Here is a 97,178-nt window from a genome sequence, read left to right as displayed (position 1 = left end):
CCAGGTCGCCAGGGGCGGCCGGCACGCCATGCCGGCGCAGATAGTCCGGTGTGCCGACGACGATGCGTTGCTGCGCACCGCCGATGGGCCGGCGACGACATCCTGGGCGAGCGACTGGCCGAGCCGGATGCCGGCATCGAAGCGCCCGCCACGAGGTCGGACAGGGTGTCGTCGGTGAACAGCTCGACCTGGATGTCGGGATAGCGGCCAGGAAGTCGGGCAACCGCGGCACCACCAGCAGGTCGGCGGCCAATCGCGAGAGATTGATTCGCAGCAGCCCGCTGGCTGGCCACTGCCGGCGCGTGCCTGCTGCATCGCGATGTCGATGCGGTCGAGCGGGGCGTCGATCTGTTCGAGAAACGCGCGCCCGGCCTCGGTCAGCGTGACCCGGCGCGGCTGCGGTGCAGGAGCCGCACACCGAGCCGGGCCTCGAGCGCGCGCACGCCCTGGGACACCGCCGACGGCTGACGCCCGCGGCATCGGCCGCGCGGGTGAAGCTGCCCAACCGCGCGACGCTGCGGAATGCGGTCAGGCCGGCGAGGGTTTCGTGCTTGGACATGAAGCAGAACTTACAGCCCGGTGAAGCCCGATCCGCTGTTTCCGGCGTGTCGCCGGCAGGACAGTGTGTGCCCCCGCCCCCGAGAGTCGCCATGACCGCCTTGTCCGCCTTGCTCGCGTTGTCCATCGCCACCGGCCCTGAACAGACCACGCCACCGGCGCCCGCGCTGGCAGCGCGGCTCGACGCCGTGCTCGATACCGCGGTGCAGGAGCAGCGGATCGTCGGTGCGGTGCTGCAGGTCGAGCGTGATGGACGCACGGTGTACCGGCGGGCGGTGGGCCAGATCGACCGCGAGGCTGGCCGCCCGATGCCCGACGACGCAGTGTTTCGCCTGGCCTCGGTCACCAAGCCGATCGTGACCTTGGCGGCGCTGCGCCTCGTCGATCAGGGCCGGTTGCGGCTGGACGACCCGGTCACGCGCTGGATTCCGGCGTTCCGCCCCGCGCTGGCGGACGCCGCGTGCCGACGATCACCGTGCATCACCTGCTCACGCACAGCGCAGGGCTCGGCAATCCGGCGCGCAGCCGCCGATGGGCCGTATCACCGGCTCGGCGTGTCGGATGGACTCGACCGCACAACGCTGACGCTGGCGCAAACGTGCAGCGGATCGCCGACGCGCCGCTCGCGTTCGCACCGGGCACCGGCTGCGGTACTCACTGGCGATCGACGTGCTCGGCGAGGTCGTCGCCCAGGCGCACGGCACCGATCTGCCGCGCGCGGTGGCCGACCTCGTCACCGGACCGCTCGGCATGACGGACACGGCGTTCTGGGTGCCGCCGTTGGATCGGGTCGCGGTGCCCTACGTCGATGGCGTTCCGGTGCCGCGCGGATGACCGGTGCGATGGACATGCCGCTGCCCCCGGGCTGGCGTGTCGCTGCGCTTCGATCCCGAGCGTGCGTTCGATGCGCAGGCCTTCGCATCGGCGGTGCGGGCATGCTCGGCACGGCCGACGATGTCGTGCGCGCGCTCGAGGTGTTCCATGGTCGCGGGCCGGCGTTCCTGCAGGCGGCCACCATCGCCCAGGCGAGGCGCGACCACGTAGGCACAGCTGCAGCCACGCAGGGGCCGGGCTGGGCTTCGGCTACGGGCGCGGTGCTCGTCGATCCAGTTGCCGCCGCCACCCGGCAGGCGCCCGGCACGCTGCAGTGGGGCGGGGTATACGGCCACACCTGGTTCGTCGATCCGGCCAACGGCCTGACCGTCGTGCTGCTGACCAACACCGCGTTCGAAGGCATGTCCGCGCACTGCCGCGCGAGGTCCGCGATGCGGTGTATGCGGCGAGTAGCGCCAGCAGGCGATGCCATCGCCCATGCCGTGCCCGTCGCTGATTGGGCACCGATGCGCCAACAGCGCGTTTCAGCGTGCTGGTGCGTGCGCTTAATCCCGCACCTGGCTGGGTGTGGTTTTGCCGGGTTTCGTGTCCGAGGTGCGAAGCGCGCGTCTATCACCGCATCGCGTGCGGTGAATAGCATGCTCAATCGCCGCAAGCGTTGGCACGTGCGCGGTCGTTAGCCGCGTCGCAGGTGGATCGCCCAATAGCCGAACCCGACACAAGCGCCGCCGAGGATGTTGCCCAGTGTCGCCCACAGCAGGTTGGCGCCGGCGCTGGCCCAGGACAGCTCGGCAGGCGGCACGATGCCGCTGGCGGACGCGCCAGCAGGCCGAGCGGCAGCAATGACATGTTGGCGATGGAATGCTCTAGCCGAGCGCGACGAACGCTGCGATCGGCGGCACGATCACCGCGACCTTGTCGACCGCGTCTTGGCGCCGACCGCCATCCACACGGCCAGGCAGACCAGGATGTTGGCGAGGACGCCGCTGGCAAGGATGGTGACCGGGGATTTCGCGGTCTTGGTCGCGGCGAGCTCGATTGCCGACGCCGCGACGGTGCCGTCGCCGCCGCAGGCAGGCCGGCGGCGATCGCCAGCAGCACCAGCGCGAGCGCGCCGACGAGGTTGGCCAGCCAGACCACGCTCCAGGCACGCAGCAGACGTCTCGGACTGAGGCGGCGCTGGGCGAGCGGCAAGGTCATCAGCGTATTGCCGGTGAACAGTTCGGCGCCGGCCAGCAGCACCAGGATCAGGCCGAGCGCGAAGCCGGTGCCGATCGCAAGTTGCGCGGGCCGTAGGGCAGGTCCTCGGTGCCGGCGCCAAGCAACGCGGCCATCAGGCTGCCGAAGCCGATGTAGGCGCCAGCCAGGATGCCCAGGCCGATTATCGCGCCGAGCGGCCGATGGGCCTTGTCGACGCAGGTCTCGGACATGGTCTTGGCGATGGCATCGGGCGGTGGCATCGCAGGGGAAGGCGTCGTCATCGGCGCGGTCCGTGCGGAGGGACAGGTGTAGCGGATGCGGGGTGAACGTGGCGGCCAGAGCGTTTTCGCGAACGGCTGCCCCATCCCAACCTTCCACCGTGAAGGGCGCAATGCCCCGTGCACGGGGAAGGAGACAAGCAGCCGCTCGCGTGGTGGCACCCCACCGCGCGGGGAAGGAAACAGGCGATGGAAGGAGAAAAAGAGGGGCCCGGGCGGTTACCTCCCCCGCGTGCGGGGAGGTCGGTGCCGTGGGCACCGGGTGGGGCGGGTTCGCAGGTACGAGGGCTCGAGCCATGACCGGTGCAGGAGATGCCGATGGGAGGATCAGCACGGTGCGTCTTCCGCAATGGCCTTCACGCGTGCCGTCCTAGCCTCGAGGCTCTACCCATCGGGACAACGCCATGACCACGCAAGCCGGCAAGACGCAGGGCGGCGGCGCGCCGCAGGACGACGACACCACGCGCACCCCACCGCGCGATCCGAAGACAGGCATCGACCGCGAGGTCGGCGATCTCGATGATCCGGATGCGCCGGATAACGACGATGCACTGCCGGGCGTGCAGGCGGGGACTGGCGGGCGGATGACGCCGAGCGCGTCTGCGACGCACCGCTTCGATCGCCGTTGGTGCGCGCAGCACACCTGCGAAAGCGACACGTTGCGACCCGCGACATTGCGTTCGCGACAACATCGCGTCGGACGCGACACTCGGGTTCTTGCGGTCGACGCGCACATTGGGGTCATCGTCCGCATTGAAGTCACCGAAACGCACGAGACGAGGTTGTCGCCTCGTGCGTTTCGATGCGAAGCGCCAGGCCTGCGATCGGACGATATCAGGCGACGTCCGGCAAACCGGGCAGCAGCTTGTCGAGCGTGATCGGGTAATCGCGCACGCGCACGCCGGTGGCGTTGTGGATGGCGTTGGCGATCGCGGCACTGACGCCGCACAGGCCCAGTTCGCCGACGCCCTTGGCCTTCATCGGGGAGCTGTCGGCGTCGGCTTCATCCAGGAACACGACCTCCTGCTCGGGCACGTCGGCATGCACGGGGACTTCGTAGCCGGCAAGGTCGTGATTGACGAAGAAGCCGAGGCGCTCGTCGACGGCCAGTTCTTCCGACAAAGCGGCGCCGATGCCCATCGTCATCGCGCCGATGACCTGGCTGCGTGCCTGCTTCGGGTTGAGGATGCGGCCGGCGGCGCACACGGCGAGCATGCGGCGCACGCGGGTTTCGCCAGTCAGCGCGTCAACACCGACTTCGCAGAAGTGCGCAGCGAACGTGGACAGCTGTTTGCGCTTGTCGAGGTCGCCAAACTCGATCGCATCTTCGACGACGATCTGGCCGTCGCCGGCCACCTCGGCAAGCTTCATTGCACGTCCGCCGCCGCGCACTTCGCCGTCGACGAACTCTGCGGTCGCCGGATCGAGGTCGAGCCGGGTCGCGATGACTTCGCGCAATTTCATGCAGGCGGCATAGACGCCGGCGGTCGCGCTGTTGGCGCCCCATTGGCCGCCGGAACCGGCGGAAGCGGGGAAGGCGGAATCGCCAAGCTTGACCTCGATCTGGTCGATCGGCAGCCCCATCGTTTCGGCAGCGGTCTGCGCAATGATCGTGTAGCTGCCGGTACCGATGTCGGTCATGTCGGTTTCGACCGTGACCCGGCCGTCGGGCTGCAGGCGCGCACGGGCGCCGGACTTGGTGACCGGCGCATTGCGGAAGCCGGCGGCCATGCCGAGGCCGACGAGCCAGCGGCCATCGCGGACGCTGCCATGCGCGGCACGGCGATGCCAGCCGAAGCGCTCGGCGCCCTGGCGCAGGCATTCGACGAGCTGGCGCTGCGAGAACGGCCGCTCGGGCTTCTCGGGATCGACCTGGGTGTCATTGCGAATGCGGAACTCTACCGGGTCCATGCCGAGCTTCTCGGCCATTTCGTCCATGGCGATTTCCAGCGCCATCAGCCCAGGCGTCTCGCCCGGCGCACGCATCGCGTTGCCCTCCGGCAGGTCGAGCGTGGCCAGCCGCATCCTGGTCATGCGGTGTTCGCCGGCGTAGAGCAGGCGGGTCTGCTGGATCGCGACCTCCGGGTCGCCGCCGGGCAGGTTGCCTGACCAGCTCTCGTGGCCGATCGCGGTGATGCGACCGTCGCGGCGCGCGCCAATGCGAATGCGTTGCTCGGTTGCCGGGCGGTGCGTGGTGTTGTTGGCGATCAGCGGGCGGTGCAGGGCGACCTTGACCGGGCGCTTGGCCGCGCGTGCACCGAGTGCGGCGAGGATGGCGTCGGCGCGCACGAACAGCTTGCCGCCGAAGCCGCCGCCGATGTACGGCGAGACCAGACGCACCTTCTCCGGCGCAAGCCCGAGCGTGCGGGCGACGTCGCCGCGGCTCCAGGCGATCATCTGGTTCGACGTCCAGATCGTCACGTGGTCGCCGTCCCAGGCCGCGAGCGAGGCCATCGGTTCCATCATCGCGTGCGACTGGTCGGGCGTGGTGTAGGTCGCGTCGAGCGTGACCTCGGCCGATGCAAATGCGCTGTCGAAGTCGCCGACCGCTGTGTCGGCCGGCGTGTCGCCCTCCGGCTTGATGGCGCGGTCCTTCTCGGCATGCAGCGAGAAGCGACCGGGCTCGCGCGCATAGGTCACGCGGACCAGTGCGGCTGCGGCGCGCGCCTGCTCGAAGGTCTCGGCGACGACCAGCGCGATGGCTTGGTGGTAGTGCTCGATCGCCGGGCCGCCGAGCAAGGTCGCGGTGTTCATCTTGCCCTTGCCGAGCTCGCCGGCGTTGCGCGCAGTGACGACTGCCAGCACGCCCGGCGCGCGTTCTGCGGCCGAGGTGTCGAGCGCGGCGATGCGGCCCTTGGCAATGCCCGCGCCGACGACGTGGCCATAAGCGGCGCGTTCGGTGACGTCGTGCCATTCGTAGGCATAGGGGGCGGTGCCGGTGACCTTGTGTGGGCCGTCGATGCGGTCGAGCGGCTGGCCGACCACACGCAGGCGGTCGATCGGGTTGGGGCCGGCAGGGGTGTCGAATTTCATGCGCGGGTCTCCTGTGCGTCGACGAGCACGGCCGCGATCGTGCGCTGGGCGAGCGTGAGCTTGAAACGGTTGTCGTCGGTGGGCGTGGCGCCCTCGAACAGGCGCGCAGCGACGGCGGTCGCGCCGTTGGACAGTTCGGCATCGGCGGCGTCGCTGCGCCAGGGCGTGTGCGCGACGCCGCCCACGGCGATGCGGCCGCGGCCATCGTCGTGCACGATCGCCGCGACCGACACCAGCGCGAAGGCGTACGAGGCGCGGTCTCGGACCTTGCGGTAGAGCTGGCGGCCGCCGACTGGCGGTGGCAGCACGACCGCGGTGATCAGTTCGCCGGGGCAAGCGCGGTCTCGCGCTGCGGTGTGTCGCCGGGTGCGAGATACAGATCGGCGAGCGCGATGCGACGTTCGCGTCCGTCGGGCTGGACGGTCTCCACCGCCGCATCGAGTGCGCGCATCGCGACCGCCATGTCGCTGGGATGGGTCGCGATGCAGGCGCGGCTGCCGCCGATGACCGCGAGCTGCCGGCTGTAGCCGTCGAGCGCGCCGCAGCCGCTGCCGGGCAGGCGCTTGTTGCACGGCTGCGCGGTGTCGTAGAAGTAGGGGCAGCGTGTGCGCTGCAGCAGGTTGCCGGCGGTGGTGGCGCGGTTGCGCAACTGGCCGGACGCGCCGGCGAGCAGGGCGCGCGACAGTACCGGATAGTCGCGGCGCACACGGGCATCGGCGGCAAGATCGGTGTTGCGCACCAGCGCGCCGATGCGCAGGCCGCCATCGGGTGTCGCGTCGATGGTGTCCAGTGCCAGGCCATTGACGTCGATCAGCTGCGCGGGGGTCTCGATCTCGAGCTTCATCAGGTCGAGCAGGTTGGTCCCGCCGGCGATGAACTTCGCGCCCGGCGCGCGGGCAGCGGCTGCCGCGGCCTCGGCCGGGAGGTGGCACGCGTGTAGTCAAAGGCCTTCATGCGCCAGCCTCCGTTGCGCGACGGCTGCCGGCCACATCCTCGATCGCGTCGAGGATGTTGGCGTAGGCACCGCAGCGGCAAAGGTTGCCGCTCATGCGCTCGCGGATCTCGTCGGGGTTGAGTGCGGGACGCGCGGTGAGGTCGCCGGTGACATGGCTCGGAATGCCGTCGCGCACTTCGTCGAGCACCGCCACCGCCGAGCAGATCTGCCCAGGCGTGCAATAGCCGCATTGGTAACCGTCGTGCTTGACGAAGGCGGCCTGCATCGGATGCAGCCGCTCGGGCGTGCCGAGGCCTTCGATCGTGGTGACCTTGGCGCCGGTGTTCATCACCGCCAGTGTCAGGCAGGTATTGATGCGGCGGCCATCGACGATCGCGGTACACGCGCCGCACTGGCCGTGGTCGCAGCCCTTCTTGGTGCCGGTGAGCTGCAGGTGCTCGCGCAGCAGGTCGAGCAGTGTGGTGCGGGTGTCGACCTCGCGCTCAATGCGTCGGCCGTTGACCTCGAGCGTGACGCGCTGCATGACGGGTGGGCGGGGCGGCGCGGCGGTCACGGAGGCGGTGGCGGCCTGGGCGATGCCGGGCGCGGCGACAGCGCCGGCCGAGGCCGCGCCTGCTTTGAGCAGCTCGCGGCGGGAGAGCGGGGACATGGCGGAATCCTTCTGGCTGGCGACCGGGGGCACGGGCTGGCGGGGATTGGTGTGGGGCGGAAGATGCGCGCGCGGCGTGCGCACGTGAACGAGATGCACAGCGAGCGTGCCGGTCGTGGCGTGTCGAGGGGATCAAGAATGCAGCGGGTTGTTGATCGGCGTGCGCGGCATGCCTATTCATTCGCCGCAAGCAGATGCGATCTGCGGACTTGCGGCGTGCTGGCGGTGGGGGGCCACCGGTCGCGACCGCCACCGATCTCAGCTGCACAGGGGCCTGCATGCTCGCGGGCGTTGATTCGGCGCGTGTAGACCGCGACCGTGACATGCAATTGTGGGCGCCTACGCGTGTGCGCCGCGCCAGAGCTGCAGTTGCGTGGCGATGCTCAACGCAATCGCCGCCGCGCCGCGGCCGCAGCCGGGAACACCGACCGGCGACTGCAGGCGCTCGGCGAGCGCGTCGCGATCTTGAGCGCGCAGCAACTTGAACAGGTCGCGACGCCGACGCTCGGGCCCGAGCAGGCCGATGAAGGGAATGTGTGAGGCCGCCAGTGCTTCGAGTGCATCGCGGTCGGCCTCGAAGCCGTGGTGCATGACCAGCGCGACGTCGGCATCGGCGTGGGCGGTGATCGCGGCGGTGGGGGGGACCTCGATCACGTCGATGTCCGGCGCGACGCGGGCGCGCCAGGCGGGGCGGGCCTCGGCGATGACCACACGCCAGCCCAGCGTGCGCAGCATGGGCACGAGTACCGGCGTTTCCGGCCCGGTGCCGAGTACGAGCGCGAACGGCATGCGTCGCACGCTGATTGGCCAGAGGTCCACTTCGGAGGGCGGCACCGGCCCGCTGGGCAGGCGCCAATGCCATCGGCGTGCGCCGATGCGCCAGTCGATGGCGCCTTCGCGATCGAGCGTGATCGTCAGGTCCTGGTGTTCGGCGAGCCAGGCCTGCACTGCGGTGTCGATGTCGTCTAGCGCAGCGAGCGGCAACAAGGCGATCAGCTGGCGGCCGCGACAGCCCACGGCCGAGCCCAGGAACAGCGCACCATCGTCGGTGGTGTCGATCTCCAGCCAGCCGATGCGTTTGCCGTCCGCGGCCTCCATCGCCAAGCGCGCGATCTCGGGTTCCAGACACCCGCCGCTGATCCAGCCGTGCTGCAGAGCCTCGCCGAACAGCGCGAGCGTGCCAGGCGCGGCATAGGTCGAGCCCTCGGTCTCGACAACGATCGCCAGCACCGGGCGCGTCCCTGCCGCCAGCGCATCGCGCGCTGCCCGCAGCACCGCGCCGGGGTCGCCGTCCGCAAAGCGGGAGGGCGGCGCCTGCGGACGTGGCGTCGATGCCGGTACGGTCGGCATCGGCGACGTGCGGAGCAGGGGAGCGACTGCGGCCATCGGGATCGGGAGCGCCGGCAGCGGAGCGTGATACCGGACAGAAGCGAAGGAGCAGCCAGCGTCTATCAGCGGGTGTGAAGGAGGGTTGTAGGTGGTGCGGGTGGCTGGTTGAGCGCTTCGGGCAAGGCGGCCCCCATCCCAACCTTCCCCCGCAAGCGGGGAAGGAGCAAAAACACCGCCGCGCGCAGATCACCTCCCCCGCCTGCGGGGAGGTCACCGCGCTTGCGGCGGGTGGGGGCAGGGCTCTGCGCGCGCGCTAGCCGCGGTGCGCGCGATCGGCGCCGACGGCGGCGGCGCCACGCAGCAGCATGCGGATCATCTTCGCGAGATCGTCGACCAGGGCGTCGTCGCGTTCGGGCGGAGAGTCGAGCGCGGTGCCGCCCAGCGCGAACACCAGGCGGGTGATCGCCCGGGCCACCAGCGCGGGTTCGTGGAAGGCCGCGCCTTGCGCGGCGGCGATGCGCACCAGATCGGCGCGCAGTTCGTCCTCGAAGAAATGCAATTGCCGATCCACCGCGCGCTTGAACGCGTCCGAGCCCACAGTGCCTTCGCGCAGCAACACATGCAGCAGTTTGTCGTCTGCGCGCAGGCGTTCCATGAACGCCTCCAGCGAACCGCGGACGATGCTGCGGCCCGAGACCGCGCGCTTGCGGGCGTCGCCGACGATGCGGCGCAGGGATTCGCCGGCCTGGTCGATCAGCGCGACGGCCAGTTCGTCCATGTCGTGGAACTGGCGATAGAAGCTATTCGGGGCGATGCCGGCTTCGCGCGCGACTTCGCGCAGGCTCAGCGTCGAAACGCTGCGGTGCGGACCGATCAGGCGCAGCGTTGCGGCGATCAGGTCATCGCGGACGATGGTCGGCTTGCGGCCGGGTTGACCGTCCTGAGCGGCGGGATCGCCGGCGGGCGCGGGAGCGGTGACGGTCAAAGGGGAAGCCAGGTGAAGCGGGCGACCAGCATAACAGTGCAGCCGGAACGTCCGCCTGACCGCGGGAGACGGCGCGCTGAACAATTAATGCACAACTGTATACACGCCTGTGCGGATGCCTGTACAGTCGCGCCATGTCCGCCGTCTCCCCGCTTGTCTCCCGCCCGCGCAGCCCGCTTCGTCGGCTTGCCGCGCCCTTCGTCGCACCCCCGGTGTTCGACTTTTGGGCCCGCCGGCTGCATCCCACGTGGACCTGGGAGCGGCCGCTTGCACGGGTCGTCGGCCGGGTGCCGGCCGCCGACGGAGCGGTCACGCTGACCTTGCAGCCCAATCGCCACTGGACGGGGGCGCAGCCGGGCCAGCACGTGAATCTCGGCGTCGAGATCGACGGCGTGCGCATCACGCGCAGCTACAGCCTCGATGCGCCGGTCGCGGCCGATGGCCGGCTGACGATCACGGTCAAGCAGGTCGAGGGCGGCCGCGTCAGCGGGCATCTGCTCGAGCGCGCACGGCGTGGCGACGTGTTCGATATTGGTCCGGGCTTCGGCGACCTGGTGCTGTCCGAGGTGCCGCAGGGCAGTTGGCTGCTGCTGGCGGCCGGCAGCGGGATCACGCCGATGATGGCGCTGATCCGGCAACTCGCCGCGCAGGACATGCCGGTGCCGGTCACGCTGTTGTACTGGGTGCGTCATCGCGCGCAGGCCTGTTTCGTCGCGGAACTCAGGACCTTGGCCGCACGCCATGCCGGATTCGACGTGCGCTTCCTCCTGACGGGCGAAGTGCCAGCGGCCGACGACGAAACGGCGGGCCGCATCGATGCTGCGTTGTTGGACACGCTGGTGCCCGATCTTGCGCAGCGCCAGGTCTATGCCTGCGGGCCCGGCGGCTTTGTCGCCACCGCGCAGACGCTGCTCGACGGGCGCGTGCCGCTGTTGCGTAGCGAAGCCTTTACACCGCCGCCAAGCCCGCCGGTCGACGATGCCGGCACGGTGTCGGTGCAGTTGGCGCGCAGCGGACGCGCGCTTGTACTGCCGCGCGGCACCAACCTGCTTGCCGCCCTCGAAGCCGAGGGGCTCAAGCCCCGGTCGGGCTGCCGCATGGGCATCTGCAACACCTGCGCCTGCGGTAAGGCCGCAGGCGCTGCGCGCGACCTGCGCACCGGTCACGTCCACGGCGAGCCCTCGGCTGCGCTGAAGCTGTGTGTCAGCAGCGCGGTCACCGATCTCGTTCTCGATCTGTAGAAATTTGCGGAGCTCCCTGATGTCCAAGACCACCGCCCGCCGATTGGGCGCGCAGGAACTCGAAGCCTTCGGCGCCGAACTCGATGCGCTGCACACGCGCACGATGGCGCAGGTGGGCAAGGTCGATGCCGACTACATCCGTCGGATCGTTGCTGCGGTGCGCTGGACGGGCCTGGCCGGTCGCGCGCTGTTGATGCTCGGTGCGGTCGCCGGCGCGTTCGTGCCGTGGGTGCTGTGGGCGGCGTGGCCGCTGGGCGTGCTGTTGCTGGCGCTGGCCAAGATCCTGGAGAACATGGAGGTCGGGCACAACGTGATGCACGGCCAGTACGACTTCATGGGCGATCCGCAGCTCGAGGGCCAGCGGTACGAGTGGGACATCGTCGCGACCGGCGACAACTGGCGGCATTCGCACAACTACCGCCATCACACGTACACCAATGTGCGCGGCATGGACGACGACATCGGTTACGGCCTGCTGCGGATCTTTCCCGAGCAGCGCTGGAAGCCGTTCTACCTGCTGCAGCCGCTGATCGCGCCGGTGTTCGCGCTGTACTTCCAGTGGGGTGTGGCGATCCAGGAACTGAAGGTCGGTCGCTGGTTCGCTGGCAAGATGCCCAAGGGCAAGCTCGCGCGCGATTTCGCGCCGGTTGGCCGCAAGATGGGCCGGCAGTTGCTCAAGGACTACGTGCTGTTCCCGGCGCTGGCCGGGCCGTTCTTCCTGCCGGTGCTGCTGGGCAACCTGGTCGCCAACGGCCTGCGCAACATCTGGACGTTCGTGGTGATCTTCTGCGGCCACTTCACCGCCGATGCCGAGGTGTTCCCGAAGGACTGCCTGCGCCAGGAGACCCGCGGCCACTGGTACCTGCGCCAGTTGCGCGGCTCGTCGAACATCGGCGGTGGCCGGCTGATGCACCTGCTGACCGGCAACCTGAGCCACCAGATCGAGCATCACTTTTATCCCGACGTGCCGGCGCACCGCTATGGCGCAATGGCGGTCGAGGTGCGCGAGATTTGTGCGCGCTACGGCCAGCCTTACAACACCGGATCGCTGCTGCGGCAGTTCGGCCAGGTGACCTGGCGGATCGTGCGGCATGCCTTCCCGAGCCGGCCGCGCCGCGCGCCGGCGCCGCGCGTCGGCGCCCCGCAGCAGGCCTGAGGGGCAAAGACGCGACCGCACGCGGCCGACACGGCGGCGGGCCGATAATGCCGGCCGCTTCCGCTTGTCAGGCCGCCCCATGCCCAAGTCGCCGTCGTCGATGCCGCCCGGTCCCGCGCACTGCGTGCGCGTGCGTGGCGCGCGCGAGCACAACCTCAAGGACATCGATGTCGACATCCCGCGCGATGCGCTGGTGGTGTTCACCGGTGTGTCGGGCTCGGGCAAGTCGTCGCTGGCCTTCGGCACGCTGTTTGCCGAGGCGCAGCGCCGTTATCTCGATTCGATTTCGCCCTATGCGCGCCGGTTGATCGACCAGGCGGGCGTGCCGCAGGTCGATGCGATCGAGGGCCTGCCGCCGGCGGTGGCGCTGCAACAGGCGCGCGGCACGCCGACCGCGCGCTCGTCGGTGGGCAGCCTGACGACGATCTCCAACTCGCTGCGCATGCTGTACTCGCGCGCCGGCGACTACCCACCGGGGCAATCGATCATCTACGCCGACGGGTTCTCGCCCAATACGCCGGCCGGCGCCTGCCCGACCTGTCACGGGCTGGGCCGGATCTACGACGCGACCGAGGCGTCGATGGTGCCCGATCGCAGCCTGACGATCCGCGAGCGTGCGGTCGCGGCGTGGCCGGGCGCCTGGCACGGTCAGAACCAGCGCGACATCCTGACCACACTCGGCATCGACGTCGACGTCCCGTGGTCGAAGCTGCCGAAGAAGACCCGCGACTGGATTCTGTTCACCGACGAGCAGCCGGTGGTGCCGGTGTATGCCGGCTTCGGCCTGGACGAGGTGCAGCGTGCGCTGAAGAAAAAGATGGAGCCCAGCTACATGGGCACCTTCACCAGTGCGCGGCGACACGTGCTGCACACCTTTGCCAACACCCAGAGCCCGCAACAGAAGAAGCGCGCGGCGCAGTACCTGATCGGCGCCGACTGCCCGGAGTGCGACGGCAAGCGACTGCGCCGCGAGGCGCTGTCGGTGACCTTCGCCGGGCTCGATATCGCCGCATTCTCGCAGCGCCCGCTCGACGAACTCGCCGGCCTGCTGGCCCCGGCCGCGGCCGGCGAGACCCATGCCCGCGCGCATCCGGAGCAGGCGCTGGCCGCGCAGCGCATCGCACAGGACCTGCTGGCCCGCATTGCGGTGCTGCAGGACCTGGGGCTGGGCTATCTGACGCTCGCGCGCAGCACACCGACGCTGTCGCCGGGTGAGTTGCAGCGCTTGCGCCTGGGCACGCAGATCCGCTCGCAGCTGTTCGGCGTGGTCTACGTGATGGATGAGCCCTCGGCCGGCCTGCATCCGGCCGATGCGCAGGCGCTGCTGCGCGCGCTCGACCAGCTCAAAAGCGCCGGCAATTCGCTGTTCGTGGTCGAGCACGAGATCGATGTGATCCGCCATGCCGACTGGATCGTCGACGTGGGGCCGGCCGCGGGCGAGCAGGGCGGCCGGGTGCTCTACAGCGGACCGCCGGCAGGCCTGGCGGACGTCGAGGCCTCGTCGACGCGGCGCTATCTGTTCGCCGGGCACGCCCCCGCGGCCAGCCGCCTGCGCGCGCCGGCCGGCTGGCTGCAACTGCGCGACATCGTGCGCAACAACGTGCGCGGACTCGATGTCGACCTGCCGCTGGGCGTGTTCACGACGGTGACCGGCGTCAGCGGCTCGGGCAAGTCGTCGCTGGTGAGCCAGGCGCTGGTCGAATTGCTCGGCGCGCACCTGGGCCAGGCCGCCGATGCCGACGAGGCGCCGCTCGATCCGCTCGAACGCGGCGTCGAGACGCCCGTCGAGGGCCGTATCGTCGGCGGACTCGACGCGGTGCGCCGGCTTGTGCGCGTGGACCAGAAGCCGATCGGGCGCACGCCGCGCTCGAACCTGGCGACCTACACCGGCCTGTTCGACCACGTGCGCAAGCGCTTCGCCGACACGCCGGCTGCACGCCGTCGCCGGTTCGATGCCGGGCATTTCTCCTTCAACGTCGCCAAGGGGCGCTGCGCGACCTGCGAGGGCGAGGGCTTCGTCAGCGTGGAGCTGCTGTTCATGCCCAGCGTCTACGCGCCATGCCCGACCTGCCACGGCAGCCGCTTCGATGCGAAGACGCTGACGATCACGCTGCGCGGCAAGACCATCGCCGACGTACTGGGCATGACTGTCGCCGAAGCCGCGGCGTTCTTCGAGGACGACGCCGCGATCGCGCGACCGCTGCAGGTGCTGCTCGAAGTTGGTCTGGGGTATCTGCGGCTGGGTCAGCCGGCGACCGAGCTGTCGGGCGGCGAGGCCCAGCGCATCAAGCTGGCCAGCGAGCTGCAACGCGCGCAGCGGCGCGGCACCGTCTATGTGCTCGACGAGCCGACGACCGGCCTGCACCCGAGCGATGTCGACACCTTGATGACGCAACTGCACGGGCTGGTCGACGCGGGCAACACGGTGATCGTCGTCGAGCACGACATGCGCGTGGCGGCTGCCAGCGACTGGGTCGTCGATATGGGGCCGGGTGCGGGCGCGGCGGGCGGCCATGTGGTCGTGGCCGGGACGCCGGCGGCCGTCGCCAAGCATCGCAACAGCCGGACCGCGCCGTTCCTGCGCGAGGGGATGGGTGAGGTCGTACGCCGTCAGTCTGACGTGCAGACGCCCGAGCCGCCGCGCAACTAAGGCGAGATCGAGAACGCCACGAACGCGCCGATCTCGCCGGCGTCGGACTGGATACGTTCCACACGCAAGGTGCGGTTGCCGACGGTCAGCGTATCGCCGGCGCGCAGTTCGAGGGCCTCGATCTGGTCGGCCGGCGTCCTCGCCAGCGGTTGCAGCTTGGGCCAGCGCCGGACATGGGCGATCTTCGCCTCCGGGGGAGCTACCAGTTCCAGGCGGGTCGATCCGATGTCCAGGCTGCCATGCAGCGGCAGGACCGCGTGCTCGGGTGGCACGGGTGCGATTGCACCTGTGTCGCTCGCCGGCGACAGGGCGATCCAGCCGCCGGGTTCGCCGTGACGGATCTCCGACACCCGCAGGAATCGGCCGCCGGCGGGCAGGATTGCATCTGGCTGCAGGCGGTGGTGCACCGACCAGGCCGGCTCGGCCTCGCTCCAGACATCAAGCAGGGCGCCGCCGCGTCCGTCGGCGCCGACGTAACCGAGCCGTTGGCCCTGCCACGTCGAGGCGGCACCCTGGCGGATCTGGAGGACATCGTCTTGCATGGGAGCCCCGGAAGAAGCAGAAGTGGACGCCGACGACGGCGTAGGAGCCGTGCACCCGGCCGCGATGCCAAGCGCCATCACACTGGCAAGCAGCGGCCCCGGGCGGACAGGCCGGACATGCGTGTGGTGGCGCGGGAACGATCGCATGGGCCGATGCTACCGCACCGGCCCGCGATCGCGGTTCCGGTATCTGCAGTCGCGACCGGAGACCAGTATCGACGTGCGCATCGCGCTGGCAAGGTCGCGGAGGCGGAGGATGTCGCCGTTACTCGGTCGCCGCGCTGCTGACCCAGCCGTAGACCTCCTGATAGCCCGAGTACGGCATGATTACGTCGGAACTGCCCCAGGGATTGTCGAGCACGACCACGTCCTCGCTGGCGACGACTGACTCACCGGTCGTGGGATCCACATAGGACGTGCCCGCGGGAATGACCTCGCTGACCGCGTAGGCGTGCCCGCCGGCAATGCCGTAGTGCTCGATCAACGCCTGTTGTTCTTCGGTGATCTCCGGCAGCCAGTTGCCGTCCCCGTCCTTGAAGCTCGGGGTCCAGGCGACGGTCGCCTCGCCATCGGCGAGGCGTCCGCGCATCTGCTCGGCCGAGACCTCGTCCGTGCCGGCGGTCTGCGCTTTCGCACCAAGAATGTGTTCCATCACGTCGGCTGGCATGACCCCGGTTTCGTAGGTGAGGTCGCCGTCCTTGTACTGCTGGGCGTAGGCGGCCTCGATGATGGCCGGCCAGACTTCCTCGCCGTTGGCGCCCACGTCCGCCGGATTCGCCGCGCCGCCGGTGAACGGACCGCTGACGGTCACCTCGACCGGCTTGAAGAAGGCGAAGCCGAGGATCTCGACCTTCTCCTGGAACGTCACTGTGTAAGTGCCATCGCCATTGTCCTGGATCATGTTCTGGATGACCGAGGGGTCGTGCTGGGCGATGGTGTGCAGCGTGGACAGCACCGCGCAGCTGCCGTAGCCGTCCTGCTGGATGTCGTTGGGATCGACGGTGTGCCGGTCGTCTTCGCCGCGGACGAACGGGGTCTGCTCGGGGTCTCGGCTTTGGGCGAAGACTTGGGGTCGAGCGTCGGCGGCAGAAAGGTGGCCCTGAGGGCGTCGGGGGCGGCAATGTGCATCGTGGACCTCGGCGATCGTCAGCAGGTGGAAGGCTAGCGCGCGCGGCCCGATCGGGGCATTGGGGTGGACCCTAGCCTGGCGGTTGCCCGATCCTGCCTGGCTGTGGCACAAGCATCGACCGGCCGATCGGGCCGCTGCAGCGACGGGGACGATGGCACGACCGGACAAGGGGAGCGCGGGGCGGCTGGCCGCGTGGGGTGTGGCGGCGCTGCTGGCGCTCCCGGCGATCGTGATGGCGGCCGGGCCGGATGCCGACGACTACGCGCGCGCGCTGGCACTGCGCGCGCAGTGGAGCGGCTTGACGCGCAATGTGACCTGGCCGGCGCGCTGGACCGACGACGGGCGCTTCCATTACCGCGCGACGGTCGAGGGCGGCTTCGCGTTCCTGCGCTACGACCTCGCCGGCGGCGGGGCGCGCCGCGCGTTCGACCACGACGCGATCGCGACCGCGTTGGGTCGCGCCGACGGCACGCGCCATGATCCACTGCACCTGCCATTCGACGCGTTCGACTACGAGGCAGGCGGTCGCGCGATCGCGTTCCAGGTCGGCGACGTGCGCTGGGGCTGCACGCTGCAGCCCGCGCACTGCGCGCCGAAGCCAGCGCGCCTGGGTCGTCCGCGCGCATTCGGCGTGGTGCGCGACCTCACAGTGGCCGCCGACACGACGCCGCGACCATCGCCCGACGGCCGTTACGAGGCCCAGGTCGAAGGCGACAACGTCGTCGTGCGCCGGGTCGCCGATGGCCAGGTGGTGCTGCGTGGCAGCGGCGGGAGTGCGGCGGCGTTCGACGATCCGCAGACGCTGGCTTGGTCGCCCGATTCGCGCTGGTTGGCGGTCTATCGCGTCGTGCCGGGCGATCGCCGCGAGGTCGTGCGGGTGGAGACCGCGCCGCGCGACCAGCGCCAGCCGCGGGTGCACACCCAGCTCTATCCCAAACCCGGCGACCGGGTCGATATCGAGCGGCCGGTGCTGTTCAATATCGCGCAAGGCCGGCAGTTGGAGATCGACGCCTCGGCGTTCGCCAACCCCTACCGGCTCTCGCCGATCCAGTGGCGTCGCGACAGCGGCAGCTTCGCGTTCGAGGTCGTGCATCGCGGTCACCAGCGCGTGGACGTGATCGCGGTCGACATGCCGCCCGGCGATGGCGCGGCGATTGCCCGGGTCGCGATCGCCGAGCCCGGCGCCACGTTCGTCGACACCTGGCGCGGGTTCCGCCACGAGGTCGACGGGCTGGGCGAGGAGATCGTCTGGGTATCGGAGCGCGACGGCTGGCGTCACCTGTACCTGTTCGACGGCCGCAGTGGTGCGATCCGCCAGCAACTCACCCGCGGCGACTGGGTCGTGCGCGACGTGCTGCGTGTCGACGAGGCCAAGCGCGAGGTCTGGTTCACCGCCAGCGGCATGGACGCCGGGCGCGATCCGTACTTCCGGCAACTGTTCCGCGTCGGCCTCGACGGTGGCGACCCGGTGCGCTTGACCGACGCGGACGCCGACCACGACATCGCACTGTCGCCCGATGGCGCGTACTACGTCGACGTGTACTCGCGGGTGGATCTGCCGCCGGTGATGGAACTGCGCCGCGCCGACGGCCACCTGGTCGCGGAGATCGCGCGCGGCGACATCACAGCGCTGCGCGCGGCCGGCTGGCGGCCGCCCGAGCCATTCGTCGCCAAGGGCCGCGACGGTGTCACCGACATCTGGGGGCTGGTCGTGCGCCCGCGCGACTACGATCCGGCGCGGCGCTACCCGGTGATCGAGAACATCTACGCCGGTCCGCACGATGCATTCGTGCCCAAGACGTTCTGGCCGTTCGGCTATCACTCGGGTGGCGACAAGCCGATCGGCATGCAGGCGCTGGCGGATCTGGGCTTCATCGTCGTGCAGATCGACGGCATGGGCACGGCGCATCGGGGCAAAGCTTTCCACGACGTGGCGTGGCGCAACCTGGGCGACTCGGGCTTCCCGGACCGCATCGCCTGGCACCGCGCGCTGGCCGCCGTCGATCCGGCCTACGACATTTCACGCGTGGGCATCTACGGCGCCTCGGCCGGCGGCCAGAGCACGCTCGGCGCGCTGCTGTTCCATCCCGAGTTCTACAAGGTCGGTGTGGCCTGGAACGGCTGCTACGACAACCGCATGGACAAGATCAGCTGGAACGAGCAGTGGATGGGCCTGCCCGAAGGCGAGGGCGATCACTACGCGCGCGCGTCCGGCGTCGACAATGCGCACCGCCTGCAGGGCGAGTTGCTGCTGATCCTCGGCGAGCAGGACGACAACGTCGACCCGGCCTCGACGATGCAGGTCGCCGACGCGCTGATCCGCGCCGGCAAGGATTTCGAACTGCTCGCGATTCCTGGCGGCGGCCATACCGTCGGCCGGTCCAGCGGGCCGATCGACTACGCGCACCGCCGCCAGGCCGAGTTCTTCGTCCGCCACCTGCTCGGCGCCGCACCGCCGCGCTGGAACCGCGTTGCGGCCGCCGCCCCATGAATCCGTTGTCCAGGAGTTGCCCCATGTCCATGCCGCCGCGCCGTCGCACGACGCTGTCCGTCCTCGCCCTGTCGCTCTCGCTTGCGGTCGGCGCCGCCGTGCCGGCATGGGCGCAGGACGCGCCCGCCGCTCCGCTGGCCGCGCCAGCCAATGCCGCAGAAACCGCCTTGCGCGCGCTCTACACGCAGGAGTGGGCGTGGCGACAGCAGGAGTTCGTGCGCGTGAAAGTCGACGGGCGCTGGCAATCCGGCGACCGGCTGCCGTCGGTGACCCCCGAGGCCTGGGCGCGCCGCGCCGACTACTGGACCCGGACGCTGGCCGGGCTCGATGCCATCGACGCCAAGGCGCTCGGCAGCGAGGAGCGCATCAATGCCGCGGTGTTCCGCGCCACCCTTCAAGCCAACGTCGCCAATGCGCAGTGGCGCACCTACGAGGCGCCGTTCAACAGCGACAGCTTCTTCTGGGGTGGCATCAATCCGCGCCAGCCGTTCCAGACCGAGGCCGACTGGCGCCGGTTCATCGGCCGGCTGGCGGACGTGCCGCGGTACTTCGACGAGCAGATCGCGAACATGGAGCGCGGCCTGGCGCGGGGCTGGAGCGTGCCGCGGGCGACGTTGGACGGCCGCGACAACACGCTCGATCCCTATGTGCAGACGGGTGAGGGCAATCCGCTGCTGGCGACCTTCGAGCGCATTCCCGCGAGCATCCCCGAGCCGGTGCGCACGCAACTGCGCGACGAGGGCAGGCGCGTGGTGCTGGAACGCGCGATCCCGGCGTACTCCAAGCTGCTGGGCTTCATCCGCGGCGAGTACCTGCCGCGCACGCGCACCACGCTCGCCGCCAGCAATCTCCCCGACGGCCGCGCGTTCTATCGCGCGCAGATCCGCGAGTACGTGACCCGCGACATGGACCCGCGGCAGATCCACGACCTGGGCCTGGCCGAGGTCGCGCGGATCACCACCGAGATGGAGCAGGTCAAGCAGCGCGCCGGCTTCACCGGCACCTTGGCGCAGTTCATCGAGTTCCTGCGCACCGATCCGCAGTTCTACGCGACCACGCCGCGCGGGCTGCTGGCCGAGGCGTCACTGATCGCCAAGAAGATCGACGGCCAACTGCAGTACGTCGTCGGCACGCTGCCGCGCTACCGCTTCACCATCCTGCCGGTGGCCGACGACATCGCGCCGATCTACACCTCCGGTCGTGGCGGGCTGGAGGCCTGCTTCTTCAACACCTACGACCTGCCGTCGCGGCCGCTGTACAACCTGCCGGCGCTGGTGCTGCATGAGTGCGCGCCGGGCCACAGCTTCCAGGCCGCGCTCGCGCTCGAGGCGCCGGCACGTCCGGATTTCCGTCAGCAGACCTACTTCTCCGGCTACGGCGAGGGCTGGGGGCTGTACACCGAGTGGCTGGGCACGCGCATGGGCCTGTACGAGACGCCGTACGAAGAGTTCGGGCGGCTCACGTTCGAGATGTGGCGCGCGGCGCGGCTGGTGATCGACACCGGCCTGCACGAATACGGTTGGACGCGCGAGCAGGCGATCGATTACCTCGCCAGCCACACCGCGCTCGCCAAGCACGATGTCGTGACCGAGGTCGACCGCTACATCTCCTGGCCGGGCCAGGCGCTGTCGTACTACATCGGCTACAAGACCCTGCTCGACCTGCGCGCCGAGGCCGAGCGCGAACTCGGGCCCGCGTTCGACCAGCGCCCATTCCACGACACGATCCTGAATCTGGGCTCGGTGCCGCTGCCGGTGCTCGAGACGGAGGTGCGCCGCTTCATCGCGGAAGAGAAGGCGAAGCCGGCCGCGCAAGGCTGACCGACGGCGCAGGCGCGCGGTCTCACGGTTTGAGACATCGCCGCGGCAGGCTGTGCGCATGTCGCGACGCACCGGCAGCGCCGATCTTCCCCTGCATGGCGGGCGCGTGCCCGCGTGGCTGGGTCAGCGCATGACCCGGCTGGGGGCGGTGCTGTGCGAGGCCATCGTGCTCGAGTACGGGCGTGCCGAGCTGCTGCGCCGGCTGGCGCATCCGTTCTGGTTCCAGGCCTTCGGCGCGGTGATGGGCATGGACTGGCACTCGTCGGGCATCACCACCAGCGTGGTCGGCGCGCTCAAGCGCGGGCTGGCGCCGTTGTCGGGCGAACTCGGCCTGCATGTCTGCGGCGGGCGTGGGCGGCATTCCCGGGCCACCCCCGATGAACTGCTGGCGGTCGGCGCACGCAACGGACTCGATGGCGCGGCGCTGGCGCGCACCAGTCGGCTGGTCGCCAAGGTCGACAGCGCGGCGGTGCAGGACGGCTTCGATCTCTATCTGCACGGCTTCATCGTCGCCGACGATGGCCAGTGGGTCGTGATCCAGCAGGGCATGCACGGCGGGCGTGGACAGGCGCGTCGCTACCACTGGCTGTCCGAGGGCCTGGAGAGCTTCGTCGATGCGCCGCATGCGGCGATCGACGGGCCGGGGCAGGGGCGGATCGTCAATCTCGCCGATCGGCGCGCCGCCGCCTCGCGCGCATCGCAGGTCGCACTGCTGCAGGAGATGGCGCCGGCGCGACTGGTGCAGGAATTCGGGCAGCTGGAACGGGCGGCGGGTGCGGCGCCGGCACGTGTTCGGCCTGCGACATCGACGCAGCCGACGCCGGGCACGACCGGCGATCTGTTCGCGCCCATCGGTGGTGACGCGGCCCCGCTGCAGCCGCACCTGAGTCTGCCCGATCATCACGACGTACGCAGTGGCGATGTCGTGCTGCGGCGGCTGCATGGCGCGCTGGCCGCGGCCGCCGAGTGTGGGCCGCGCGATTTCACCGAGCTGCTGCAGGTGCCTGGGGTGGGCGCGCGGACAGTGCGTGCGCTCGCGCTGGTGGCCGAGGTCGTGCACGGCACGCCGTGCCGGTTCAGCGATCCGGCGCGGTTCTCGCTGGCACACGGGGGCAAGGACCGACACCCGTATCCGGTGCCCACGCAGGTGCTGGACCGCACGATCGAGGTGATGCGCACCGCGGTGACGCGCGCCAAGCTCGGCAACGACGACCGGTTGGCGGCGATCCGTCGGCTCGATGCGCAGTCGCGCGCGCTGGAAGCGACCGCGGGCGGTCCGTCATTGGCGGCCTTCCTGGCCCAGGAGCGCGCCGCCTCGCACACTTATGGCGGACGCAGCGTGTTCGGCTGGGAGCCGCCGGCCGATGACGCAGGCGCGTCACGCGCGGGTTGAGGTATTCGCGAGGCGTCTGCCCCCGCCTCAGCCTGCACCCGTAAAGGGCGCAATGCCCCGCACGCGGGCAGGGTGAGGCATCGGCGTGGGCGTTCGCCCCACCCCAACCCTCCCCCGCGTGCGGGGGAGGGAGATTTCCATCCACGTTCGAGGCGGGCGAATCCTCAACCCTCCCCGCGCGCGGGGAAGGGAGGTTCCGCAGAAAGAATCCCAAAGAGTCGAAGCCCCTTCGCGCGCGCGGGAGGGAGGCAGGAATGCGCCCCCAAGTCGCTCCAGAGACCTCGCTCGCTCGCGCGCGCGGGAGGAAGCAGCGAGATTTCGCCGGGGCGCGGCTCGTTGCCCTCGCTCGCTCGCGGGAGGGAGGGAGGATCGACCGTTCGATGGGGGAAGGGTCCAAGGTCCGCGCGCGCGAGCGGGAGGGAGTGTTGCTGGCGATTGGGGAGGGCGCTGCCTCGCGGGGAGCGTTGCCTCGTAGGGCGAGCGGCGCTTTGCGGTAGGGTCACCTCCTCCGCGTTGCGGGGGAGGTCGGCGCGCATTGCGCGCCGGGTGGGGGCACGGCTCCGCGCAGGATCCTCAAGGCACCGCGTAGCCCGCCTCGCGCAGCAGGCGGGCGGTCTCGATCAGCGGCAGGCCGACCAGTGCGGTCGGGTCGTCGCTGGTGATCGCCTCGAACAGGGCGATGCCCAGACCTTCGCATTTGAAGCTGCCGGCGCAGTCGAAGGGCTGTTCGGCGTCGACGTAGCGCTCGATCGTCGCCCGGTCGAGGGTGCGGAAGCGCACCTGCGTGCGATCGAGGGCCTGGCGTGCCGGCTCGCCATTGCGGACCAGGGCGACCGCGGTATGGAACACCACGGTGCGGCCGGCCATCGCCGACAACTGGACGATGGCGCCGTTGCGGTCGCCGGGCTTGCCCAGCGGCGCGCCATCGAGCGCGGCGACCTGGTCGGAGCCGATGACCCAGGCGTCCGGTGCATGGGTCGCCACGTCGACCGCCTTGGCCAGCGCCAGGCGTGTCGCCAGCGCCTGCGCGTCCTCGCCCGGGGCTGGCGTCTCGGACACCTCGGGGCGCCGGCATTCGAAGGGCAGGCGCAGGCGGGCGAGCAGGTCGCGGCGGTAGGGGGAGGTGGAACCGAGGATCAGGGGCGCGGGCATCGTGGGTCCTGTGCAGCAGGGGGCAGGGCGGGTGGAGCGGAGAGGCGCGGCGTGCGCCGTCATCATCGCCTGAATGGGTGGGCGATCGCGGAGTGGCCGCCCGCGCCGCTACAATACCGACCCATCGGCCGGCGCCCGCAGTGCGATCGGCCCGTGTCGAACGATAACGGCAGCATCGCCGGGCGGTCGAAGACGATTCCGGGGCGATGGCGTATTTGACAGGCTCTCGGCACGTCTTTAACATTCAGCGGCTTATGTCCGCGCAAATGCCCGAGTTGGTCGATGCTTGGCGTCTGGTCGCGGCCGGAAGCCGTCTGGAAGCCAAGGTTCCGTTGTCGTCGATGTCGCGTCTGCGCGACGTCCTGGCCGATACCGAGGCCGACGATGTCGTCTGCTCGATCGAGTTCGGTCGCGACGCGCTGCAGATCCCGTATGCGGAACTGCGGATCGACGCGATGCTGCCGCTGATGTGTCAGCGCAGCCTGCAGCGGTTCGTGTTGCCGGTCGGGACGGTGCAGCGGTTGGGTCTGATCCGCGACGAGGCGGACGAGGCCGGGCTGCTGCCGGACTACGAAGCGCTGCTGGTCCCCGAGGACGGCATGTTGTCGCCGGCCACGCTGGTCGAGGACGAGCTGATTCTCGCGGTGCCGCTGATTCCGGCGGCCCCGGGGTCGGAAACGGTCGAGCGCGATTGGCCGGTGTCGACCGAAGAAGAAACACGCGTCAATCCGTTCGCGGCATTGGCGGATCTCAAGAAAGAACGAAACAACTGAACCTGTTGCTGGAGCAATTCCCATGGCTGTGCAGAAATCCCGAGTGACCCCGTCCCGCCGTGGCCAGCGCCGCGCGCACGACAAGCTGAGCGCCAAGCTGCTGTCGACCGACCCGACGACCGGCGAGACCCATATCCGCCACCACGTCACGGCCGATGGCTACTACCGCGGCAAGCAGGTGATCCAGCCCAAGACGCGGATCGTCGAGGAAGACTGAAGTCTCCCCGGGTCCGTCGCGTCGCGGCGGACCCTTCGGCGTGTATCAAGCGTTTTGAGTATCACGCTTTCCAGGCGACGCGCCGCGTTGCGGCATAGCGCCGGTCGCTTTCGCGAATTCGCGGACGCTCCGGTCGCCGCCGTCCTTTCCAAGACGTTCATGAGGCGAGGGCAGTCCGCACGATGAGCAGCGAACGCATCTATTCCCGCATCGCAGGCACCGGCAGTTATCTGCCCGAGAAGGTGCTGACCAACGACGACCTGTCGAAGATTGTCGACACCAGCGATGAGTGGATCGCATCCCGCACCGGCATTCGCGAGCGTCACATCGCGGCCGAAGGCGAGACCACCAGCGATCTGGCCTTTCACGCCGCCACCCGCGCGATGGAGGCGGCCGGTGTCTCGGCCAGCGAGCTCGACCTGATCATCGTCGGCACCACCACGCCCGACATCATCTTCCCGTCCACCGCGTGCCTCCTGCAGGCGCGGCTGGGCGCGGGCGGCTGCGGCGCGTTCGACGTCAACGCGGCCTGTTCTGGCTTCCTGTTCGCGATGTCGGTCGCCGATAAGTTCATCAAGTCCGGCGATGCGAAGACCGTGCTCGTGGTCGGCGCCGAGACGCTCACCCGCATGGTCGACTGGACCGAGCGCACCACCTGCGTGCTGTTCGGCGACGGTGCCGGTGCGGTGGTGCTCAAGGCCGATCGCGAGACCGGCATCCTCAGCACCCATCTGCATGCCGATGGCGCGAAGAAGGAACTGCTGTGGAATCCGGTCGGCGTGTCGGCCGGCTTCAAGCCCGACGAGCCCAATGCCGGTGTGCGCATCCGCATGGCCGGCAGCGAGGTGTTCAAGTACGCGGTCAAGGCGCTCGACTCGGTGGTCGACGAGACGCTGCACGCCAATGGCCTGGATCGTCACGACATCGACTGGCTGATCCCGCATCAGGCCAACCTGCGCATCATCGAAGCCACCGCCAAGCGGCTGGATATGCCGATGGATCGGGTGGTCGTGACGGTGGACCGGCACGGCAACACCTCGTCGGGATCGGTGCCGCTGGCGCTGGACGAGGCGGTGCGGTCGGGCCGCGTCGAGCGCGGCCAGTTGCTGCTGCTGGAAGCCTTCGGCGGCGGATTCACTTGGGGTTCGGCGCTGCTGCGCTACTGAGTGCCGATCGTGGCGCGCGCGTGACCGGTCCGGCCCCGCGCGGACCGGCTGCGATCGCACGGAGGACGCCGCCATGGGCGTGCAATCGATCGTCATCGCCGGGCGCGAGGCCTGGCTCAAGGCCTATGAGGCTGGAGACAGCCGCAAGCTGACCCTTGGTCTGCTCGACGCCGTCGTCCGCAAGCTGGAGATCGATGCGCTGCGCCCGCCGCCGCATCCCGGCGGCGAGGAAGCCAAGGCCATCGAGGCGCGCCGTCTGGCCGAGCTCGAGGCCCTGGGCATCCGTGTGCCGCGGGTGCTCGGGGAAGGCGAGTCGACCCTGCTGCTCAGCGACATCGGCACCACGCTGTCCGCACGCCTGCGTGCCGCCGATGGCGACGCGGCCACGATCGATGCGCTGACCCGGCAGGTGATCGCCGCGATCTCCGATGCGCATGCACGCGGCGCCTATTTCGGGCAGATGGTCCCGCGCAACATCACCATCGACGACGCTGGCCGCGTGGGCTTCATCGACTTCGAGGAAGATCCGCTCGAGGTGATGTCGCTGCCGCAGGCGCAGGCGCGCGACTGGCTGCTGTTTGCCTTCGGCATCGCCAAGTACTACGACGGACGCACCGACGCGCTGGCCGATCTGCTTGCCCCGGCGCTGCGCGATGGGCCCGGTGAGGTCGCGTGGCATGCGGGCCAGGTCGGGCGCCTGCAGGGGCTGGCGCGGCGCATGCAGTGGCTGGGGCGCTCGGCGCGGCATATCGCCCATTCGATCCTGGTGGTGCATGCCGCGACGCTGCTGCCGCTGTTGGTGCTGGCATTCGTGCTGTGGGACTGGATCGACGACGGCGAGATCGATCTGCTGCAGATGCTGTTCTGAAGACGAGCGACCGAGTGCTGCGTTGCCCTGCTCGGGGCGTGATCGCGCGCACGCCACGCCGGCCTGCATACGCCTGAGTACAGACAATGTCGTACCCGGGCCCTTATCATCGCCCCGGTTTTTTCCGTTGGAAGATCGTGTGACCGCATCGCAACTCGCATTCGTGTTTCCCGGGCAGGGCTCGCAGTCTCTGGGCATGCTCGGTGAACTGGCCGCGCAGCACCCGATCGTGGGCGAGACGTTCGCGGAAGCCTCCGCCGGTGCCGGCGTGGACCTGTGGGCGCTCGCCCAGCAGGGGCCCGAGGCCGAGTTGGGGCGCACCGAGTTCACCCAGCCGGCGCTGCTGGCTGCTGGGATCGCGGTGTGGCGCGCGTGGCAGCAGCGCGGCGGTGCCCGTCCTGCGGTGCTCGCCGGCCACAGCCTGGGTGAGTACACCGCGCTGGTCGCGGCCGGTGCGCTATCGCTGGCCGACGGCGCGCGCCTGGTGCGTCTGCGCGGGCAGCTGATGCAGGACGCTGCGCCCGCCGGGACCGGTGCGATGGCCGCGGTCATCGGCGCCGAGGATGCGATGGTCGAGGCCTTGTGCCGCGAGGTGTCGGTCGACACCTCCGTGGTGGTACCGGCCAACTTCAATTCTCCCGGCCAAGTGGTGATCGGCGGGCACGCCGAGGCCGTCGACCGGGCGATCGCGCTGCTGGGCGAGCGGGGCGTGCGCAAGGTAGTGAAGCTCGCGGTCAGCGTGCCCTCGCATACCCCGCTGATGCGCGAGGCCGCCGACCGGCTGGCCGACGCGATGGGCACGATCGCCTGGCAAGCGCCTGCGCTGCCGGTGGTGCAGAACGTCGATGCGGCCGTGCACGACGAGGTCGGGGCGATCCGTGATGCGCTGGTACGCCAGCTCTACCTGCCGGTGCAGTGGACGCGTTGCGTCGAGGCCCTGGCCGCGCGCGGCGCCACCCGCGTCGCCGAGTGCGGGCCGGGCAAGGTGCTGGCGGGCCTGGTCAAGCGCATCGACAAGTCGATCGAGGCGCGGGCGCTGGGCCTGCCGGCCGATTTCGACGCCGCCCTGGCCGATTGGGCCGCCTGATCCCCGGGCGGCGGATCGGCCGGCTGGCGCGGATCGCGAGCAGGGCGGACGGGGATCGCACCGTCCGCCACTGGCCTGATCGATCCTTGGACCCCGCTGTAGATTCGTCGCACCCGACGTCTTTTTTCCGGAGCATTCCATGAGCACACCGCTTTCGGGCGAGATCGCCCTCGTCACCGGCGCCAGCCGCGGCATCGGCGCGGCCATTGCCGACACCCTGGCCGCGCAGGGCGCGACTGTGATCGGCACCGCGACCAGCGAGGCCGGCGCTGCGAAGATCGGTGAGCGCCTGGCCGCACATGGCGGCCACGGCCGCGTGCTGGACGTGGCGCAGGCCGGCGCGATCGAGGCGCTGGTCGAGTCGATCGCCGCCGAGTTCGGTGCGATCTCGATCCTCGTCAACAACGCCGGTATCACCCGCGACAATCTGCTGATGCGCATGAAGGACGAGGATTGGCAGGCCATCCTCGACACCAATCTGACCAGCGTCTACCGCAGCTCCAAGGCCGTGATGCGCGGCATGATGAAGGCGCGCCGCGGCCGCATCGTCAACATCGCCTCGGTGATCGGCGTGACCGGTAACGCCGGCCAGGCCAACTACGCCGCGGCCAAGGCCGGGATCATCGCCTTCAGCAAGTCGCTGGCCAAGGAGATCGGCTCGCGTGGGGTCACGGTCAACGTGGTTGCCCCCGGCTTCATCGCCACCGACATGACCCGCGATCTGCCCGAGGCCTCCAAGGCCGCGCTGACCGAGCAGATCGCGCTCGGCCGCCTGGGCGAGCCGAACGACATCGCGCAGGCGGTGGCGTTCCTGGCCAGCCCGGCCGCCGCCTACATCACCGGTGAAACCCTGCACGTCAACGGCGGCATGTACATGCCCTGAGACGGCCGTCACCGTCCTCTCGATTTCGAGGGCAAGTCGTTGAATGGCAAGGGCTTCGATGGTGGTACGCCCGCTGCCCGGCTTTCCCTTACACTATCCACCGCAAATCGCCTCCCCGGAGCAGAAGACCTATGAGCAACATCGAAGAGCGCGTCAAGAAAATCGTGATCGAGCAGCTGGGCGTCAAGGAAGACGAGGTCAGCAACAACGCCTCGTTCGTCGACGACCTGGGCGCTGACTCGCTGGATACCGTCGAGCTGGTGATGGCGCTGGAAGAAGAGTTCGAGTGCGAGATCCCGGACGAAGAAGCCGAGAAGATCACCTCGGTGCAGCAGGCGATCGACTACATCAAGGCACACGCCAAGGGCTGATGCCCGCGTCCTGCGTCGCGCCGCCCCGCGGTGCGCGCAGGTGCCGACCGGTCCGCCGGTCGGCTGCCCGATCCGAATCTGTCACGAGGCCGCACTGCGGCCTCGTGCGTATCGGCGGCCGCGATCTGCGCCGCATCCACGTCAGGAGTTCACCATGGCCAAGCGCCGCGTCGTCATCACGGGCATCGGCATTCTCTCGCCGCTGGGCAACGACCTGGCTTCGAGTTGGGACGGTATCGTCAACGGACGCTCGGGCATCGGCCCGATCACGCATTTCGACGCCTCCAACTTCGCCACGCGCATCGCCGGTGAGGTCAAGGGCTTCGATGCCGGACAGTGGATCGGGCCCAAAGACATCAAGAAGATGGACCCCTTCGTGCACTACGGCGTGGCCGGCGGCCTGATGGCGATCGCCGATGCCGGGCTTGAGATCCGCGAGGCGGACGCCGAGCGCATCGGTGTGGCGATCGGCGCGGGCATCGGTGGCCTGAAGGGCATCGAAGAGACCGCGATCAAGTACCACGAGGGCGGCCCGCGCAAGATCTCGCCGTTCTACGTGCCCAGCACGATCATCAACATGATTTCCGGCCAGGTCTCGATCATGACCGGCGCCAAGGGGCCGAACATCGCCGCGGTCACCGCGTGCACGACGGCCACCCATAACATCGGCCTGGCGATGCGCATGATCCAGTACGGCGATGCCGACGTGATGATCGCCGGCGGTGCCGAGTTCGCGACCACGCCCACCTCGGTCGGCGGCTTCTGCTCGATGAAGGCACTGTCCACCCGCAACGACGACCCGACCGCGGCTTCGCGGCCGTGGGACCGCGACCGCGACGGCTTCGTCATGGGCGACGGCGCCGGCATCCTGGTGCTCGAAGAGTACGAGCGCGCCAAGGCGCGCGGCGCACGCATCTACGCCGAGGTCGCCGGTTTCGGCATGAGCGGCGACGCCTACCACATGACCGCGCCCAGCGAGAACGGCGAGGGCGGCGCACGCTGCATGCGCGCGGCGATCGCCGACGCCGGCATCGACGCCTCGCAGATCGGTTACATCAACGCGCACGGCACCTCGACGCCGGCCGGCGACCTGGCCGAGACGATGGGTATCAAGAGCGTGCTCGGCGACCAGGCCGGCAAGGTGATGGTCAGCTCGACCAAGTCGATGACCGGCCACCTGCTCGGCGCGGCCGGCGGCGTGGAAGCGGTGTTCTCGGCGATGGCGCTGCACGCCGGCATCATTCCGCCGACGATCAACCTCGACAACCCGGGCGAGGGCTGCGACCTCGACTACGTCCCGCACACCGCGCGGCAGGTGCAGGTCGAGTACGCGATGTCGAACTCGTTCGGTTTCGGCGGCACCAACGGGTCGCTGGTGTTCCGCAAGATCTGACGCCTCCGGTGTCCAGACGACGACAAGGCCCGCGTAAGCGGGCCTTGTCGTCGATGGCATGTCAGCCACTGCGCACTGTCCCGAACGGCCATTCAAGATCACCCATCGTGCGTACTCAAAGTCCTCCCCGCGTGCGGAGGGGCTCAGTGAAGCGGACACCGCATCGCACGCAGAAGCGGCCCCCCACCCGGCGCCTGCGGCGCCGACCTCCCCCGCGAGCGGGGGAGGTGAGCCGCGTGGTGTCTTTTCAAAGAGGTCACTGCACGCTGCTTCGCAGGGCTTTGAGATCACCGATCGCGCGCTGCCCTCGCCACGGCGATTCGAAGCCACCCATCGTGCGCGATTCAAGCCCTCCCCCGCACGCGGGGGAGGGTTGGGTGGGGGGGTGTCAGTGAAGCGAATACCGCATCGCGCAGAAGCGCCCCCACCCGGCACCTAGGGCGCCGACCTCCCCCGCGTGCGGGGGAGGTGAGTGACGTGGGCTCTCCCTCAGGCGGGAAGCACGCCCTTCGTCAGCCGCGTTTCCAGCGTACGCCCTGGGGGGTGTCTTCGAGCACGATGCGTTCGGCGGCCAGTTGGTCGCGGATGGCGTCGGCGCGGGCGAAGTCGCGCGCGGCCTTGGCGGCGACGCGTTCGTCGATCAGGGCCTGGATGCGGGCGTCGTCGTCGTCGCTGGCGCCGCGGCCGAACCAGTCGGCCGGCGCCTGTTGCAGCAGGCCCAGGGCTAGACCGGCGCCGAGCAGTGCGGCTTTTTGGGTGGCGCGGGCCTCGAGCGTCTCGGCGCGCCGGGCCTCGCCGGCGATGCGCGCCAGTTCGGCCAAGGCGGCCGGCGTGTTGAGGTCCTCGTCGAGGGCCCGCTCGATGCTGTCGGGGATCGCCGGCGCGGCCTCGATCTCCTGCAGGTCGCGCAAGGTGCCGTAGAGCCGGTCGAGGGTACGCACCGATTGCTCGATCAATGCGTCCGACCAGTCCAGCGGCTGGCGGTAGTGCGCCGACAGCAGCGCATAGCGCAGCGCCTCGGGCGGGTGGGCGCGGACGAGGTCGTGTACGCGCTCGATGTTGCCCAACGACTTGGACATCTTGCTGCCGGCGAAGGTCAGCATGCCGTTGTGCAGCCACACGCGCGCGAACGGTGCGCCGCCGTGGGCGCACTCGCTCTGCGCGATCTCGTTCTCGTGGTGCGGGAACTGCAGGTCGACGCCGCCGGCGTGGATGTCGATCGTGGGCCCCAGATGCGCGGCAGCCATCGCCGAGCACTCGATGTGCCAGCCCGGGCGGCCGCGGCCCCAGGGCGAGTCCCAGCCGGGCAGGGCATCGGTCGAGGGCTTCCACAGCACGAAGTCGCCGGGGCCGCGCTTGTAGGGTGCGACCTCGATGCGGGCCCCGGCGAGCATGTCGTCGGGGTCGCGGCGCGAGAGCTTGCCGTAGTCGGCGAAGGTGTCGACCGCGAACAGCACGTGGCCTTCGGCTGCGTAGGCGTGACCGGCGGCGATCAGCGATTCGATCATCGCGACGATACCGTCGATGTGCGCGGTCGCGGCCGGTTCGATGTCCGGCGGGGCAACGCCGAGTGCGGCCATGTCCTCGCGGTAGGCAGCGACGAAGCGGTCGGTGATCGCCGAGATCGGCACGCCCTGAGCGGCCGCGGCGGCGTTGATCTTGTCGTCGACGTCGGTGATGTTGCGCGCATAGCGCAGCGCGCCGTGCCGGCGGCGCAGCAGGTCGGCCAGTACGCCGAACACCACCGGGCCGCGCGCATTGCCGATGTGGACGTAGTTGTAGACGGTGGGGCCGCAGACGTACATCGTCGGGCACGCGGGGTCGAGTGGGGCGAAGGGCTCCACTTGACGACTCAGGCTGTTGTACAGATGCAGGGACATTGCGTGCTCGCCGGATAACCGCTCGATTCTAGCGGCGGGGCGCTGCCGGCGACAGGTCGCACATGGCCTTGGCATGTCGCCAAGCCGGCCGGGTCACGACAGCGAGGATTCAGCCCCGGTCGTCGGGGGGCGCCTACACTGGCTTGGTGCCCACGCTCGCCCGTCGAATCCGCCGCTCGTCCATGCCGGTGCCCGTCCTGGCCCTGCTGGCCGTTGCCGCGCCCGGGGCAGCGTTCGCACAATCGCCGGCCGCATCGGCGCCGACGGCGCAGCAGCAGATCGAGAACGCGCGTATCGAGTACGCCCAGGTGCTGCGCGCCGAGCCGGTGTACCAGACGTTGCGCGCCACCAGCATGGTCGAGCGCTGCGAGGCGACCACGCCGGTGACGGCCGAGTCGCAACGCCGCGGTTTTGCGCGAGTGGTGGGGGCGGTCAAGGACGTGCTGCGCTCGGATGATGACAAGGTCGAAGAGGTCGACCGTTCGGCCGGCGGCGACTGCCGCATGGTGCCGGTCGAGCGCGAGTTCCGCAGGCCGATCGCCTATGACGTCGACTACGTCCACAAGGGGGTCAAGTACCGCTCCCGGCTGCCGTACGATCCCGGCAACCGGCTGCGGGTGCGGGTCGCGGTGACCCCGGTCATCGAGCCGCGTTGAGCGTGCGGCCGGCCCCTGTTGCAGCGCAGCGCGGCGCATGCGAGGATGCGCGCCCATGACCGCATGCCGCGCCGACGCCGACATCCTGACCTCCGCCCGTATGGCGTCGGGCATGACCTCGCGCGCGCGTCGACCGCAAGCCCACATCCTCCCGGGCTAGACGGAACCTGCCTGCGCGTTGGCGCAGACTCCGACCAAACCCGGCCCATGCCGGGTTTTTTCGTTTCCGCACCGGCCATTTCCTTCCTTCCCGCCTCCCTCGAGCCCATTGCCGATGACCGCCATCCGCCATTTCCTCAACACCCAGGACTGGAGCCGCGCCGACCTGGACGCCGTGCTGGCCGATGCCGCGCGCTTCAAGCGCGAGAAGCTCGGCGATGCGCTCAAAGGCAAGTCGATCGCGCTGGTGTTCTTCAATCCGTCGATGCGCACGCGCACCAGTTTCGAGCTCGGCGCGTTCCAGCTCGGCGGCCATGCCATCGTGCTGCAGCCCGGCAAGGATGCCTGGCCGATCGAGTTCGACCTGGGCACGGTGATGGACGGCGACACCGAGGAGCACATCGCCGAGGTCGCGCGCGTGCTCGGCCGCTACGTCGACATGATCGGCGTGCGTGCGTTTCCGAAGTTCGTGGACTGGCAGTACGACCGCCAGGACATCGTGCTCAGGTCCTTTGCCAAGTACTCGCCGGTGCCGGTCATCAACATGGAGACCATCACCCATCCCTGCCAGGAGTTGGCGCACGCGCTGGCCTTGCAGGAGCATTTCGGCACGTCCGACCTGCGCGGCAAGAAATATGTGCTGACCTGGACCTACCACCCCAAGCCGCTCAACACCGCGGTCGCGAACTCCGCGCTGACCATCGCCACGCGCCTGGGGATGGATGTGACCCTGCTGTGCCCGACGCCGGATTACATCCTCGACGAACGCTACATGGACTGGGCCAAGCAGAACGTCGCCGAGAGCGGCGGCTCGCTGGCCGTGAGTCACGATATCGACAGCGCCTACGCCGGCGCCGACGTGGTCTATGCCAAGAGCTGGGGGGCGCTGCCGTTCTTCGGCAACTGGGGCCCGGAGAAGCCGATCCGCGACCAGTACCAGCACTTCATCGTCGACGAGGCGAAGATGGCGCTGACCAACAATGGCGTGTTCTCGCACTGTCTGCCGCTGCGGCGCAACGTCAAGGCGACCGACGCGGTGATGGATTCGCCGCAGTGCATCGCCATCGATGAAGCCGAGAACCGCCTGCACGTGCAGAAGGCGGTCATGGCGACCCTGATGCGCTGACCCGCTGCTCGACACCGAATCTCCTTTTTACGCATCTCACGGACCACGCCCCATGACCAGCGCCACCACCTCCCGCGACATCGTCCTCGCCTTTTCCGGCGGCCTCGACACCAGCTTCTGCGTGCCCTACCTCAAGGAGCAGGGCTGGACCGTGCACACCGTATTCGCCGACACCGGCGGCGTGGATGCCGAGGAGCGCGCGTTCATCGAGCAGCGTGCGGCCGAGCTGGGCGTTGCCAGCCACGTCACCATCGACGGCGGTCCGGCGATCTGGGACGGCTTCGTCAAACCCTTCGTCTGGGCCGGCGAGGCCTACCAGGGCCAGTACCCGCTGCTGGTGTCCGACCGGTACCTGATCGTCGATGCCGTGCTCGCGCGCGCCGCCGAACTGGGCACGAATGCGATCGCGCACGGCTGCACCGGCATGGGCAACGACCAGGTGCGCTTCGACCTGGCGGTCAAGGCGCAGGGCGATTACCGCATCGTGGCGCCGATCCGCGAGATCCAGAAGGAACACACCCAGACGCGCGCCTACGAGCAGGCGTATCTGGAAGAGCGGGGATTTGGCGTGCGCGCCAAGCAGCAGGCCTACACGATCAACGAGAACCTGCTGGGCGTGACCATGTCCGGCGGCGAGATCGACCGTTGGGAAGCGCCGGGCGAGGGCGCGCGCGGCTGGTGTGCACCGCGCGCCGAGTGGCCGGAAGCGCCGCTGCAGGTCACGCTGCGTTTCGAGCAGGGCACGGCGGTCGCCCTCGACGGCCAAACGCTGCCGGGCGCGCAGATCCTGGCCAGGCTCAATGCGCTGTTCGCGCCCTACGGTGTGGGCCGCGGCGTCTACACCGGCGACACCGTGATCGGGCTCAAGGGCCGCATCGTCTATGAGGCACCGGGTCTGATCTCGCTGCTCGCCGCGCACCGCGCGCTCGAAGACGCGGTGCTGACCAAGCAGCAGAACCGCTTCAAGCCCGAGGTCGCGCGCAAGTGGACCGAGCTGGTGTACGAAGGCTTCTTCCACGATCCGCTCAAGACCGACATCGAGGCGTTCCTGGCCTCGTCCCAGGCCAACGTGACCGGCGAGGTCGTGCTCGAGACCCGCGGTGGCCGCGTCGACGCGGTGGCGGTGGCGTCGCCGCACATCCTCAATGCCAAGGGTGCGACCTATGCGCAGTCGGCCGACTGGGGTGTCGAGGAGGCGGAAGGCTTCATCAAGTTGTTCGGCATGAGCAGCACGCTGTTCGCGCAGGTCAATCGTTGAGCCCTGTTCGTGACGCCGGCCCATGCCGGCGTTGCAACGCATCCGTTGCTCCCGTGTCTCTGTCGATGTGGACTCCATGACCGATCTGCTTGCCGCGACCCTCGACCACCTCGAACGGCTGGTGTCCTTCGATACCCGCAATCCGCCGCGCGCGATTGCGGCCGAGGGCGGTATCTTCGACTACATCCGTGCGCAGCTGCCTGGCTTCGCGGTCGAGGTCATCGACCACGGCGCGGGTGCGGTCAGCCTGTACGCGGTGCGTGGCACGCCGAAGGTGCTGTTCAACGTGCACCTGGATACCGTGCCCGACTCGCCGGCCTGGTCGGCCTATCCGCATACGATGCGGCGCTTGGACGACCGCGTGGTCGGGCTTGGCGTGTGCGACATCAAGGGGGCGGCTGCGGCGCTGATCGCGGCCGCCAACGCCTGCGATGGCGATGCGGCCTTCCTGTTCTCGTCCGACGAAGAAGCCAACGATCCGCGGTGCATCGCCGCATTCCTGGCGCGCGGGCTGTCGTTCGACGCGGTGCTGGTCGCCGAGCCGACGCAGTGCGAGGCGGTGCTGGCGCATCGCGGCATCAGTTCTGTGTTGATGCGCTTTGCCGGCACCGCGGGGCACGCGTCTGGCAAACAGGATCCCGCGGCGAGCGCGCTGCATCAGGCGGTGCGTTGGGGCGACCGCGCGCTCGACCATGTTGCCTCGCTCGACGCCGAACGCTTCGGCGGGCTGACCGGACTGCGCTTCAACATCGGCCGGATCGAAGGCGGCATAAAGGCCAACATGATCGCCCCTGCGGCCGAACTGCGCTTCGGCTTCCGGCCACTGCCGTCGATGGATGTCGACCGATTGCTGGCAACCTTCGCCGGCTTCGCCGAGCCTGCGGCCGCGTATTTCGAGGAAACCTTCCGCGGCCCGAGTCTGCCGTCCGGGGACATCGCCCGTGCGGAAGAGCGCCGGCTCGCCGCACGCGACATCGCCGATGCATTCGAACTGCCGATCGGCAATGCGGTCGATTTCTGGACCGAGGCCTCGCTGTTCTCGGCCGCCGGCCATACCGCCCTGGTATACGGGCCCGGCGACATCGCCCAGGCGCATACCGCCGACGAGTTCGTGACCCTCGACCAACTGCAGCGCTATGCCGATGCGGTGCACCGGGTCATCGACGGCGGATCGCGTCCATGAGTGCGTCACCCGACCCGTACCGTCGGGCCGCCGCGACCTGACGCAGCGGCCGATCGTTCTCCTTCCCGTCCGCGCCCGGTGCGCGGCACAGCACAAGCCCAGACCCATGCACGCACACCAACAGACCCGCCAGACCATCGTGCGCCTGCTTTCGAGCATGGCCAGCGCGAAAGAGATCAGCCAATACCTCAAGCGCTTCTCGCAGCTCGATGCCAAGCGCTTCGCCGTGGTCAAGGTCGGTGGCGCGGTGCTGCGCGACGAACTCGACGACCTGACCTCGTCGCTGTCGTTTCTGCAGGAAGTCGGCCTGACGCCGATCGTGCTGCACGGCGCCGGTCCGCAACTCGACGCCGAACTGTCGGCAGCCGGGATCGAAAAGAAGACCGTCGACGGCCTGCGCGTGACCACACCCGAGGCGCTGGCGATCGTGCGCCGCGTGTTTCAGGCCGCGAACCTGCGCCTGGTCGAGGCGCTGCAGAAGAACGGGGCGCGCGCGACCTCGATCACCGGCGGCGTGTTCGAGGCGCATTACCTCGATCGCGAGACCTACGGGCTGGTGGGCGAGGTGGAGCGCGTCAACCTGGCCCCGATCGAGGCCAGTCTGCAGGCCGGCTCGATCCCGGTGATCACCAGCCTGGGCGAGACCGCCTCGGGCCAGATCCTCAACGTCAACGCCGACTTCGCCGCCAATGAGCTGGTGCGCACGCTGCAGCCCTACAAGATCATCTTCCTGACCGGCACCGGCGGACTGCTCGATGAAAGCGGCAAGGTCATCGACTCGATCAACCTGTCGACCGAGTACGACCACCTGATCCGGCAGCCGTGGCTGCACGGCGGCATGAAGGTCAAGATCGAGCAGATCAAGGACCTGCTCGAAGGGCTGCCGCTGGCCTCGTCGGTCTCGATCACCCGGCCCGCGGACCTGGCCAAGGAACTGTTCACGCACAAGGGCTCGGGCACGCTGGTAAGGCGCGGCGAGCGCGTGCTGCGCGCCACCTCGTGGGATGCGCTCGACCTGCCGCGGCTGCGCACGCTGATCGAGTCGAGCTTCGGACGCACGCTGGCGGACGATTACTTCGAACGCACGCCGCTGCTGCGCGCCTACGTGAGCGAGAACTACCGCGCGGCGGTCGTGCTGAGTGCGGCCGAGGGCAGCACCTACCTCGACAAGTTCGCCGTGCTCGACGACGCCCAGGGTGAAGGGCTGGGACGCGCGGTCTGGCAGGTGATGCGCGAGGAGACCCCGCAGCTGTTCTGGCGCTCGCGTCACCACAATCCGGTCAATATCTTCTACTACGCCGAGTCCGACGGCTGCATCAAGCAGGAGAAATGGAAAGTGTTCTGGTACGGCCTCGACGGTTTCGAGCAGATCCAGCGCTGCGTGGACCATTGCGCGACGCGCGCCGCGACACTGGCGGGTTGAGGACAGCGACATGACGGACAAGAAGACCATTGGCATCGTCGGCGCGCGTGGTCACACCGGCAGCGAACTGATCCGCCTCGTCGCCGCGCATCCGGGCCTCGAACTGCTGTTCGTGTCCTCGCGCGAGCTCGACGGCCAGCGCGTGGCCGACCACAACGCGGCCTGGCAGGGCGCGTTGCGCTTCGAGAATCTCGATGCCGACGCCGTGACGGCCAAGGGCGCCGACGCGGTGATCCTGGCGCTGCCCAACGGCAAGGCTGCACCGTTCGTCGCTGCACTCGACGCCGCCCGGGCCGAGACGGTGATCGTCGACCTGTCGGCCGATTACCGCTTCGATCCGGCCTGGTACTACGGCCTGCCGGAGCTGACCCGCGACACCTACATCGGTCAGCGTCGCATCAGCAATCCCGGCTGCTATGCCACCGCGATGCAGTTGGCCATCGCGCCGCTGCTCGACCAGCTCGCCGGCCCGCCGCAGTGCTTCGGTGTGTCCGGTTACTCGGGCGCAGGTACCACGCCGTCGGACAAGAACAATGTCGCGCTGCTGGCCGACAACCTGATGCCCTATGCGCTGACCGGCCATGTGCACGAGCGCGAGGTCTCGGCCCGGCTCGGCGTGCCGGTCGAGTTCATGCCGCACGTGGCGCCGCATTTCCGCGGGATCACGATGACCGTGAACCTGTGGCTGCGCGCACCCATGTCGCGCGATGCGGTCAAGGCGCGTTACGAGGCCCGCTATGCCGACGAACCGCTGGTCGAGGTGGTCGACGAGGCGCCCTGGGTGAGCCGCATCGCCGGCCAGCACGGTGCCCAGGTCGGCGGCTTTGTGATGGCCCAGGGCAACGGCCGCGTCGTCGTGGTCGCCACGCTCGACAATCTGCTCAAGGGCGCGGCGACACAAGCCATGCAGAACCTCAACCACGCGCTGGGCTTCGACGAGCTGACGTCGATCCAGTGATGCGAGCCCCTCGCAAGCGCCCGCACCGCGCTGCGCGGGATTGAACACAAGCCCATTTCGAGACGCATTTCGATGAGCAATCTCCTCTGGCAGAAGCCCGGCGTCGCCGTCGACACCCAGATCCAGGCGTTCCTGGCCGGCGACGACGTGATCCTCGACCGTGCGTTCTTCCTGCACGACATCGCCGCCAGTGCCGCGCATGCGCAAGGGCTGCAGCGTGTGGGCATCCTGTCGTCTGACGAACTCGCCGGCCTGGAGCGTGAGCTGGCAACGCTGGCCGAGGACTTCCAAAACGGCGCGTTCGTGCTCGACGACCGCTTCGAGGATGGCCATTCGGCGATCGAGGCGCGCCTGACCGAGCGCCTGGGCGATGCCGGCCGGCGCATCCACACCGGCCGCAGCCGCAACGACCAGGTGCTGGTCGCCACGCGTCTGTGGCTCAAGGAGAAGCTGGCGCGTCTGGCCGCGCTGTCGCGCGAGATCGCCAAGATCGCGCTGGATCGCGCCGAGGCCGAGCGCGACCTGCCGATTCCCGGCTATACCCACATCCAGCGCGCGGTGCTGTCTTCGGGCGGCATGTGGTGGTCGGGCTGGGCGGAAGCCTTCATCGATGACGCGGTGCGCGCGGCCGACACACTGGCGCTGATCGACTGCAATCCGCTGGGCACCGCGGCAGGTTACGGCGTCAACCTGGCGCTCGACCGCGACCACACGACCGCTGCCCTGGGGTTCGCGCGGCTGCAGGTCTCGCCGGTCTATGCGCAGCTCTCGCGCGGCAAGTTCGAACTCGCCGCGCTCGAAGCACTGGGCAGCGCCACGCTCGACCTGCGTCGCCTGGCCTGGGATCTGTCGCAGTTCACCAGTGCCGAGTACGGCTTTGTCGCGTTGCCGGCGCAGTACACCACCGGCAGTTCGATCATGCCCAACAAGCGCAATCCCGATGTGGTCGAGCTGATGCGCGCCACGCACGCCAGCGTCGCGGCCGCGCGCACCGAGATCGAGCAGTTGCTGTCGTTGCCGTCGGGCTATCACCGCGACCTGCAGAGCTCCAAGGGCGCGATCGTCCACGGCTTCGGTCGCGGTCTGGCCGCCCTCGAACTGCTGCCGGCCTTGCTGGCGAACCTGGAATGGCGCGAGGACCGGCTGCGTGCGGCGGTCGATTCGGGCATGTACGCGACCGATGTCGCGGTCGAGGCGGCGATCGCCGGCGTGCCGTTCCGCGAGGCCTACCAGGCGGCCGCGGCCAGCGCCGACACCGCCGGTCAGGGCCGCACGCCCGAGGGCAGCCTGGCCGCGCGGACCTCGCCGGGCGGGGCGGCCGACCTGCGACTGGCTTCTTTGCGTGCGCGCTGGGAGGCGCTGGCATGAGCACGGTCACGCGTTACCTGGTGTTGGCCATGCGGCGGCCGGACTTCGACGAGGCGGTCATCGAACCGCACAAGGCCTTCCTCGATGATCTGCGCGCGCGCGGGATGCTCGAGATGACGGGCGGTTTCGGCGACGGCAGTGGCGGTGCGTATCTGTTGCGCAATGTCGCCTCGCTGGAGGCGGCGCGCGCGATCGTCGCGGCCGATCCGCTGGCGCTGCAGCAGACCAGCAATCTCATCGTCCACGAGTGGCATACCCGCTGAACTCCGGCCGATGACCGCCTCCGACACGCAAGCGTTTCCCGAGCAGTCGCTGCCACCGTGGCGGCGCGCAGTGCTCAAGGTCGGCAGCAGTCTGCTGGCCGCCGATGGTGGCGGGCTGTCGCCGCAGTACGCCGCTGCGCTCGCCGGTTTCGTGCGCGCCGCGCATGCGGCCGGGCGCGAGGTCGTGCTGGTCTCGTCGGGAGCGGTGGCTGCCGGTCGCGCGATCCTGCAGGCCGGCGGCGAGGCGGGCGCGCCGATGGCCGAGCGCCAGGCGCTGGCCGCGCTCGGCCAGGCCCGGCTGACCGGCTTCTGGCAGGGCTTCTTCGAACGGCCCGTCGCGCAGGTGCTGCTGACCCACGACGACCTGCGCAACCGCCGCCGGTATCTCAATGCGCGCGCCACGTTGCAGGCGCTGCTGCGCCATCGTGCGCTGCCGGTGGTCAACGAAAACGACACGGTGTCGGTCGACGAACTCAAGCTCGGCGACAACGACAACCTCGCCGCGATCGTCGCCGCGCTGGTCGACGCCGAGGTGTTGTTCATCGCCACTGATATCGATGGCCTCTATGACGCCGATCCGCGGGTCGAGCCCTATGCGCGGCCGATGCCGGTGGTCGCGCAGATGAGCGGCTCGCTGCTCGCGGTGGCCGGCGGCGCGGGCAGCAGCGTCGGTACCGGCGGCATGCGCACCAAGCTCGAAGCCGCCCAGCGCGCGGCCTCGGCCGGCATCGCGACCGTGCTGTTCAATGGCCGTCGCGCCGATGTGCTCGAGGCGCTGGCCCATGACCGGCTGACCGGGACACGCATCCATGCGCTGCGCACCCGGCTGGCGGCGCGCAAGCACTGGCTGCGCAACGCGCCGGCCGAGCCGGGGGCGCTGGTCGTCGATGCCGGCGCCGCCCATGCGCTGGTGGAGAAGGGCGCGTCGCTGCTGCCCGGCGGCGTGGTCGCGGTCGAGGGGGCGTTCCGTCGCGGCGACCTGGTCGAGATCGTGCGGCGCGATGGCGATGGTCAGGACGCGGTCGCGCGCGGCGTGAGCCAGTACTCGGCCGACGACATCCGCCGTCTGTTGCGCCGGCACACGCGTGACATCGAGTCGGTGCTCGGCTACAGCTACGGCGGCAATATCGTCCACCGCGACGATCTTGTGCTGACATGACCGGCGCCCAACTGCGCAAGTCCGTGCTGGCGGTGGGCATCGGGCTTGGGATGGTCGCCGGCATCCCGCTGCTGATCGCCTGGATGCTGTCGCGCCATGCCGACAGCCGGATCCAGTCCGGCCCGCTGCTGCTCGACGATGCCGATGCGCCGCAGATGGCGTTCGTGCTCGAGGACACCCGTGCGCACGCAGTCGAGAAGGGCATCGTGCGCAGCCGCTCGCGCCAGTACGCGCAAGTGGTCGACATGCGCGACGGCCGGCTGCTGTGGAGCCGGCGTCTGGACGCCGAGGATGCACAAGGCCGCGACTGGGGCCGCGGCGTGCTGCTGGGCGCATCGCAGCATCACCTGTTTGCTTGGCGCAATGCGGTCTATGCCTTCGGCCGTGCCGATGGCCACCGTGAAAAGCCGGACGGCCCCCTGGCCGCACCGGTGGAACGGGCGCGCTACGACGCACAGGCCGGACGGCTGGCGATCGTCGACGCGCAGGGCCGCGCCTGGCGCATCGACGGCGACACGCTGGCGACGACGGCCGCAGACGACATCGATCCGGTAACGCTGTTCGACGAGACCAACCCGGAGATGGCCGCGCCGACGCTGGCGGCGGCCTCGGCGGCGGTCGACGCCGAGGGCCTTTGGACGTTGCTGGCGGCACCGGCGGAGGCCCAGGCGCTGGCCGCCGGCCGCGAGCGTAGCGGCGACGACATGCTCGATGCGCGCCGCCAGTTGCTGCGTGGGCGGCTGGATTGGCGATCGCCCGAGCGCAACCGCTTTGCGCCAGTGGGCGAGGCGGTGTTCATCCGTGGCGTATTCCTGCGCGACCCGGCGCACCCGCCGTTGGACATCGACACGGTGTTCTCGCAGGCCGGCCCGGAGGACGACGTGCCGATGCCCGAATCGCCGCGCATGCCGCATTTCGGGCGCGAGCCGTCCGATTTCCCCAGCGAGGCTGCCTATCGGCAGGCACGGGCGCGCTACCGTGCGCAGTTGCCGGCCGCGCTGCGCCGCTTCCATGCCGAGCAGGCGGAGTACATGCGCGCGATGGCGGCCTATCGCGAGCAACGGCAGCAAGCCGATGCGCGTGCGGGGCAGGCGCGCGGTACGCGCAATGCCTACATCAACGCGATGCGTCCGTTGTTGCAGCGGGCCTGGCTCACGGCCGACGAGGCGCTGTGGACGGTCGGCGATGCGCGTGATCGCCTGGTGCTGCACGCCACCGACGCGGCGCGCGGTGCACCGCAACTGCTCAGTGCGGTCGGCGAGGACGGTCTTGTGCGCTGGACGCTGGCGCTGGGCGTGGACCGGGTCGATGCGATCTGGCGTGCGCGCGACGGCGCCCTGCTGGCCGCGGGGCGCAGCGACGACGCGCGTTCGGACGTGCTGCTGCGGGTGGACCTCGGTCGCGGCACCGGCTGGCGCTATCTGGCGCGGACACGCGACACGCAGCCGTTGGCGACGGAGACACGCCGATGATCGAACTGATCCTGGTGCTTCTGGCGATGGCGCTGACGACGCTGGCGGCGGCATGGGCCGCGGTGTGGCCGCTGCGGCAATGGTGGCGCGTGCGCCGGATCGCCACCGCGGGCGTCCGCCGTGAGGCCGAGGTGGTGTCGGCGACCGCAGGGCCGGGCCCGGCGACCACGGTGACCTTGGCGTTCGACAATCTGGGCGGGCATCGGATCCAGGACGCGGTGACGCTGGTCGACACCCGGTCGCAGCTGCGCCGGTTCATACCCGGTGGACGTCTGGCGGTGCGGCTGGCACCGGATCCGCGTCGCGCGCCGCCCCTGGTGATCGAGGGCGCGCGTTCGCGCCCAACCCTCTGGGTATGGGCCTTGCCGCTGCTGCCGCTGGGCATCGGCGCGCTGTGCGCCTGGCGCCTGCGGCTGCGCCATTACCAGGCCGGCGGCGAGTGGTCGGAGATGTTCGGTCATGGCCAGGCCGAGTTCGGGCTGGCGATCGCGGTGCTGTTGCTGGTGGCGGTGCTGGCATTCATGGGCCGGACGCTGCGGCGCCATGCGCTGGCCGTGCCGGCCGAGCTGCGCTATGGCGGCGTGCCTGCGGTGGCCGAGGTGCTGTCGGCCGAGCACACCGGTACGGTGATCAACGACGCGCCGGTGATCGCCCTGCGCCTGCGCTTCGTCGACCAAGCCGGCGTCAGCCACACGGTGGTTGCCGAGCGTGCGATCGCGCCGCTGCGGCTGGCGCGCGTGGAGACCGCACGGACGCTCGAGCTGCTGTATCTGCCCGCGCAACCGACGCGGATCGCCTTGCCGACGCTGGAATAGGCAAAGGCGCAGGTCCCAGGCACGGCGTCGCGGTGCTACGGTGACGCCTTGTTTCCTCGGCACAGGAGCCGGTATGCAGACTCTCCGCGAACAGGCCCTGGCATGCCGTGAGGCCGCGCGCACACTGGCGGGCCTGCGCACCGCCGCGCGCGATGCGCTGCTGCGCGCGATGGCCGATGCGCTGGACGCGCACGCCGAGGCGATCCTCGCCGCCAACGCACGGGACGTCGCCGCCGCCCAGGCGCGTGGCACCACCGGCGCGCTGCTCGATCGTCTGCGCCTGGACGCGGCGCGGTTGGCCGGCGTGTCGGCCGCAGTCCGCGAAGTCGCCGCGCTGCCCGATCCGGTCGGGCAGGTGACCCGCGACGACGTCCGCCCCAATGGGTTGCACGTGCGCAAGGTGCGCGTGCCGCTGGGCGTGATCGCGATGATCTACGAGGCGCGCCCGAACGTGACCGCCGATGCCGCAGCGCTGTGCATCAAGGCCGGTAACGGCGTGATCCTGCGCGGTGGCAGCGAGGCCATCCACTCCAATACGGCCATTGCCACGGCACTGCGCGAGGCGATCGCCGCGCATGGCGTCGGTCCAGATGCGTTGACCCTGGTGACCGATCTGCGGCGCGAGACGATGCTCGCGCTGTTGCAACTCGTGGATGTCGTCGATCTGGCCATCCCGCGCGGCGGCGAGGGGCTGATCCGCTTCGTCGCCGAGCACGCGCGGGTGCCGGTGATCAAGCACTACAAAGGCGTGTGCCATCTGTTCGTCGATGCCAGCGCCGATCCCGAGGTCGCGTTGCGGCTGCTGATCGACGGCAAGACCAGCCGCCCCAGCGCCTGCAATGCGCTCGAGACAGTGCTGGTGCACGCCGACATCGCTGCGACGTTCGTGCCGCGCGCGGTGCAGGCATTGCGGGCGGCCGGCGTCGAAGTCCGTGGCGATGCGCGCGTCCGTGCCCTGGCCGGCGATGTCGCGGAGGCGAGCGAGGACGACTATGCCGCCGAGTTCCTCGACCTGATCATCGCCGCGCGCGTGATCGATTCGCTCGACGACGCCATCGCGCATATCCAGCGCTTCGGTTCGGACCACACCGAGGTCATCGCCACGCGCGATGATGCGAATGCCGCGCGCTTCGTCGCCGCGCTGCGCGCCGCGGTGGTGATGGTCAATGCGTCCTCGCGCTTCAGCGACGGTGGCGAGCTGGGCCTGGGCGCGGAGATCGGCATCTCGACCACGCGCCTGCATGCCTACGGCCCGATGGGCCTGGAGGCGCTGACCATCGAGCGCTTTGTCGTGCAGGGCGCCGGGCAGGTGCGGCACCCGTAGCGGACGACGCGCCGCGCCGATACGCGGGCGCGGATTCAGTTCGACGCGGTGTGCTGGCGTGCGGCGATTTCGCGCATCCGGTACTTCTGCACCTTGCCGGTGATCGTCATCGGGAAGCCGTCGACGAAGTCGATGTAGCGCGGAATCTTGTAGTGCGCGATGCGGCCGCGGCAGAACGCGCGGATCTCGTCGGCGGTGCAGGTGGCGCCGTCGGCCAGGCGGATCCAGGCGCAGACTTCCTCGCCGAAGCGTGCGTCGGGCACGCCGAATACCTGCACGTCGGCAACGGCAGGGTGGGTGTGCAGGAATTCCTCGATCTCGCGCGGGTAGATGTTCTCGCCGCCGCGGATGAGCATGTCCTTGAGCCGGCCGACGATCCGGCAGTAGCCCTCGGCGTCGAGCGTGGCCAGATCGCCGGTGTGCATCCAGCCGTCGGCATCGAGCACCTCCGCGGTACGCGCTGGTTCGCCCCAGTAGCCGCGCATGACCGAGTAGCCGCGGGTCTGGAGTTCGCCGGTCTCGCCGCGTGGCACCACTGCGCCGTCCTTGTCGACGATGCGCACTTCCACGTGCGGGTGCACCCGTCCGACCGAGTCGACGCGCCGGTCGAGCGGGTCATCGGGCGTGGTCTGGAAGCTCACCGGGCTGGTTTCGGTCATGCCGTAGGCGATCGTGACCTCGGTCATGTGCATGCGCTCGACGACCTTCTTCATGACCTCGACCGGGCACGGCGAGCCGGCCATGATGCCGGTGCGCAGCGACGACAGGTCGAACTCGCCGAAACGTGGATGGTCGAGTTCGGCGATGAACATCGTCGGCACGCCGTGCAGGCCAGTGCAGCGTTCGCGCTCGACCGTCTGCAGCGTCGTCAGCGGATCGAAGCCTTCGCCGGGGACCACCATGCACGCCCCGTGGGTCACGCAGGCCAGGTTGCCCAGCACCATGCCGAAGCAGTGGTAGAACGGCACCGGGATGCACAGCCGGTCGGTCTCGGTCAGGCGCATCGCCTCGCCGACGAACCAGCCGTTGTTGACGATGTTGCGGTGGCTCAGTGTCGCGCCCTTCGGCGCGCCGGTGGTGCCGGAAGTGAACTGGATGTTGATCGCATCGTCCGGCGCCAGGCGGTCCTGCAATGCCGCCAGCCGCGCGTGCGCATCGCTGTCGTCGCAGGCCGCCACCGCATCGAAGCGCAGCGTGCCAGGCACCTCGTCGCCATCGCCCAGCACCAGCACATGGCGCAGTTCGGGCAAGCGGGCGGCCTGCAGCGCGCCGGGCGCGGCGCTGTCGAGCTCGGGCGCCAGTTCGCGCAGCAGGCCGACGTAGTCGGAGGTCTTGAAGGCCCGCGACAGCACCAGCGCTCGACAGCCGACGCGGGTCAGTGCGTACTCGAGCTCGTGGGTGCGATAGGCGGGATTGATGTTGACCAACACCAAGCCGGCGCGCGCGGACGCGAACTGCATCAGCACCCATTCGGCGCGGTTGAGCGACCAGATGCCGATGCGATCGCCCGGTTCGAGCCCCAGCGCGAGCAGGCCGGCGGCCAGCCGTGTGACCGCGGCATCGAACGCGCGGTAGTTCAGCCGCACCGATTGCGACGGAGCGACCAGCGCCTCGCGATCGGGGTGACGGGCCGCGACGCGCGCGAGCATCGCGCCGACGGTTTCCTCGAGCAGAGGCATATCGGTGGGGCCGGTGACGTGGCTGGGCGTGTCGTGCATGGCAATCGGCTGCGCTATCGTTGAGTGCGGCAGGATACGAGGCTCGCCCGAGAAGTTCACGGCGCAGCGGCCGTGGTACTGCCGGCGCGATCCGCAGATTCAGGCGTCTGTGACCGAGCGCTGGCAGCGATGCCTGCGATTCGCCTTCCCCGATTCGGACTTTTCGTCAGTTGAGCGCTTTCGTTTTTCTCTTCCAACTGTTCGGCGGCATCGTCGGCCAGGTCGCGTTGATGCAAGGCATGTTCGTGCTGCGTCCGGCCGAGGCGGGCATCGATCATCCCTCGCGTCCGCATCGGCTGTTCTATCGCGGCATGGCGCTGCTGATGTGCAATCTGTGGTCGCTGCTGGCGACCGTTCTGCTGCTTGATGCGGCCGGCGTCGATATGCTGGCGCCGGGTTTGTCGCAGCCCGCGCGCGTGGCGACCTTGGTGCTGTTGCCGCTGCCGTTGCTCGGCGTGTTCTATTGGCTGTATCGGCGATTTCTGCGCTGGGCCGCGCGCGGCGACGGGCACGCGAACCGCTGACCGCCGGAACGCATCGCTTACCAGCTGTCCTCGAGTGCACGCGGCTTGCAGGCCAGCCAGCCGCCGACCAGCAGCACGGCGACGAAGCCGTAGAGCATCGCAAAGGGCCAGCGCCAGCCGCCGGTCGCGCCGTGCAGCACGCCGAACAGCAGCGGGCCGGCGCAGCTGAGCGTGTAGCCCACGCCCTGCATGAAGCCCGACAGTGCGGCCGAGCCGGCCGGCGTGCGTGTGCGCAGGTTGATCAGTGTCAGCGCCAGCGGGAACGTCGACGGGCCCAGGCCCAGCAGCACGACCCACAGCACCGGCGCGGCCATCGGCGCGAGCAGCAGGCCGGAGAACGCCGCGATGTGACAACAGGCGCACAGCAGCACGATCGCGAACGGATTGCGCACGCGCACCGCGAGCGCGGGCATGCCCAGTGCGCTGACCAGGCCGAGCGCGGAGAACAACGCCACCATCGTGCCGCCGAATGCGGGCGAGGCGCCGGCTTCGCTGAGCAGGGTCGGCAGCCAGGTGAACATCGCGTAGGTGATCAGCGAGGTGGTGCCGAACATCATCGCCATGCCCCAGGCGACCGGCGAGCGCCATGCCCGTCCGCGTGCGCCGCCGGTCGAGACACTGGCCACCGCGGTGGACGGGCCATCGACCCGCACGCCACTGCCGCGCCGCCGCGCCATCGCCAGCAGGCCGATCCACGGCAGCGCCGCGGCCAGCGCGGTCAAGGTCCAGGCGCCGAGCGCCACACGCCAGCCGGCGGCCTCGGCCAGCGGCACGGCGAGCAATGCGGGCAACATCGTGCCCAGTTGCAGCACGGTGATGTAGAGCGTGGAGACCGCGCCGACCCGATCGGGGAAGTAGCGCTTGACCAGCGGCGGCAACACCACGTTGCCGATGCCCATGCCGGCCAATGCGACGATCGACCCGGCCATCAGCAGGCCCACGCCGCCAGCGCACGAGCGCAGCGCCAGGCCGGCGGTGGCCAGCAGCATCGCCAGCAATGCGGTGCGCTCGATGCCGACACGGCGCGCGAGCATCGGCGTGGTCACCCCGAACACGGCGAAGGCCGCGGTGGGCAGCATGCCGAGCACCCCGGCGGTGGCCGAGCCGAAGCCGAACTGCGTGCCCAGCAGATCGAGCAGCGGGGTGAGCGAAGTCACCGCGGTGCGCAGGTTGAAGGCCGACAGCGCGATGCCCAGCAACACCACCAGGCGCACCGTGCGCAAGGCGATCGGTGGGCGGGTGGCGTGAGGCGTGGGCGTCATGGCGGGCGGCATCGCATGCCGCGAACCGGGCACGGCCGTAATAGACGAAAACCGGCGCAAGGGCCGGTTTCGGATCACCAGATTGGTCGGGGAGACAGGATTCGAACCTGCGACCTCTACGTCCCGAACGTAGCGCTCTACCAGACTGAGCTACACCCCGACAGGTGAGCCGCGCATTCTACCGATGCACCCGTCATCAGGGCAAGGGGGTCGTGTTCGACGGGGGCGATCGGCCTCCTGGTGGAGGGCGGTCGCGTCGTCGGCGCGGCGGGCTGCGATAATAGCGGGCACGACGCGATACCGACAATGGGGTCGCCGTCATCCGCTGCTGGATGTTTCTGATTTCATGACCTCGCCGCCGCAAGGAAAGGACCGCACCGGTCCTCGTCGTCTTCGCCTGCAATGGCTCGATGCGCAACTGGTGCCGAGCCGGTCGCGTCACCGCGTGGCCCAGGCCAGCCAGGTGCTCGCCGGCTGGCTGCTGGTGCCGCAGGCCGCGGCGATCGCCTGGGGGCTGGACGCGGCATTGATCGACGGGCGGGGGCCAGGCGCGCTGCATGCGCCGCTCGCGCTGCTGGCGGTCACGTTGTTGGCGCGCACGCTGCTGGGCTGGATCGGGCAGCGCGCGGCCGCCGATGCGGTCGAGGACACACTGGCGCGCATGCGCGTGGGGCTGGCACGTGCGGCGATCGCGCGCGGTCCGGTGTGGCTGCGCGGGCGGCGCAGCGGCGAATTGGTCGCGCTGTCGACCGGCCATGTCGATGCCGCCGCGCCGTACTTCGGCGGCTACCTGCTCGCGCGTGCCGAGGTGATGCTGGTGCCGCCGGTGCTGCTGGTGGCGGTGTTCGCCGCCGACTGGATCGTCGGTCTGCTGCTGTTGGCGGCTGCGCCCTTGGCGCCGTTCTTCATGGCGTTGATCGGCATGCGCGCCGAGGCCGCCGGCCGCGCGCAGCTCTCGGCGCTTGCCAGGGCCGGTGCGCATTTCACCGATCGCTTGCGTGGGCTCGACCTGATCCGCGTCTACGGCCGAGGCGAAGCGGAGCTGGCGCAGGTGGGCGAGGCCACCGAAACCATCCGCGTGCGCAGCATGCGCGTGCTGCGCATCGCCTTTCTGTCCTCGACCGTGCTCGAGTTCTTCGCCTCGGTCAGCGTCGCACTGGTGGCGCTGTACTTCGGCTTCAGTTATCTGGGGCTGATCGCGTTGCGCGACCCGGCCCCGACACTGGCGACCGGCCTGTTCTGCCTGCTGCTGGCACCGGAGTTCCACGGGCCGATGCGTCGACTGGCCGGGTATTACCACGATCGCGCGAACGCGCTGGCCGCGGTCGCCGAGGTCGAGGCCGCGTTCGACGACAGCCGCCCCGCGCTCGATGCAGTGCCGGCGGCCGACCCGGCACCGAATGCGACCGGTGCGCCGGCGGTGCGGATCGAGGCGGTCACGCTGCGTCATCCCGGCGCCGCGGTGCCGGCCCTGGCCGGCGCCTCGCGCGACATCCCGGCCGGGCAGCGCCTGGCGATCGTGGCGCCCAGCGGTGGCGGCAAGAGCACGCTGCTCGATGCGCTCGCTGGCTGGTTGCCGCCGGAATCCGGGTGTATCCATGTGCCTCCCGGCACGACGATCGCCTTGGCCGGGCAGCGGCCGTGGCTGTTCCAGGGCAGCCTGCGCGACAACCTGCGCATCGGCGCGCCGCAGGCCGACGAGGCTGCGGTGCGTGAGGCGGCGCAGATCGCGCAGGTCACACGGTTTGCCGCGCACCTGCCCGAGGGCCTCGACACGCCGATCGGCGAGCACGGTTTCGGGTTGTCGGGCGGGCAGGCGCGCCGCGTGGCGCTGGCGCGCGCATTGCTGCTGCGCCCGCAATTGCTGTTGCTCGACGAACCAACGGCGTTTCTCGACCCTGCGACCGAAGCCGACCTGCTCGCCGCACTCGGCACCTCGCTGCGCGACTGCACGGTCATCGTCGCCACGCACAGTCAGGCGGTGATGGACTGGGCCGATGCGGTCTGGCGCTTGCCCGGGCCGTCGGCGGCCCCGGTCGAGCCCACCGTGGAGGCGGCGCGATGAGTGCGGCCTTCGATCGCGACATCGCCAGCACCCGCTCGCTACTGCGCCGACATCGCGGGCGCGTGGCCGCGGCGATCGGCCTGCTGGCGCTGACGCTGGTGTCCGGCGTCGCACTGCTGGGGTTGTCGGGTGGGTTCATCGCCGCCAGTGCGCTGACCTTCGGCACGCTGGGCAGTTTCAATTTCTTCACTCCATCGGCCGGCATCCGGGCGCTGACCTTCGCGCGCATCGCCTCGCGCTATGTCGAAAAGCTCGCCGGCCACGACGCGATGTTGCGCATCGCCCGCGACTTGCGCAGCTGGTTCTTTGCGCGCGCGCTGCGGCTCACGCCCGGCCAGTTGGGGCGGCTGCGCACCGGCGATCTGCTGGCGCGACTGCTGGGCGACATCGACGCGGTGGATGGCCTGTTGCTGCGCGCGACCGGCCCGCTGCTGGCCCTGCTCGCACTGGGCGTCGCAGGCCTGGGCATTGCCGCCTGGCTGCACCCGCCGACCGCGGCCTGGCTGGCGCTGGTCGCGCTGGCGACCGGGCTCGGCGTGCCCTGGCTGGTCGCCCGCGGGCGCTCGGCCGCCGAGGCTGAGCGGGCCCGGCGCCGTGCCGAACTGCGCGCCCGCCTGCACGAGCTCTACGACGGTCAGGCCGACCTGGCGGCGCTGGGCGTGGCCGATGGCTGGCTGGCCCGCGTCGACGCCGACGCGCAGGCCGTGGGCGATGCCGAGCGCGTGCGCCGACGGCAGTTGGCCGATGGCGGCCTGTGGCATGGCCTGGCGACCGGCGTCGGCCTGGTCGGCACGCTGTGGATCGTCGGCGCCTCGGCGCTGGGCGGGGCGTTGCCTCCCGCACACGCGGCGGCGCTGTTCTTTCTCGCGATCGGGTTGTTCGAGGCCTGGGCGGGGGCCGGACTGGCCTGGCAAGCGCTGCTGGCCGCGCGTGCATCGATTGCGCGTCTCGACGCGGTGGCCGGTACCGAGCCGACGGTCGTCGATCCCCCAGCGCCGGTGGCCTTACCGGCCGCCGGGGCGCTGCGTTTCGATAACGTGACCTTCGCCTGGCCTGGCCAGGACCGGCCGGTGCTGCGTGGCCTGACGCTTTCGATCGCGCCGGGCGAACGCGTGACGATCGGTGGCGACAGCGGCGGCGGCAAGTCCACGCTGGCGGCGTTGCTGCTGCGCAGTGCCGAGCCCGACGCGGGCACGCTGTCGTTCGGCGGGGTCGACCTGCGCGCCGTCCGTCAGCGCGACTGGTTCGCACGGATCGCCTGGTTGCCGCAGAACGCCCCGGTGTTCGCCGGCAGCGTGCGCGACAACCTGGTGTTTGGCGCGCCGCAGGCCGATGACGCGCAGCTGTGGGCGATGCTGGCGCGGGTGCGGCTGGCCGACTGGGCGCGGGCGCTGGGCGGGCTCGATGCCTGGGTCGGCGAGGCCGGCATCACGATGTCCGGGGGCAGGCGCGGCGATTGGCGCTGGCCCGAGCGCTGTTGCGCGATGCCGCGCTGGTGGTGCTCGATGAACCCACCGAGGGCCTGGATCACGACACCGCCGACGCGCTGCTGCGCGAATTGCCCGACCTGCTCGATGGCCGCAGCCTGCTGCTGATCACCCACGGCGCGGTGCCGCCGGGGCTGGCGGACCGCCACCTGTGGCTGCGCGACGGGCACCTGCATGCCGACACGCCCTAGAATGGCGGTCTTCCTCCGCATCACCGACGAGCTGCCCGCATGATCAAGCCCCGGACCCCGCCCGGCGTCATGGAACTGTTGCCGCGCGACCAGATCGCGTTCCAGCGCATGCTGGACACGATCCGCCGCACGTTCGAAGGCTTCGGGTTCCTGCCGATCGAGACGCCGGTGTTCGAACTGTCGGAGACGCTGCTGACCAAGTCGGGCGGCGAGACCGAGCGGCAGGTCTATTTCGTGCAGTCGACCGGGGCGCTGGCCAAATCGGCGGAAGGCGGCCAGGCCGACGGCCTGCCGGAACTGGCGCTGCGCTTCGATCTGACCGTGCCGCTGGCGCGCTACGTCGCCGAGCACGAGCACGACCTGGCATTCCCGTTCCGCCGTTACCAGATGCAGCGCGTCTACCGCGGCGAGCGCGCTCAGCGCGGACGCTTCCGCGAGTTCTACCAGTGCGACATCGACGTGATCGGCAAGGACACGCTGTCGCCGCGCTACGACGCCGAGGTGCCGGCGGTGATCAGCGCGGTGTTCGCCGCGCTCGACATCGGCGAGTTCACGATCCAGCTCAACCATCGCAAGCTGCTGCGCGGCTACTTCGAAGGGCAGGGCATCGACGATGCGCAGCAGATGACCGTGCTGCGCGAAATCGACAAGCTCGACAAACGCGGCGAGGACGCAGTGCGCGCGACGCTGACTGGCGAGGCGTTCGGCCTGTCGGACGACGTCGCCGAACGCCTGCTGGCGTTCTCGCGCGTGCGTTCGACCGGGCACGACGATGCGCTGGCCAAGCTCGATGCGCTCGGCGCCGGTACGGCGCTGTTCGAGGAGGGGCGTGACGAACTGCGCGCGCTGCTGAGCCAGTTGCGTGCGCTCGGCGTGCCCGAGTCGCGTTACGCGCTGAATCTGTCGATCGCGCGCGGCCTGGATTACTACACCGGCATGGTCTACGAGACCGTGCTCGACGCGCATCCGCAGATCGGTTCGATCTGCTCGGGCGGACGCTACGACAACCTCGCCAGCCACTACACCAAGTCCAAGCTGCCGGGCGTGGGCATTTCGATCGGCCTGACCCGACTGTTCTGGCAGTTGCGCGAGGCGGGCCTGGTGCGCACCGCCGACAGCTCGGTCGATGTGCTGGTGACGCTGTTCGACGATGCCGGCCTGCCGTCGGCGCTCGCGCTGTCGCAGCGCCTGCGCAGCGCCGGACTCAACGTCGAGACCCAGCTCGAGCCGCGCAAGCTCGCCAAGCAGATGCAGTATGCCGATCGCGCCGGCATCCGCTTCGTGGTGATCCGCGGCGACGAGGAAGCGGCGCGCGGCGTGGTCGCGGTCAAGGACCTGCGCCGCGGCGAGCAGTTCGAGGTCACCGACGACGACCTGCCGCGCACATTGCTGGTCGAGCGGGAGCAGTGGCAGGCGATGCGATGAACTTGCGGTCGCTGGCGCCTGCGGCCCTGTCGCTGCCGACCATTCTGTCGCTGGCTGCCTGCTCGCCGTTCGGCACCCGGTTCGAGCGTGTGTCGCCCGGCATCTATCGCGTCGAGAGTGTCCAGTGCGCGGCATCCGGCGACGTGACCGATATGCTGGCCGATATCACTGCCGAGGCTGAGCGCCGCTGTCGGGGCGGCCATCGCCTCGACGAGACTGTGACCTCGTCACTCGGCATCCGCGGCAGTGTCTTGGGGGAATGCCCGGCCGCCCACGTCGCCACGACGGTGACCTGCATGGAGTCCACCCGATGAAAGCCATCCGCCTCGACGGCCGTTCGCTGACCCGCGCGCAATTGGTGATTGTTGCCCACGGTGCGCCGGTCGAACTCGACGACCAGGCACTGCGCGCGGTGGCGCAGGCGGCCGAGTTCCTCGCCGAGCAGGTGCGCCGCGAAGAACCGATCTACGGCGTCTCCACCGGCTTTGGCAGCAATGCCGATCGCCTGCTCGGGGCGCGCCCGCTACGCGACGACTTGCCGGGTGCCACGCCCTCGGGCCGTGCGTTGCACGAGGAACTGCAGCACAACCTCATCGTCACCCATGCAGTCTGCGTCGGCGAGCCGTTGGCGCCGGAGGTGGTGCGCGCGATGCTGTGCATCCGCATCAACACACTGCTTAAGGGCCACTCGGGCATCCGCGTGGCGACGCTGCAGGCGCTGGCCGACCTGCTCAACGCCGGCGTCGTGCCAGTGGTCCCGGGGCTCGGCTCGGTCGGCGCCTCGGGCGATCTGGCACCGCTTTCGCACCTGGCGATCGTGCTGCTGGGCGGCGGCGAGGCGTTCTTCGAGGGCGAGCGCATGTCCGGTGCCGAGGCGCTGCGGCGCGCCGGCCTGGCGCCGGTCACGCTGTCGTACAAGGAGGGCCTGGCGCTCAACAACGGCACCGCACAGATGCTCGCCACCGGTGTGCTGGCGCTGCACCGGCTCGATGCGCTGCTCGACACCGCCGACCTTGCCGCAGCGATGACCATCGATGCCTTCGCCGGTCGGCTCGGTGCGTTCGACGCCGATGTCCATGCGCTGCGTCCGCACCCCGGGCAAGTCGAAGTCGCCGCGCACCTGCGCGAGCTGCTCGACGGCTCGACGCTGGCCGACATCGCCTACCACCTGGTGCCGAAGTTCCGACCGTGGCTGCCGTCGAGCTGGGACACCACGCAGGCCCAGGCGCTGCGCTTCGACATCGGCTGGGACTGGGTGCCGAGCGATCAGCGCCATGGTCGCGAGAAGTTCTACGCGCGCTTCCGGCCATTCCGCGGCGGCAAGAAGCACCAGCCGCAGGACGCCTATTCGTTGCGCTGCATCCCGCAGGTGCACGGCGCGGTGCGCGACGCGGTCGAGCAGGCCAAGCGCGTGTTCGACGTCGAGCTCAATGCGGTCACCGACAACCCGCTGGTGTTCCCGGGTCGCGAAGCCGAGCACGTCGAGCAGCAGGTGATCTCGGCCGGCCATTTCCACGGCATGCCGCTGGCGCTGGCGATGAGCTACGTCAAGGCGGCGATCCCGGTGCTGGCGTCGATCTCCGAGCGCCGCTTGGCCAAGCTCGTCGACCCGGCGACCAACGACGGGCTGCCGGCGTTCCTGATCGGCAACGAGGACGCCACCGAATCGGGCTTCATGATCGTGCAGTACACCGCGGCGGCGCTGGTCAACGACCTAGCCACCCGCGCGCACCCGGCGAGCGTGTATTCGGTGCCGACCAGCGCCAACGCCGAAGACCATGTCTCGATGGGCACCAACGAAGCGCGTCACGTGCTGGCGATGGCCGACGACCTGGGCAAGGTACTCGCGCTCGAGCTCTACACCGCGGCGCAGGCGCTGGACCTGCGGGTGGACATGATCAACGCCGCGCGCGACCTCGCGCGCCGGGCCGATGCCCAGGCGCTGGCGACGAAGGTGCAGGGCGGCCCGGCGCAGGACCGCGCGACGCACGCCGGCTTTCTCGACGAGGTCGAGGCGCTGCGCGTCGAACTCGCCGCGTGCGCGCCGTTCCATCCGGGGGCGATCGTCGCCCAGGCACATGCGCGCATCCGCGAGACGATCCCGTTCCTCGACCGCGACCGCGCGCTCGATGGCGAGGTCGCCGCGGCGGTGCGCCTGGTCGCCGACGGCGCGCTGCTGGCGGTGCTGCCGCGCTGGCGGGTGCCGACCACCGGACCTGCGGCGTGAACCTGCCGCTGCATTTCGGCTGGCTGGGGGTGCTGGAGGCCGCGCTGATCGCGATGGCGGTCGGCGCGCTGTGCTACCTGCTGTTCCATTGGCTCGGCGCGCGCTACCGCTGGGCGCACGGGCATTCGATCGGTTGGGGTTGCCTGGGCGCGCTCGCGATCGCGGTCGGGATCGACGCCTGGCACCTGTTCTACATGGGCGTGGTCAAGCTCGAGTCGCCGGTCTACGCGCGCATCGCGCTGCAGAAGATCCACGATCCCGACTTCCTCGCCACCCGCGTGTTCATGTCCTCACTGGCCGCGTTCTCGGGCGTCGCACTGGCCTGGCTGGGCATGCAGGCACGCACGCGCGCCGACTGACACCCCTCTCAAAGAACCGGGGTCAGAGTGGATTTCTGCGAAGAAATCCACTCTGACCCCGGTTTTGTTTTGGGTCGGCGATCAGGGCTTTGAATGCCGTGCGCGCTCGATCCGCCGCAGGAACACCATCATCTCTTTGGACGACTGGACGTCTCCGCGGCGCGATGCGGCGTCGAGTCCGGCGCGCCAGGCCGCTTCGGCATCCGCGTCGCGTCCCAGCGTCAGCAACGCTTTGCCGAGCAGTTTCCACGCGGCCGAGTAGTCCGGATCGTGTTGGGTGGTGGCGGCCAGATGGGTCGCGGCCGAGGCCGGGTCGCCTGCCTGCAGGCAGGCGTTGCCCAGCCCGAAGCGCAGCAGCGCGTCATCGCGCCCGGCATCGAGCAGGGCCTGCAGTCGTTCGCGCATGGATTCCCCGGATCTGGAAGGCCGACGCGGGATCTTCGCGGATCGGCTGGCGAGGGCGGTGGAACGCTGCAATCCAGTCGACGACAGCGCGGACCGCCTGGTAGGACCACTGCGACACGCACGTCGGCGAGCGCTTGCACCGTCGCTGTACGGCCTCGCTGTCCCGGTTGACTTCAGGTCGGAAAGGCGTAATGTGATAGCACGCTATTACATTGATACGTCCCGACGTCCGTGAAGCAACGCCCCGAACCCCTGCCTGACCACGAAGCCAGCGCCTCACTGCAGGCGCTGGCCCGCGCATTTGCGGCGTTGAAGACCGCCGACGAGGTCGCGCGGTTCCTCGACGACCTGTGCACGCCGGCCGAGCTCGAGGCCCTGGTCGACCGTTGGCGGGTCGTGCCGCTGCTGCAGCAGGGCGTGCCGTATCGCGAGATCCACGAGCGCACCGGCGTCAGCGTGACCACCGTCGGCCGCGTCGCGCGCACGCTCGACCGCGGCGCCGGCGGCTATGCGATCGCCGCGCGCCGTGTGGCGCGAACTGCGTCCACCGATTCCCACTGAGGTTCCCCCATGAGTCCTGTCACCGGCGGCGCCGCGCGCGACCGCCTGCGTATCGCGATCCAGAAATCCGGCCGGCTCAGCGAGCCTGCCCGCGGGCTGCTCGCGTCGTGCGGTCTGTCGTGGCGCGAGAGCCGCGACAAGTTGTTCTGCTACGGCGAGACGCTGCCGGTCGACCTGTTGCTGGTCCGCGACGATGACATCCCGGGGCTGCTCGCCGACGGCGTCTGCGATTACGGCATCGTCGGCCGCAATGTGCTCGACGAGGTCGCGGCCGATCGCGCATTGCGTGGCCTGCCGCAGGTCTCCAAGGCGGTCCGTGCGCTCGGCTTCGGCGGCTGCCGGCTCGACATCGCGATTCCCGAGTCGCAGGACTGGTCGGGGCCGGCGCAGTTGCAGGGCAGCCGCATCGCGACCAGCTACCCCGGCCTGCTGCAGCAATGGCTCGACGCGCAGGGGGTGCAGGCGAGCATCGTCACGCTGTCGGGCTCGGTCGAGATCGCACCGCGACTGGGCCAGGCCGACGTGATCTGCGACCTGGTGTCCAGCGGCGCGACACTGACCGCCAACCAGCTCAAGCCCGCGGTCACGCTGATGACCAGCGAGGCGGTGCTGGCCGGCCCGGTGCAGCCGTTCTCCGATGTGCGCGGCGATCTCGCCGCCCTGCTGCTGCGCCGGCTCGATGGCGTGATGCGGCTGCGCGACAGCCGCCTGCTGATGTTCCAGTCGCGCCGCGACGGCGTCGATGCCTTGCTCAAGCTGCTGCCCGACGCCGAACCGCCCACGGTGCTGCAGGTCGACGGCCGCGAGACGGTCGCGTTGCAGGTGCTGTGCCATGGCGAGCTGACCTGGCCGCGGCTCGAGGCGCTCAAGCAGGCCGGTGCGGCTGGATTGATGGTGCTGCCGGTGGAGCGGATGCTGGCATGAACGCAACCGATGCTTTCTCGCTGGACGGCGCGATCCCGGCGATCGTCGACTGGGCGGCCACGGACGCCGCGGCCCAGGCCGAACTGCTGCGTCGCCCCACGCAGACCGTCGCGGCGCAGACGCGGGCGGCTGTCGCCGACGTGCTCGACGAGGTGCGGACACGTGGCGACGCCGCACTGCGCGCTTTGACCGAGCGCTTCGACCGCGTCGCGCTGGACGATTTCGAGGTCGGGGCCGACGAATTCGCCGCGGCCGAGGCAGAGGTCTCGCCCCGCCTGCGCGAGGCGATGGCCAACGCCGCCGCACGAATCGAACGCTTCCATGCCGCGGGCAGGGTCGCCGGCTATGCGGTCCAGACCGCCGATGGCGTGGAGTGCGCGCGGATCGTGCGGCCGATTCCGCGGGTGGGGCTGTATGTGCCGGCGGGCACCGCGCCGCTGCCATCGACCGCGTTGATGCTCGGCGTGCCGGCGCGCCTGGCCGGCTGCCGCGAGGTCGTTTTGTGCACGCCGCCGCGTCCCGACGGCAGCGCCGATCCGGCGGTGCTGGTCGCCGCTCGGCTGACCGGCGTGCACCGGGTGTTCAAGCTCGGCGGCGCGCAGGCGATCGCCGCGATGGCCTTCGGCACGACCTCGGTGCCGGCCTGCGACAAGCTGTTCGGGCCGGGCAATGCGTTCGTCACCGAAGCCAAGCAACAGGCGGCGCAGTCGGGCACGGTTGCAATCGACATGCCGGCCGGCCCGTCGGAGGTGCTGGTGATCGCCGATGCGGGCGCCGACGCGGCGTTCATTGCCGCCGACCTGCTGTCGCAGGCCGAACACGGACCCGACTCGCAGGTGCTGCTGCTGTGCGACGACGAGGCGCTGCTGCGTCGCGTGCGCGTCGAGCTGGCGGCCCAACTGGAAGCACTGCCGCGCGCCGACATCGCGCGCCGGGCGCTGGCGCGCTCGCGGTTGCTGCAGGTGCCGACGCTGGACGTCGCATTCGACATCAGCAACCGCTATGCGCCCGAGCACCTGATCCTGGCGCTGCGCGCGCCGCGCGACTGGCTCGACCGGGTCGAGGTCGCCGGCTCGGTGTTCCTCGGCGACTGGACGCCCGAAGCGCTGGGCGATTACTGCAGCGGCACCAACCACGTGCTGCCGACCGGCGGCGCCGCCCGCGCCTGGAGCGGCGTTGGCGTGTCGAGCTTCCAGACCCTGGTCAGCGTGCAATCGGCCGACGCCGCGGGCATTCGTGCGATCGGGCCCGACGCGGTGACGCTGGCGCGTGCCGAGGGCCTGGACGCGCATGCCAATGCGGTCGCGTTGCGGCTGGCGAGGGCGGGCGCATGAGCACGGTGCTCGATCTGGTGCGCGACGACCTGCGCGCCTTCGCAGGTTACGCCTCGGCGCGGACCCAGGCGCTCGAGGGCGAGGTCTGGCTCAATGCCAACGAGGCGCCGTGGGCCAATCCCGGCGATGCCGACGGCCAGTGCCGCCGCTATCCGGCACCGCAACCGCCGGCGCTGCAGGCAAGACTCGCCGCGCTGTACGGCGTGGACGCGTCGCGGCTGCTGATCGGCCGCGGCAGCGACGAGGCGATCGACCTGCTGGTGCGTGCGTTGTGCGTGCCCGGGCGCGATGCGGTGCTCGCCACGCCGCCGGTGTTCGGCATGTACGCGGTCAGCGCCCGGTTGCAGGGCGCGCCGTTCGTCGAGGTGCCGTTGCGCGATGGCGCCGAGGGCTTCGTGCTCGATGTCGACGCGGTGCGCGAGACCGCGCTCGCGCGTGGGGCGCGCTTGGTGTTCCTGTGCTCGCCGTCGAACCCGACCGGCGGCCTGGTGCCGCTGGCCGATGTCGCGGCGCTGGCCACTGCGCTCGACGGACGCGCGGTCGTCGTCGTCGACGAGGCCTACGTGGAGTTCGCCGACGCGCCGTCGGCGACCACGAGGCTCGACGCCCACGCCAACCTGGTGGTGCTGCGGACATTATCGAAGGCGCATGGCCTGGCCGCGGCGCGGATCGGCGTGGCGATCGGCGACCCGGCGTTGATCGCGGTGCTGCGGCGCTGCCAGGCGCCGTATCCGGTGCCCACGCCCTGCGCCGAGCTGGCGCTGGCCGGGCTCGCCGATGCGGCGCTCGCGCAGACCCGCGCGCGCGTGGCACAGACAATCGCCGAGCGCGATGCCCTGGCCGCCGCGCTGGCCGCGACGCCGGGCGTGCGCCGGGTGTATCCGTCGGCCGGCAACTTCCTGCTGGTGCGCTTCGCCGATGCGTCGCGCGCGTTCGCGGCGCTGCTGGCCGCCGGCATCGTCGTGCGCGACCAGCGCGCCGCGCCCGGCCTCGACGACGCGCTGCGCATCACAGTCGGCACACCGGCGCAGAACGCGCGTGTGGTGCAGGCGCTGCAAGCGCTGGAGGTGGCAGCATGAGCGGCACCAAGATTCTGTTCGTCGATCGCGACGGCACCCTGATCGAGGAGCCGGCCGACTACCAGATCGACGCCTACGAAAAGCTGCGCTTCGTGCCTGGCGTGATTCCGGCGCTGCTGCGGTTGCGCGATGCGGGCTTCGAGTTCGTCATCGTCAGCAACCAGGACGGCCTGGGCACCGAAGCCTATCCGCGCGCCAGTTTCGACGGTCCGAACGACCTGATGCTGCAGATCTTCGAGAGCCAGGGCATCGTGTTCCGCGAGGTGCTGATCGACTGCAGTTGGCCGGCCGACAATGCGCCCACGCGCAAGCCGGGCCTGGGGCTGGTGATGCACTACCTGCGCGACCGCGGCATCGATCTCGACGCCTCGGCGATGGTCGGCGACCGCGACACCGATCTGCAGTTCGCCGACAACCTGGGCATCCGCGGTTTCAAGCTGCGCACGCCGCAGTTCGGCGGCGACTGGGACTGGCCCGGCATCGCGCACGCGCTGAGCGATGCGCCGCGCCAGGCGCGTATCGTGCGCAACACCCGCGAAACGCGTATCCGGGTCGAGCTCGACCTCGATGCCGTGCGTGATGCGCACGTTGCGACCGGGTTGCCGTTCTTCGATCACATGCTCGACCAGATCGGCAAGCACGGCGGCATCGCGCTGACGGTGCAGGCCGAGGGCGACCTGGAGATCGACGAGCACCACACGGTCGAGGATGTCGGCATCGCGCTCGGCCAGGCGCTGCGCGCGGCGCTCGGCGACAAGCGCGGCATCGCCCGCTACGGGTTCACGCTGCCGATGGACGAGACCCTCGCCAGTGCCGCGCTCGACTTCGGCGGCCGGCCGTACCTGGTGTTCGACGGCACGTTCCGGCGCGAGCGCGTCGGCGACCTGCCGACTGAACTGGTCGAACACTTCTTCCGCTCGGTCTGCGACGCGGCGGCATTGAACCTGCACCTCAAGGTCGAGGGCGACAACGACCACCACAAGGTCGAAGCCTGCTTCAAAGCCTTCGCCCGTGCGCTGGGCCAGGCGGTGCGCCGTGATGGGGACGCGCTGCCCAGCACCAAGGGGGTGTTGTGATGCGTGTGGTGATCGTCGATGCCGGCGGCGCCAACACCGGCTCGGTGCGCTACGCGTTCGAGCGCCTGGGTGTGACCGCTGCGTTGGTCACCGATGCCGAGGCGATCCGCAGCGCCGACCGCGTGATCCTGCCCGGGGTCGGTACCGCGGCGCAGGTCATGGCGCGGCTGCGCGCGCTCGATCTGGTCGAGGTCCTGCGCACGCTGGAGCGGCCGCTGCTGGGTATTTGCGTGGGTATGCAGCTGCTGTTCGAGCGCTCGCAAGAAGGCGATGTCGAGGGGCTGGGCCTGCTACCCGGCACCGTCGCCCGGCTGCACGGCGGGCCCGGAATCCGGGTGCCGCACATGGGCTGGAACCGGCTGCAGCCCAAGGCCGACAGCGCGCTGCGTACCGGCATCGACGACGATGCGCAGGCCTTCTTCGTACACAGCTATGCGGCGCCGGTGACCGATGACTGCATCCTCTCCTGCGACCACGGCCAGCCGTTCGCCGCTGCCGTGCAGCGGGGCCTGGTCGCCGGTGCGCAGTTCCATCCCGAGCGCTCGGCCGCGGTCGGCGCGCAGCTGCTGCGCAACTTCCTGTCCCCATCGTTCGTTGCTGGAGTCCGCGCATGAGCGGTTTCACCGTCTATCCCGCCATCGACATCCGCGACGGTCGCGTGGTCCGGCTGGCGCAGGGCGACTACGCGCGCGAGACGCGCTACAGCGACGATCCACTGGCCCAGATCCAGGCCTACGCCGACGCGGGCGCGACGTGGCTGCACCTGGTCGATCTCGACGCCGCACGTGCGGGCGGCTTCACCCTCGCACCCTTGCTGGCGCGCATCCGTGTGGCCACCGGCCTGCAGGTGCAGACCGGCGGCGGCGTGCGCAGCGCCGACGACGTCGCGCGGATCCTCGATGCCGGCGCCGCCCGCGTGGTCATCGGTTCGCTCGCGGTGCGCGATGCCGATGCGGTGGTAGGCTGGATCGAGCGCTTCGGTGCCGAGCGCATCACCGTGGCGCTCGACACGCGGCAGGATGCCAGCGGGGTCTGGCGTCTGCCGGTGCACGGCTGGACGCAGACCGCCGAGGCCACCCTCGACGCTTTGGCGGTGCGCTATGCGCAGGCCGGGCTGCGCCACCTGCTCAGCACCGACATCGCCCGCGACGGCATGTTGTCGGGGTCCAACAGCGCGTTGTACGCCCACCTGCGCGTGCTGGCGCCGGCGCTGCAGGTGCAGGCGTCGGGCGGCGTGCGCGCGCTCGAGGACATCGTCGCGGCGCGTGCGCAGGGCTGCGCCGGCATCGTGCTCGGCCGTGCGCTGCTCGAAGGCCGCTTCGCACTGCAGGACGCACTGGCATGCTGAGCCGGCGGATCATTCCATGCCTGGATGTGCGCGAGGGCCGCGTGGTCAAAGGCGTGCGCTTCCGCGATCACGTCGACATGGGCGACATCGCCGAACTGGCGCTGCGCTATCGCGATGCCGGCGCCGACGAACTGGTGTTCTACGATATTTCTGCCAGTCCCCAGGGACGTTCGGTCGATCGTGGCTGGGTCGAGCGGGTGTCGCGGCTGATCGATATCCCATTCTGCGTCGCCGGTGGCATCCGCGACGTCGCCACCGCGCGTGCGGTGCTGCATGCTGGCGCCGACAAGATCTCGATCAACACCCCGGCGCTCGAGCGTCCGGCACTGATCGCCGAACTGGCCGACGCGTTCGGCGTGCAATGCGTGGTCGTGGGCATCGATTCCATCCGCGAGGCCGATGGGCAATGGCGGGTGCGCAGCCACACTGGCGATCCGGACCGCACCCGTGCGCTGGCGGTGCGCACGCTGGACTGGATCGTCGAAGCGCAACGGCTGGGCGCCGGCGAGATCGTGCTCAACTGCATGGACAACGACGGTGTGCGCCGCGGCTACGACATCGCGCAGCTGCGGCAGGCGCGCGCGCTGTGCGAAGTGCCGCTGATTGCCTCAGGCGGAGCGGGGGAGACCACCCACTTCGTGGATGCGTTTCTTCAGGCCGACGTCGACGGCGCGCTGGCTGCCAGTGTGTTCCACAGTGGCCGCATCGCGATTCCCGAACTCAAGCGCGAGCTGCGCGCGGCCGGCGTGGCGGTGCGCGATGTCTGACCGCCGCGACCAGGGCGCGCAGTCCGCCCATCCCCCTGCGCCACAGGACGATGCGATGACCGATCTGCCTTTCGAGCCGGCAACCCTGGATTGGCACAAGGGCGATGGCCTGTTGCCGGCGATCGTCCAGGACGCCGACACGTTGCGCGTGCTGATGCTCGGCTACATGGATCGCGATGCGCTCGATGCCACGCGCCGGCTGGGCAAGGTCACGTTCTTCAGCCGCAGCAAGGGACGGCTGTGGACCAAGGGCGAGCAGTCGGGCCACGTGCTCGACCTGGTTGCGATCGACGTCGACTGCGACGCCGACACGCTGCTGGTGCTGGCCCGGCCGCAGGGGCCGACCTGCCACCTGCAGCGGCCCAGCTGTTTCCCGTCCGCCCCGGGCGGTGTGCTGGCCGACCTCGATGCGCTCGTCGCCCAGCGCGCACGCGAGCGACCGGACGGCAGTTACACGACGCGGCTGTTCGATGGCGGCATCCGCCGCATCGCGCAGAAGGTCGGCGAGGAGGGCGTGGAGACCGCGCTGGCAGCCGTTGCGCAGGGCGACGACGACCTGGTGGGCGAGAGCGCCGACCTGCTGTACCACCTGCTGGTGCTGCTGCGCGCGCGCGGACTGTCGCTACGCGATGTCGAGCGCGTGCTGATGGCGCGGGGCGGCTAGCGCCGGCGCGCCCGCTTACCGATATGTCGTGCGCCGCCAGCGTCCAGCAAGGGCGGCGCGGCGACGGCTGACTCACACCGGGTCGCGGATCACCAGCAGCCGGTCCTCGCACATGTCGCGGATCGCATAGCGCACGCCTTCGCGGCCGATGCCCGAGTCCTTGATGCCGCCATAGGGCATGTTGTCGACCCGGAAGCTCGGCACATCCCCAACGATCACGCCGCCGGCCTCGATCCGGTCCCAGGCGCGCATCGCGTGGGCGAGGTTGCCGGTGAACACACCGGCCTGCAGGCCGAAATCGCTGTCGTTCACGCGGGCGATCGCCTCGTCGAAACTGTCCACTGGTTCGAGCAAGGCGACCGGGCCGAACACTTCCTTGCGCTGCAGGTCGGCATCGCGCGGCACTTTTTCCAGCAGCGTGGCCGGGATCAGATTGCCCTCGCGCTTGCCGCCGGCGATGACCTTGGCGCCGCCCTTGCGCGCGGCCTCGATCCACGATTGGATGCGGTCGGCCGCGTCGGCGTCGATCACCGGGCCAATGAACGTGGCCTCGTCGCGCGGGTCGCCCATGCGCAGTGCGCCGACGGCCTTCTTGAGTTTGCGCCGCAGCGCGTCGTGGATCGTGCGGTGCGCATAGATGCGCTGGACACCGATGCAGCTCTGCCCGGACTGGTAGTAGGCGCCGAACACCAGCCGCTCGACCACGTGGTCCAGGCTCGCGCCCGGGTCCTCGTCGACGATGCAGGCGGCGTTGCCGCCCAGCTCCAGCACGACCTTCTTCTTGCCCGCGCGCGCCTTGAGGTCCCAGCCCACCAGGCCGCCGGTGAAGCTCAGCAGCGCGATGCGTGCGTCCTCGGTCAGCGCGGCGGCGTCCTCGTTGCTGCAGGGGATCACCGAGAACGCGCCCTTGGGCAGGTCGGTCTCGGCCAGGATCTCGCCGATGATCAGCGCGCCGACCGGGGTCTTGGCTGCGGGCTTGAGCACGAACGGGCAGCCGGCGGCGATCGCCGGCGCGACCTTGTGCGCGACCAGGTTCAACGGGAAGTTGAACGGCGTGATGAAGCTGCACACGCCCACCGGCACCCGCTTGACCATGCCGCGATAGCCGCGGGTGCGCGGCGAGATCTGCAGCTCGACGACCTCGCCGTCGAGCCGGGTCGCCTCGCCGGCGGCGATGCGGAAGGTGTCGATCAGGCGCGTCACTTCGCCGCGTGCGTCCTTGATCGGCTTGCCGGCCTCGATGCACAGCGCCAGGGCGAGCTCCTCGGCGCGTTCCTCGAACCGGCGCACGCAGTGCTCGAGCACATCGCGGCGCTGGTCGGGCGCAAAGGCGGCCATCGTCTCGCGGGCCTTGTGCGCGGCGACGATCGCTTTGCGAATCGCGGTAGCATCGCCCATCGCCACGCGCGTGGCGACGGCGCCGCTGTACTTGTCGCGGACCTCGAGATCGGCGTTGGCGGCGACCGCGACATTGGCGAGGTAGTAGGGATAGCGGCGGGCGAGCCCGTCGCTCTTGGGGGCGGTCTTGTGCTTGGCCATTGGGCGCTCCGGAGTCGAAGGCGGAAGGACGCGGCGCCGATCAGTCGATCGCGGCGCTGCGCGCGGGAATCTCGGTGTTGAGCAGGGTGTCGTCGTCGCGATAGTCGATCGCCAGATCGATCAGATCCACGCCCGGCGTGTCCAGCGCGGTGCGCAGGGCATGCGCGAAGGCGGCGGCGCTATCGGGGCGGTGGCCGCGCGCGCCGTAGCTCTGGGCGTAATGCACGAAGTCAGGATTGCCGTAGTCCATGCCGTACACCGGATAGTCCTCGTGCTGCTGCTTCCACTTGATCATGCCGTAGGCATCGTCGCGCAGCACGATGACCACCAGGTCGAGTGCCAGGCGCACCGCGGTCTCGAGCTCCTGCGAGTTCATCATGAAACCGCCGTCGCCGCAGACTGCGATGATCTTCCGGTCGCCGTGCACCAACCTGGCCGCGATCGCGGAGGGCAGGCCGGCGCCCATGGTCGCCAGTGCGTTGTCCAGCAGCAGGGTGTTGGGCGCGCGGCAACGGTCGTTGCGCGCAAACCACAGCTTGTACAGGCCGTTGTCGAGGCAGACGATGTCGCGCGGGTCAATCGCATCACGCAGCGTCTTGACCAAGTGCGGCACGTGCAGGGGGAAACGATCGTCGGCGGCGAGTTCGGCGATGTTCCGGCACAGCGCGGTCCGCACGCGATCGAAGAACGTGGAGTCCCAGTGCGACTGCGGCGCATCCAGTGCCTCGGCGAGCTGCCAGACGGTATTGGCGATGTCGCCGATGACCTCGATCTGCGGGAAGTACACCTGATCGACGACGGCGCTTGCATAGTTGACGTGAATCACCGTGCGCCGGCCGCGGTGCATGAAGAACGGCGGTTTCTCGATGACATCGTGGCCGATGTTGACGATGCAGTCGGCAGCATCGATCGCGCGGTGCACGAAATCGTGATCCGACAGCGCGGCCGTGCCGAGCCACAGCGGATGCGTCTCGTCCAGCACGCCCTTGCCCATCTGGGTGCTGAAGAACGGGATGCCGAGCCGGTCCACGAAGGCCCGCAGCATCTTGGCGGTGGTCTTGCGGTTGGCACCGGCGCCGATCATCAGCAGCGGATGCCGGGCATTGCGAATCGCCTGCGCGGCATGCGCGATCGCCTTGTGCTCGGCGAGCGGACGGCGCGTATAGGGGGCGGGCAACAGGCGCGCATCGGTGTCGTCGCCGGCGATGTCCTGCGGCAGTTCGAGATGGGTGGCGCCGGGACGTTCCTCGATCGCACGCTGGAACGCGTCGCGCACGCGCGCGGGGATGGCGTCGGCGGAGACCAGTTGATGGGTCGACTTGGTCAGTGGCCGCATCATGTCGACCACGTCGACGATCTGGAAATGCCCCTGCTTGCTGGTTCTGATCGGCTTCTGGCCGGTGATCATCAACATCGGCATCGCGCCCAACTGAGCGTAAGCAGCCGGCGTGACGAGGTTGGTTGCGCCGGGGCCCAGCGTCGACAGGCAGACGCCGGCCTGCCCGGTCAGCCGCCCCCAGGTGGCGGCCATGAAGCCTGCGGCCTGCTCGTGGCGGGTGAGCACCAGCTCGATGGACGAGGCGCGCAGCGATTCGAGCAGGTCGAGGTTCTCCTCGCCCGGAATGCCGAAGACATGAGTCACGCCTTCGGCTTCCAGCGCCGAGACGAACAGGTCGGAGGCCTTGGTCATCGGTCCGTATGCTCCAGCGACAGATCGCCGGTCATCGTGCCAGCCCCGGCGTGATCGCCGGGCGAGGGCAGGGCCGTGCTACTGCACCTCGACTCGCAGCGTGCCATCGCCGACGCGTGCATCGAGCCGATCCCCGGGCGCGGCGTCGGCGGTGCTGCGCACGATGCGGCCGTCGTCGCGCTGCAGGATGCTGTAGCCGCGGGCGATCGTGGCCAGCGGGCTCACCGCCTCGAGCGAGCGCACCAGCCCGCGCAGATGCAGCGCGTCGCGCTGCAGCCGTCGTGCCACCGCGGCCTGCGGCCGCGTCTGCAGCGCATCCAGGCGCTGGTGCAACTGGGCGAGCCGGCGCTGCGGCGAGGCGGCACGCAGCACCGCGCCGGCATGCTGGAGCCGCGCCTGACGCTGCTGCAACTGCTGCCGCTGGGCGGCCTGCAGCCGGCGCAGCGCCGCGTCCTGCCGCTGGCGCAAGACCTCGAGCCGCGCCTGCGGGCGGGTGGCCTGCAGGCGCAGCGCCGCGCGGTCGAGCCGTTGGGCGCAGGCCTGCAGCGTGCGCAGTTGCACGGCATCGACCTGGCGCTGCAGCTGGCGCACCCGTCCGAGCAAGTCGCTGCGATCGGGCGTCAGCAACTCGGCCGCGGCCGACGGGGTCGGCGCGCGCAGGTCGGCGGCGAAGTCGGTCAGGCTGAAGTCGGTCTCATGGCCGACCGCCGAGACCACCGGCACCGGCGAGGCCGCCACTGCGCGCGCCAGTGCCTCGTCGTTGAATGCCCACAGGTCCTCGAGCGAACCGCCGCCGCGGGTCAGCAGCAGCACGTCGTAACGTCCGCTCTCGCCCGCGCGCTGCAGCGTGCGCAGCAACTGCGCCGGCGCCTCGACGCCCTGGACCAGCGTCGGCAGCACCTCGACGTCGAGCAGCGGAAACCGGCGCGCCAGCACGCTGAGCACGTCGCGCACCGCCGCGCCCGACGGCGAGGTGATCACGCCCAGCCGCCGCGGAAACGCCGGCAGCGGGCGCTTGCGCTCGGCCTCGAACAGGCCTTCGGCCTGCAGGCGGGCCTTGAGCGCATCGAACGCCCGCCGCAACGCGCCTTCGCCGGCTTCTTCGAGCGCGTCGAGGATCAACTGGTAGTCGCCGCGCGCCTCGTACAGCGTCACCCGGCCGCGCGCACGCACCAGCATGCCGTCGCGCGGCACGAAGCGCAGCCACTGGCTCTTCTGCCGGAACAGCGCGCAGCGCACCTGGGCGCGCGCGTCCTTGAGTGTGAAGTACATATGGCCCGACGCCGGGCGTGAGACGTTGCACAACTCGCCCTCGACCATGACCTGGGGGAAGCTGTCCTCCAGCAGCCCCCGGGCGAGGGTGTTGAGCTGGCTGGGGGTCAGGACGTCGCGTGCGGAATCGTGCATGCGCACAAGGATACCGGCATGCGGTGGGCAGGGCTGCGACACCCGGTCGCAGACGCGGCGCGCGCAGCCGGCGATAATGGCCGGCCAGGCGCCGCAGGCGTCGCAGCGGAGTACTCGGATGCGCCATCCCCGTTTCGGTCTTCTTGCCGCCGGCCTGACCGCCCTGGCCCTGGCCGCCTGCCAGCCGGCGTCGCCGGAAAGCCCCGCGCCGGCCGCTGGGGCCGCCGCCCAGGTTTCGGTCTCGGACGCGTGGATCCGCGAAACGCCGCCCAACGCGGCCGTGGCCGGTGGCTATCTGACGTTGCGCAGCGCCGGCGACGATCGGCTGGTGTCGGTGGACAGCGCCGCAGCCGCTGCGGTGGAGATCCACGAGATGCGCCACGACGGCGGCATGATGCGCATGCGCGAACTGCCCGACGGCGTTGCGCTGCCGGCTGGCAGCGAGGTCGAACTGCGCCCCGGCGGCTACCACCTGATGTTCATCGACCCGGTCGAGCCGTTGCGCGCGGGCGCCACGGTCGAGGCGACGCTGCATTTCGAACATGCGCCTGCACAGCAGGTCCAGTTCGACGTCCGCCCCCTGGCCGGCGATGCCGCGGCCGAGGGCCATAGCGGGCACTGACGCCACGGGCCCGCGTCTTGCCGACGTGATCGCGTCGGTGTGGCCTGCGTCGCGCGATGCTGGTCGCCGGTGCTCGAACATGCTCAGCGCGATGCCGGGCCAACGGTGCGCGAAGACGCCCCCACCCGCCGCGCGTCGCGCGTCGACCTCCCCGCAAGCGGGGGAGGGAACGCAGGGGCTGCACTGCCTTTCTCCTTCCCCGCATGCAGGAAAGGGGCGCACAGCCGCCGTGCGCGGTGCGGACCTGCGTCGTACCCCAGTCGAACGCGGCGCTGCCTTTCTCCTCCCCCGCATGAGGGGAGGGAACGCAGGGGCTGCACTGCCTTTCTCCCTCCCCCGCATGCGGGGGAGGGTTGGGGTGGGGGCAGACGCTCGCGGTGAGTCTTGGTCACGGCACGCAAACGCGTGACCTGCTCGCGCTGCGATGGCGTACGAAGCGGTCGCGCTCTCGCGCAGTCGGGAGGATGCGGGCAATCGCAGTGCGACAAGACTGCCACGCAGCAGGCGAGCGCTGAAACACAAAAACCCGCGCAAGCGCGGGTTCTTGAAAGACGACCGGCTGGCGAGCGAAGGCTGACGGGCAGGTCGTGCGCGGCTGGCTGGCGAGGGCGGGCTTGCGGCGCGCCTCGATTCTAGCGAGCGCGCACAGGGCATGACGGAATGAGAATTGCTCGCGTTACAGCAGGCGCAGTGCGTGCGACATGGCCTCGGTCTGACGCGCTGGCCGCGATCGCCCGCACCGGGCGATCGCGTTCGGCAACGATCTGCGCGGTCTCGTCATCATCGTGTCTGTGCGTTACACAGCACGCCGACAGGACGCGCGTGATCAGGCGGCAGGATCGACCGCGTCGAACGAGGTCACGCGGCGGTGGCCGTTTGCGGCGGTTGCATCGCGCGGTTCGGGGTAGTCGTCGAGGCGGTCGACCAGCACCGTGCGCAGGCCGGCCTCGCGGGCGGCGTCGAGTTCGGCCACGACATCCGACAGGAACACGATCGCCGCCGGTGCTTCGTGCAAGGCCTCGGCAATGCGGGTGTAGCTCGCTGCCTCGCGCTTGCCGCCGACCTCGGTGTCGAACCAGGCCGAGATCAGACCCGTCAGGTCGCCGGCATCGCTGTGGCCGAAGAACAGCTTCTGCGCCGGGACCGAGCCCGACGAGTACACCGCCAGGCGTTCGCCGGCCGCATGCCAGCGGCGCAGGGCCTGCGCCGCGTCGGGGTAGATGTGCGCGGTGAAGTCGGCCTCGCGGTAGCCGGCCTCCCAAATCTTGCCTTGCAAGGCCTTGAGTGCGGTGTGCTTGCGGTCCTCGTCGATCCAGCCCTGCAGTGTCTCGACGATCATCGCGTCGTCGCACATCGCGCCGTGCTCGATCGCCACCGCATCCAGCCAGCGACGGACGTCGGGATCTTGGCCATGTGTGGCGACGAAGCCGGGCAGGGCGCGGCGGGCATAGGGGAAGAGGACGTCTTTGACGAAGGAGATGCTGCTGGTGGTGCCTTCGATGTCGGTGAGGATCATGCGATTTATCGGTCCTGGCGCGCGTGTTGAGGAGCGGGTCAGTCGCGCGCGCCCGGCTCGTAGCGCGGGAACTGCTGGGCGATGTCCGAGCCGGTGAAGTGGCCGATCCAACCATCAGGCTGCTGGAAGAACCGGATCGCCACAAAGCGCGGCTCCGGGCCCATGTCGAACCAATGGGTCACGCCGTGCGGCACGCCGATCAGGTCGCCCTTGACGCATTCGATCTCGTAGACCTTGTCTTCGACATGCAGCGTGAACAGCCCCGAGCCGTCGACGAAGAAGCGGACCTCGTCTTCCTTGTGCAGGTGTTCGTCGAGGAACTTCTTGCGCAGCTCGTCGCGATTGGGGTTGTCCGGCGCGATGCTGATGACATCGACCGTCGTGAAGCCGCGCTCGGCGCTGATGCGGTCGATGTCGGCCTTGTAGGCGGCCATCACCTGCTCGGACGAGGCGCCGGCGGCGACCGGCTGCGCGGCTTCCCAGCGCTCGAAGGTCGCACCGAGCTTGCCGAGCTCGCGGGCGATCTCCTCGCCGTCGCGGCTGTCGAGCAGCGGCGTGTCGGGGGCGGTGTCGGCGAAGATGCGGAGGCGGCTCATGGCGGTCTGGCTCAGGCAAAGGAGAATCGCGCCAGACTAGCAGTTGCTTCCGAAGGCAGCGTTGACTGGCGCGGAACGCAGGCGTTCCACGCGCGCGTGGATCGGGACGTCAGCGACCGCGCAGACGATGCAGCGCCAGTTCGCAATGCAGCAGGAAATCGAAGGCTTCCAGATGCCGGCGCGCCTCGGCCATGTCGCGGCCCCAGGCATACAGGCCGTGGCCGTCGATCAGGTAGCCCCACATCGGGCCGGCATCGAGCAGGCATTCGACCTGCGCGGCGAGCGTGGGCATGTGCTGGCTGTTGGGCAGCACCGGCACGTCGATCGCGGTCTCGTGGGTCGCATTGCCGGCGAAGGCCTTGAGCAGTTCATAGCCTTCGATGCGCACGTGGCCTGCGCCGGCGTACAGCCGCGAGGCGATGGTTTGGTTGGGCGAATGCGTGTGCAGGATGCAGCCGATCTCGGGAAACCGGCGATAGAGCTGAGTGTGCAACAGCGTCTCGGCCGACGGCCGATGGTCACTGCCCACGGCCTGACCATCGAAATCGACGACCATGATGTCGTCTTCCTGCAGCCGGCCTTTGTCGCGGCCCGACACGGTGATCGCTGCGTGGCGGTCGTCGAGGCGTTGCGAAAAGTTGCTGCTGGTCGCCGGTGTCCAGCCGGCCTGGGCGAGCTCGCGGACGTTGACGATCAACTCGCCGGCGAGCTCGCGCAGGCGGTGGGCATCGAAGGGGGGCGTCGGATCGGGCATGGCGCAGAGTCTACCGCGCGTGCGCACCGATCAACGATGCCAGCGCCAGCGCGGTGGTTCGCCCTTCAGCGCACAGGTCGCGATCAGCAGCGCGGTGGCCAGCGACAGGCAGCCGAAGAAGGCCGCGGGATCGCGCTGCGGCGGAAACCGCAGCAGCACGACGACGACGCTGATCGCATAGACCGCCAGCACCGCCCAGCCCTGCCAGCACCGCGGCGCCCCCCAGCCCCAGCCGAAGGACTTGGCCGGAAACCAGTAGTCGTCCTTCCGGGGCGTGGTCACGGCGCGGCATCCGGCCGTGCGCGGCGACTGAACCCGCGATAGCCGGCCCAGGCCAGCAGCGCGATGATCGCCGCGCCCATCAGCGTCTCGATCGGCGTCGACCAGACCAGCAGGCCGCAAGCGAGCAGGGCGCCCATGCCGAGCAGGCGCTCGCGCGTGCCCGAGGCATGCGTGCGGTTGCCGAGCAGCAGGCTCAGGCCCGCGGCGGCATAGGCCATCACCACCAGCGTCACTGCCATGTTGATGATCGTCTCGAACTGGCCCGCCACCGAGTCGGAGAAGGTGGTCAGCGCGATCGCGGTCATCGAGATCACCACGATCAGCAGGCCGGTGCCGGCCGCGCCGTTGCGCAGCAGCCGGCCGAAGATTGCCGGCAGGAAACCGCGCTGGGCGGCGCGCGCGCCCGACTCGCCGGTCACCAGCATCCAGCCGCCGAGCGTGCCGGTGGCCTTGAGCGCGGCGGCCGCGGCGATCACCGGGATCGCCCAGGCGCCGAACATCTGTCCGGCGACCAGCGCGAACGGTGCGCTCGACTGCGCGAGTTCGGCGACCGGTACGATGCCCATCATCAGCACCGAGGACACCAGATAGACGACACCGGCCAGCAGGATGCCGCCGAGCGTGGCGATCGGCACATTGCGGTCCGGGTCACGGACGACACCGGCGACCATCGCCCCGGTCTCCAGGCCGATGAACGCCCAGAACACCACCGACAGCGAGCCGATCGCGACCGCTGCGTCCGATTGCCCGCTGACGTTCCAGCCGGCCAGGTACAGGTCGGGATCGAAGTGCGCCCAGCCGGCGATCAAGATCGCGGCGACCGGCAGCAGGCCGAACACCACGCAGAACGACTGGAACCGGGCGATGGTGCGCGGCCCGAACAGGTTCAGCGCGAACATCGACCAGATCAGCACGACCTGGCCGACGACCTGCGCGACGGGCGTCGCCTCGATCGGCAGCAGGATGATCAGATAGCCGAACGCAGCCACCGCGATCGCGTTGTTGCCGATCCACGATGACAGCCAGTACAGCGTGGAGGCCAAAAAGCCCATGTCGCGGCCCAGCGTCGGGCGGATGTAGTCGTCGGGCGATTCGAGGTTCGGGTACTGGCGGGCCAGGCGTGCGAATGCGCCGCCTAGCGCGACCGCCAGCAGCGTGCCGAGCAGCCACGACAGCGCGGTCACCGCGCCCGAGCGCGCCAGTGTGGCCGGCAGCAAGAAGAAGCCCGAGCCGATCATGTTGTTGGCGACCATGAACGTCGCCAGCACCGGTCCGATCTTCCTGGCCGTGGGAGCAATGGACATCGCAGGATCTCGCAGTGGCGCCTGGCGCCGGGTCGGAAACGACACGGCCCGCGCGATGCGGGCCGTGGAGGGCACTCAGCGGGCGTTGCGCAGCTTGCTGTGCCGGTAGCCGTAGGCGAAGTAGATCGTGAAGCCGATCACCGTCCAGCCCAGCAGCACCATCCAGTTGAGCATCGGCATGATCGCCACCAGTCCCAGGCACGCCAGCACGCCCAGCGTGCCGACGACGTAGACGGCCGGCGTGCGGAACGGACGGTGCAGCCCCGGCTGCGTGCGCCGCAGCACCATCACGCCCAGACACACGGTCGCGAACGCGACCAGGGTGCCCATCGACACCACGTCGCCCAGCAACTGGATCGGCAGCAGCGCGGCCATGATCGCGGCGACCGCGGCAACTAGCGCAGTGCCTTTGTGCGGGGTGCGGAAGCGCTTGTGCACCGCGCCGAAGAAGCGCGGCAGCAGCCCGTCCTGGGCCATCGAGAAAAAGATCCGCGGCTGGCCCATCAGCATCACCAGGATCACCGTGGTCAGGCCGGCAATCGCGCCGATCTCCACCAGGATCTTGAGCCAGGCCAGGCTCGGGTAGGCCTCCAGCGCGGTCGCGACCGGCTTGGCGTTGCCGAGCGCGGTGTAGGGCACCATGCCGGTCAGAACCGCAGAGACCGCGATGTAGATCAGCGTGCACAGCACCAGCGAACCAAGAATGCCGATCGGCATGTCGCGCTGCGGGTTCTTGACCTCCTGGGCGGCGGTCGAGACTGCGTCGAAGCCGATGTAGGCGAAGAACACGATCGAGGCGCCGCGCAGCACGCCCTCCCAGCCGAAGCGGTCGCCGCCCTGGTTCTCGGGAATGAACGGCAGCCAGTTGTCGACATTCACGTACTGCGCGCCGAAGGCCAGCAGCAGCAGGATCACCACGACCTTGATCGAGACGATGATCGCGTTGGCGGTCGCCGACTGGGTGATGCCGACGTAGCACAGCGTGCCCACGGCGCCGACGATCAGCAGCGCGGGCAGGTTGAACAGCGCGTCGGTCAGCACGAACCGGCCGAACTCGCATACGCCCGCCTGCGCGGCTTCGTGGGTACAGAAGTTGATCGGCGCCTGGGTCAACGCCGCGGGTAGATGGAGCCCGAACGATTCCAGAAAACTCACCGTGTAGCCCGACCAGCCGACCGCGACCGTCGAGGCCGCAAACAGATACTCGAGCACCAGGCTCCAGCCGACGAACCAGGCCAGGGCCTCGCCCAGGGTGGCGTAGGTGTAGCTGTAGGCGCTGCCCGAGGCCGGGATCATCGCGGCGAACTCGGCGTAGCACAGACCCGCCATCGCGCAGGCGAAGGCGGCGATGACGAAGCTGAGCATGATCGCCGGCCCGGCATGATTGGCGGCTGCAGTGCCGGTGATCACGAAGATGCCCGCGCCGATGACCGCGCCCAGCCCCAGCATCACCAGGTGCTTGGCGGTGAGCGTGCGCTTGAAGCTGGCTTCGCCCGACAGGCTGCCTTCGACCGGCTCCCCGGCGTCGACGTGCGGTTGAGCCTGGATGGGCTTGGTGATCAGCAGGTTCTTGAGCATCGGGTTCCCCGGGTTGGACGGTCGGTCGGGCACACGAACGGGCGGCTCCCTGCCGATTCCCCTTATCCCGATGCGCCCCGCGAATCGCCGTACCTTGCCAAACGCAGCGTTCCGGCACAAGCAACGTCCCGCATTCATTGCGGGCGACCCCGCGGTGCCTCCCGACATCGCGGGGGCATCGGTGCTGCCAAGTTGGTCCGGCGGGTTCGGGGCGGGTTCATGCTGCAGTGCGCAACGTCCGCTCCCACAGTCGGGATGCGTTCGTCGCTACAATTGCCCGCTGACCTTGGTGCAGAAGCGGAGCGGCCGTGGAGTTCGGTTTCAACGAAGAGCAGTTGATGATCCAGGACATTGCGCGCCGGATCGCAAAAGAGAAGATCGCGCCCAGTGCCGAGCACTTCGACCGCACCGGCGAGTTCCCGCTCGAGAACATCCGGCTGCTCGGCGAGAACGGCCTGATGGGCATCGAGGTGCCGGCCGAATACGGCGGCGCGGGCATGGACCCGATCGCCTACGTGCTGGCGATGATCGAGATCGCCGCCGGCGATGCCGCGCACTCGACGATCATGTCGGTCAACAACTCGTTGTTCTGCAACGGCGTCCTGACCCACGGCACCGAGGATCAGAAGCGCACCTACGTCTCGGCGATTGCTGAAGGGCGCGAGATCGGCGCGTTCGCGCTGACCGAGCCGCAGTCGGGCTCGGATGCGACCGCGATGCGATGCCGCGCGGTGAAGCAGGCCGACGGCAGCTTTGTCGTCAACGGCAAGAAGAGCTGGATCACCTCCGGCCCGGTCGCCAAGTATTTCGTGTTGTTCGCGATGACCGAGCCCGACAAGGGCGCGCGCGGCGTCACCGCGTTCCTGGTCGACGGCGAGCGCGCGGGCTTCCATCGCGGCAAGACCGAGCCCAAGCTCGGCATCCGCGCATCGGCGACCTGCGAGATCGAGTTCCAGGACTATGTCGTCCAGCCCGACGAGGTGCTGGGCGAGGAGGGGCAGGGCTTCAAGATCGCGATGGGCGTGCTCGATGCCGGGCGCATCGGCATCGCCTCGCAGGCGATCGGCATCGCCCGCGCTGCGTACGAGGCAACGATCGCCTACGTCAAGGAGCGCAAGGCCTTCGGCCAGCCGATCGGCGCGTTCCAGATGACCCAGGCCAAGATCGCCGACATGAAGTGCCGGCTCGATGCGGCGTTGCTGCTGACCTTGCGCGCGGCCTGGACGAAGGGCCAGGGACAGCGCTTCGGCAACGAGGCCGCGATCGCCAAGCTCACCGCGTCCGAGACCGCGATGTGGATCACTCATCAGGCGCTGCAGATCCACGGCGGCATGGGCTATTCGAAGGAAATGCCGATCGAGCGGTATTTCCGCGACGCCAAGATCACCGAGATCTACGAGGGCACCTCGGAGATCCAGCGGCTGGTCATCGCCCGCAACGAGACCGGCCTGCGCTGAGCGCTTCGTGATCCTTCGCCCTGTTCCCGTCGTTCGTTCCACCGGTCCGCGCCGCCCTGAGGGCTGCGCGGCCGCTTCTGTCGTCCCCGATCCGGCCGCCAGCCGCACTGCGTGCAGCTCGCCACCCGTCGTTTTCCTTTTCCCTGTCGGCCCGCGTGAGAACGCGGGCCTCATTGCATCGGACCTATCGTCGTCATGAGCACATCCCGCAAGACCGGTACTCCTTCTTCCAAACGCAAGGCCGCCGCGGCCCGGGCCCGGCACCGCGCAAGCGCGCCAAGCCGCAGGGCAGCGACGCCAGCGTCATGCCGGCGCCGTCCCGGCCCGCCGGCGCCAGCTTGCTGGACCCGATCTTCGAGGCGGTGCGGCGGCGCACGGGCAAGGCCGCGGGCCGCGGCGCCGATGCGTTCGCGCAAGGCTTCTACCGGCGCATGACCGAGGACGAGATTCCGCTGCACAGCGCCGAGGGCTGGGCGGCCCTGGCCGCCGACCTGTTCGAGTTCGCCGCGCGCCGCAAGCCGGGCACCGCCAACGTGCGGTTGTTCAATCCGGCCCAGGACAGCCACGGCTGGGAATCGCCGCACACCGTGCTGCAGATCGTCAACGACGACATGCCGTTTCTGGTCGACTCGGTGACCATGGCGCTGGCCGAGCGCAGCATCGGCGTGCACGTGCTGGGACACCCGGTCCTGCACATCGCGCGCGACCGCAGCGGCCGTTTGACCGGCGTGGGCGAGGGCGATGCCGAGTCGGTGATGCACCTGGAGATCGATCGGCAGACGCCCGAAGCGAGCGCGCAGATCGAACAGGTCGTGCGCCGCGTGCTCGACGACGTGCGTGCGATCGTGGCCGACTGGGGCCCGATGCGCGAGAAGATGCAGGAGGTCGCCGCCGATCTCGTCGCCCGGCCGATGCCGGTCGCCGACGCCAGCCGGCGCGAGGCGCAGGAGTTCCTGCGCTGGGCCGCCAGTGATCACTTCACTTTCTTCGGCTACCGCGAGTACAAGGTGCGCCGCAAGGGCGCCGACGGCGTCCTCGAGCCGGTCGCCGACAGCGGCCTGGGCCTGCTGCGCACGCCGGCCACGGTCAAGTCGCGCCCGCTCAGTGAGCTCGGCGCCGATGCGCTGCGACGTGCGGGCGAGGTCGACGCGCTGATCCTCACCAAGACCAGCGCTCGCTCCACCGTGCATCGTCCCGGTTATATGGACTACATCGGCGTGCTGCGCTACGACGCCAAGGGCCAGGTGATCGGCGAGCAGCGCTTCCTGGGTCTGTACACCTCCAGCGCTTACACCCGCCGGCCGTGGGACATCCCGCTGGTGCGCGAGCGGTTCGAGCACGTGATGAGCGAATCCGGCCTCAAGCCGACCGGCCACAGCGGCAAGACCCTCAAGCACCTGCTCGAGACCCTGCCGCGCGACGAGCTGTTCCAGTCCACGCCCGATGAGTTGTTCCGTCTGGGCACCGGCATCCTCGGGCTGCAGGAGCGCGTGCGCAGCCGGTTGTTCCTGCGCCGCGACCGTTACGGCCGCTTCTACTCGGTGCTGGTCTACATTCCGCGCGACCGCTTCAACACCGACGTGCGTCACCGGGTGGAGGACATGCTGCGCGAGACGATGCAGGCCGACCACGTCGATGCGCACGTGGTGCTGGGCGAGTCGCCGTTGGCGCAGTTGCACCTGATCGTGCGCCCGCGCGCGGGCGTGCAGGGCGATGTCGATCAGGCCGCACTGGAGCAGGCGCTGCAGAAGATCGTGCGCAACTGGCACGACGACCTGCGCGACGAGCTCGTGCGTCGCCAGGGCGAAGGCGAAGGTCTGCGCCTGGCCGGTCGCCTGGGGCGTGGCCTGTCGGCCGCCTATATCGAGTTCGCATCGCCGGCCGTCGCGGCCACCGATGTCGAGAAGCTCGCCGCCGCCCAGGCGAGCGGCGCGCTGCAGCTGAGTTTCTACACCCAGCCCACGTCGTCGGCCGGCGACGCGCTGCTGCACTTCAAGCTCTACCGCAGCGGTCAGCATCTGCCGCTGTCGGAGGTGCTGCCGGTGATGGAGAACCTCGGCCTGCGGGTCATCGCCGAGAATCCGACCCGTCTGGTCGTCGACGGCACCACGCTCTACATCCAGGACTTCTTCGTCGAGACCCTGGCCGCGAACGTCGACATCGAGGCGCGCGCGGCCGCGTTCACCGAAGCGTTCGACCGCGTGTGGCGCGGCGATGCCGAGAACGACGGCTTCAACCGGCTGATCCTCGCCGCCGATCTCGACTGGCGCCAGGTGGCGATGCTGCGCGCGTACTGCAAGTACCTGCAGCAGGTCGGCGTGCCGTTCTCGCAGGCCTACGTCGAAGACACGCTCGGCCGCTACCCGCTGCTCGCGCGATTGCTGGTGGAAGTGTTCGAGGCCCGCTTCGATCCGGCCACCGGCCGCGAGAGCAGGGCGCAGGTCGCTGCCGGCATCGAGATGCTGTCCAGCCAGCTCGGTGCGCTGTCGGGCGACGAGGCCACGCTGGCGCTGCTGCAGCCGGTGATCGATGCGCGCGCGAAGGATCGTGACGCGCAGTACGACGCGGCGCGCAGCGCGCTCAAGGGGCTGCTCGACCGCGTCGCGAGCCTCGACGAGGACCGCATCCTGCGCAGCTATCTGGGCGTGATCGACGCGACCTTGCGCACCAGCTACTACCAGCGCACCCGCGAGGGCGCAGTGCGCGACACGATCGCCTTCAAGTTCGATTCGGCGCGCGTGCCCGAGCTGCCCAAGCCGCGTCCGTATCGCGAGATCTTCGTCTACGGTCCGCGCGTGGAGGGTATCCACCTGCGCTTCGGGCCGGTCGCCCGCGGCGGTCTGCGCTGGTCGGATCGCCGCGAGGACTTCCGCACCGAGGTGCTGGGTCTGGTCAAGGCGCAGATGGTCAAGAACACGGTCATCGTGCCGGTCGGCTCGAAGGGCGGCTTCATCGTCAAGCGCCCGCCGGCCGGCGGTGACCGCGACGCGCTGTTCGCCGAGGGCGTGGCCTGCTACACGCTGTTCATCAACGGCCTGCTCGACATCACCGACAATATCGTCGACGGCAAGATCGTGCCGCCGCGCGACGTGGTCCGCCACGACGACGATGATCCGTACTTGGTCGTCGCCGCCGACAAGGGCACCGCGACGTTCTCCGACATCGCCAACGGCATCGCCCGCGAGCATGGATTCTGGCTCGACGATGCGTTCGCGTCAGGCGGCTCGGTCGGCTACGACCACAAGGGCATGGGGATCACCGCGCGCGGCGCCTGGGAATCGGTCAAGCGCCACTTCCGGGCGATGGGCCGCAACTCGCAGACCCAGGACTTCACCGCGGTCGGCGTCGGCGACATGTCCGGCGACGTGTTCGGCAACGGCATGCTGCTCTCGCAGCACATCCGGCTGGTGGCCGCGTTCGACCACCGCCACGTGTTCATCGATCCGGCACCGGATGCAGCGGTCTCGTTTGCCGAGCGCCAGCGGCTGTTCGCGCTGCCGCGTTCGAGCTGGGCGGACTACGACGCCAAGCTGATCAGCAAGGGCGGCGGCGTGTGGCCGCGCAGCGCCAAGTCGATCCCGTTGTCGAAGGAAGCCCGCGAGGCGCTGGGCATCGACGGCGACACCGCCGCGCTCAGCCCCAACGAGCTGATGTCGGCGATCCTGCGCGCGCCGGTCGATCTGCTGTGGAACGGCGGCATCGGCACCTACGTCAAGGCGTCGTCGGAAAGCCATGCCGATGTCGGCGACCGCGCCAACAACGCGCTGCGCGTCGACGGTCGCGAGCTGCGCTGCAAGGTGGTGGGCGAGGGCGGCAACCTGGGCATGACCCAGCTCGGCCGCATCGAGGCCGCGCAGAACGGCGTACTGCTCAACACCGACTTCATCGACAACTCCGCCGGCGTGGACACCTCCGACCACGAGGTCAACATCAAGATCCTGCTCAACGATGTGGTGCAGGCCAAGAAGCTGACCGTGCCCGCGCGCAACAAGCTGCTGGCGTCGATGACCGACGAGGTCGCCGAACTGGTGCTGTGGGACAACTACCGCCAGAACCAGGCGCTGAGCCTGATGGAGCGCATGAGCGTCTCGCGGCTGGGCTCCAAGCGTCACTTCATCCGCACGCTCGAAGCCCAGGGCCTGCTCGATCGCCAGATCGAGTTCCTGCCCTCGGATGCCGAACTGTCCGAGCGCAAGGCCAAGGGCCTGGGCCTGACCCGTCCCGAGCTTGCGGTGCTGTTGTCGTACTCCAAGCTCGTCGCCTTCGATCAGATGCTCGCCTCCGACATCCCCGAAGACCCGTACCTGTCGCGCGAACTGCAGCGCTATTTCCCCGTGCCGCTGCAGAAGAAATACGCCGCGACGATGGAGCAGCACCGCCTCAAGCGCGAGATCATCGCCACCGCGGTGACCAACCAGATGATCAACCGCATGGGCGCGACGTTCCTGCTGCGTATGCAGGAAGACAGCGGGCGCTCGCCCGGCGAGATCGCCAAGGCGTTCACGATCACCCGCGAGACGATCGAGGCACGCGCGCTGTGGAACAGCATCGATGCGCTCGATGGCACCGTGCCCGAGTCGGTGCAGGTCGATGCCCTGCAGGTGATCTGGAACCTGCAGCGGGCCTTCACCCGCTGGCTGCTGGCGCGCGCTGGCGCGATCCCGGACATCACCACGGCCGTGGCGCGCTATCACGATGGCTTCCATGCCATCCGCATCGGCAGCCAGATCATCGCCGACAGCCAGCGTGCCGAGCACGATGCCAGTCTGCAGGTCTGGCGCGAGAAGGGCGTGCCGGAGGACCTGGCCGAGCAACTCGCAGCGCTGCCGTATCTGGAAGCGGCCTGGGACATCATCGAGGTCGCCAGCGAGACACGGCGCAAGCCGATCGATGTCGCGCGCGTGCACTTCCGTCTCGGCGAAGCGCTCAATCTGCCGTGGCTGACCGCGCAGATCGACGCGCTCGAGGTCGATGGCCGCTGGCATGCGGTGGCACGCGGCGTGCTGCGTGAGGACCTCGGCCAGCAGCATCGCCTGCTCGTGGGCCAGGTGCTGGCGATGCCCGGCGACACGCCCGAGGAGAAGGTGCGGACCTGGCTCGAGCGCGACGATCCGACGTTGCGCTTCACGCTGGCGATGCTGGCCGAGCTCGCCGCGCAGAAAACGCTCGACTACCCGACCGTCTCGGTCGCGGTGCAGCGCGTCTCGCAGCTCGTCCAGCGCAGCTGAGGCAGACGGGGAGGGCGCATGGGCGCCCTCCCTGCACGTCGGCGGGGTCGAGTCGTCGATCCACTGCTGCGGCATCGACCCGCCACCCCATCACCTGCGCTAAGCTGCGCGCCGACGTTCCCGCACCGGCCCGCCGATGACCGCAACGCCCCGCATCGCCTTCGTCGCCAGCCAGACCGCCGATGCCCAGGAGGCGCTGCAGGTGCTTGGCGCCGAGCACGGCCAGTGTGATCCGGCGGACGCCGATGTCCTGGTGCCGCTCGGCGGCGATGGCTTCATGCTGCAGACGCTGCATCGCCATGGCCATCTCGGCAAGCCGGTCTACGGCATGAAGCTGGGCACCGTGGGGTTTCTGATGAATCAGCACCGGCAGGGCGACCTGCTGGCGCGCATCGCCGCGGCCCAGCCCGCGGTGCTGCATCCGCTGGAGATGCTGGCCGAGACCGAGTCCGGCGCCACCGTCTCATCGCTGGCCTACAACGAGGTCTCGCTGCTGCGCCAGACGCGTCAGGCCGCGCACATGCGCATCGAACTCAACGGCGTCACGCGCCTGGAAGAACTGGTCGGCGATGGCGTGATCCTGTCCACCGCTGCCGGCAGCACGGCCTACAACTTCTCCGCGCACGGCCCGATCCTGCCGCTGGGCGCGGGCATCGTCGCGCTGACCCCGATCGCCCCGTTCCGTCCGCGCCGCTGGCGCGGCGCCATCCTGCGTGCCGAAACCGAGGTCCGCTTCCGCGTGCTCGATCCCTACAAGCGCCCGGTCAGCGCGACCGCCGACTCGCACGAGGTCCGCGATGTCGTGCAGGTCACTGTGCGCGAATCCGAACGCACGGTGACGTTGCTGTTCGACCCCGAGCACAATCTCGAGGAACGCATCCTCAGCGAGCAGTTCGTGGCGTGAGCCGCGCGGGCGCCCAGTGCGCCCACGTGGTCCGGCGAGTCCATCCCTGGACCCGCCGGAGACGGACTCAGCGCAGGCCCTGCTCGATCGCCCGCGTCAGCGTGCCGCTGCTGTCGTCGCCGCTGAACTCCCAGAAGAACGCGCCGCCCAGGCCCTGCGCCTTCACGTAGGCCATCTTTTCGGCGATCAGCGCCGGGTCGTCGAACGACCAGAACGTCGTGCCGTTGTAGATCCACTGCGCACGCGCGGTCGAATCGACGAAGCGCGGCCAGCCGAGCGTCTTGAGCACCTTCCAGTCCTCGATCCCGGCCTCGTACGTGCCCGGCGCCGCGGTGCCGGTCTGGTACAGCCCGTTGTTGGCGTTGGGGACGTTGGTCCAGCCACGCCCGTAGTAACCGATGCCGAGGTTGAGCTTGGACGCCGGCACGCCGAGGTCCAGGAAGGCCTGGATCGCATCGTCGGTGTTGTACAGGCGCACATCGCCCGTGGACGGATCGCTCGGGGAGGCGAACAGCGCCGAGTGGTGGTTGGTGCGCGGCTCCCAGCCGCCGTGGAAGTCGTAGGTCATCACATTGATGTAGTCCAGCGACGGGTGGTAGAGGTTCGGGTCGGTGACGCGGATCTTGTCGACACCCGCACCCACGGCCACTGTCAGCAGCAAGCCCGGCCGCACCGCGTTGAGCTGGCGGCGGAATTCGGCCAGCAGCGCGGTGAAGTTCTGCCGGTCCTCCGCCGTGCCGCAGGCGATCCCGCAGGCCACCGGATACTCCCAGTCGATGTCGATGCCGTCGAACACACCGGCAGCCGCCGCAGCGCCACCTGCACCGTCGGTCACTGGCAGGTTGCCGCGGATGTAGGCATCGATGCACGAGGCCACGAACGCCTGCCGGTTCTCCGGCCGCGCGGCCTGCGAGAATCCGCGCGACCAGGTCCAGCCGCCGAGCGAGATCAGCACCTTCAATCCCGGGTGGCGGGCCTTGAGCTTGCGCAGCTGGTTCCAGTTGCCGCGCAGCGTCTGGTCCCAGGTGTCGGCGACACCGTCGACGCTTTCGGCCGCCGAGAACGCCTTGGTGTAGTCGGCGAATGCATCGCCGCCGGCCCCGGTGTTCGGATCGGCCGGCTGGGTGACGCCGACCTCGCAGCGGTTGTTGCGCACGTTGCCGAACGCGTAGTTGATGTGGGTGAGGCGGGCGGCCGAGCCGCTGGTCTCGATGTCGCGCACGCGGTAGTTGCGGCCGTAAATGCCCCACTGGGTGAAGTAGCCGATCACCCGCTTGTCGCCCCCGGCATTGGCCGCGGTCGTGCGCGCGACGATCTCCGGCGACGAGGCCGATGCGTTGCCGCTGCGGTCGCGTGCGCGGACCCGGTAGGTGTAGGCGGTGTTGGCCGACAGCGGGCTGTCGGTGTAGCCGGGCGTGGTCGGCGAGCCGACGATCTGGCCGTTGCGATAGACGTCGTAGCCGGCCATGCCGCTGCCGCCGACGTTGTCGGTCGACGCGGCCCAGGTCAGCGTGATGCTGGCCGCCGTCTGCTGTGTCGCCTGCAAGCCGGTCGGCACGCTGGGCGCGGTGGTGTCCGGGCCGGTGCCGCCGCCGACGGTGATCGTCACAGCGCTGGAGGTCGTCGTCGCGCCCTTGTTGTCGGTGGCCACCGCGGTCAGCACGTGCTGGCCGGCGGTCGCGTTCTGCCAGGTCAGCGCGTAGGGCGCGCTGGTGTCGGTCCCCAGCGACACCGCGCCGCGGAAGAACTGCACCGAGGCGATCGTGCCATCGTTGTCATTGGCATTGGCGGTGATCGTCACCGAGGCGCCGGTGGCGAATGTCGCCCCTTGCGCGGGCGCGGTGATCGCCACGGTCGGTGGCTGATTGGCAGGGGCGCCGCTGCAGGCGCCCAGGTCCTGATACCAGCCGCAGGAGGTGCAGTAGTCGGGTGCCGCGTTCCAGATCTGGGTGCGCGCCTCGTAGAGCCGGTTCTGGTAGGTCAGGCGGTCGCCCGGGTTGTAGATGGTGCTGGCGTTCCATGCGGGAACGCCCGCGCAGGCGGCGGTTTGTGCCTGTGCGCTGGCGGCCATGCCGGCCGAGGCCAGCAGGCATAACGACAGTGCGACGAGTCTGCGATGCATCATGACGAAGTCTCCCTTTCCGATGCCGAGTGAAGCCAGCGCCCGGCCGCCATCGGCGAGCCGATCGCGGAGCGCAGCGCCGACCGGATGCCCTTTCCGCCGCCTCCTGCGATCCAGGGGGCAGCGGAAACCGGTACGGGGTCGGGACAAGGAGATGTCGATCGCCATGTGCCTCTTGAAAGACAACGTTGTCAATGTCGGATGCACGGAATGCGAGGGCAGTCACGCTTGGGCCGGCACGCCCCCTTCGAAGCCCTGCATTCATGGCGCAGTGCAGCAGACCGGGGCGCACAGTAATCTGGCGCAGCCGGTGCAACGGTCCGGGCCATCGTGTGGCCGCGGGCGACTGAGATGCAGGGACGGACTTTTCACGACGAAGCGGGTCGCAAACCGACGCCCGTCCCGGGCATGGGACGGGCGCCGCGTTCACCAAACCCCGTGTTTCTCTCAAACACGGCCTATGTCGCTTCATCCGGGCCGTCGTGACGACCGACTTTTGGAGCGGTCAGGGCGCTCCGGCCCCGGGCTAGGCTACGGCGTGGTCGCGACCGAGAGGTTCAGCCCTGAGAACCGCTCGATCGGCATGAAGTACATGTCGTTGACGAAGGCAGTGCCGCTGGCGCCGCGACCATGGATGAGGCCATACGCCGTATTGGTCCCGAACACCGGGCCACCGCTGTCGCCCGCAATCGACAGGGGCAGATTGCTGGCGTTGCGGACCCGAATGTATGTGCCGATCTGGCCGTTGTAGTTGGATTGCGCATTCTTGTCTGCGATCTCGCCGCAACGGTAGCCCCCACTGATCCCATACTTGCACACCGTCCATCCCAGCGGCAGTCCGGAGGAGGCGAGGCTTGCGGTGATGGTGTGGAGGCCGCTTCCAATATAGATCTGGTTGGGATAGGTCGAGCTTGCGTGGCGATTCCACTGGAAATCATCGGAGCCTTGGTTCAGTTCACCCTGAAACGCGAGCGTGGTGCCACTGTAGGACAGCGTGTTGTCGCAGTGGCCCGCGGTCGTGACGCCGCGCAGCCCGCTGGTCGCGTGGACCACGTTGAAGCCGCTGGTGCAGTTCTGCGTGCTGCCCGACACTTGCCGGCCGCCCTGGATCGTCGCTGTGGTCTGGATGAAGCCTGATACTTGCCGAAGGTTCGCATACGGCACCGCAGCGAGTTCCGCGACAGCGATCGCGGCAGACTTTTGGGTGTCGAGCACATAAAAGTCGAGCTCCGCTTTCTCTACCTCGATGCCGGATTCGTGCTGGACGCCGGCAGCGTGCAGGCGCTCAGACAACTCGATCTGGGCGCTGCGCAGAAGCTCCAGAGATCGGGGTGTCTGGACTGCTTCGAACATCGGGTCGCGCGTGAATCGCGAAAGCACTGCGGCGGGTGTGTGGGTCAGAAAGACCTCTACGCGGAACGTTGGCTGGTGGACGACTCGCAAACCACCGAACTGATCGGGGATTTCCGCGATGAGTCTGCGTTCGAGATCGGAGATTACTTCCAGTTGGGAGAGTCTTCGTTTTGCCTCCGACGTCGATACGCCATGGTCCTGCGCGTAAGACGCCACGACAGGATCTAGAATAGGGGGCCGGAATTGTGCAGTGGACTGTCCTGCCATTCCCAGACACGCACTCAGCATTGCCGCTAGCACACAGGTCTTCATCATGTCGTCCTCCATGGACTGGGTTGAAGCTATGTCTCCGGCCGTACGTCACTGATCGCGAAGTAGGGGGGTGGACACCTCGTACTTGCAGATGCGTCGACGTAGCCGGGCAATACGTCGACGAGGCCGCCGCCAAGGACAACCCGGGTTCCGAAACGGAAGCGTTGCTGGTTTGTCGTATCGCGGACGCCGAGCGCAACGCCGTCGTGCAGCCACAGTGCGAATGTGTGCGGCAGCGCTACGCGCAACGTCGCATCGGACGTCCGCACCACAACGCAGCCATCCTCTGCAGCGAGGGTGCCGGTCATCTGTGCGGTGAGCGCCACGGCGTCGGGATCGCGCGGCAAGGTGAGAAGCTGAAGATCTGTCGCCGAAGGGATGTGGGCGCCGGGCGGGGCGCCGGTTGACGAGCACGCGATCAGTGCGAATGACAGTGCGGTCGTCATCGTCGTCTTCCTAAACATGGGATCTGAACACTCCTGTTCGGCTGCGATGAGGCTATCGATCTGCAGTTAGGCCACGGTGTGAGTGCCCTGAAGACGGCGTTAAGGGCCTCGTGCAGGTCGCCGTCGCACGGATACTGGACCGGCGGAGCGGTGGGTCAACGGTGGCCGACAGGACGCAAGGGGGCCGTGTCTGGCGACGCCTACGTCCACACGGCGCCGGTTACGCGGCACTGGCATAATCCGCGGTCGGCCCGTACACGGTGCAGGCCGATACGGCGCGCCGCCGCGCCCATCAGATCCGCCTCGGTCGCAGGGCGCCATGCCCGGCGGCAGGGAGCGGGCCCGCCCTTCCGTTGCGCGAATGCCTTTCATGCCCGACACCTTCGTTCCCACACTGACCGTCGCGATCTCCTCGCGGGCATTGTTCGATCTCGAGGACAGCCACACGCTGTTCGAGAGCGAGGGGATCGAGGCCTACGCCGAGCACCAGCGGGCGCACGAGGACGACGTATTGGAGCCGGGGATCGCATTTCCCCTGGTCCGCAAGCTGCTGGCGCTGAACGTCGATGCGCCGCCCGATGCCCCGCGCGTGGAGGTGATCCTGCTGTCGCGCAATTCGGCCGATACGGGCTTGCGGATCTTCAATTCGATCCAGCACCACAACCTGGGGATCACCCGGGCGACCTTCACCTCAGGCGAGCCGACCTGGCCCTACATCAAGCCGTTCGGCACGCAGTTGTTCCTGTCGGCCAATCCCGATTCGGTGCGACGGGCGCTGGAGAACGGCATCGCGGCGGCGACGATCATCCCGGCCCGCGCGCCGGCGCATCGTAACGATCAGTTGCGGATCGCATTCGACGGCGATGCGGTGATCTTTGGCGACGAAGGCGAGCGTCTGTCGCAAGAAGGTGGCCTTGACGCGTTCCACAAGCACGAGCGCGAGCGTGCGCGCGAGGAAATGACCGGCGGCCCGTTCCGTGGGTTCCTGGCCGCGCTGCACGACCTGCAGGCGGCGTACCCGGCCGGCAAGGACGCGCCGATCCGCACGGCCTTGGTCACTGCGCGCTCAGCACCGGCGCACGAACGGGTCATCCGCACGCTGCGCGCCTGGGGCGTGCGCCTGGACGAGGCGCTGTTCCTCGGTGGGCGGCCGAAGGGGCCGTTCCTGGATGCGTTCGGGGCGGACATCTTCTTCGACGATTCGCAGCACAACATCGATTCGGCGCGGCCGCACGTCGCCGCCGGGCATGTGCCGCACGGCTGGTCCAACCGCTGAGCGCCGGCATGGGGCAGGGGGACGACACCGGCGGGGCGCCGTGGTGGGCGCGATGGCTGGCGCATTGGCGCGGCCGCGGCGCACCCAAGCGGCCGTACGTGCGCCGGCATGACGGCTTCACCTCGCTGCAGTTCGTGCGGCGGCAGACGCAGAGCCGCATGGTCAGCGGCGATCCCGATCGGCTGTTGGTCGACTACACGCGCACCATGTTCGCCGCGCTGCTATGGCAGCCGGCACCGGCGATGCTGGGCATGATCGGCCTGGGTGGCGGTTCGCAGGCCAAGTTCGCCTATCGCCACCTGCCGGACGCGCGGATCGAGGTGGTCGAGAACAACCCCCACGTGGTCGCGCTGCGCACGGAGTTCGGCGTGCCGGCCGACGACGCACGACTGGAAGTCGTGATCGATGACGGCGCGCGGTTCGTGGCGTCGCGTCCGGCCCGTTTCGACCTGCTGTTGGTCGACGGCTACGACGAGCACGGCATTCCGGCGGCACTGTCGAGCCAGGCGTTCTACGACGCCTGTCGTGACGCGCTGGTCGCCGACGGCGTGCTGGCCTGCAATCTGTACGTGCGCGATCCCGAGACGCATGTGGCCCGGCTGCGGCAGGCCTTCGGCCAGACGCAGGTGCTGGTAGTCGACGAGCCGAAGATGAGCAACCGGGTTGCATTTGCTTGGCGCGGGCCGTTGCCGGCATTGGAGGCCGAGGCGCTCGTGGCGCGGGTGCCCGAACAGGTGCGCGCGTTGTTGCCGGAGGTGTTTGTGCGTATCGCCGCGCGCGTGGTGCGGCACAGGACGATGGCCGCGCGCACGCCCTAGCGATGTGACCCACGTCGCGGGTCAGCGCATGGGAAGCTTGGAGATAGGCGGCTTGTATTTTCCGCGGATGAGGACACGGGGAGACGCAGCATGCAATTGATCTATCTCGCGCTGTGCGTGTTGGGCGCTGTGCTTCCGCTCTCGCGGTTCCTGCCGTGGCTTGCACAGTATGGCCTCGATGTTCCGCTATTGATGTCTGAAGCAATGGCGAGCCCTGTTTCCGCATTCGCCTGGGCGGATGTGCTCGTGTCTGGAATCGTCGTCATCGTGCTGATCGTTGCCGAAGGGCGGCGGATCCAGATGCGCAGGCTGTGGCTTCCACTTGGATGCCTGGTTGTCGGCCCTTCGCTCGCCTTGCCCGCATTCCTTCTGATGCGAGAGCGCCATCTGGCCGCTGTCGGGCGCCTGCGATAGCGTCGAATGGGGCGCGCGTGGCGGACAGGCGCGGCTTCGTCTGGCGTCTCGATGCCGCTCGGCCCGCGCGCCGTTGCGCCCCCGCCGAAGCCGGTCAAAGTCCGGGGCTGTCTTTCGATCGGGGAACCCGAATGCAACGTTGGATCATGGGGATCGCCTGCGCGCTGGTGCTGGCGACCGGGACGCCGGCCGTCGCCGCGCGCCAGAGCGCGGGCATGACGCTCGAACAGGTGGCGCAGACGCGGGCCGCGAACCAGGCCGCGATCAGCCCAGACGGCAGCGAAGTGGCCTACGTCCTGTCGGTGCCGCGCACCTTGGGCAAAGATCCCGATGGTCCGGCGCGCAGCGAGTTGCACGTAGTGGACCGCGCAGGCCGTGACCGTGGATTCGTGACCGGGCAGGTGGATGTGTCCGCACCGCGCTGGCTGCCCGATGGGCAGTCGATCGCTTATCTGAGCAAGCGCGAAGGCGACGCGACCCGGCGGCTGTACACGATCCCACTGCGTGGCGGCGAATCGACCGCGGTTGCGCACCTGAGCGGCGACATCAGCAGTTTCGATCTTTCGCCCGACGGCCGCCGCGCCGTACTGCTGGCCGCGCAGCCGGAGGATGCAACGCGCAAGCAGCTGCGCGAGCAGGGCTTCTCGCAGAAGGTCTACGAGGAGGACTGGCGCCCGGTCGAGGTGTGGATCGCCGACCTGGGCGGCAGCGCATCGCCGCGCAAGCTCGCGATCGAGGGCAGCGTGCGCACCGTGCGCTGGAGCCCGGCCGGCGACCGGCTGGCGGTGGTCGTGGCCCCGCGCCAACTCACCGACGACATGATGGTCGACGCGCGCGTGCGCATCTATTCGGTCGAGGGCCGCGAACTGGGCCGCGTGGACAACCCCGGCAAGCTCGGCGAAATCGCCTGGAGCCCGGATGGTGAGCACCTGGCAATCATCTCGGCTGCCGACGCGAACGATCCGAGCGAAGGCCGGCTGACCGTGGTCGGCAAGACCGGCGGCGCGCAGCGCGATCTGCTGCCCGGACTCGAAGGCCACGTCTGGCATGTCGGCTGGCGCGATGCGTCGACGCTGGTGTTCCTGAGCCAGGAGGGTGTACAGAGCCGGCTGGCCGAGATCGCCGTGGACGGCACGGGCCAGCGCACCCTGCTGCCGGCCGCAGGCCCCGTACACATGGGCCTGAGCGTGGCGCGCACCGGCGACATCGCCCTGGTCGGCAGCACGCCGGCGCACCCGTCCGAGGTCTTTCACCTGGCCGCCGGCAGCGCCGAAGCGCGGCGGCTGACCGACAGCAACCCGTGGCTCGCCGACGTGCGTCTGGCGCGGCAGGAGGTGGTGCGCTACACCGCGCGCGATGGCCTGGAACTGGAAGGCCTGCTGGTGCATCCGCTCGAGCGCCGGGGCAATGCGCGGGTGCCGCTGGTGGTGGTCGTCCACGGCGGCCCCGAGTCGCACAACGTCAACGGTTGGCTCAACAGCTACGCACAGCCGGCGCAGACGCTGGCCGCGCAAGGCTTCGCTTCGTTCTTCCCCAACTACCGCGCCAGCACCGGGCGCGGCGTGGCGTTCTCCAAGCTCGACCACGGCCGGCCGGGCATGGAAGAGTTCGACGACCTGGTCGACGGCGTGGATCACCTGGTCGACATCGGCCTGGTGGACCGCGACAAAGTCGGCATCACCGGAGGCTCCTACGGCGGCTACGCCAGCGCTTGGGGCGCCACCTACTACAGCGAGCGCTTCGCCGCGTCAGTGATGTTCGTCGGCATCTCGGATCAGGCCAGCCTGGTCACCACCGGCGACATCCCGCGCGAGCAGTACCAGGTGCACATGCAGACCTGGCCGTGGGAGAGCCCGGAGATGTACCGCCAGGCCAGCCCGATCACGCACGCGCAAAAGTCGCGCACCCCGACGCTGATCCTGCACGGCGAAGCCGACCCGCGCGTGCCGGTGATGCAGTCCTACATGCTCTACCGGTACCTCAAGCTGGCCGGCCAGGCCCCGGTGCGCCTGGTGCTGTATCCAGGTGAAGGCCACGGCAACAGTCGCGGCGCTTCGCGCTACGACTACTCGCTGCGCCTGGTGCAATGGATGACCCACTATTTGACCGGGCCGGGCGGCGAGCCGCCGGCTTACCAGCTCGATTACGCGCTGCCGAAGGCGGACGCCGCAGGTTGAGGCGCAGGCCCCGGCCGTGTCTCGGCCGGGGCCGCGGTGTCGCGCGACCACAGGTGCAGGGCTTCGGCAGGATCCGTTCGATCCATCGCATCGGATTGGCGCGTGCGCGCAGTTCGCATCGTCGTCCGTCCAGCCGCCAGCAGGCCGATCGCGCGTCGATCCTGGTCGGCTTGCAAGGGGCCTGGGGCCCTCTGCGACGCCGCGACATCCTGGCGTGCGATAGCAGACTGCAGCCGCGCCCGGTGCGCGTGTGTCGGATCGATCATCTCCGCTTGCGCGGCCGCTCGCCGATGGGCGCCTGGCGCGTCGTACAAGGACAGGCTGTAGCCGGCCAGGAAGGCGACAAATGCAAGGTGGGCGCTCGCGCACACCACCAGCGCATAGCCCCAGCGGCGGATGCCGACCCATCAGGCGACGATTGCGATGACGGCCGTGCCGGGCAACGCCGCCACCATTGCGCCGATCAGCATCACGAGCACCATCAGCAACGGGCCCAGTGTCAAGTAAAGGTCTGTTGCTTTGACGGTCGGCACCATCGCGCCCGCCAGGCCGGTCAGCACGGTGACCGCCAGGCAGGCGACGACGGTGACCCGCCAGGGATGCGCGTGGCGGATGTGCGGTGGGCGCGTTTGGGGGGCGGGGTCGAGATGGGCGGCTGGCATGTCCAGAACGGCGATCGATGAAAGGGCGTGTCGGGCAATGTGCCCATGGCCAGTGCAGGCGTGCTTCGTCAACGGGCGCAGACCACAGAGGTCGCTGACGCGCTTTCACAAGATCGTCGCTCGCGCGTCACGTGTCCTTGCCCGACCGGCCTCTAGGGTAGCCCCCATCGCTCCACGGCCACGCGCAGTCATTGCCCGCCTGGACGATCGGCCCGCGACTCGCATCGCGCTCGCGCCGCGCCATCCCCCCAATTCGATCGGAGACCCAGATGACCAACAAGTCCGCGCATACGCTCAACGACCTCATCGCCATCGCCCGCGACGGCAAGGACTTCTATGAGGAGGCGGCGCAGAAGGTCGATCACGCCGAGCTCAAGACGCTGTTCTCGCGCATCGCCGCGCACAAGTCGCAGCTGGTCACCGACCTGAGCGCCGCAGTGCAGGCCGTCGGCGGCAAGCCGGAGACCTCGGGCACGATGGTCGGCACGCTGCAGCAGTTTTACGGCAAGGTGCGTGCTGCGTTCGGCGACAAGGAATACGGCTACGTCGCCGAGCTGGAAGAGTCGGAGGACCGCCTGCTCGAGGCGTTCGATGAGGCCGCCCGCGACGCCGACACGCCGCCGGCCGCGCGCGATGTCGTGACCCGTCTGCTGCCGGAGGTCCGTGCGACCCACGACGAGCTGCGCGCCCGCAAGCACGCGCTCAAGGAGCTCAAGGACCGCGGCTGATGCTTCGGCCGGTGTCTCGGCCCGGCTGACATGCTGGCTTCAAAGCCCCGGCTCGCCGGGGCTTTTTTGTGGCTCGTGGCCAGGCGTTCACTCTCAGTCGACGCGCAGTAGCCCGCGCAGCAGCAGGTCCAGCGCATCGAGACTTCGCGCCAGTCGCGTGGGGCCGTCGTCGCCGGTCGCAATCCAGAACGCAGCCTCGGCCAGGCTGCCATGGATCAATGCGGCCAGCGCCTGCGGGTCGGTTGTGGCGATAACGCCTTGCGCCATCAGCGCTTCGAGCAGGCTCTGCATCGACGCAATGCAGGCGTGCTGCGACTGCGCCGATGCACCGCCCAGCACGATCCGGGCATCGCGCAGCACGACCTGCTGGATCTCCGGTTCCAAGGCCATTTCCAAGTAGGCGCGGCAGCGGCTGGTGAGTCCGGTCCAGGGCGTGTCGGCCGCCTCGGAGAGCGCGTGCAGGCGTGCGTCCATCTCGGCGTCGATCTGCGCGACCACGGCGGCCAGCAGGCCCGGCTTATCGCCGAAGTGGTGGTACAGCGCGCCTCGGGTCAGCCCGGCCTGCGCAGTGAACGCATCCATCGACGCCTCGGCATAGCCATGGCGGGCGAACGCGTCGCGGGCGGCAGCCAGCAAGGCCGCTCGGGTTTTCTCCATCTCCGCGCGGGTGCGACGCACCATCGCCATCTCCTCGATACAGACACTGTGGTGTTTACATACGATGCGTATGAATCTACGATTGGATTCATACGCGATGTATGTATTGTCTGCTTGCCGCTCGACCGCGGCAAGCGCCTCCAGGAGACCCGTGTGCGCAATCCCTATGTCGAACTGTTCGCCGTGCCCGGCACCCGAGGGCTGGTGCTGGCCGGCGGCCTGGCCCGACTCCCGTTGCCGATGGCCGGCATCGGCATCATCACGATGCTGGCGCAACTGCGCGGCAGCTATGCGCTCGCGGGCGCAGTGTCGGCGACATTCGTGCTGACCTATGCGCTGCTGTCGCCGCAGATCTCGAGATGGGTGGACCAGTCTGGGCAACGCCGCGTGTTGCCGGTCGCGACCGCGATCAGCGTTGCTGGCTTCGTGCTGCTGATCGCAGGATCCCACTGGCCCGTTGCCGACTGGGCGCTGTTTCCGGGCGCGCTGCTGGCCGGCTGCATGCCGAGCATGTCGGCGATGGTGCGGGCGCGCTGGACGGCGCTCTATCGCGGACAGTCGCGGCTGCAGACCGCGTACTCGCTGGAAACCGTGCTCGATGAGGTCGCCTTCATCGCAGGGCCGCCGCTGTCGGTGGGGTTGTCGGTGGTCGTCTGGCCCCAGGCCGGCCTGCTGGCGGCAGCCCTGTTGCTGACCCTGGGCACCGCGGCGCTGGTCGTGCAGCGCGGCACCGAGCCGCCGGCCGCCGGGCAGGGGCGCGACGACGATCGCTCGGGCTCAGTGATCCGTCTGGCCGAGGTGCGCTTGCTGGCGCTGCTGATGCTGGCGATGGGCGTCATCGTCGGCACGGTGGATATCGTGAGCGTGGCGTTCGCCGGGCAGATGGGCCAGCCCGCTGCCGCCAGCCTGGTGCTGTCGGCCTACGCCTTCGGATCGTGTCTGGCCGGATTGCTGTTCGGCGCCGTGCGCCTGGCGATGCCGCTGCATCGGCAGTTGTTGACAGGCGGACTGGCGACGGCTGCGACGACGTTGCCGTTGTGGCTGGTCGACAGCATCGGCGCACTCGCCGGGACGGTCTTCGTCGCCGGACTCTTCTTTGCGCCCACGATGATCGTGGCCATGTCGCTGATCGAGCGCGTGGTGCCCGCGCATCGATTGACGGAAGGCATGACCTGGCTGCTGGCCGGCTTGAATGTCGGCGTGGCGTTGGGGGCGGCGGTTTCTGGACAGGTCGTCGATCACAGCGGCACGCGTGCCGGCTTTGCCGTCGGATTGGTGGCCGGCGCCGCGGTGTTGCTGTTTGCGCTGTGGGGCAGCGTCCGCCTGCGCGGATGCGATGCGCAGGCCGGCGACCTGGTGTGAAGCGCGACGCCTGCGCGCCTGTCAGGCCAGGTTGCGCAGGGCGCGAGTGCAGATGCGGCGCGTGGCCTCGGTCGGTTGCCCCTGACGCCAACGCGCGCAGAGCCCACGTACCCAGTCGGGACGATCCTTCGCCGCATCGTTGAGCCAGTTCGCCACCGAGTCCTGGACGTAGGCGGCGGGGTCGGCCTTGAGCGGTTCGAGGATGGGCAACGCGGTCTGCGGCTGTTGCTTGAGTGCTGGAATATGCGCGCACCACACGCCGCGTGGGCGCAAGGCTTCGCTGGCGAAGCGGCGCAGTCGTTCGGACGGCGAAGCGGTCCATGCGGTCAGCTGCGCGATGGCGGCCTCCAGGTTCTGTGCCAAGTGCGGGCGAACCGCCATCCATGCCCATTCGCGCACGCCGAAGTGCGGGTCGTCGGCCAATGGCCGGATCGCCTGCAGCCGGCGCGGCAGGTCGATGCCCGGCTGTCGGCCGATCATGAAACAGGCCCAGCCGCGCACCGTGTCCGAGACATGCGCCTGGCAGTGCGCGATGCCGGCCGGACCCAAGGCCTGCAGCAACACCTCGGCGATCGTGTGCATGCGCTTGAGAATCCCCAGCTGACAGGCAGCATCCGCATCGGCCAGGGCATGCGGCGGCAAATGCGGAAAGACCGCCCGCAACAGCCGGGCCTGATCGACCGCGAGACCTTCGGCCAGGGTCGCAGTGGGCAAGGCGCCGAGCGACAGCGCCTTGAGCACCTCGGCCGGGATGTCAGATGCGCGGGTGGCGCCCGTGCGCCGGGCCGGCGCGCTCATCGCGCCGCCGCCTGCAGGGCAGGGGGCAGGCGCGTTGCGACCTTGTCCAGCAGCGTCGCCAGTTGCGTGCGCTCGCTTACGGTCAACCCGCCGAACAGGCTGGCGATCCACCGAGTGTGCGCATCGAAGACCCGGCGCGCCCGCTGCTTGCCCTGGTCGGTGAGATGGATGCGCAAGGCGCGGCGATCGTGGGGATCGGCCCTGCGCTCGATCAGGCCGTCGCGCGCCAGACCGTCGAGCAGCCCGGTCACTGTGGCGCGGGTGACGCCTGCGCGTTCGGCCAGTACGTGGGGGGCCAGTCCTTCCCCGGCGTCGAGCAGGAAGAGCAGGACGAAGCGTCCTTCCGACAATCCGTGGGGGGCCAGCAGCGCGGCGCAGTCGCGATCGATGGCTGCGGCCAGCGACAGCGTCCGGAAGCACAGGGCCATGCTGTCGACATCCGGGCGCTGTCGTTGCTTGGCTTCCTGCAACAACGCCGTGTACTTCTGCGCCAGTTCCATTGAATGCCGCCATATGATGTGGCGCCTAATCATATGGACAGCATGCCGGGGGTCGAGCCCTCT

81 protein-coding genes, 1 tRNA gene and 3 pseudogenes are annotated in these 97,178 nt (G+C 69.6%); 54 read left to right on the top strand and 31 right to left on the bottom strand.

Annotated features, from left to right (window positions below; all coding sequences use genetic code 11):
• Positions 1 to 677 precede the first annotated feature (677 nt).
• Positions 678 to 1,888, top strand: a pseudogene (locus BEN78_16870) (hypothetical protein).
• Positions 1,889 to 2,639: 751 nt separating this feature from the next.
• Here BEN78_16870 and BEN78_16865 read toward each other — a convergent pair.
• The 6 genes and pseudogenes from BEN78_16865 to BEN78_16840 form a co-directional block, all read right to left on the bottom strand.
• Complete coding sequence (locus tag BEN78_16865; protein ID ASR44793.1) at positions 2,640 to 2,852, bottom strand: hypothetical protein; 213 nt, start codon at positions 2,850 to 2,852, stop codon at positions 2,640 to 2,642.
• An 852-nt stretch (positions 2,853 to 3,704) separates the two neighbouring features.
• Positions 3,705 to 5,903: a xanthine dehydrogenase gene (locus BEN78_16860; protein ID ASR44792.1), complete on the bottom strand. Its 2,199-nt coding sequence runs from the start codon at positions 5,901 to 5,903 to the stop codon at positions 3,705 to 3,707.
• Positions 5,900 to 6,857, bottom strand: a pseudogene (locus tag BEN78_16855) (molybdopterin dehydrogenase). The gene BEN78_16860 and the pseudogene BEN78_16855 overlap by 4 nt, the downstream one beginning before the upstream one ends.
• A complete protein-coding gene (locus tag BEN78_16850) occupies positions 6,854 to 7,507 on the bottom strand; it encodes an aldehyde dehydrogenase iron-sulfur subunit (protein ASR44791.1) in 654 nt (217 codons plus the stop codon). Before BEN78_16850 ends, BEN78_16855 begins: the two are co-directional and overlap by 4 nt.
• Before the next feature lie 339 nt (positions 7,508 to 7,846).
• Positions 7,847 to 8,737 carry a hypothetical protein gene (locus tag BEN78_16845; protein ASR45209.1) on the bottom strand — a complete coding sequence of 297 codons (891 nt, stop codon included), beginning with the start codon at positions 8,735 to 8,737 and terminating at the stop codon, positions 7,847 to 7,849.
• 412 nt (positions 8,738 to 9,149) lie between these two features.
• Positions 9,150 to 9,821 carry a TetR family transcriptional regulator gene (locus tag BEN78_16840; GenBank protein ASR44790.1) on the bottom strand — a complete coding sequence of 224 codons (672 nt, stop codon included), beginning with the start codon at positions 9,819 to 9,821 and terminating at the stop codon, positions 9,150 to 9,152.
• A 134-nt stretch (positions 9,822 to 9,955) separates the two neighbouring features.
• Here BEN78_16840 and BEN78_16835 point away from each other — a divergent pair, with 134 nt between their 5' ends.
• The 3 genes from BEN78_16835 to BEN78_16825 all read left to right on the top strand — a co-directional run bounded on the left by BEN78_16835 (position 9,956) and on the right by BEN78_16825 (position 14,868).
• Positions 9,956 to 11,062, top strand: coding sequence for an oxidoreductase (locus BEN78_16835; GenBank protein ID ASR44789.1), 1,107 nt, complete (start codon positions 9,956 to 9,958; stop codon positions 11,060 to 11,062).
• A 19-nt stretch (positions 11,063 to 11,081) separates the two neighbouring features.
• The gene (locus BEN78_16830; GenBank protein ID ASR44788.1) at positions 11,082 to 12,218 is read left to right on the top strand and encodes an acyl-CoA desaturase; all 1,137 of its coding nucleotides are present in this window, start codon (positions 11,082 to 11,084) and stop codon (positions 12,216 to 12,218) included.
• A gap of 79 nt (positions 12,219 to 12,297) precedes the next feature.
• Entirely contained in the window at positions 12,298 to 14,868 is a 2,571-nt protein-coding gene (locus BEN78_16825; GenBank protein ASR44787.1) for an excinuclease ABC subunit A, read from the top strand.
• Here the strand turns inward: BEN78_16825 and BEN78_16820 are convergent.
• The gene (locus BEN78_16820) at positions 14,865 to 15,410 is read right to left on the bottom strand and encodes a hypothetical protein (GenBank protein ASR44786.1); all 546 of its coding nucleotides are present in this window, start codon (positions 15,408 to 15,410) and stop codon (positions 14,865 to 14,867) included. The two genes, BEN78_16825 and BEN78_16820, sit on opposite strands and share 4 nt — an antisense overlap.
• A 265-nt stretch (positions 15,411 to 15,675) precedes the next feature.
• Positions 15,676 to 16,365 carry a hypothetical protein gene (locus tag BEN78_16815; protein ASR44785.1) on the bottom strand — a complete coding sequence of 230 codons (690 nt, stop codon included), beginning with the start codon at positions 16,363 to 16,365 and terminating at the stop codon, positions 15,676 to 15,678.
• 325 nt (positions 16,366 to 16,690) lie between these two features.
• Between BEN78_16815 and BEN78_16810 the strand changes: the two genes are divergently transcribed.
• The 3 genes from BEN78_16810 to BEN78_16800 are packed head-to-tail and all read left to right on the top strand — an operon-like array spanning position 16,691 to position 22,243.
• Complete coding sequence (locus BEN78_16810; protein ASR44784.1) at positions 16,691 to 19,030, top strand: peptidase S9; 2,340 nt, start codon at positions 16,691 to 16,693, stop codon at positions 19,028 to 19,030.
• A gap of 29 nt (positions 19,031 to 19,059) precedes the next feature.
• Entirely contained in the window at positions 19,060 to 20,850 is a 1,791-nt protein-coding gene (locus tag BEN78_16805; protein ASR44783.1) for a hypothetical protein, read from the top strand.
• A gap of 58 nt (positions 20,851 to 20,908) precedes the next feature.
• Positions 20,909 to 22,243 carry a hypothetical protein gene (locus BEN78_16800; GenBank protein ASR44782.1) on the top strand — a complete coding sequence of 445 codons (1,335 nt, stop codon included), beginning with the start codon at positions 20,909 to 20,911 and terminating at the stop codon, positions 22,241 to 22,243.
• Between the two features lie 573 nt (positions 22,244 to 22,816).
• Here the strand turns inward: BEN78_16800 and BEN78_16795 are convergent.
• Positions 22,817 to 23,395 carry a septum formation protein Maf gene (locus BEN78_16795; GenBank protein ID ASR44781.1) on the bottom strand — a complete coding sequence of 193 codons (579 nt, stop codon included), beginning with the start codon at positions 23,393 to 23,395 and terminating at the stop codon, positions 22,817 to 22,819.
• 254 nt (positions 23,396 to 23,649) lie between these two features.
• On the opposite strand from BEN78_16795, the gene BEN78_16790 reads away from it, so the two are divergent.
• From BEN78_16790 to BEN78_16755, 8 genes are all read left to right on the top strand, one after another.
• Positions 23,650 to 24,168, top strand: a complete 519-nt coding sequence (locus BEN78_16790; GenBank protein ASR44780.1) for a hypothetical protein — start codon at positions 23,650 to 23,652, stop codon at positions 24,166 to 24,168.
• Between the two features lie 22 nt (positions 24,169 to 24,190).
• A complete protein-coding gene (locus BEN78_16785; GenBank protein ASR44779.1) occupies positions 24,191 to 24,385 on the top strand; it encodes a 50S ribosomal protein L32 in 195 nt (64 codons plus the stop codon).
• Between the two features lie 182 nt (positions 24,386 to 24,567).
• Entirely contained in the window at positions 24,568 to 25,551 is a 984-nt protein-coding gene (locus BEN78_16780; protein ASR44778.1) for a 3-oxoacyl-ACP synthase, read from the top strand.
• Positions 25,552 to 25,624: 73 nt separating this feature from the next.
• Positions 25,625 to 26,419 carry a hypothetical protein gene (locus BEN78_16775; protein ID ASR44777.1) on the top strand — a complete coding sequence of 265 codons (795 nt, stop codon included), beginning with the start codon at positions 25,625 to 25,627 and terminating at the stop codon, positions 26,417 to 26,419.
• A 139-nt stretch (positions 26,420 to 26,558) separates the two neighbouring features.
• Positions 26,559 to 27,506, top strand: a complete 948-nt coding sequence (locus BEN78_16770; GenBank protein ASR45208.1) for a [acyl-carrier-protein] S-malonyltransferase — start codon at positions 26,559 to 26,561, stop codon at positions 27,504 to 27,506.
• A 139-nt stretch (positions 27,507 to 27,645) separates the two neighbouring features.
• A complete protein-coding gene (gene fabG, locus BEN78_16765; protein ID ASR44776.1) occupies positions 27,646 to 28,389 on the top strand; it encodes a 3-oxoacyl-ACP reductase in 744 nt (247 codons plus the stop codon).
• Between the two features lie 131 nt (positions 28,390 to 28,520).
• Complete coding sequence (locus BEN78_16760) at positions 28,521 to 28,760, top strand: acyl carrier protein (GenBank protein ASR44775.1); 240 nt, start codon at positions 28,521 to 28,523, stop codon at positions 28,758 to 28,760.
• Between the two features lie 154 nt (positions 28,761 to 28,914).
• Positions 28,915 to 30,153, top strand: coding sequence for a beta-ketoacyl-[acyl-carrier-protein] synthase II (locus tag BEN78_16755; protein ID ASR44774.1), 1,239 nt, complete (start codon positions 28,915 to 28,917; stop codon positions 30,151 to 30,153).
• Positions 30,154 to 30,665: 512 nt separating this feature from the next.
• Here BEN78_16755 and BEN78_16750 read toward each other — a convergent pair.
• A complete protein-coding gene (locus BEN78_16750; protein ID ASR44773.1) occupies positions 30,666 to 32,033 on the bottom strand; it encodes a cysteine--tRNA ligase in 1,368 nt (455 codons plus the stop codon).
• Positions 32,034 to 32,215: 182 nt separating this feature from the next.
• Between BEN78_16750 and BEN78_16745 the strand changes: the two genes are divergently transcribed.
• The 12 genes from BEN78_16745 (at position 32,216) to BEN78_16690 (ending at position 45,197) form a co-directional block, all read left to right on the top strand.
• On the top strand, positions 32,216 to 32,689 hold the full coding sequence (locus tag BEN78_16745; protein ID ASR44772.1) for a hypothetical protein: 474 nt from the start codon (positions 32,216 to 32,218) through the stop codon (positions 32,687 to 32,689).
• A 274-nt stretch (positions 32,690 to 32,963) separates the two neighbouring features.
• On the top strand, positions 32,964 to 33,974 hold the full coding sequence (locus BEN78_16740; GenBank protein ID ASR44771.1) for an acetylornithine carbamoyltransferase: 1,011 nt from the start codon (positions 32,964 to 32,966) through the stop codon (positions 33,972 to 33,974).
• 52 nt (positions 33,975 to 34,026) lie between these two features.
• Positions 34,027 to 35,232: an argininosuccinate synthase gene (locus BEN78_16735; protein ASR44770.1), complete on the top strand. Its 1,206-nt coding sequence runs from the start codon at positions 34,027 to 34,029 to the stop codon at positions 35,230 to 35,232.
• Between the two features lie 76 nt (positions 35,233 to 35,308).
• Positions 35,309 to 36,415 carry an acetylornithine deacetylase gene (locus tag BEN78_16730; protein ID ASR44769.1) on the top strand — a complete coding sequence of 369 codons (1,107 nt, stop codon included), beginning with the start codon at positions 35,309 to 35,311 and terminating at the stop codon, positions 36,413 to 36,415.
• Positions 36,416 to 36,521: 106 nt separating this feature from the next.
• A complete protein-coding gene (locus tag BEN78_16725) occupies positions 36,522 to 37,838 on the top strand; it encodes an acetylglutamate kinase (GenBank protein ASR44768.1) in 1,317 nt (438 codons plus the stop codon).
• A gap of 10 nt (positions 37,839 to 37,848) precedes the next feature.
• A complete protein-coding gene (locus tag BEN78_16720; protein ASR44767.1) occupies positions 37,849 to 38,796 on the top strand; it encodes an N-acetyl-gamma-glutamyl-phosphate reductase in 948 nt (315 codons plus the stop codon).
• A gap of 72 nt (positions 38,797 to 38,868) precedes the next feature.
• The gene (locus BEN78_16715) at positions 38,869 to 40,164 is read left to right on the top strand and encodes an argininosuccinate lyase (GenBank protein ASR44766.1); all 1,296 of its coding nucleotides are present in this window, start codon (positions 38,869 to 38,871) and stop codon (positions 40,162 to 40,164) included.
• Positions 40,161 to 40,427 (top strand): hypothetical protein, encoded by a 267-nt coding sequence (locus BEN78_16710; protein ID ASR44765.1) that lies wholly within the window; start codon positions 40,161 to 40,163, stop codon positions 40,425 to 40,427. The genes BEN78_16715 and BEN78_16710 overlap by 4 nt, the downstream gene beginning before the upstream one ends.
• Positions 40,428 to 40,437: 10 nt before the next feature.
• Positions 40,438 to 41,586 carry a glutamate 5-kinase gene (locus BEN78_16705; GenBank protein ASR44764.1) on the top strand — a complete coding sequence of 383 codons (1,149 nt, stop codon included), beginning with the start codon at positions 40,438 to 40,440 and terminating at the stop codon, positions 41,584 to 41,586.
• Entirely contained in the window at positions 41,583 to 43,058 is a 1,476-nt protein-coding gene (locus BEN78_16700) for a hypothetical protein (protein ID ASR44763.1), read from the top strand. The genes BEN78_16705 and BEN78_16700 overlap by 4 nt, the downstream gene beginning before the upstream one ends.
• The gene (locus BEN78_16695; protein ASR44762.1) at positions 43,055 to 43,873 is read left to right on the top strand and encodes a hypothetical protein; all 819 of its coding nucleotides are present in this window, start codon (positions 43,055 to 43,057) and stop codon (positions 43,871 to 43,873) included. The genes BEN78_16700 and BEN78_16695 overlap by 4 nt, the downstream gene beginning before the upstream one ends.
• Before the next feature lie 73 nt (positions 43,874 to 43,946).
• The gene (locus BEN78_16690; protein ID ASR44761.1) at positions 43,947 to 45,197 is read left to right on the top strand and encodes a glutamate-5-semialdehyde dehydrogenase; all 1,251 of its coding nucleotides are present in this window, start codon (positions 43,947 to 43,949) and stop codon (positions 45,195 to 45,197) included.
• Between the two features lie 35 nt (positions 45,198 to 45,232).
• Here the strand turns inward: BEN78_16690 and BEN78_16685 are convergent, their stop codons facing one another.
• Positions 45,233 to 46,915: an AMP-binding protein gene (locus BEN78_16685; GenBank protein ASR44760.1), complete on the bottom strand. Its 1,683-nt coding sequence runs from the start codon at positions 46,913 to 46,915 to the stop codon at positions 45,233 to 45,235.
• Positions 46,916 to 47,085: 170 nt separating this feature from the next.
• Between BEN78_16685 and BEN78_16680 the strand changes: the two genes are divergently transcribed.
• Positions 47,086 to 47,439, top strand: coding sequence for a hypothetical protein (locus BEN78_16680; protein ID ASR44759.1), 354 nt, complete (start codon positions 47,086 to 47,088; stop codon positions 47,437 to 47,439).
• 17 nt (positions 47,440 to 47,456) lie between these two features.
• On the opposite strand, the gene BEN78_16675 is transcribed toward BEN78_16680, so the two are convergent.
• Both BEN78_16675 and BEN78_16670 read right to left on the bottom strand, forming a co-directional pair.
• A complete protein-coding gene (locus BEN78_16675; protein ID ASR45207.1) occupies positions 47,457 to 48,701 on the bottom strand; it encodes an MFS transporter in 1,245 nt (414 codons plus the stop codon).
• 83 nt (positions 48,702 to 48,784) lie between these two features.
• Positions 48,785 to 48,861: transfer RNA gene (locus BEN78_16670), tRNA-Pro, on the bottom strand.
• A gap of 186 nt (positions 48,862 to 49,047) precedes the next feature.
• Between BEN78_16670 and BEN78_16665 the strand changes: the two genes are divergently transcribed.
• The 6 genes and pseudogenes from BEN78_16665 to BEN78_16640 all read left to right on the top strand — a co-directional run bounded on the left by BEN78_16665 (position 49,048) and on the right by BEN78_16640 (position 56,455).
• Positions 49,048 to 50,766 carry a thiol reductant ABC exporter subunit CydD gene (locus BEN78_16665; GenBank protein ASR44758.1) on the top strand — a complete coding sequence of 573 codons (1,719 nt, stop codon included), beginning with the start codon at positions 49,048 to 49,050 and terminating at the stop codon, positions 50,764 to 50,766.
• Positions 50,763 to 52,444, top strand: a pseudogene (locus tag BEN78_16660) (thiol reductant ABC exporter subunit CydC). The gene BEN78_16665 and the pseudogene BEN78_16660 overlap by 4 nt, the downstream one beginning before the upstream one ends.
• A 39-nt stretch (positions 52,445 to 52,483) precedes the next feature.
• A complete protein-coding gene (locus BEN78_16655) occupies positions 52,484 to 53,869 on the top strand; it encodes a histidine--tRNA ligase (protein ID ASR44757.1) in 1,386 nt (461 codons plus the stop codon).
• Positions 53,866 to 54,183 carry a hypothetical protein gene (locus tag BEN78_16650; GenBank protein ID ASR44756.1) on the top strand — a complete coding sequence of 106 codons (318 nt, stop codon included), beginning with the start codon at positions 53,866 to 53,868 and terminating at the stop codon, positions 54,181 to 54,183. The genes BEN78_16655 and BEN78_16650 overlap by 4 nt, the downstream gene beginning before the upstream one ends.
• Positions 54,180 to 56,096, top strand: coding sequence for a histidine ammonia-lyase (locus BEN78_16645; protein ID ASR44755.1), 1,917 nt, complete (start codon positions 54,180 to 54,182; stop codon positions 56,094 to 56,096). The genes BEN78_16650 and BEN78_16645 overlap by 4 nt, the downstream gene beginning before the upstream one ends.
• On the top strand, positions 56,093 to 56,455 hold the full coding sequence (locus BEN78_16640; GenBank protein ASR44754.1) for a hypothetical protein: 363 nt from the start codon (positions 56,093 to 56,095) through the stop codon (positions 56,453 to 56,455). Before BEN78_16645 ends, BEN78_16640 begins: the two co-directional genes overlap by 4 nt.
• Positions 56,456 to 56,536: 81 nt before the next feature.
• Here the strand turns inward: BEN78_16640 and BEN78_16635 are convergent, their stop codons facing one another.
• Positions 56,537 to 56,860 (bottom strand): hypothetical protein, encoded by a 324-nt coding sequence (locus BEN78_16635; protein ID ASR44753.1) that lies wholly within the window; start codon positions 56,858 to 56,860, stop codon positions 56,537 to 56,539.
• 231 nt (positions 56,861 to 57,091) lie between these two features.
• On the opposite strand from BEN78_16635, the gene BEN78_16630 reads away from it, so the two are divergent.
• The 9 genes from BEN78_16630 to BEN78_16590 are packed head-to-tail and all read left to right on the top strand — an operon-like array spanning position 57,092 to position 64,613.
• Positions 57,092 to 57,421, top strand: coding sequence for a DNA-binding transcriptional regulator (locus tag BEN78_16630; GenBank protein ASR44752.1), 330 nt, complete (start codon positions 57,092 to 57,094; stop codon positions 57,419 to 57,421).
• A 9-nt stretch (positions 57,422 to 57,430) separates the two neighbouring features.
• On the top strand, positions 57,431 to 58,345 hold the full coding sequence (locus BEN78_16625; GenBank protein ASR44751.1) for an ATP phosphoribosyltransferase: 915 nt from the start codon (positions 57,431 to 57,433) through the stop codon (positions 58,343 to 58,345).
• Positions 58,342 to 59,679 carry a histidinol dehydrogenase gene (locus BEN78_16620; protein ASR44750.1) on the top strand — a complete coding sequence of 446 codons (1,338 nt, stop codon included), beginning with the start codon at positions 58,342 to 58,344 and terminating at the stop codon, positions 59,677 to 59,679. The genes BEN78_16625 and BEN78_16620 overlap by 4 nt, the downstream gene beginning before the upstream one ends.
• Positions 59,676 to 60,758 carry a histidinol-phosphate transaminase gene (locus BEN78_16615; protein ID ASR44749.1) on the top strand — a complete coding sequence of 361 codons (1,083 nt, stop codon included), beginning with the start codon at positions 59,676 to 59,678 and terminating at the stop codon, positions 60,756 to 60,758. Before BEN78_16620 ends, BEN78_16615 begins: the two co-directional genes overlap by 4 nt.
• Positions 60,755 to 61,834 carry a bifunctional imidazole glycerol-phosphate dehydratase/histidinol phosphatase gene (locus BEN78_16610; protein ID ASR44748.1) on the top strand — a complete coding sequence of 360 codons (1,080 nt, stop codon included), beginning with the start codon at positions 60,755 to 60,757 and terminating at the stop codon, positions 61,832 to 61,834. The genes BEN78_16615 and BEN78_16610 overlap by 4 nt, the downstream gene beginning before the upstream one ends.
• Positions 61,834 to 62,448 (top strand): imidazole glycerol phosphate synthase, glutamine amidotransferase subunit, encoded by a 615-nt coding sequence (locus tag BEN78_16605; GenBank protein ASR44747.1) that lies wholly within the window; start codon positions 61,834 to 61,836, stop codon positions 62,446 to 62,448. Before BEN78_16610 ends, BEN78_16605 begins: the two co-directional genes overlap by 1 nt.
• On the top strand, positions 62,445 to 63,182 hold the full coding sequence (locus BEN78_16600) for a 1-(5-phosphoribosyl)-5-[(5-phosphoribosylamino)methylideneamino]imidazole-4-carboxamide isomerase (GenBank protein ASR44746.1): 738 nt from the start codon (positions 62,445 to 62,447) through the stop codon (positions 63,180 to 63,182). Before BEN78_16605 ends, BEN78_16600 begins: the two co-directional genes overlap by 4 nt.
• Positions 63,176 to 63,949 (top strand): imidazole glycerol phosphate synthase subunit HisF, encoded by a 774-nt coding sequence (locus tag BEN78_16595; GenBank protein ID ASR44745.1) that lies wholly within the window; start codon positions 63,176 to 63,178, stop codon positions 63,947 to 63,949. The genes BEN78_16600 and BEN78_16595 overlap by 7 nt, the downstream gene beginning before the upstream one ends.
• Before the next feature lie 55 nt (positions 63,950 to 64,004).
• A complete protein-coding gene (locus tag BEN78_16590; GenBank protein ASR44744.1) occupies positions 64,005 to 64,613 on the top strand; it encodes a bifunctional phosphoribosyl-AMP cyclohydrolase/phosphoribosyl-ATP diphosphatase in 609 nt (202 codons plus the stop codon).
• 72 nt (positions 64,614 to 64,685) lie between these two features.
• On the opposite strand, the gene BEN78_16585 is transcribed toward BEN78_16590, so the two are convergent.
• The 3 genes from BEN78_16585 to BEN78_16575 form a co-directional block, all read right to left on the bottom strand.
• A complete protein-coding gene (locus BEN78_16585) occupies positions 64,686 to 66,152 on the bottom strand; it encodes an aldehyde dehydrogenase (GenBank protein ID ASR44743.1) in 1,467 nt (488 codons plus the stop codon).
• A 40-nt stretch (positions 66,153 to 66,192) separates the two neighbouring features.
• Complete coding sequence (locus BEN78_16580) at positions 66,193 to 67,842, bottom strand: acetolactate synthase (GenBank protein ASR44742.1); 1,650 nt, start codon at positions 67,840 to 67,842, stop codon at positions 66,193 to 66,195.
• A gap of 78 nt (positions 67,843 to 67,920) precedes the next feature.
• Positions 67,921 to 69,249: an exodeoxyribonuclease VII large subunit gene (locus BEN78_16575; GenBank protein ASR44741.1), complete on the bottom strand. Its 1,329-nt coding sequence runs from the start codon at positions 69,247 to 69,249 to the stop codon at positions 67,921 to 67,923.
• A gap of 76 nt (positions 69,250 to 69,325) precedes the next feature.
• Between BEN78_16575 and BEN78_16570 the strand changes: the two genes are divergently transcribed.
• Positions 69,326 to 69,871, top strand: a complete 546-nt coding sequence (locus tag BEN78_16570) for a hypothetical protein (protein ID ASR44740.1) — start codon at positions 69,326 to 69,328, stop codon at positions 69,869 to 69,871.
• Between the two features lie 826 nt (positions 69,872 to 70,697).
• On the opposite strand, the gene BEN78_16565 is transcribed toward BEN78_16570, so the two are convergent.
• The 6 genes from BEN78_16565 to BEN78_16540 all read right to left on the bottom strand — a co-directional run bounded on the left by BEN78_16565 (position 70,698) and on the right by BEN78_16540 (position 75,901).
• The gene (locus tag BEN78_16565) at positions 70,698 to 71,387 is read right to left on the bottom strand and encodes a 2,3-diketo-5-methylthio-1-phosphopentane phosphatase (protein ID ASR44739.1); all 690 of its coding nucleotides are present in this window, start codon (positions 71,385 to 71,387) and stop codon (positions 70,698 to 70,700) included.
• 38 nt (positions 71,388 to 71,425) lie between these two features.
• Complete coding sequence (locus BEN78_16560) at positions 71,426 to 71,983, bottom strand: acireductone dioxygenase (GenBank protein ASR44738.1); 558 nt, start codon at positions 71,981 to 71,983, stop codon at positions 71,426 to 71,428.
• Positions 71,984 to 72,092: 109 nt separating this feature from the next.
• The gene (locus tag BEN78_16555; protein ID ASR44737.1) at positions 72,093 to 72,737 is read right to left on the bottom strand and encodes a methylthioribulose-1-phosphate dehydratase; all 645 of its coding nucleotides are present in this window, start codon (positions 72,735 to 72,737) and stop codon (positions 72,093 to 72,095) included.
• A 30-nt stretch (positions 72,738 to 72,767) separates the two neighbouring features.
• Positions 72,768 to 73,019, bottom strand: a complete 252-nt coding sequence (locus BEN78_16550) for a hypothetical protein (GenBank protein ID ASR44736.1) — start codon at positions 73,017 to 73,019, stop codon at positions 72,768 to 72,770.
• Positions 73,016 to 74,287 carry a hypothetical protein gene (locus BEN78_16545; protein ID ASR44735.1) on the bottom strand — a complete coding sequence of 424 codons (1,272 nt, stop codon included), beginning with the start codon at positions 74,285 to 74,287 and terminating at the stop codon, positions 73,016 to 73,018. Before BEN78_16545 ends, BEN78_16550 begins: the two co-directional genes overlap by 4 nt.
• A gap of 111 nt (positions 74,288 to 74,398) precedes the next feature.
• Positions 74,399 to 75,901 carry an amino acid permease gene (locus BEN78_16540; protein ID ASR44734.1) on the bottom strand — a complete coding sequence of 501 codons (1,503 nt, stop codon included), beginning with the start codon at positions 75,899 to 75,901 and terminating at the stop codon, positions 74,399 to 74,401.
• Between the two features lie 308 nt (positions 75,902 to 76,209).
• Here BEN78_16540 and BEN78_16535 point away from each other — a divergent pair, with 308 nt between their 5' ends.
• The 3 genes from BEN78_16535 to BEN78_16525 all read left to right on the top strand — a co-directional run bounded on the left by BEN78_16535 (position 76,210) and on the right by BEN78_16525 (position 83,490).
• Positions 76,210 to 77,358, top strand: coding sequence for an acyl-CoA dehydrogenase (locus tag BEN78_16535; GenBank protein ASR44733.1), 1,149 nt, complete (start codon positions 76,210 to 76,212; stop codon positions 77,356 to 77,358).
• Between the two features lie 305 nt (positions 77,359 to 77,663).
• Positions 77,664 to 82,586, top strand: a complete 4,923-nt coding sequence (locus tag BEN78_16530) for a glutamate dehydrogenase (GenBank protein ASR45206.1) — start codon at positions 77,664 to 77,666, stop codon at positions 82,584 to 82,586.
• A gap of 136 nt (positions 82,587 to 82,722) precedes the next feature.
• Complete coding sequence (locus tag BEN78_16525; protein ASR44732.1) at positions 82,723 to 83,490, top strand: NAD kinase; 768 nt, start codon at positions 82,723 to 82,725, stop codon at positions 83,488 to 83,490.
• A 67-nt stretch (positions 83,491 to 83,557) separates the two neighbouring features.
• On the opposite strand, the gene BEN78_16520 is transcribed toward BEN78_16525, so the two are convergent.
• A complete protein-coding gene (locus tag BEN78_16520) occupies positions 83,558 to 85,612 on the bottom strand; it encodes a chitinase (protein ASR45205.1) in 2,055 nt (684 codons plus the stop codon).
• Positions 85,613 to 86,143: 531 nt separating this feature from the next.
• A complete protein-coding gene (locus BEN78_16515) occupies positions 86,144 to 86,965 on the bottom strand; it encodes a hypothetical protein (GenBank protein ASR44731.1) in 822 nt (273 codons plus the stop codon).
• Between the two features lie 39 nt (positions 86,966 to 87,004).
• Here BEN78_16515 and BEN78_16510 point away from each other — a divergent pair, with 39 nt between their 5' ends.
• Positions 87,005 to 87,193, top strand: a complete 189-nt coding sequence (locus BEN78_16510; protein ASR44730.1) for a hypothetical protein — start codon at positions 87,005 to 87,007, stop codon at positions 87,191 to 87,193.
• A gap of 113 nt (positions 87,194 to 87,306) precedes the next feature.
• Here BEN78_16510 and BEN78_16505 read toward each other — a convergent pair whose 3' ends face one another.
• On the bottom strand, positions 87,307 to 87,741 hold the full coding sequence (locus BEN78_16505; protein ASR44729.1) for a hypothetical protein: 435 nt from the start codon (positions 87,739 to 87,741) through the stop codon (positions 87,307 to 87,309).
• Positions 87,742 to 88,093: 352 nt separating this feature from the next.
• Here BEN78_16505 and BEN78_16500 point away from each other — a divergent pair, with 352 nt between their 5' ends.
• From BEN78_16500 to BEN78_16485, 4 genes are all read left to right on the top strand, one after another.
• Entirely contained in the window at positions 88,094 to 88,999 is a 906-nt protein-coding gene (locus BEN78_16500; protein ID ASR44728.1) for a 5'-nucleotidase, read from the top strand.
• An 8-nt stretch (positions 89,000 to 89,007) separates the two neighbouring features.
• Positions 89,008 to 89,817 carry a hypothetical protein gene (locus BEN78_16495; protein ASR44727.1) on the top strand — a complete coding sequence of 270 codons (810 nt, stop codon included), beginning with the start codon at positions 89,008 to 89,010 and terminating at the stop codon, positions 89,815 to 89,817.
• Positions 89,818 to 89,907: 90 nt separating this feature from the next.
• Positions 89,908 to 90,231, top strand: coding sequence for a hypothetical protein (locus BEN78_16490; protein ID ASR44726.1), 324 nt, complete (start codon positions 89,908 to 89,910; stop codon positions 90,229 to 90,231).
• 146 nt (positions 90,232 to 90,377) lie between these two features.
• A complete protein-coding gene (locus BEN78_16485) occupies positions 90,378 to 92,408 on the top strand; it encodes a hypothetical protein (protein ID ASR45204.1) in 2,031 nt (676 codons plus the stop codon).
• On the opposite strand, the gene BEN78_16480 is transcribed toward BEN78_16485, so the two are convergent.
• Positions 92,375 to 92,782 (bottom strand): hypothetical protein, encoded by a 408-nt coding sequence (locus BEN78_16480; protein ASR44725.1) that lies wholly within the window; start codon positions 92,780 to 92,782, stop codon positions 92,375 to 92,377. The two genes, BEN78_16485 and BEN78_16480, sit on opposite strands and share 34 nt — an antisense overlap.
• A 33-nt stretch (positions 92,783 to 92,815) precedes the next feature.
• Positions 92,816 to 93,070, bottom strand: a complete 255-nt coding sequence (locus BEN78_16475; protein ASR44724.1) for a hypothetical protein — start codon at positions 93,068 to 93,070, stop codon at positions 92,816 to 92,818.
• 269 nt (positions 93,071 to 93,339) lie between these two features.
• Between BEN78_16475 and BEN78_16470 the strand changes: the two genes are divergently transcribed.
• A complete protein-coding gene (locus BEN78_16470; protein ID ASR44723.1) occupies positions 93,340 to 93,798 on the top strand; it encodes a hypothetical protein in 459 nt (152 codons plus the stop codon).
• A 93-nt stretch (positions 93,799 to 93,891) separates the two neighbouring features.
• Here the strand turns inward: BEN78_16470 and BEN78_16465 are convergent, their stop codons facing one another.
• The gene (locus BEN78_16465) at positions 93,892 to 94,479 is read right to left on the bottom strand and encodes a TetR family transcriptional regulator (protein ASR45203.1); all 588 of its coding nucleotides are present in this window, start codon (positions 94,477 to 94,479) and stop codon (positions 93,892 to 93,894) included.
• A 129-nt stretch (positions 94,480 to 94,608) separates the two neighbouring features.
• On the opposite strand from BEN78_16465, the gene BEN78_16460 reads away from it, so the two are divergent.
• Positions 94,609 to 95,817: an MFS transporter gene (locus BEN78_16460; GenBank protein ASR45202.1), complete on the top strand. Its 1,209-nt coding sequence runs from the start codon at positions 94,609 to 94,611 to the stop codon at positions 95,815 to 95,817.
• Positions 95,818 to 95,838: 21 nt separating this feature from the next.
• Here BEN78_16460 and BEN78_16455 read toward each other — a convergent pair whose 3' ends face one another.
• Together BEN78_16455 and BEN78_16450 are read right to left on the bottom strand one after the other, a co-directional pair.
• The gene (locus BEN78_16455) at positions 95,839 to 96,615 is read right to left on the bottom strand and encodes a DNA alkylation repair protein (protein ASR44722.1); all 777 of its coding nucleotides are present in this window, start codon (positions 96,613 to 96,615) and stop codon (positions 95,839 to 95,841) included.
• Positions 96,612 to 97,115 (bottom strand): MarR family transcriptional regulator, encoded by a 504-nt coding sequence (locus BEN78_16450; GenBank protein ID ASR44721.1) that lies wholly within the window; start codon positions 97,113 to 97,115, stop codon positions 96,612 to 96,614. Before BEN78_16450 ends, BEN78_16455 begins: the two co-directional genes overlap by 4 nt.
• Positions 97,116 to 97,178 lie beyond the last annotated feature (63 nt).

This window comes from Xanthomonas citri pv. mangiferaeindicae, assembly GCA_002240395.1.
In the GTDB taxonomy this organism is placed as follows: domain Bacteria; phylum Pseudomonadota; class Gammaproteobacteria; order Xanthomonadales; family Xanthomonadaceae; genus Luteimonas; species Luteimonas citri_A.
The sequence above is the reverse complement of the archived record's forward strand: the minus strand, read 5'-3'. Positions and strand labels throughout refer to the sequence as shown.

What these genes read in the sequence shown, in the direction of transcription:
- BEN78_16865 (ASR44793.1), bottom strand. Translation starts at nt 2,852, where the DNA reads ATGCCACCGCCCGATGCCATCGCCAAGACCATGTCCGAGACCTGCGTC.
- BEN78_16860 (ASR44792.1), bottom strand. Translation starts at nt 5,903, where the DNA reads ATGAAATTCGACACCCCTGCCGGCCCCAACCCGATCGACCGCCTGCGT.
- BEN78_16850 (ASR44791.1), bottom strand. Translation starts at nt 7,507, where the DNA reads ATGTCCCCGCTCTCCCGCCGCGAGCTGCTCAAAGCAGGCGCGGCCTCG.
- BEN78_16835 (ASR44789.1), top strand. Translation starts at nt 9,956, where the DNA reads ATGTCCGCCGTCTCCCCGCTTGTCTCCCGCCCGCGCAGCCCGCTTCGT.
- BEN78_16830 (ASR44788.1), top strand. Translation starts at nt 11,082, where the DNA reads ATGTCCAAGACCACCGCCCGCCGATTGGGCGCGCAGGAACTCGAAGCC.
- BEN78_16825 (ASR44787.1), top strand. Translation starts at nt 12,298, where the DNA reads ATGCCCAAGTCGCCGTCGTCGATGCCGCCCGGTCCCGCGCACTGCGTG.
- BEN78_16820 (ASR44786.1), bottom strand. Translation starts at nt 15,410, where the DNA reads ATGCAAGACGATGTCCTCCAGATCCGCCAGGGTGCCGCCTCGACGTGG.
- BEN78_16810 (ASR44784.1), top strand. Translation starts at nt 16,691, where the DNA reads ATGGCACGACCGGACAAGGGGAGCGCGGGGCGGCTGGCCGCGTGGGGT.
- BEN78_16805 (ASR44783.1), top strand. Translation starts at nt 19,060, where the DNA reads ATGCCGCCGCGCCGTCGCACGACGCTGTCCGTCCTCGCCCTGTCGCTC.
- BEN78_16800 (ASR44782.1), top strand. Translation starts at nt 20,909, where the DNA reads ATGTCGCGACGCACCGGCAGCGCCGATCTTCCCCTGCATGGCGGGCGC.
- BEN78_16795 (ASR44781.1), bottom strand. Translation starts at nt 23,395, where the DNA reads ATGCCCGCGCCCCTGATCCTCGGTTCCACCTCCCCCTACCGCCGCGAC.
- BEN78_16790 (ASR44780.1), top strand. Translation starts at nt 23,650, where the DNA reads ATGTCCGCGCAAATGCCCGAGTTGGTCGATGCTTGGCGTCTGGTCGCG.
- BEN78_16785 (ASR44779.1), top strand. Translation starts at nt 24,191, where the DNA reads ATGGCTGTGCAGAAATCCCGAGTGACCCCGTCCCGCCGTGGCCAGCGC.
- BEN78_16780 (ASR44778.1), top strand. Translation starts at nt 24,568, where the DNA reads ATGAGCAGCGAACGCATCTATTCCCGCATCGCAGGCACCGGCAGTTAT.
- BEN78_16775 (ASR44777.1), top strand. Translation starts at nt 25,625, where the DNA reads ATGGGCGTGCAATCGATCGTCATCGCCGGGCGCGAGGCCTGGCTCAAG.
- fabG (ASR44776.1), top strand. Translation starts at nt 27,646, where the DNA reads ATGAGCACACCGCTTTCGGGCGAGATCGCCCTCGTCACCGGCGCCAGC.
- BEN78_16760 (ASR44775.1), top strand. Translation starts at nt 28,521, where the DNA reads ATGAGCAACATCGAAGAGCGCGTCAAGAAAATCGTGATCGAGCAGCTG.
- BEN78_16755 (ASR44774.1), top strand. Translation starts at nt 28,915, where the DNA reads ATGGCCAAGCGCCGCGTCGTCATCACGGGCATCGGCATTCTCTCGCCG.
- BEN78_16750 (ASR44773.1), bottom strand. Translation starts at nt 32,033, where the DNA reads ATGTCCCTGCATCTGTACAACAGCCTGAGTCGTCAAGTGGAGCCCTTC.
- BEN78_16745 (ASR44772.1), top strand. Translation starts at nt 32,216, where the DNA reads ATGCCGGTGCCCGTCCTGGCCCTGCTGGCCGTTGCCGCGCCCGGGGCA.
- BEN78_16740 (ASR44771.1), top strand. Translation starts at nt 32,964, where the DNA reads ATGACCGCCATCCGCCATTTCCTCAACACCCAGGACTGGAGCCGCGCC.
- BEN78_16735 (ASR44770.1), top strand. Translation starts at nt 34,027, where the DNA reads ATGACCAGCGCCACCACCTCCCGCGACATCGTCCTCGCCTTTTCCGGC.
- BEN78_16730 (ASR44769.1), top strand. Translation starts at nt 35,309, where the DNA reads ATGACCGATCTGCTTGCCGCGACCCTCGACCACCTCGAACGGCTGGTG.
- BEN78_16725 (ASR44768.1), top strand. Translation starts at nt 36,522, where the DNA reads ATGCACGCACACCAACAGACCCGCCAGACCATCGTGCGCCTGCTTTCG.
- BEN78_16720 (ASR44767.1), top strand. Translation starts at nt 37,849, where the DNA reads ATGACGGACAAGAAGACCATTGGCATCGTCGGCGCGCGTGGTCACACC.
- BEN78_16715 (ASR44766.1), top strand. Translation starts at nt 38,869, where the DNA reads ATGAGCAATCTCCTCTGGCAGAAGCCCGGCGTCGCCGTCGACACCCAG.
- BEN78_16710 (ASR44765.1), top strand. Translation starts at nt 40,161, where the DNA reads ATGAGCACGGTCACGCGTTACCTGGTGTTGGCCATGCGGCGGCCGGAC.
- BEN78_16705 (ASR44764.1), top strand. Translation starts at nt 40,438, where the DNA reads ATGACCGCCTCCGACACGCAAGCGTTTCCCGAGCAGTCGCTGCCACCG.
- BEN78_16700 (ASR44763.1), top strand. Translation starts at nt 41,583, where the DNA reads ATGACCGGCGCCCAACTGCGCAAGTCCGTGCTGGCGGTGGGCATCGGG.
- BEN78_16695 (ASR44762.1), top strand. Translation starts at nt 43,055, where the DNA reads ATGATCGAACTGATCCTGGTGCTTCTGGCGATGGCGCTGACGACGCTG.
- BEN78_16690 (ASR44761.1), top strand. Translation starts at nt 43,947, where the DNA reads ATGCAGACTCTCCGCGAACAGGCCCTGGCATGCCGTGAGGCCGCGCGC.
- BEN78_16685 (ASR44760.1), bottom strand. Translation starts at nt 46,915, where the DNA reads ATGCACGACACGCCCAGCCACGTCACCGGCCCCACCGATATGCCTCTG.
- BEN78_16675 (ASR45207.1), bottom strand. Translation starts at nt 48,701, where the DNA reads ATGACGCCCACGCCTCACGCCACCCGCCCACCGATCGCCTTGCGCACG.
- BEN78_16665 (ASR44758.1), top strand. Translation starts at nt 49,048, where the DNA reads ATGACCTCGCCGCCGCAAGGAAAGGACCGCACCGGTCCTCGTCGTCTT.
- BEN78_16655 (ASR44757.1), top strand. Translation starts at nt 52,484, where the DNA reads ATGATCAAGCCCCGGACCCCGCCCGGCGTCATGGAACTGTTGCCGCGC.
- BEN78_16650 (ASR44756.1), top strand. Translation starts at nt 53,866, where the DNA reads ATGAACTTGCGGTCGCTGGCGCCTGCGGCCCTGTCGCTGCCGACCATT.
- BEN78_16645 (ASR44755.1), top strand. Translation starts at nt 54,180, where the DNA reads ATGAAAGCCATCCGCCTCGACGGCCGTTCGCTGACCCGCGCGCAATTG.
- BEN78_16635 (ASR44753.1), bottom strand. Translation starts at nt 56,860, where the DNA reads ATGCGCGAACGACTGCAGGCCCTGCTCGATGCCGGGCGCGATGACGCG.
- BEN78_16625 (ASR44751.1), top strand. Translation starts at nt 57,431, where the DNA reads ATGAGTCCTGTCACCGGCGGCGCCGCGCGCGACCGCCTGCGTATCGCG.
- BEN78_16620 (ASR44750.1), top strand. Translation starts at nt 58,342, where the DNA reads ATGAACGCAACCGATGCTTTCTCGCTGGACGGCGCGATCCCGGCGATC.
- BEN78_16615 (ASR44749.1), top strand. Translation starts at nt 59,676, where the DNA reads ATGAGCACGGTGCTCGATCTGGTGCGCGACGACCTGCGCGCCTTCGCA.
- BEN78_16610 (ASR44748.1), top strand. Translation starts at nt 60,755, where the DNA reads ATGAGCGGCACCAAGATTCTGTTCGTCGATCGCGACGGCACCCTGATC.
- BEN78_16605 (ASR44747.1), top strand. Translation starts at nt 61,834, where the DNA reads ATGCGTGTGGTGATCGTCGATGCCGGCGGCGCCAACACCGGCTCGGTG.
- BEN78_16600 (ASR44746.1), top strand. Translation starts at nt 62,445, where the DNA reads ATGAGCGGTTTCACCGTCTATCCCGCCATCGACATCCGCGACGGTCGC.
- BEN78_16595 (ASR44745.1), top strand. Translation starts at nt 63,176, where the DNA reads ATGCTGAGCCGGCGGATCATTCCATGCCTGGATGTGCGCGAGGGCCGC.
- BEN78_16590 (ASR44744.1), top strand. Translation starts at nt 64,005, where the DNA reads ATGACCGATCTGCCTTTCGAGCCGGCAACCCTGGATTGGCACAAGGGC.
- BEN78_16585 (ASR44743.1), bottom strand. Translation starts at nt 66,152, where the DNA reads ATGGCCAAGCACAAGACCGCCCCCAAGAGCGACGGGCTCGCCCGCCGC.
- BEN78_16580 (ASR44742.1), bottom strand. Translation starts at nt 67,842, where the DNA reads ATGACCAAGGCCTCCGACCTGTTCGTCTCGGCGCTGGAAGCCGAAGGC.
- BEN78_16575 (ASR44741.1), bottom strand. Translation starts at nt 69,249, where the DNA reads ATGCACGATTCCGCACGCGACGTCCTGACCCCCAGCCAGCTCAACACC.
- BEN78_16570 (ASR44740.1), top strand. Translation starts at nt 69,326, where the DNA reads ATGGCCGGCCAGGCGCCGCAGGCGTCGCAGCGGAGTACTCGGATGCGC.
- BEN78_16565 (ASR44739.1), bottom strand. Translation starts at nt 71,387, where the DNA reads ATGATCCTCACCGACATCGAAGGCACCACCAGCAGCATCTCCTTCGTC.
- BEN78_16560 (ASR44738.1), bottom strand. Translation starts at nt 71,983, where the DNA reads ATGAGCCGCCTCCGCATCTTCGCCGACACCGCCCCCGACACGCCGCTG.
- BEN78_16555 (ASR44737.1), bottom strand. Translation starts at nt 72,737, where the DNA reads ATGCCCGATCCGACGCCCCCCTTCGATGCCCACCGCCTGCGCGAGCTC.
- BEN78_16540 (ASR44734.1), bottom strand. Translation starts at nt 75,901, where the DNA reads ATGCTCAAGAACCTGCTGATCACCAAGCCCATCCAGGCTCAACCGCAC.
- BEN78_16530 (ASR45206.1), top strand. Translation starts at nt 77,664, where the DNA reads ATGCCGGCGCCGTCCCGGCCCGCCGGCGCCAGCTTGCTGGACCCGATC.
- BEN78_16525 (ASR44732.1), top strand. Translation starts at nt 82,723, where the DNA reads ATGACCGCAACGCCCCGCATCGCCTTCGTCGCCAGCCAGACCGCCGAT.
- BEN78_16520 (ASR45205.1), bottom strand. Translation starts at nt 85,612, where the DNA reads ATGCATCGCAGACTCGTCGCACTGTCGTTATGCCTGCTGGCCTCGGCC.
- BEN78_16515 (ASR44731.1), bottom strand. Translation starts at nt 86,965, where the DNA reads ATGTTCGAAGCAGTCCAGACACCCCGATCTCTGGAGCTTCTGCGCAGC.
- BEN78_16505 (ASR44729.1), bottom strand. Translation starts at nt 87,741, where the DNA reads ATGTTTAGGAAGACGACGATGACGACCGCACTGTCATTCGCACTGATC.
- BEN78_16500 (ASR44728.1), top strand. Translation starts at nt 88,094, where the DNA reads ATGCCCGACACCTTCGTTCCCACACTGACCGTCGCGATCTCCTCGCGG.
- BEN78_16495 (ASR44727.1), top strand. Translation starts at nt 89,008, where the DNA reads ATGGGGCAGGGGGACGACACCGGCGGGGCGCCGTGGTGGGCGCGATGG.
- BEN78_16490 (ASR44726.1), top strand. Translation starts at nt 89,908, where the DNA reads ATGCAATTGATCTATCTCGCGCTGTGCGTGTTGGGCGCTGTGCTTCCG.
- BEN78_16485 (ASR45204.1), top strand. Translation starts at nt 90,378, where the DNA reads ATGGGGATCGCCTGCGCGCTGGTGCTGGCGACCGGGACGCCGGCCGTC.
- BEN78_16475 (ASR44724.1), bottom strand. Translation starts at nt 93,070, where the DNA reads ATGCCAGCCGCCCATCTCGACCCCGCCCCCCAAACGCGCCCACCGCAC.
- BEN78_16470 (ASR44723.1), top strand. Translation starts at nt 93,340, where the DNA reads ATGACCAACAAGTCCGCGCATACGCTCAACGACCTCATCGCCATCGCC.
- BEN78_16465 (ASR45203.1), bottom strand. Translation starts at nt 94,479, where the DNA reads ATGGTGCGTCGCACCCGCGCGGAGATGGAGAAAACCCGAGCGGCCTTG.
- BEN78_16455 (ASR44722.1), bottom strand. Translation starts at nt 96,615, where the DNA reads ATGAGCGCGCCGGCCCGGCGCACGGGCGCCACCCGCGCATCTGACATC.
- BEN78_16450 (ASR44721.1), bottom strand. Translation starts at nt 97,115, where the DNA reads ATGGAACTGGCGCAGAAGTACACGGCGTTGTTGCAGGAAGCCAAGCAA.